The organism is Emergencia sp. (assembly GCF_048465375.1).
GTDB lineage: Bacteria > Bacillota > Clostridia > Peptostreptococcales > Anaerovoracaceae > Senimuribacter.
In genome coordinates, this window is the sequence record NZ_DBFWLQ010000024.1 from 288,358 (window position 1) to 403,700 (window position 115,343).

Annotated in this window: 118 protein-coding genes and 3 tRNA genes (2 of these 121 only partly in view); 77 read left to right on the forward strand and 44 right to left on the reverse strand. The window is 43.1% G+C overall.

Annotated elements, in window-relative coordinates; genetic code table 11:
• The 38 genes from ACMQ5W_RS16475 to ACMQ5W_RS16660 form a co-directional block, all read left to right on the forward strand.
• A protein-coding gene (locus tag ACMQ5W_RS16475) for an OPT/YSL family transporter (protein ID WP_419026118.1) crosses the window boundary here: on the forward strand, positions 1-1,457 show its 3' portion. It extends 148 nt beyond the left edge of the window; the window shows 1,457 of its 1,605 coding nt (coding positions 149-1,605); its start codon lies off the left edge, out of view; the stop codon is at positions 1,455-1,457.
• 12 nt (positions 1,458-1,469) lie between these two features.
• A complete protein-coding gene (locus ACMQ5W_RS16480; protein ID WP_419026119.1) occupies positions 1,470-2,429 on the forward strand; it encodes a P1 family peptidase in 960 nt (319 codons plus the stop codon).
• Between the two features lie 168 nt (positions 2,430-2,597).
• Positions 2,598-5,267: a DNA polymerase I gene (gene polA / locus ACMQ5W_RS16485; RefSeq protein ID WP_419026120.1), complete on the forward strand. Its 2,670-nt coding sequence runs from the start codon at positions 2,598-2,600 to the stop codon at positions 5,265-5,267.
• Between the two features lie 24 nt (positions 5,268-5,291).
• Positions 5,292-5,891: a dephospho-CoA kinase gene (gene coaE, locus ACMQ5W_RS16490; RefSeq protein WP_148492059.1), complete on the forward strand. Its 600-nt coding sequence runs from the start codon at positions 5,292-5,294 to the stop codon at positions 5,889-5,891.
• Positions 5,878-7,515, forward strand: a complete 1,638-nt coding sequence (locus ACMQ5W_RS16495) for an ABC transporter substrate-binding protein (protein WP_419026121.1) — start codon at positions 5,878-5,880, stop codon at positions 7,513-7,515. Before coaE ends, ACMQ5W_RS16495 begins: the two co-directional genes overlap by 14 nt.
• 88 nt (positions 7,516-7,603) lie before the next feature.
• Positions 7,604-7,687 (forward strand) — tRNA-Leu (locus ACMQ5W_RS16500).
• A gap of 505 nt (positions 7,688-8,192) precedes the next feature.
• Entirely contained in the window at positions 8,193-9,644 is a 1,452-nt protein-coding gene (locus tag ACMQ5W_RS16505; RefSeq protein ID WP_419026122.1) for a GntR family transcriptional regulator, read from the forward strand.
• 4 nt (positions 9,645-9,648) lie between these two features.
• Complete coding sequence (locus tag ACMQ5W_RS16510) at positions 9,649-10,419, forward strand: tyrosine-protein phosphatase (RefSeq protein ID WP_419026123.1); 771 nt, start codon at positions 9,649-9,651, stop codon at positions 10,417-10,419.
• A 52-nt stretch (positions 10,420-10,471) separates the two neighbouring features.
• Positions 10,472-10,545 (forward strand) — tRNA-Gly (locus tag ACMQ5W_RS16515).
• Between the two features lie 65 nt (positions 10,546-10,610).
• A tRNA-Leu gene (locus ACMQ5W_RS16520) sits at positions 10,611-10,697 on the forward strand.
• Positions 10,698-10,750: 53 nt separating this feature from the next.
• Positions 10,751-11,131, forward strand: a complete 381-nt coding sequence (gene yajC / locus ACMQ5W_RS16525) for a preprotein translocase subunit YajC (RefSeq protein ID WP_419026124.1) — start codon at positions 10,751-10,753, stop codon at positions 11,129-11,131.
• A 171-nt stretch (positions 11,132-11,302) separates the two neighbouring features.
• Positions 11,303-13,570 carry a protein translocase subunit SecD gene (gene secD, locus ACMQ5W_RS16530; protein ID WP_148492054.1) on the forward strand — a complete coding sequence of 756 codons (2,268 nt, stop codon included), beginning with the start codon at positions 11,303-11,305 and terminating at the stop codon, positions 13,568-13,570.
• A gap of 26 nt (positions 13,571-13,596) precedes the next feature.
• Positions 13,597-15,798: a RelA/SpoT family protein gene (locus tag ACMQ5W_RS16535; protein ID WP_419026125.1), complete on the forward strand. Its 2,202-nt coding sequence runs from the start codon at positions 13,597-13,599 to the stop codon at positions 15,796-15,798.
• A 117-nt stretch (positions 15,799-15,915) separates the two neighbouring features.
• Positions 15,916-16,533 carry an MBL fold metallo-hydrolase gene (locus ACMQ5W_RS16540; RefSeq protein ID WP_148492052.1) on the forward strand — a complete coding sequence of 206 codons (618 nt, stop codon included), beginning with the start codon at positions 15,916-15,918 and terminating at the stop codon, positions 16,531-16,533.
• Positions 16,526-17,911, forward strand: a complete 1,386-nt coding sequence (hemZ, locus tag ACMQ5W_RS16545) for a coproporphyrinogen dehydrogenase HemZ (RefSeq protein ID WP_419026126.1) — start codon at positions 16,526-16,528, stop codon at positions 17,909-17,911. Before ACMQ5W_RS16540 ends, hemZ begins: the two co-directional genes overlap by 8 nt.
• Before the next feature lie 2 nt (positions 17,912-17,913).
• Entirely contained in the window at positions 17,914-19,167 is a 1,254-nt protein-coding gene (gene hisS, locus ACMQ5W_RS16550) for a histidine--tRNA ligase (protein WP_148492050.1), read from the forward strand.
• Positions 19,168-19,270: 103 nt separating this feature from the next.
• Entirely contained in the window at positions 19,271-21,034 is a 1,764-nt protein-coding gene (gene aspS / locus ACMQ5W_RS16555) for an aspartate--tRNA ligase (RefSeq protein ID WP_419026127.1), read from the forward strand.
• Between the two features lie 2 nt (positions 21,035-21,036).
• A complete protein-coding gene (nadD, locus tag ACMQ5W_RS16560; protein ID WP_419026128.1) occupies positions 21,037-21,639 on the forward strand; it encodes a nicotinate (nicotinamide) nucleotide adenylyltransferase in 603 nt (200 codons plus the stop codon).
• Positions 21,617-22,183 (forward strand): bis(5'-nucleosyl)-tetraphosphatase (symmetrical) YqeK, encoded by a 567-nt coding sequence (gene yqeK / locus ACMQ5W_RS16565; protein WP_419026129.1) that lies wholly within the window; start codon positions 21,617-21,619, stop codon positions 22,181-22,183. The genes nadD and yqeK overlap by 23 nt, the downstream gene beginning before the upstream one ends.
• Positions 22,184-22,268: 85 nt before the next feature.
• Positions 22,269-22,610: a ribosome silencing factor gene (gene rsfS, locus ACMQ5W_RS16570; protein WP_148492046.1), complete on the forward strand. Its 342-nt coding sequence runs from the start codon at positions 22,269-22,271 to the stop codon at positions 22,608-22,610.
• Positions 22,611-22,620: 10 nt separating this feature from the next.
• A complete protein-coding gene (gene leuS / locus ACMQ5W_RS16575; protein ID WP_419026130.1) occupies positions 22,621-25,089 on the forward strand; it encodes a leucine--tRNA ligase in 2,469 nt (822 codons plus the stop codon).
• Positions 25,090-25,099: 10 nt separating this feature from the next.
• Positions 25,100-26,890 carry an RNase J family beta-CASP ribonuclease gene (locus tag ACMQ5W_RS16580; protein WP_419026131.1) on the forward strand — a complete coding sequence of 597 codons (1,791 nt, stop codon included), beginning with the start codon at positions 25,100-25,102 and terminating at the stop codon, positions 26,888-26,890.
• 203 nt (positions 26,891-27,093) lie between these two features.
• Positions 27,094-27,432, forward strand: a complete 339-nt coding sequence (locus ACMQ5W_RS16585; protein ID WP_419026132.1) for a YlbF family regulator — start codon at positions 27,094-27,096, stop codon at positions 27,430-27,432.
• 83 nt (positions 27,433-27,515) lie between these two features.
• Complete coding sequence (gene efp / locus ACMQ5W_RS16590) at positions 27,516-28,076, forward strand: elongation factor P (RefSeq protein ID WP_148492042.1); 561 nt, start codon at positions 27,516-27,518, stop codon at positions 28,074-28,076.
• 96 nt (positions 28,077-28,172) lie between these two features.
• On the forward strand, positions 28,173-29,222 hold the full coding sequence (gene mltG, locus ACMQ5W_RS16595) for an endolytic transglycosylase MltG (protein WP_419026133.1): 1,050 nt from the start codon (positions 28,173-28,175) through the stop codon (positions 29,220-29,222).
• Positions 29,223-29,888 (forward strand): O-methyltransferase, encoded by a 666-nt coding sequence (locus ACMQ5W_RS16600; RefSeq protein ID WP_419026134.1) that lies wholly within the window; start codon positions 29,223-29,225, stop codon positions 29,886-29,888.
• Positions 29,881-31,128, forward strand: coding sequence for a peptidase U32 family protein (locus ACMQ5W_RS16605; RefSeq protein ID WP_419026135.1), 1,248 nt, complete (start codon positions 29,881-29,883; stop codon positions 31,126-31,128). Before ACMQ5W_RS16600 ends, ACMQ5W_RS16605 begins: the two co-directional genes overlap by 8 nt.
• A gap of 6 nt (positions 31,129-31,134) precedes the next feature.
• The gene (locus ACMQ5W_RS16610) at positions 31,135-32,427 is read left to right on the forward strand and encodes a hemolysin family protein (protein WP_419026136.1); all 1,293 of its coding nucleotides are present in this window, start codon (positions 31,135-31,137) and stop codon (positions 32,425-32,427) included.
• Positions 32,424-32,852: a hypothetical protein gene (locus ACMQ5W_RS16615; protein ID WP_419026137.1), complete on the forward strand. Its 429-nt coding sequence runs from the start codon at positions 32,424-32,426 to the stop codon at positions 32,850-32,852. Before ACMQ5W_RS16610 ends, ACMQ5W_RS16615 begins: the two co-directional genes overlap by 4 nt.
• On the forward strand, positions 32,839-35,400 hold the full coding sequence (locus ACMQ5W_RS16620; protein ID WP_419026138.1) for an NYN domain-containing protein: 2,562 nt from the start codon (positions 32,839-32,841) through the stop codon (positions 35,398-35,400). The genes ACMQ5W_RS16615 and ACMQ5W_RS16620 overlap by 14 nt, the downstream gene beginning before the upstream one ends.
• A gap of 1 nt (position 35,401) precedes the next feature.
• Positions 35,402-36,286 carry a LytTR family DNA-binding domain-containing protein gene (locus ACMQ5W_RS16625; RefSeq protein WP_419026139.1) on the forward strand — a complete coding sequence of 295 codons (885 nt, stop codon included), beginning with the start codon at positions 35,402-35,404 and terminating at the stop codon, positions 36,284-36,286.
• Between the two features lie 113 nt (positions 36,287-36,399).
• Complete coding sequence (locus ACMQ5W_RS16630) at positions 36,400-37,227, forward strand: ABC transporter ATP-binding protein (protein ID WP_419026140.1); 828 nt, start codon at positions 36,400-36,402, stop codon at positions 37,225-37,227.
• A 1-nt stretch (position 37,228) separates the two neighbouring features.
• Positions 37,229-37,960, forward strand: coding sequence for an ABC transporter permease (locus ACMQ5W_RS16635; protein WP_419026141.1), 732 nt, complete (start codon positions 37,229-37,231; stop codon positions 37,958-37,960).
• Positions 37,961-38,093: 133 nt separating this feature from the next.
• Positions 38,094-38,360, forward strand: a complete 267-nt coding sequence (locus tag ACMQ5W_RS16640; protein ID WP_419026142.1) for a DUF1294 domain-containing protein — start codon at positions 38,094-38,096, stop codon at positions 38,358-38,360.
• Between the two features lie 15 nt (positions 38,361-38,375).
• Entirely contained in the window at positions 38,376-39,125 is a 750-nt protein-coding gene (locus ACMQ5W_RS16645; protein ID WP_419026143.1) for an EFR1 family ferrodoxin, read from the forward strand.
• A 139-nt stretch (positions 39,126-39,264) separates the two neighbouring features.
• The gene (locus tag ACMQ5W_RS16650; RefSeq protein ID WP_419026144.1) at positions 39,265-39,840 is read left to right on the forward strand and encodes a TetR/AcrR family transcriptional regulator; all 576 of its coding nucleotides are present in this window, start codon (positions 39,265-39,267) and stop codon (positions 39,838-39,840) included.
• 85 nt (positions 39,841-39,925) lie between these two features.
• Positions 39,926-40,234 (forward strand): DUF1330 domain-containing protein, encoded by a 309-nt coding sequence (locus tag ACMQ5W_RS16655; protein ID WP_419026145.1) that lies wholly within the window; start codon positions 39,926-39,928, stop codon positions 40,232-40,234.
• Positions 40,221-41,060 carry an MBL fold metallo-hydrolase gene (locus ACMQ5W_RS16660; RefSeq protein ID WP_419026146.1) on the forward strand — a complete coding sequence of 280 codons (840 nt, stop codon included), beginning with the start codon at positions 40,221-40,223 and terminating at the stop codon, positions 41,058-41,060. Before ACMQ5W_RS16655 ends, ACMQ5W_RS16660 begins: the two co-directional genes overlap by 14 nt.
• Before the next feature lie 101 nt (positions 41,061-41,161).
• Here ACMQ5W_RS16660 and ACMQ5W_RS16665 read toward each other — a convergent pair whose 3' ends face one another.
• Positions 41,162-42,094: a DUF5692 family protein gene (locus tag ACMQ5W_RS16665; protein ID WP_148492029.1), complete on the reverse strand. Its 933-nt coding sequence runs from the start codon at positions 42,092-42,094 to the stop codon at positions 41,162-41,164.
• Between the two features lie 196 nt (positions 42,095-42,290).
• Between ACMQ5W_RS16665 and ACMQ5W_RS16670 the strand changes: the two genes are divergently transcribed.
• From ACMQ5W_RS16670 to ACMQ5W_RS16680, 3 genes are all read left to right on the forward strand, one after another.
• A complete protein-coding gene (locus ACMQ5W_RS16670; protein WP_419026147.1) occupies positions 42,291-42,881 on the forward strand; it encodes a TetR/AcrR family transcriptional regulator in 591 nt (196 codons plus the stop codon).
• Between the two features lie 406 nt (positions 42,882-43,287).
• Positions 43,288-43,551, forward strand: a complete 264-nt coding sequence (locus ACMQ5W_RS16675; RefSeq protein WP_419026148.1) for an AbrB/MazE/SpoVT family DNA-binding domain-containing protein — start codon at positions 43,288-43,290, stop codon at positions 43,549-43,551.
• 5 nt (positions 43,552-43,556) lie between these two features.
• On the forward strand, positions 43,557-43,946 hold the full coding sequence (locus ACMQ5W_RS16680; RefSeq protein ID WP_419026149.1) for a putative toxin-antitoxin system toxin component, PIN family: 390 nt from the start codon (positions 43,557-43,559) through the stop codon (positions 43,944-43,946).
• A 113-nt stretch (positions 43,947-44,059) separates the two neighbouring features.
• Here ACMQ5W_RS16680 and ACMQ5W_RS16685 read toward each other — a convergent pair whose 3' ends face one another.
• The 3 genes from ACMQ5W_RS16685 to ACMQ5W_RS16695 all read right to left on the reverse strand — a co-directional run bounded on the left by ACMQ5W_RS16685 (position 44,060) and on the right by ACMQ5W_RS16695 (position 46,338).
• Complete coding sequence (locus ACMQ5W_RS16685; protein WP_419026150.1) at positions 44,060-44,803, reverse strand: ABC transporter permease; 744 nt, start codon at positions 44,801-44,803, stop codon at positions 44,060-44,062.
• Entirely contained in the window at positions 44,803-45,525 is a 723-nt protein-coding gene (locus ACMQ5W_RS16690; RefSeq protein ID WP_419026151.1) for an ABC transporter ATP-binding protein, read from the reverse strand. Before ACMQ5W_RS16690 ends, ACMQ5W_RS16685 begins: the two co-directional genes overlap by 1 nt.
• 69 nt (positions 45,526-45,594) lie before the next feature.
• Positions 45,595-46,338: a MerR family transcriptional regulator gene (locus ACMQ5W_RS16695; RefSeq protein ID WP_419026152.1), complete on the reverse strand. Its 744-nt coding sequence runs from the start codon at positions 46,336-46,338 to the stop codon at positions 45,595-45,597.
• Positions 46,339-46,497: 159 nt separating this feature from the next.
• Here ACMQ5W_RS16695 and spoIIIAA point away from each other — a divergent pair, with 159 nt between their 5' ends.
• The 36 genes from spoIIIAA (at position 46,498) to ACMQ5W_RS16875 (ending at position 76,273) form a co-directional block, all read left to right on the forward strand.
• A complete protein-coding gene (spoIIIAA, locus tag ACMQ5W_RS16700; protein WP_419026153.1) occupies positions 46,498-47,376 on the forward strand; it encodes a stage III sporulation protein AA in 879 nt (292 codons plus the stop codon).
• A complete protein-coding gene (locus ACMQ5W_RS16705) occupies positions 47,369-47,890 on the forward strand; it encodes a stage III sporulation protein AB (RefSeq protein ID WP_419026154.1) in 522 nt (173 codons plus the stop codon). Before spoIIIAA ends, ACMQ5W_RS16705 begins: the two co-directional genes overlap by 8 nt.
• 108 nt (positions 47,891-47,998) lie before the next feature.
• Positions 47,999-48,193 carry a stage III sporulation protein AC gene (spoIIIAC, locus tag ACMQ5W_RS16710; protein ID WP_148492020.1) on the forward strand — a complete coding sequence of 65 codons (195 nt, stop codon included), beginning with the start codon at positions 47,999-48,001 and terminating at the stop codon, positions 48,191-48,193.
• Positions 48,194-48,198: 5 nt separating this feature from the next.
• Positions 48,199-48,582 (forward strand): stage III sporulation protein AD, encoded by a 384-nt coding sequence (gene spoIIIAD, locus ACMQ5W_RS16715; RefSeq protein ID WP_067541891.1) that lies wholly within the window; start codon positions 48,199-48,201, stop codon positions 48,580-48,582.
• 37 nt (positions 48,583-48,619) lie between these two features.
• On the forward strand, positions 48,620-49,675 hold the full coding sequence (locus tag ACMQ5W_RS16720) for a stage III sporulation protein AE (RefSeq protein WP_419026155.1): 1,056 nt from the start codon (positions 48,620-48,622) through the stop codon (positions 49,673-49,675).
• Positions 49,675-49,845, forward strand: a complete 171-nt coding sequence (locus ACMQ5W_RS16725; RefSeq protein WP_148492018.1) for a stage III sporulation protein AF — start codon at positions 49,675-49,677, stop codon at positions 49,843-49,845. The genes ACMQ5W_RS16720 and ACMQ5W_RS16725 overlap by 1 nt, the downstream gene beginning before the upstream one ends.
• Positions 49,846-49,878: 33 nt before the next feature.
• On the forward strand, positions 49,879-50,247 hold the full coding sequence (locus tag ACMQ5W_RS16730; protein WP_148492017.1) for a hypothetical protein: 369 nt from the start codon (positions 49,879-49,881) through the stop codon (positions 50,245-50,247).
• Positions 50,244-50,825 (forward strand): SpoIIIAH-like family protein, encoded by a 582-nt coding sequence (locus tag ACMQ5W_RS16735; RefSeq protein ID WP_419026156.1) that lies wholly within the window; start codon positions 50,244-50,246, stop codon positions 50,823-50,825. Before ACMQ5W_RS16730 ends, ACMQ5W_RS16735 begins: the two co-directional genes overlap by 4 nt.
• Positions 50,826-51,007: 182 nt before the next feature.
• The gene (locus ACMQ5W_RS16740; RefSeq protein WP_148492015.1) at positions 51,008-51,379 is read left to right on the forward strand and encodes an Asp23/Gls24 family envelope stress response protein; all 372 of its coding nucleotides are present in this window, start codon (positions 51,008-51,010) and stop codon (positions 51,377-51,379) included.
• Complete coding sequence (gene nusB / locus ACMQ5W_RS16745; RefSeq protein ID WP_419026157.1) at positions 51,380-51,790, forward strand: transcription antitermination factor NusB; 411 nt, start codon at positions 51,380-51,382, stop codon at positions 51,788-51,790.
• Positions 51,783-52,724, forward strand: coding sequence for an O-sialoglycoprotein endopeptidase (locus tag ACMQ5W_RS16750; RefSeq protein WP_419026158.1), 942 nt, complete (start codon positions 51,783-51,785; stop codon positions 52,722-52,724). The genes nusB and ACMQ5W_RS16750 overlap by 8 nt, the downstream gene beginning before the upstream one ends.
• Positions 52,715-53,863 carry an exodeoxyribonuclease VII large subunit gene (gene xseA, locus ACMQ5W_RS16755; protein WP_419026159.1) on the forward strand — a complete coding sequence of 383 codons (1,149 nt, stop codon included), beginning with the start codon at positions 52,715-52,717 and terminating at the stop codon, positions 53,861-53,863. The genes ACMQ5W_RS16750 and xseA overlap by 10 nt, the downstream gene beginning before the upstream one ends.
• Complete coding sequence (gene xseB / locus ACMQ5W_RS16760) at positions 53,856-54,044, forward strand: exodeoxyribonuclease VII small subunit (protein ID WP_148492011.1); 189 nt, start codon at positions 53,856-53,858, stop codon at positions 54,042-54,044. The genes xseA and xseB overlap by 8 nt, the downstream gene beginning before the upstream one ends.
• Before the next feature lie 3 nt (positions 54,045-54,047).
• Positions 54,048-54,944, forward strand: a complete 897-nt coding sequence (locus ACMQ5W_RS16765) for a polyprenyl synthetase family protein (RefSeq protein WP_419026160.1) — start codon at positions 54,048-54,050, stop codon at positions 54,942-54,944.
• Positions 54,944-56,791: a 1-deoxy-D-xylulose-5-phosphate synthase gene (gene dxs / locus ACMQ5W_RS16770; protein ID WP_419026161.1), complete on the forward strand. Its 1,848-nt coding sequence runs from the start codon at positions 54,944-54,946 to the stop codon at positions 56,789-56,791. The genes ACMQ5W_RS16765 and dxs overlap by 1 nt, the downstream gene beginning before the upstream one ends.
• Positions 56,775-57,572, forward strand: coding sequence for a TlyA family RNA methyltransferase (locus tag ACMQ5W_RS16775; protein ID WP_419026482.1), 798 nt, complete (start codon positions 56,775-56,777; stop codon positions 57,570-57,572). The genes dxs and ACMQ5W_RS16775 overlap by 17 nt, the downstream gene beginning before the upstream one ends.
• Before the next feature lie 28 nt (positions 57,573-57,600).
• Positions 57,601-58,791 carry a pyridoxal phosphate-dependent aminotransferase gene (locus ACMQ5W_RS16780; protein WP_148492008.1) on the forward strand — a complete coding sequence of 397 codons (1,191 nt, stop codon included), beginning with the start codon at positions 57,601-57,603 and terminating at the stop codon, positions 58,789-58,791.
• 155 nt (positions 58,792-58,946) lie between these two features.
• Entirely contained in the window at positions 58,947-60,122 is a 1,176-nt protein-coding gene (locus tag ACMQ5W_RS16785; protein WP_419026162.1) for a WG repeat-containing protein, read from the forward strand.
• 10 nt (positions 60,123-60,132) lie between these two features.
• The gene (locus ACMQ5W_RS16790) at positions 60,133-60,873 is read left to right on the forward strand and encodes a hypothetical protein (protein WP_419026163.1); all 741 of its coding nucleotides are present in this window, start codon (positions 60,133-60,135) and stop codon (positions 60,871-60,873) included.
• Between the two features lie 11 nt (positions 60,874-60,884).
• On the forward strand, positions 60,885-61,802 hold the full coding sequence (locus tag ACMQ5W_RS16795) for a WG repeat-containing protein (RefSeq protein WP_419026164.1): 918 nt from the start codon (positions 60,885-60,887) through the stop codon (positions 61,800-61,802).
• Positions 61,802-62,536 carry a hypothetical protein gene (locus tag ACMQ5W_RS16800; protein ID WP_419026165.1) on the forward strand — a complete coding sequence of 245 codons (735 nt, stop codon included), beginning with the start codon at positions 61,802-61,804 and terminating at the stop codon, positions 62,534-62,536. The genes ACMQ5W_RS16795 and ACMQ5W_RS16800 overlap by 1 nt, the downstream gene beginning before the upstream one ends.
• A gap of 121 nt (positions 62,537-62,657) precedes the next feature.
• The gene (locus ACMQ5W_RS16805) at positions 62,658-62,861 is read left to right on the forward strand and encodes a hypothetical protein (RefSeq protein ID WP_419026166.1); all 204 of its coding nucleotides are present in this window, start codon (positions 62,658-62,660) and stop codon (positions 62,859-62,861) included.
• 89 nt (positions 62,862-62,950) lie between these two features.
• Positions 62,951-63,082 (forward strand): hypothetical protein, encoded by a 132-nt coding sequence (locus ACMQ5W_RS16810; RefSeq protein ID WP_419026167.1) that lies wholly within the window; start codon positions 62,951-62,953, stop codon positions 63,080-63,082.
• A gap of 2 nt (positions 63,083-63,084) precedes the next feature.
• Positions 63,085-63,279 carry a hypothetical protein gene (locus tag ACMQ5W_RS16815; protein ID WP_148492004.1) on the forward strand — a complete coding sequence of 65 codons (195 nt, stop codon included), beginning with the start codon at positions 63,085-63,087 and terminating at the stop codon, positions 63,277-63,279.
• Positions 63,280-63,521: 242 nt separating this feature from the next.
• Entirely contained in the window at positions 63,522-63,848 is a 327-nt protein-coding gene (locus ACMQ5W_RS16820; protein ID WP_419026168.1) for a hypothetical protein, read from the forward strand.
• A gap of 19 nt (positions 63,849-63,867) precedes the next feature.
• The gene (locus tag ACMQ5W_RS16825; protein ID WP_419026169.1) at positions 63,868-64,827 is read left to right on the forward strand and encodes a hypothetical protein; all 960 of its coding nucleotides are present in this window, start codon (positions 63,868-63,870) and stop codon (positions 64,825-64,827) included.
• A gap of 86 nt (positions 64,828-64,913) precedes the next feature.
• On the forward strand, positions 64,914-67,532 hold the full coding sequence (mutS, locus tag ACMQ5W_RS16830; RefSeq protein ID WP_419026170.1) for a DNA mismatch repair protein MutS: 2,619 nt from the start codon (positions 64,914-64,916) through the stop codon (positions 67,530-67,532).
• A complete protein-coding gene (mutL, locus tag ACMQ5W_RS16835) occupies positions 67,525-69,351 on the forward strand; it encodes a DNA mismatch repair endonuclease MutL (RefSeq protein WP_419026171.1) in 1,827 nt (608 codons plus the stop codon). Before mutS ends, mutL begins: the two co-directional genes overlap by 8 nt.
• Before the next feature lie 6 nt (positions 69,352-69,357).
• Positions 69,358-70,284, forward strand: coding sequence for a tRNA (adenosine(37)-N6)-dimethylallyltransferase MiaA (miaA, locus tag ACMQ5W_RS16840; RefSeq protein WP_419026172.1), 927 nt, complete (start codon positions 69,358-69,360; stop codon positions 70,282-70,284).
• The gene (locus ACMQ5W_RS16845; RefSeq protein WP_419026173.1) at positions 70,266-71,393 is read left to right on the forward strand and encodes a tyrosine-type recombinase/integrase; all 1,128 of its coding nucleotides are present in this window, start codon (positions 70,266-70,268) and stop codon (positions 71,391-71,393) included. The genes miaA and ACMQ5W_RS16845 overlap by 19 nt, the downstream gene beginning before the upstream one ends.
• The gene (locus ACMQ5W_RS16850) at positions 71,390-72,277 is read left to right on the forward strand and encodes a DMT family transporter (protein WP_419026174.1); all 888 of its coding nucleotides are present in this window, start codon (positions 71,390-71,392) and stop codon (positions 72,275-72,277) included. The genes ACMQ5W_RS16845 and ACMQ5W_RS16850 overlap by 4 nt, the downstream gene beginning before the upstream one ends.
• Before the next feature lie 88 nt (positions 72,278-72,365).
• The gene (locus ACMQ5W_RS16855) at positions 72,366-73,661 is read left to right on the forward strand and encodes an aminotransferase class I/II-fold pyridoxal phosphate-dependent enzyme (protein ID WP_419026175.1); all 1,296 of its coding nucleotides are present in this window, start codon (positions 72,366-72,368) and stop codon (positions 73,659-73,661) included.
• Between the two features lie 23 nt (positions 73,662-73,684).
• Positions 73,685-74,500: a TVP38/TMEM64 family protein gene (locus tag ACMQ5W_RS16860; RefSeq protein WP_419026176.1), complete on the forward strand. Its 816-nt coding sequence runs from the start codon at positions 73,685-73,687 to the stop codon at positions 74,498-74,500.
• A gap of 74 nt (positions 74,501-74,574) precedes the next feature.
• Positions 74,575-74,922 (forward strand): tRNA-binding protein, encoded by a 348-nt coding sequence (locus ACMQ5W_RS16865; protein ID WP_148491994.1) that lies wholly within the window; start codon positions 74,575-74,577, stop codon positions 74,920-74,922.
• A gap of 221 nt (positions 74,923-75,143) precedes the next feature.
• Positions 75,144-75,446 (forward strand): cell division suppressor protein YneA, encoded by a 303-nt coding sequence (locus ACMQ5W_RS16870; RefSeq protein ID WP_148491993.1) that lies wholly within the window; start codon positions 75,144-75,146, stop codon positions 75,444-75,446.
• 458 nt (positions 75,447-75,904) lie between these two features.
• The gene (locus ACMQ5W_RS16875) at positions 75,905-76,273 is read left to right on the forward strand and encodes a hypothetical protein (protein ID WP_419026177.1); all 369 of its coding nucleotides are present in this window, start codon (positions 75,905-75,907) and stop codon (positions 76,271-76,273) included.
• Positions 76,274-76,447: 174 nt separating this feature from the next.
• On the opposite strand, the gene ACMQ5W_RS16880 is transcribed toward ACMQ5W_RS16875, so the two are convergent.
• The 40 genes from ACMQ5W_RS16880 to spo0A all read right to left on the reverse strand — a co-directional run.
• Entirely contained in the window at positions 76,448-77,155 is a 708-nt protein-coding gene (locus ACMQ5W_RS16880; protein WP_419026178.1) for a hypothetical protein, read from the reverse strand.
• Between the two features lie 129 nt (positions 77,156-77,284).
• Positions 77,285-77,530 carry a hypothetical protein gene (locus tag ACMQ5W_RS16885; RefSeq protein WP_419026179.1) on the reverse strand — a complete coding sequence of 82 codons (246 nt, stop codon included), beginning with the start codon at positions 77,528-77,530 and terminating at the stop codon, positions 77,285-77,287.
• A gap of 4 nt (positions 77,531-77,534) precedes the next feature.
• Positions 77,535-79,112 (reverse strand): hypothetical protein, encoded by a 1,578-nt coding sequence (locus tag ACMQ5W_RS16890; protein ID WP_419026180.1) that lies wholly within the window; start codon positions 79,110-79,112, stop codon positions 77,535-77,537.
• Between the two features lie 22 nt (positions 79,113-79,134).
• On the reverse strand, positions 79,135-79,275 hold the full coding sequence (locus ACMQ5W_RS16895; RefSeq protein WP_419026181.1) for a hypothetical protein: 141 nt from the start codon (positions 79,273-79,275) through the stop codon (positions 79,135-79,137).
• Positions 79,276-79,315: 40 nt separating this feature from the next.
• Positions 79,316-79,480 carry a hypothetical protein gene (locus ACMQ5W_RS16900; RefSeq protein ID WP_419026182.1) on the reverse strand — a complete coding sequence of 55 codons (165 nt, stop codon included), beginning with the start codon at positions 79,478-79,480 and terminating at the stop codon, positions 79,316-79,318.
• 135 nt (positions 79,481-79,615) lie between these two features.
• The gene (locus ACMQ5W_RS16905; protein WP_419026183.1) at positions 79,616-79,771 is read right to left on the reverse strand and encodes a hypothetical protein; all 156 of its coding nucleotides are present in this window, start codon (positions 79,769-79,771) and stop codon (positions 79,616-79,618) included.
• Positions 79,755-79,922, reverse strand: a complete 168-nt coding sequence (locus ACMQ5W_RS16910) for a hypothetical protein (RefSeq protein WP_419026184.1) — start codon at positions 79,920-79,922, stop codon at positions 79,755-79,757. Before ACMQ5W_RS16910 ends, ACMQ5W_RS16905 begins: the two co-directional genes overlap by 17 nt.
• 2 nt (positions 79,923-79,924) lie before the next feature.
• Entirely contained in the window at positions 79,925-80,650 is a 726-nt protein-coding gene (locus ACMQ5W_RS16915) for a rolling circle replication-associated protein (protein WP_419026185.1), read from the reverse strand.
• An 85-nt stretch (positions 80,651-80,735) separates the two neighbouring features.
• A complete protein-coding gene (locus tag ACMQ5W_RS16920; protein WP_419026186.1) occupies positions 80,736-80,936 on the reverse strand; it encodes a hypothetical protein in 201 nt (66 codons plus the stop codon).
• 17 nt (positions 80,937-80,953) lie between these two features.
• Positions 80,954-81,130, reverse strand: a complete 177-nt coding sequence (locus ACMQ5W_RS16925) for a hypothetical protein (protein WP_419026187.1) — start codon at positions 81,128-81,130, stop codon at positions 80,954-80,956.
• A gap of 168 nt (positions 81,131-81,298) precedes the next feature.
• Positions 81,299-82,378: an immunity protein Imm33 domain-containing protein gene (locus ACMQ5W_RS16930; RefSeq protein WP_419026188.1), complete on the reverse strand. Its 1,080-nt coding sequence runs from the start codon at positions 82,376-82,378 to the stop codon at positions 81,299-81,301.
• 12 nt (positions 82,379-82,390) lie between these two features.
• Entirely contained in the window at positions 82,391-83,815 is a 1,425-nt protein-coding gene (locus ACMQ5W_RS16935) for a sigma-54 interaction domain-containing protein (RefSeq protein WP_419026189.1), read from the reverse strand.
• Positions 83,816-83,842: 27 nt separating this feature from the next.
• A complete protein-coding gene (locus ACMQ5W_RS16940; protein WP_419026190.1) occupies positions 83,843-84,691 on the reverse strand; it encodes a hypothetical protein in 849 nt (282 codons plus the stop codon).
• A gap of 112 nt (positions 84,692-84,803) precedes the next feature.
• Positions 84,804-86,402: an amidohydrolase gene (locus tag ACMQ5W_RS16945; RefSeq protein WP_148491989.1), complete on the reverse strand. Its 1,599-nt coding sequence runs from the start codon at positions 86,400-86,402 to the stop codon at positions 84,804-84,806.
• 74 nt (positions 86,403-86,476) lie between these two features.
• Positions 86,477-88,078, reverse strand: coding sequence for an amidohydrolase (locus tag ACMQ5W_RS16950; protein ID WP_419026191.1), 1,602 nt, complete (start codon positions 88,076-88,078; stop codon positions 86,477-86,479).
• Positions 88,079-88,398: 320 nt separating this feature from the next.
• Positions 88,399-90,690 (reverse strand): Ig-like domain-containing protein, encoded by a 2,292-nt coding sequence (locus tag ACMQ5W_RS16955; RefSeq protein WP_419026192.1) that lies wholly within the window; start codon positions 90,688-90,690, stop codon positions 88,399-88,401.
• Positions 90,691-90,825: 135 nt separating this feature from the next.
• Positions 90,826-91,278 (reverse strand): acyl-CoA thioesterase, encoded by a 453-nt coding sequence (locus ACMQ5W_RS16960; RefSeq protein ID WP_148491988.1) that lies wholly within the window; start codon positions 91,276-91,278, stop codon positions 90,826-90,828.
• 26 nt (positions 91,279-91,304) lie between these two features.
• Complete coding sequence (locus ACMQ5W_RS16965) at positions 91,305-95,063, reverse strand: phosphoribosylformylglycinamidine synthase (protein ID WP_419026193.1); 3,759 nt, start codon at positions 95,061-95,063, stop codon at positions 91,305-91,307.
• A gap of 10 nt (positions 95,064-95,073) precedes the next feature.
• On the reverse strand, positions 95,074-96,342 hold the full coding sequence (purD, locus tag ACMQ5W_RS16970) for a phosphoribosylamine--glycine ligase (RefSeq protein ID WP_419026194.1): 1,269 nt from the start codon (positions 96,340-96,342) through the stop codon (positions 95,074-95,076).
• Positions 96,343-96,578: 236 nt separating this feature from the next.
• Positions 96,579-97,763, reverse strand: a complete 1,185-nt coding sequence (locus tag ACMQ5W_RS16975; RefSeq protein ID WP_419026195.1) for a phosphoribosylaminoimidazolecarboxamide formyltransferase — start codon at positions 97,761-97,763, stop codon at positions 96,579-96,581.
• 17 nt (positions 97,764-97,780) lie between these two features.
• Positions 97,781-98,497: an IMP cyclohydrolase gene (locus ACMQ5W_RS16980; RefSeq protein WP_419026196.1), complete on the reverse strand. Its 717-nt coding sequence runs from the start codon at positions 98,495-98,497 to the stop codon at positions 97,781-97,783.
• 3 nt (positions 98,498-98,500) lie between these two features.
• Positions 98,501-99,085 carry a phosphoribosylglycinamide formyltransferase gene (gene purN, locus ACMQ5W_RS16985; protein WP_419026197.1) on the reverse strand — a complete coding sequence of 195 codons (585 nt, stop codon included), beginning with the start codon at positions 99,083-99,085 and terminating at the stop codon, positions 98,501-98,503.
• Positions 99,079-100,122 carry a phosphoribosylformylglycinamidine cyclo-ligase gene (gene purM, locus ACMQ5W_RS16990; protein ID WP_419026198.1) on the reverse strand — a complete coding sequence of 348 codons (1,044 nt, stop codon included), beginning with the start codon at positions 100,120-100,122 and terminating at the stop codon, positions 99,079-99,081. The genes purN and purM overlap by 7 nt, the downstream gene beginning before the upstream one ends.
• A gap of 2 nt (positions 100,123-100,124) precedes the next feature.
• Positions 100,125-101,561, reverse strand: coding sequence for an amidophosphoribosyltransferase (purF, locus tag ACMQ5W_RS16995; RefSeq protein WP_148491981.1), 1,437 nt, complete (start codon positions 101,559-101,561; stop codon positions 100,125-100,127).
• A gap of 19 nt (positions 101,562-101,580) precedes the next feature.
• Positions 101,581-102,297, reverse strand: coding sequence for a phosphoribosylaminoimidazolesuccinocarboxamide synthase (purC, locus tag ACMQ5W_RS17000; protein WP_148491980.1), 717 nt, complete (start codon positions 102,295-102,297; stop codon positions 101,581-101,583).
• A 38-nt stretch (positions 102,298-102,335) separates the two neighbouring features.
• Positions 102,336-102,830: a 5-(carboxyamino)imidazole ribonucleotide mutase gene (purE, locus tag ACMQ5W_RS17005; RefSeq protein WP_419026199.1), complete on the reverse strand. Its 495-nt coding sequence runs from the start codon at positions 102,828-102,830 to the stop codon at positions 102,336-102,338.
• Between the two features lie 202 nt (positions 102,831-103,032).
• On the reverse strand, positions 103,033-103,473 hold the full coding sequence (gene ruvX / locus ACMQ5W_RS17010) for a Holliday junction resolvase RuvX (RefSeq protein WP_148491978.1): 441 nt from the start codon (positions 103,471-103,473) through the stop codon (positions 103,033-103,035).
• Positions 103,470-103,985: a YcxB family protein gene (locus ACMQ5W_RS17015; RefSeq protein ID WP_419026200.1), complete on the reverse strand. Its 516-nt coding sequence runs from the start codon at positions 103,983-103,985 to the stop codon at positions 103,470-103,472. Before ACMQ5W_RS17015 ends, ruvX begins: the two co-directional genes overlap by 4 nt.
• Before the next feature lie 59 nt (positions 103,986-104,044).
• Complete coding sequence (locus ACMQ5W_RS17020; RefSeq protein ID WP_067541997.1) at positions 104,045-104,290, reverse strand: IreB family regulatory phosphoprotein; 246 nt, start codon at positions 104,288-104,290, stop codon at positions 104,045-104,047.
• A gap of 33 nt (positions 104,291-104,323) precedes the next feature.
• Positions 104,324-106,942: an alanine--tRNA ligase gene (gene alaS / locus ACMQ5W_RS17025; protein ID WP_419026201.1), complete on the reverse strand. Its 2,619-nt coding sequence runs from the start codon at positions 106,940-106,942 to the stop codon at positions 104,324-104,326.
• A gap of 259 nt (positions 106,943-107,201) precedes the next feature.
• Entirely contained in the window at positions 107,202-108,128 is a 927-nt protein-coding gene (locus ACMQ5W_RS17030) for a M15 family metallopeptidase (RefSeq protein ID WP_148491975.1), read from the reverse strand.
• 2 nt (positions 108,129-108,130) lie between these two features.
• On the reverse strand, positions 108,131-109,789 hold the full coding sequence (locus ACMQ5W_RS17035) for a phospho-sugar mutase (RefSeq protein WP_419026202.1): 1,659 nt from the start codon (positions 109,787-109,789) through the stop codon (positions 108,131-108,133).
• A gap of 71 nt (positions 109,790-109,860) precedes the next feature.
• Positions 109,861-110,049 (reverse strand): hypothetical protein, encoded by a 189-nt coding sequence (locus tag ACMQ5W_RS17040; RefSeq protein ID WP_148491973.1) that lies wholly within the window; start codon positions 110,047-110,049, stop codon positions 109,861-109,863.
• A 49-nt stretch (positions 110,050-110,098) separates the two neighbouring features.
• Complete coding sequence (locus ACMQ5W_RS17045; protein WP_419026203.1) at positions 110,099-110,701, reverse strand: class II aldolase/adducin family protein; 603 nt, start codon at positions 110,699-110,701, stop codon at positions 110,099-110,101.
• A 138-nt stretch (positions 110,702-110,839) separates the two neighbouring features.
• Positions 110,840-111,931, reverse strand: coding sequence for a tRNA 2-thiouridine(34) synthase MnmA (gene mnmA / locus ACMQ5W_RS17050; protein WP_419026204.1), 1,092 nt, complete (start codon positions 111,929-111,931; stop codon positions 110,840-110,842).
• The gene (gene nifU, locus ACMQ5W_RS17055; RefSeq protein WP_419026205.1) at positions 111,909-112,355 is read right to left on the reverse strand and encodes a Fe-S cluster assembly scaffold protein NifU; all 447 of its coding nucleotides are present in this window, start codon (positions 112,353-112,355) and stop codon (positions 111,909-111,911) included. The genes mnmA and nifU overlap by 23 nt, the downstream gene beginning before the upstream one ends.
• 4 nt (positions 112,356-112,359) lie before the next feature.
• On the reverse strand, positions 112,360-113,529 hold the full coding sequence (nifS, locus tag ACMQ5W_RS17060; RefSeq protein WP_148491969.1) for a cysteine desulfurase NifS: 1,170 nt from the start codon (positions 113,527-113,529) through the stop codon (positions 112,360-112,362).
• 89 nt (positions 113,530-113,618) lie between these two features.
• Positions 113,619-114,062 (reverse strand): hypothetical protein, encoded by a 444-nt coding sequence (locus ACMQ5W_RS17065; RefSeq protein WP_419026206.1) that lies wholly within the window; start codon positions 114,060-114,062, stop codon positions 113,619-113,621.
• Between the two features lie 79 nt (positions 114,063-114,141).
• The gene (locus tag ACMQ5W_RS17070; RefSeq protein ID WP_419026207.1) at positions 114,142-114,381 is read right to left on the reverse strand and encodes a DUF896 domain-containing protein; all 240 of its coding nucleotides are present in this window, start codon (positions 114,379-114,381) and stop codon (positions 114,142-114,144) included.
• Positions 114,382-114,762: 381 nt separating this feature from the next.
• Positions 114,763-115,343, reverse strand: the 3' portion of a protein-coding gene (spo0A, locus tag ACMQ5W_RS17075; RefSeq protein ID WP_419026208.1) for a sporulation transcription factor Spo0A. Its footprint extends 250 nt past the window's final position; only the last 581 of its 831 coding nucleotides appear in the window; its start codon lies off the right edge, out of view; it ends in the stop codon at positions 114,763-114,765.

Sequence of the window (115,343 nt, forward strand, 5' to 3'; positions counted from 1 at the left end):
TGAAAGCTTTGGGCAAAACCAATCTCAATGAGATCAATGTGACCCATACTGCTATGTCAGCAGGTGCAATGGTAGCTGGAGGAATGGCTTTCACGATTCCCGGCATCTACATACTCAATCCAGATGCAGAAGTGAGTACGCTGCAGCTCCTCATCATCGCCCTTGGCGGCGTCATCCTGGGGCTGATCTTTACAGCGCTGATTAGAAAGTATTTTGTTGAAACCAAAGAACTTCCCTATGCGATGGGACAAGCAGCAGCAGAGACCCTGCAGATTGGCGACGAAGGCGGTAAAAAAGCGGGTATGCTTTTTACCTCTATGGGCGTGGCTGGCATCTTCGCTGTACTGAGAGACTGGTTCGGCAAAATTCCAGTAACCTGGTTCAGTGAAAAGATGCTGCAATATGGTTCTTATGGAGGGTTTTACATATCACCGATGCTGGCTGCCATCGGATATATCGTAGGTCCGGTATTCATCGGCGTATGGTTTATCGGCGCTCTGATTGGAGATGTAGGCATTCTCATAGGCGGCCAGGCATTCCAGATTTGGGACCTGGCGCAGGCGACAAATATCAAACAGTCTCTGGGTATCGGCATGATGGTAGGGACCGGTGTCGGCATCCTGGTAAAAGGAATTCTTCCGAAAGCAAAGGAAATCTTCGGCGGAATGTTCAGCAAGGAGCGAATTGGAGATTCAATTATCGCTATGAGATGGGCGCCTATTGCTATGGTACTCTTCGCTGCTATATTAACGACTGTGTGCAAGATGGGAATTGTCGCTTCTATCATTACTATTTTAGGGGTTTGGCTGGCTACTTCCATGTCAGCACAGTGTGTAGGGCAATCAGGTGTGAACCCTATGGAAATTTTCGGAATCATCGTTCTTCTTGCTGCAAAGACCGTCACGTCAATCGGTCAGACAGAAGCCTTCTTTGTCGCAGCTGTGGTGGCTGTTGCTTGTGGCCTTGTCGGTGACGTAATGAACGATTTTAAAGAAGGATATATTCTGAAAACCAATGCCAAAGCGCAGTGGATTGCAGAAGCCATCGGCGGCATTGTCGGTGCGCTGGTTTCGGTTTTCGTACTGTCATTTATATTAAAAGCTTATGGATCGGGTGCTTTTGGCGGCGAACTCTTCCCGGCTGCGCAGGCTAGTGCAGTAGCAGCTATGGTAGGAGGAATTTCCAACATCCCTGTATTCTGGGCAGGACTGATTATCGCCGCAGTGCTGTACTGCGTCAATTTCCCAGTCATGACCTTGGGACTTGGCATTTATCTTCCATTTTATATGTCAGCTACAGCATTTATCGGAGGGGCACTCCGTTTTGTAGCGGACAAATTTTTCCCGAACTTTGAAAAAGATGCAAAAGGCCAGATTATCGCCTCTGGTATTTTGGGCGGCGAAGCGATTGTCGGTGTCATCATCGCGATTATCGTCGCACTGAAGGCGATTTCGTAAGAAGGTGAGAATATGAATCATATAAATATCAAAGATATGAAAGGCTTTCAAATCGGTTCTGCTGAAAATGCAGAGGCGGCTACTGGTGTGACTGTCATCATCAGTGAGAAAGGCGCTACAGCCGGCGTAGATGTCCGTGGCGGCGGTCCTGCCACAAGAGAGACAGATTTGCTGAAACCGGAAAACATGGTACAGGAAATCAACGCTGTTGCCTTATCCGGAGGCAGTGCTTTTGGCCTGGAAGCAGGCTGCGGCATCATGGATTTCCTTGAAGAGAAGGGCATCGGATTTGATGTCGGTGTGGGACTTGTGCCGATTGTCTGCGGTGCATCCCTGTTTGATCTGGTAGTCGGCGATGGAAAGGTCCGCCCCGATAAGGAAATGGGACGCAGAGCCGCTGAAAACGCTTTTCAGGGTATATTTGCAGAAGGCAATCATGGTGCTGGCACAGGCGCTTCCGTAGGCAAGTACCGGGGACCGGGCCGTATGATGAAAAGCGGGCAGGGTGCCTCGGCCATAGAAGTGGGTGAACTGCAAGTAGGCGCTATTTCGGCAGTCAACGCATTGGGTGATGTATTCGATGGTCTGGGAAAACAGATTGCCGGCATTTTATCTGAAGATGGGACCACGCTGCAATCTACCTCAGAAATCATCAAGGAAGATATAACGAGGCAGTTCGATATCTTCAAAGGAAATACCACGATCAGCTGCATTTTAACCAATGGGAAGTTGACGAAAGCACAATGCACCAAACTAGCTTCCATCGCTCACGATGGTTATGCCAGAGCAATCAAACCAGTACATTCCACTGCTGATGGAGATACGATATTCGTTATGACCACAGGAGAGGTGGAGGTCAATTTCGACGCTTTGGCTGTTCTGGCCACAGAACAGATAGCAAACGCTATTGAGAGGGCTGTACTGCAAGCAGAGTCAGCGTATGGCCTGAAGGCGGCCAAAGATTTGAAATAAAGAAAATGAGGAGGGCTGTTCCATTTGGAATGGCCCTTTTTGTATAGGAACCGAATATCATCTTATCTTTATCGCCGCCCGAGCACTCATGCCAAAAACCTTTGTTGTAAAATTCGCCATTCTGCCTTATACTAATAGTTAGAAATTTAAAGGAAAAGGATTAGCAAAATGGGAAAAAGAATTGTCATTATCGACGGAAACAGCTTAATTAACAGAGCTTATTATGCGATGCAGCGTCCAATGATCACCAAAGAGGGAATTTATACTCAGGGGATTTATGGATTTATCAATATGCTTACAAAAATACAGGACGATTATGTACCTGACTATATTACCGTTGCCTGGGATCGAAAGGCACCGACTTTCCGGCATGAAGAGTACAAGGAATATAAGGCCGGCCGCAAAAAGATGCCGCCGGAACTGGCTATGGAAATTCCCCTGATGAAAGAGATTCTCACAGCGATGAACATCGAAAATTTAGAAATCGATGGCTTTGAAGCCGATGACATCATCGGTACAGTCGCAAGAATCGCTGAAGAAGATGGCTTGGAACCATTGGTTATCACTGGAGATAAGGATGCTTTACAGTTAGCCACTGATGTAACACACATTTTGATTACCAAAAAAGGCATATCTGAGTTCGACCTTTACGATAGAGAAAAAATGATTGAGCGGTATCAGCTGACGCCAGAACAGTTCATCGATCTCAAAGGCCTCATGGGTGATCAGTCTGATAACATTCCCGGTATACCCGGCGTAGGGGAGAAAACTGGAATTAAACTCTTGACTCAATTCGGCAGCGTAGCTAATCTGCTGGCCAATACGGACCAAATCAGTAATGCGAAACTTCGGGCAAAGGTTGAGGAAAATGCACAGCTTGCTGCCATGAGCAGAAGACTTGCAACCATCAATCAGTATGTGCCTTTAGACATCGAAATAGAAAAATATAAAGTGATGCAGCCGGATTATAATGCCTTGATCACTCTCTACGTGAAATTGGAGTTCAACAGCTTTCTGAAACGTCTTCACATCGAAGATAATCCAGAAATGTCTATGGACTTTGAAGACAGTGATGTGGAATACAGCAAAACAGAAATCACTGATGGGAACGGTTTAACTTTTCTCAAAGAATTGGAGGCGGGAACTCCGCTCATTCTGAAAGTATTCAGTGATAACAGCCATATCGACGAACCGTTGGTTTTTGGTGCAGCTTTTCTAGTAGACGATAATTATTATTATGTAAATTTTGATGTAGCGGATATTCTTCCTGAGGTGATCACCCTCCTCAATGAAAAACGCTTTTCTATCATTGGCCACGACTTGATTAAAGATTATTATACCTTGATGTATAAGGGATTCACATCACCAGACACAGAATTTGATACGGCTATCGCCCAGTACGTCATCGATCCGACAAAATCCAATTATAACATGAAGACCCTGGCCTTTGAGAACCTGCATTATGAGTTGAAAGACGAAAAGGAATTTATGGAAGAGAGCGGACAGATTGACCTTTTGGGCGGCAACACTTTAAAATACATTGATTACGGCTTTGACTGGTGCGTTGCTGTCAAAAGATTGATGCAGCTTCAGAAAAAAATCCTTGCTGACAATGATTTGGAGAAAGTCTTTCGTCAGGTGGAACTGCCTTTAATTGAGGTGCTGGCTTCTATGGAAGTAGAAGGCTTCAGCGTAGACAAAGAAACTCTGGAGAATTTCGGTCTTGAATTAAAAGAAGAGATCGTAAAACTGGAAAAAAGCATTTATGCCCTCGCAGGTACAGAATTTAACATCAATTCTCCGGCACAGCTGGGCGAAATTCTCTTTGAAAAGCTTGCATTGCCTGCCGGCAAAAAGACGAAGCGGGGATATAGCACCAGCGCCGATATTTTAGAGAAGATTCGAGATCAGCATCCAATCGTGGATATGGTATTGCAGTACAGAACCTTGACCAAACTGAACAGCACTTATGTAGAGGGGCTCAAACCGCTGATTGGAAAAGACGGAAAAATCAGAGCCCATTTGCAGCAGACAGTCACTGCGACAGGAAGAATCAGCTGTACAGAACCGAATCTGCAGAACATTCCAATCAGACAGGATTTGGGAAGGCAGCTGCGTAAGTCTTTTGTTCCGGGATGTGAAAACTGCACCCTGGTGGGAGCCGATTATTCACAGATTGAACTGAGAATACTGGCACATCTCTCAGGTGATGAGAATCTGATCGAGGCTTTTAACGAGGGCGATGATATTCATCGAAATACAGCTGCCAGAGTTTTCAATCTTGATTACGATGCCGTGACACCGCTGGACAGAAGCAGAGCAAAAGCTGTTAATTTCGGTGTAATTTATGGTATGAGTGGTTTTGGCTTGTCCGAGGAGCTGCAGATTACCCGAAAAGAAGCGGAAAAATATATTAAAGATTATTTTGACAAACACATGGCCGTTAAAAATTACATGGACGAGCAAGTTGCGAACTGCAAAGCGAACGGCTATTCAGAAACCATCATGGGCCGTAAGAGATATATTCATGAAATCAACTCGTCTAACTATATGACTCGCCAGTTAGGGGAACGTTTGGCCATGAATTCGCCGATTCAAGGCAGTGCGGCAGATATTATCAAAATTGCCATGATCAAAGTTTATCGCGAACTGAAAGAGAAAAACTATCATTCAAAATTGATTTTACAGGTTCACGATGAACTGATTATCAGAACTGACAGGAACGAGATGGCCGAAATTGAAGAACTTCTGGTGAGAAATATGGAAGGTGCGATGGATCTGAAAGTCAAACTGGAAAGTGATTTGAACCAAGGTGATACCTGGTATGATTTAAAATAGCGGTTTTGCAACAGGGGAGAAAAGATGAAAGTAATTGGATTGACAGGTGGAATCGGAGCTGGCAAGTCTACTGTAACCGATCATCTGAGAGGAAGGGGTTATATCGTCATCGATGCTGATGCTATAGCCCGTCAAATTACAGAAAAAGATGCGGCGGCTTTAGAAAAAATCGTCCACTGCTTTGGGACAGCAGTTCTGCTTGAAGACGGAAGCCTCAATCGCCGAAAGCTTGGGGCCATCGTTTTCAATGACGAAGAGAAGAAGCGGCAATTAGAACAGATTACGACGGTGGAAGTTGTCAATATCATAAAAAAACAAATAGATGATTTCCGCAAAGAAGAAAAATATGATATCATTTTTGTCGACGCACCGTTGCTCTTTGAAACTGGCGCTGATAAACTGACAGATCTGGTCTGGCTTGTGGACGCTGATACGAAAGTCAGAATTAAAAGGGTGATGGACAGAGACGGGATTTCCGAAAAAGAAGTCGTAGACAGAATTCAGAATCAAATGGAGGGTGAAGAAAAAAGACGACTTGCACAAGAAATCATAGACAATTCAAAAGGAAAGGAAGAACTCTACGGGCAGATAGAGTATTTATTGATGAAGTATGTTGAAGAATAAAGGGAATAGAGCATATCGAGTATTAGATTTTTTACATGAACACGTTATCGCGATTATCATCGCAGTCGTTGTGCTGGCAGGGGTAATTTCAACGATTGCCATCGTCAAAGGTGATGTGAAGACAAGCGCAGAAGAGACCGAAAAACGCACTTACGAACCTATGAACACGATTTATTTTGCAATGGATCCTGTTAAATCACTGAATCCTTTATCATCTGAGGATCGAGATGTATACTACATTTCGCAGCTGATGTTCAGCAGTTTATTCAGACTTGATGATCATCTGAATATCGAGCCTGACCTGGTATCATCCTACACAGCCAATTCCAGCAATGGCAGTGTTTCCATCAAACTGAGGGAGGATGCGAAATTCAGTGATGGCTCAAATGTGACAGCCGAAGATGTTCGCTATACCGTGAGTCAGATTCTCAGAATCGGTGAGGAGAGTCCATATTACGAATACGCCTCAAAGATTGATTCTGTCAAAACCTCTGGCAGCTACAGTCTCACAATCACATTTGAAAACCCAGGCGATGCAGCTCTAGATAATCTGGTATTTCCAATCGTATCCAGCAGAAGTTTTGACGCTTCCAGCAACAAGGTAGTGGGCAGCGGCCGATATGCTTATGGCAGTTACGATAGTATGAAATTCTTAAAGCTGAAGCCAAACCAGTATTATTATGAAGGTGCACCAGAAAATAAGATTCAATTTAGAGTTATTCAGGACAAAGCAAAAACCACAGGGCTTATGACAACTGATTCGGTTACAGCCTATGTCAGTACGGCAGAAGACGCCGATGCTGACGCTGAAGATAAAAAACTCAACGTCACGCAGATTCCTTCTAGTGAACTTGAGTATTTAGGATTCAACTTTGACAACAAGTATCTTGCTAAAAAAGAGGTAAGACAGGCCATTGCTTTGGCAATCGACTCGGAAGGCCTGATTCAGGATAATTACGGTGGCGGCGGTGTAACCTCTGATTCTATCTATTTTCCTGGTTTTTTAGGTACGGAAAACAAAGGAGATCCTTTTGAACAGGATCAGAAAGGGGCTTCAGAACTCTTAAAAAAGGCCGGTTTTAAAGATTCAAATGAAGACGGTATATTAGAAGACAGCAAAGGGCGCGATTTTAAACTGAAGATTTTGGTCAATAGCAATAACGGCAGCCGCAGTGACACCGCCTCCAGCATTGCGGAAGCTTTGAACCAGATTGGAATTAAAGCCTCCGTTGAAAAGGTATCCTGGTCTGTTTATCGCAGTGAAATACGCAGCGGAGACTTCGATCTTTATCTTGGTGGATACCAATTTGACAAAAAGTATGATTTGAGAGCTTTGTTTAGCAGAAGCAATTACTTAGGATATAAAAATGACCAGGTTCTCAATTACGTTAAAAAATTAGAGACCTGCATTTCCGCAGAACAGCAAAAAGAAACCTACGAAAAGTTAAAGACTTTGCTGCAGGAGGATTTGCCATACTACGGCTTATGCTATAAAACGTACTCGTTTATTACAGTAAAGCGGTTCACTAGCACGGAGATTCCCACATTCTTCGATATGTACCGGGGATGTGACACTTGGAAATGGGAAAAAGTAGTAGTGACAGAAGAAAAAGAAAAGGAATAGAAAATTTTTTCTATTTAGGTGTTTACAAAATTTGCTCCTTAGTGTATAATAATTTTCGCGGTCAGAAATTAAGTGACCGCGATGATATGCGGCTGTGGCGGAATGGCAGACGCGCACGGTTGAGGGCCGTGTGGGTAACACCGTGCTGGTTCAAGTCCAGTCAGCCGCACCAGAAGAAGTCGATTGCAGTTTGCAGTCGACTTTTTTCATGTTAATGGATAATCATTGATCGATTTTTTCAAAAGAAAACATATTCAGCAGGGGGCATAACAGTCTCTTTGTCGAAATTAGGATGAATTGATTGCTTTTCGTGACAATTTCAGATATAATATGAACAAGGATTAACGTTTTAGTTATTCCTGGTTTAATTTTTACCATACGCAAAGAGACACCGGTCAATTTGGCCGGTGTTTCTTTTTTCATTCTAGTTATAAAAGCGGAATCATGGTATAATAGTTCCACAATCTTACGATTTCATCGTGATGTAGGAACTATTGAATCATGACTCTCGATTCTATTTTTAATGGTATCGTCATGGTATAATGAACGCATCGATCTAACGACGTTGTCGAGAGGAAGCGTCCATTGAATCATGACTCTCGATTCTATTTTTAGTGGTATCGTCATGGTATAATAGTTCCAAGTTTTTATAATTTTACAGGAAGTGAGGATGTCAGATGTACTACACGAGCAGTCAGGAACTGTCAATTTACCGCAGTCTTGCCGGACAGCTACAGCTTGGCTTTTTCCAAGAAGGAGAAAGATTTCCTTCCGTCATGGAAATTGCGACATATTTTCAAGTCTCCTATTGTCCAGCGCAGAGAGCTTTGAAGGCACTTGAACGGGACGGCCTCATCAAACTTTGCCGCGGAAAAGAAACGGTTGTATTAGCCAGACCTCATGAAAATTATTTAGAAAGCTCTACTTTTCAGAAACGTATGTCGGCATTGAAAGATTTAAGCAAAGCTCTGGAACTGCTGTCGCCTTCTATTTGCCTCCAGGGGATTGGAGCTATGGACAAAGAGGATCTTTCTGATCATTTGGCTTACGAACATCAGGGAAAGCGGCTTTATCACTTGTTTGATCAAGCGCTTCGTGCTTTGGGAAACCAAACAGTGTTAAACCTTTATTACGATATCGGCGCTTTTTTGGAAAGTGCTTTTCTCGATATTTTAGCGAAAGAAAAAAGTGAGATTGCATATAAGACCTTTTTGGAGTCAATTACAGAGTCGATTTTTGATGTTATAGAAGATTGTAAGCAATCTTGTCATGATGCGGCAAAGAAAAAGCTCAACGATTTAAAAAGTCTCTTTTTTCATGATATAACAGAGTATTTCAATCAGCTGCAGATAGAGACCCCTTGCGAAGAAGAACAGGAAAACTTTTTTTGGGAGCCCCTAAAGGGAAGAAAAAAATACTGCGATCTCATCGCCATTGACCTGGTGTGCAAAATCAATGAGGGCAGATATCCCGTAGGATCACAACTTCCCAATAAAGCGACGCTGGCAAAAACCTATCATGTTTCAGAGATTACAATTCGCCGAACCATCGACCTTCTAAATAAATCAGGCATCACAAAAACGTTTAATGGCATCGGCACAAAAGTGCAATCTGCTGGCAATCTATCCGTACTAGACGAATTTAAGGATTTGATGATAGATGAGCATTTGAAGACCTTTTTAGAATCGTTGCAATTTCTAGCCTTTACTTCCGAAGCAGTCCTCGGCTATACATTGCCGTATTGTTCGGAAAAATCATTAGAATCCCTTGCCCATGCGTTAGAGAACGGAGCCGGGAATTTTTCTGCCGTGATAACGATTCACAGTGTCTGTCTGCAAATCATTGCCTGCGAATGCCCCATCGCTGCAATCCGAGAAATCTATCAAAAGATTACAATACTGCTTCTGAACGGCAGCATCCTTCGCTTCGGTGAAGAACAACAGATTTCTCAAGGGGATATCATGTTTCAAAAACTCTCCCAGAGTTTCAATGCCGGCGATTACCAGCGCTTTGCTAAGGCCTTTAGCCAAATGACCAGTCAGACTTTTACTGAAATGAAAGAGAGACTGAAGAAAGCGGGCATTGATGAAGTGGATTACATTGCAGACTTAATAGTTTCAGAAAGGTGAAATAATGAAAGAAATTATTTTAGAAGGAACAGACAACATCAGAGACTTTGCAAATACAGTGAATAAGAAGGGGTACGCGATACGGCCTGGAAAGCTCCTGCGCAGCAGACATCTTCACACCTTGACCGACGCAGACATTGCCGTATTAAAAAAAGAACACCATTTATCAAAGGTCATCGACCTGCGTACGAAAACAGAGATGAAAGATAAGCCGGATCAGGAAATAGCAGGAGTGATATCAGTCTGGATTCCTCTGATCGAGGAAGAAACTGTCGGCATTACCCATGAGACTTCCACGGACAAAAACGCCGAAAAATGGGTGCTGCCTGATATGCGGCAGCTTTACAGGAAAATTGTAACCGACGATTTTTCAATAGATCAACTGTCAAAAACGCTCAAAACAATCGTTCACTGCAGTGATGGTGCCGTCCTCTGGCATTGTACAGAAGGCAAGGATCGTTGCGGCATCATATCCGCTCTCGTTTTATCATTGCTGGATGTTGATCGCGAAACGATCTTTGAGGATTATCTGATGACCAATCAAGCAGCAGTGCAGCGAGCTGATGCGGCTATGAAAATGGTACTGCAAAAGACCGGAGATGAAGAAAAAGCGCAGATGGTTCGCAGGATTTTTCTTGCTGACGAAAAATATCTTCAAGCAGCCTTTGATGCTATCGAAGAAAAAAATGAGTCCATTGCGGCCTTTTTTGCGAATCGCATAGGAATCAGTGAGGCAGAAAAGAGATTATTGCAAGAAAAATGCCTTCTTAAATAAAATCAACTTGAAAACACCTTAGGGTTTATGATATTATATTCTATGTTGAAGCGCGGACATAGTTCATTGGTAGAATATCAGCTTCCCAAGCTGAGGAGGCGGGTTCGATTCCCGTTGTCCGCTCCATTTTTGCAAAATGGAAAAAGAAGTATTGACGAGTCTTTCGCCTTATGCTAAAATACTATTATTGCGCCGGCGTGATGGAATTGGCAGACGTGCGGGATTCAAAATCCCGTGGTGGCAACACCGTATGGGTTCGACCCCCATCGCCGGCACCAAATTGAAAATGCTTTAAATTAATATATTATTAAATGCATTGTAGGAGGAAAAAATGAATCAATTAACAGTTCAGGTAGTTATTTTAGTCGTCTTTATCGGAGCTATGTACCTTTTGCTGATCAGACCCCAGAAGAAAAAGGAAAAGACGATTCAGAATATGAGAAACAGCCTGCAGGTTGGAGATGAAATCATTACAATTGGCGGAATCTGCGGAAAAGTCGTCAAGACCAAAGAAGAGTCCATTGTTATCCAGGTTGGTGCAGACAAAGTCAAATTTGAAATGATGAGATGGTCCGTATCTTCTGTCGTAAGTGCAAGCAACTCTGCTTCCAAAGCTGAAAAAGCAGAGGAAGAAACAAAGAAGGCTATGCCTAAGAGACTGAAGAAAGCGACAGACGACGAAGAAGAGAACATCCCAGAAGACGAAAAGTAAAGATGTGATTGAGATTGAAACCCCTAAGCGATTAGGGGTTTTTCTATTTTTAAACAGAAAAGTCTACATTTTCCTTGCCGAACCATTGAAAACGTAGTAGAATAAAGAGTAAAATAAAATGCCGTAACTATGGGCAAATTAGTGACTATAATAGAAGGTGAGAGGATTAAAATGAATTCAAAACTAAAGAAAATTTTGGCCAGCTTAGTCGTCATTTGCGTTCTTTTCGGCTGGTACGTTACCGTATTCGGTATCGGCTCGGTCAATTCCATTAAAGACGTGATGAAATTCGGCCTCGACATCAATGGTGGTGTCTATGTCGTAATGGAGGCTGACAAAGAAGATATAGCTGATCTTTCAAGCCAGGAATTAGCAGAGGTTATGGAGCAGACTAGGGCGGTATTGAATAACAGAGTCAATGCCATGGGTATTTCTGAGGCGACAGTTTCCCTCGAAGGTACCAATCGTCTGAGAGTGGAGATGCCGGGCGTAGAGAATGCACAGGACGCCATCGACCAGATCGGCAGGACGGCACAGATGCAGTTTTTGCTGGCTGACGGTACTGTAGTTCTGACTGGTAACGAGGTAAAGAATGCTGCCATCGATACAGACTCGCAAAACGGCGGCTACAAGATCAACTTAGAGTTTACTGCCGCAGGATCGGACAAGTTCGCTGAAGCGACAAAGAGAGCTTCCAGCGGTCAAGTTACGTTGTCTAAGGCTTTCCAGCAGGCTAACGTAGATAAGACAGCTGTCATCATCATGCTGGACGATGAAATCGTCACAGCACCTACAGTAGATCAGACGATCAACAGCACCACGTGCGAAATCACGCAGAGAGGCGGTGGTTATTCCAAGGAAGAAGCTTCTACCACAGCTGCCCTGATCAGAGGCGGCGCGCTGCCGATTTCTCTGCACGAGGTGACATCTTCCGTTCAGACTGCTACAATCGGTGTAGATGCGCTGAATAAGAGCGTGGTTGCCGGTGTCATCGGTCTGGGATTAGTATTCTTACTGATGATTTTGATGTACAATATATTGGGTCTGGTTGCAGACGTTGCACTGCTGCTCTACGTATTGATCGTACTTTGGGTCATGGCGGGCATGGGAAGCGTATTGACACTGCCTGGTATCGCAGGTATCATCCTGTCCATCGGTATGGCTGTCGATGCTAACGTCATCATCTTTGCCAGAATCAAGGAGGAAATTGCCGCAGGCAAGACCATCCGCGTAGCCGTGGATCAGGGATTCAAGCACGCTTTGACTACAGTCCTTGACGCACAGATAACGACATTGATCGCATCTATCGTTCTGTATGAAATCGGGTCCACCTCCGTAAAGGGATTCGCATTGACGCTGATGATCGGTATTATCATCAGTATCTTTACAGCCGTAGTGATTACACAGTTGTTTATCAGCCTTCTTGCGGGCAGTAAGAAATTTGCGAAGAATAAGTTCTTTGGCGTCAACGAAGATGGAACACCAAAGAGTTTCCTCAAGAGAGAGTTTAAATTTATCGGCAACAGAAAAATATTCTACTGCATCAGTGCGGGTGTCATCATTTTAGGTCTGGTGTTCTCTGTAGTGAGAGGATTTAACTATGGAATCGACTTCACAGGCGGTACCATGATTCAGATCGACATGGGCAAGACCGTGGAAACAGAAGAAGTAAAAGATGCTTTGGCAAAATATGAAATGAAAGACTTGTCTGTTGTCCTCAGCGGCGATGATAAAGATGAAATCATCATCAAAACCACTAACGCCCTGGGCAATAAGGCGAGAGCTGACGTTGTAGATACGTTGGGCAAAAAGTACGATATAACACAGAAAGACGTGCTTTCTTCAGAAGAATTCGGACCGACTGTCGGCCAGGAACTGAAGACCAATGCCTTAAAATCCGTATTAATTGCGGCGATTGGCATGTTGATCTACATTATCTTCAGATTCAAGTCATGGAAATACGGCGTATCCTCTATCGCAGGAATTTTCCACGATGTACTGATCGTATTAGCCTTCTATGCTATATTTAACGTTACAATTAACAATCCGTTTATTGCAGGTATTTTGACCGTTGTCGGATACTCTATCAATGATACGATCGTTATCTTTGATAGAATCAGGGAAAACAAGAAGCTTTACCGGAAGGATAGCAATGAGGTGGTCATCGACCGCAGTGTCAACCAGACATTGAACAGATCTATCATGACATCACTGACAACTCTGATTTGCATGGTACCACTTTTCCTGATGGTTTCAACTTCCATCAGAGAATTCGTACTGCCACTGATGGTCGGCGTATTGGTAGGAACTTATTCCTCTATCTTCCTGTGCAGTCCGCTGTTCTACGAATTCAGCAAGAGTGAAGATAAGTCAAAATATCTCACAGCTCAGAAAGCAAAAGAAAAGAAAGAAGCAAAAGCTTCAAAGAAGAAAAAATAGACAATTCAGCAGGAGCATAACGATTCATGGAAACAAGAGCGAAATTTTTAGAAGAGATAACAGACATCAATAAAAATTATAACACCGACTTGATTGGCAAGGCTTTTGATATCGCCAGGGAGCTGCATGACGGGCAGCTCCGCAAGAGCGGAGAGCCATACCTGATTCATCCCATCGCTGTGGCCAAAATTTTGGTCCAGCTGGGCATGGATGATGAAACCATCGTCGGTGGGCTTTTGCATGACGTCGTTGAAGACACAGAGTATACCAGAGAGCAGCTTGTTCAAGATTTTAGCGAAGAGGTTGCTCTTCTGGTAGACGGTGTCACCAAACTGGGTGCAATCAAATTCGACACAAAAGAAGAAGCACAGGCTGAAAACTTACGTAAGATGTTTCTCGCCATGTCGAAAGACATTCGCGTTCTCATCATCAAGTTAGCTGACAGGCTTCACAACATGAGAACCTTGGAATTCATGAGGGAAGAGAAGAAGTTGGAAAAAGCCAGAGAGACTTTGGACATTTATGCGCCTCTTGCCAGCAGACTGGGTATCTATACGGTAAAGTTTGAGCTTGAGGATATTTCCCTCAAATATCTGCATCCGAGAGAATATGAAACACTAGAAATAGAAGTAACTGAAAAGAAAGAACAACGTGTACAGTTTATCAACCAGGTAATCGATGAAATCAAAGAAGCCCTAGATCAGATGAACATGCAGTATGATATTTCAGGCAGATCTAAGCATCTTTACAGCGTCTATAAAAAAATGATTCTGCAGCATAAACAGTTGGATGAAATCTTCGACCTCACCGCTGTGAGAATTATCGTCGAAAACGTAAGGGACTGTTATGCCGTGCTGGGTCAGGTGCACACCATGTGGAAACCTCTCCCTGGCAGATTTAAAGATTATATCGCCATGCCTAAACCCAATATGTATCAATCTCTGCATACTACGGTACTAGGGGACAATGGTGAACCTTTCGAAATTCAGATCAGAACCTACGAAATGCACAGGGTCGCAGAGTACGGTATTGCCGCCCACTGGAAATACAAGGAGGGCAATACAAAGGGCGATCAGAACAACGAAGATATGAAACTGGCGTGGCTGCGCCAGACTCTAGAATGGCAGAAAGAGCTTAACGATCCGAAAGAGTTCATGGAAACACTCAAGATGGACCTCTTCTCCAGCCAGGTATTCGTTTTTACTCCAAAAGGTGAAGTCATTGACCTGCCAGCAGGTTCGACGCCTTTGGACTTTGCCTTTAAAATTCATACAGCCGTAGGCTGCAAATGTGTAGGGGCTAAAGTCAATGGCAAAATGGTCACCATCGACCACACATTAAACAATGGCGATATTGTAGAAATCGTCACATCTTCTAATTCCAGCGGCCCTAGCGTCGACTGGCTTAAAATTGCAAAGAGTTCCACCGCCAGAAATAAGATCCGGCAGTGGCTGAAAAAAGAAAATAAGTCTGATGACGTCGCCAAAGGCAAAGACGCATTAGATAAATATATACGAAAAAAAGGATTTGATCCTCAGCAAGTAGGAAAATCCAGTTATCTCTCCAAAGCGATGCGGGAGATGAACATTGCTACTATGGATGAAGTTTATGCCCAAATCGGAAAGGGCGGAACCGTCCTCAGCAAATATGCAAATCTTCTTTTCGGCTATTTAGCCGAGGAAAAGAGAATCGAACAGAAAAAAGAAGAAGAGAAGCAGAAGGCCCTGCTTTCAAACGATGCCAAAAAGGACAAACTGGATCGTTCAAGAAGAGAAAATCCGGGCATCATCGTAAAAGGTGCCGACAATCTGATGATCAGAGTTTCCAGATGCTGCAATCCAGTCCCTGGCGATGAGATTATCGGCTTTATCACGAAGGGCAGAGGCATCTCTGTCCACAGAAAAGATTGCTCTAACATCACGTCTCTGCCAGAAGAAGAAAAGGCTAGATTTATTGACGTGGAATGGGAAGATCTGAAGGTTGGGAAATCGTATAATGCAGATATCTGCATCATAAGTACCGACAGAAAAGGAATGTTCTCTGATATTTCCAGAGCCTGCGAGGACATGGATGTTCACATTTCAGGCGTCAACGCAAAAAGTGGAAAGGACGAGACCGTTAATATCACTTTGACACTTTCTATTTCCAGCACACAGCAGATGCAAAAAGTGCTGAGAACCTTGAGGAATGTGCCAGGTGTATCTAACGTTTATAGAGCAAAAAGTTAATGGAATTGCCTCAATTTGTGGGGAATTCCTTATGCTTTAAGTCTACAAGAGAACAGGCATATGATGCGCAAGTTCGATTGGATAGATTTAGTCATATAAATAGAAGGAGACCAACATATGAAAATTTATAGATATTTAACATGTCCAATCCAGGTAAATACGTACCTGGCATATGACGAAACAAAAAAAGGGTTTATCGTTGATCCCGGCGGATACAGCGCTCAGTTGACCGAAAAAGCAAAGCAGGAAGGCGTTTCTGTCGAATATATCATTTTGACCCACGGTCATGGCGACCATATCAGCGGAATTGCTGATTTTAAAAAGGATTTTCCCGATGCAAAGATTATCGCTTTTGAAGGGGAAAAAGAAATGCTCTTGGATGCGAACCTCAATGAATCCATGGGTATCTGCGGTTACGCGGTAACAGTAGATGCTGACATCTATGTGAAAGATCGGGAGACCATGATGATCGGGACGACTGAACTCACCTTTGTTCATACACCTGGTCATACAAAAGGCGGCATGTGCATTATCGCTCCAGGGTACGTTTTCAGCGGTGACACCTTGTTCAGAGCATCAATCGGTCGGACTGATTTCTATGGCGGAGATTTTAACGAGATTGTAAAATCAATTCGGGAAAGACTATTCGTACTTCCTGATAATACCGTTGTTCTGCCTGGACATATGGGAGAAACTACGATTGCCTACGAAAAGGAGCACAATCCTTTTGTATAAAATAAAGATACTGAACTTTGAGAAGAAATATCTGCTCGACGAACTGATTAAGATTTTTTTACGGCCAGATCAATACGTGCTGACAGAAGAAGAGGAGATGGACGTAGATCTGGTGTTTAACGAAGAAAACTTTTCTGAGAAACGTACGATTTACAGACAGATTTATGATAAATTATCAGTTTTGACAGGGAAGCAGCCTGAGTGGGGTATTCTAACGGGAATCAGACCGGTAAAACTCTGTGGAGAGCTTTATGAAAATCTGCAGGATGTCGACCTGACACTGCGGAAGGATGTCGACCTGACACTGCGGATTTTAAAAGAAGAATATTATATCAGTGAAGAAAAAGCACAGCTCATTATGGATACCTATTTACATCAAAAGGATTTCTGTGGCATGGCACCAGAAAAATCTGCTGGTATCTATATCGGGATTCCTTTTTGTCCCACCAGGTGTGTTTATTGTTCTTTTGCCTCAAACCAGGTTCCAGACATTGAAATCACTAAATATTTAACCGCATTACATAAGGAAATTGAATATACAGGCAGAAGGATGAAGGAATGCGGACTCACCGCAGAAACCATTTATATCGGCGGCGGAACCCCGACAACCCTCAGTGCGCGTCAGCTAGCGGAATTAATAAAACAGATTAAAGACTCTTTTGATTTATCACAATTGAAGGAATTCACAATCGAAGCAGGACGGCCCGATACGATTACAGAAGAAAAACTGGCAGTGATTCAAAGCGCGGGGATTGAACGTATCAGCATTAATCCCCAGTCTATGAAGCAGCATACCTTGGATTTAATCGGCCGCAGCCATAAACCAGAAGACATCACCAAAGCCTTTGCCCTTGCGAAAAAACATCATTTTCAGTCTATCAATGCCGACGTGATTGCCGGACTGCCAGAAGAAAATGCTGAAGACTTTCTAGAAACCTTGCGAGAATTGCTGTCTCTTGCGCCTGAGAATATCACAGTCCATTGCCTGGCTGTGAAGAGAGCGTCCAGACTAAAAGACATCGACAAAGACTTTCATTATAAGCAGGCGGAAATTGTCGCTGAGATGTTAGGGAAGGGCCGCAAGATTCTAGAAGAGGCAGGATACATACCGTATTACATGTACAGGCAGAAACACATGGCTGGTGCTTTTGAGAATACGGGGTATTGTAAAAAAGGTAAGGATTGCATTTATAATATACGAATTATGGACGAGCATCAGACGATTATCGCACTGGGTGCCGGTGGTATCACGAAGGTGTATTTTCCGGCTGAAAACCGCCTGGAGAGGGTGCCCAACGTAACCAACTATCAGGAGTATATAAATCGTATTGACGAAATGCTGGATAGAAAAGAAAAGAATTTATTTATGGAGGTATAAAAATGGCAATTATTGCACCAAAAGGAACAAAAGATACGTTACCGTCACAGGTGTACAAATGGCATTACGTAGAAAAGAAATTCTCTGAGATCTGTGACAAATATGGCTTTAAAGAGATCAGAACTCCTGCTTTTGAGCATACAGAACTTTTTCAGAGAGGTGTAGGCGATACCACAGATATCGTGCAGAAAGAAATGTATACATTCAACGACTATGCCAACAGAAGCATTACCTTAAAGCCTGAAGGAACTTCACCAGTGGCAAGAGCGTTTATCGAACACAAGCAGTATGCAGAAGTCCAACCGACCAAGTATTACTATATTACACCTTGCTTCAGATACGAGAAGCCGCAGTCCGGCAGACTGAGAGCATTCCATCAGTTCGGAATCGAAATTTTCGGCACGACCAATATGCTGGCCGATGCTGACGTTATCTGTCTCGGTTATGATTTCCTCCACGAGATGGGAATCAAGGACATTCAGTTGCGAATTAACAGCGTAGGCTGTCCAGAGTGCAGAAAAAACCATAGAGAAGCCTTGAGAAAGTTTTTAGAACCAGTTTATGATCAGCTGTGCAATACGTGCAAAGACAGATATGAGAGAAATCCGATGAGAATTTTGGACTGCAAATCTGAAATCTGTCAAGAATTAGTGAAAGATGCACCGAACATGATCGATTATCTGTGCGATGAATGTGCAGATGCTTTTGAAGATGTAAAGAAGAACCTGGATGCCATGGGTATCGAATACGTCGTAGATCCTAGAATCGTCAGAGGTCTTGACTATTATACAAAGACCGCTTTTGAATTTGTCACCGACAGCAACGGAACCCAGGGAACTGTTTGCGGCGGCGGCAGATATGATCATCTGATTGAGGAGATCGGAGGACCTCCGATTCCAGGTGTGGGATTCGGTCTGGGCATTGAAAGACTGATCATGCTCATGGAAGAAAATAACGTAGAAATCCCGCAGCCTGAGCCTTTGAAAGCTTTCATCGCTGTCATGGGCGATCATGCAAAAGCATTCGGTTTGAAGCTGCTGAGGGATCTTCACAAAAAGGGCGTCAAAGCCGAGATGGACACTTTGGCCAGAAATATTAAAGGACAGTTCAAGTATGCCGATAGATTAGATGCGCAATATACCGTAGTCATCGGTGATAATGAATTGACAGAGGGTGTCGTATCCATCAAAGAAATGGCAACATCACAGCAGCGTCAGGTTAAATTAGATGACCTGCTAGAAGAATTAGCAAAATAATACGACCAACTCCTATCCAGCTAAAGCTGTGGAGTTAAATCATAAGGCCTTCCATCTGCTTCGCTTTGCGAAACGATGGCAAGTGCCATTAAGGGAGCATGAAATGTCAGAGTTATTTAAGAGAACCCACCTATGTGGAAATTTAAATATTGAAAATGTCGATGAAGAAGTCGTACTCAACGGATGGGTAGCCAAGCAGAGAAGTCTTGGCGGCCTCATTTTCGTTGATTTACGAGATAAAACAGGAATCGTTCAGATTACTTTTGACGATACTATTCCTAAAGAGGTCTTTGAACAGGCAGAAACCCTGCGCAGTGAATATGTTATCGGCATTAAGGGTATCGTCAGAGAAAGAGCATCAAAGAATCCAAATCTGCCTACAGGCGAAATAGAAGTCTTTGCCAAAGATCTGGCATTGTATTCTCAGTCTGAAACACCGCCGATCTATATCAAAGACGACGATAATGTAGATGACAATCTGAGATTGAAATATAGATACTTGGATTTACGTAAGCTCAAGATGCAGGAGAATATGCGTTTTCGTCACCAGGTGACGAAACTTGCAAGAGACTATTTTGATGAAAACGGCTTTACAGAAATTGAGACACCGATTCTCATTAAATCTACGCCGGAAGGAGCGAGAGACTACCTGGTTCCCAGCAGAGTCAACCAGGGGCATTTCTACGCATTACCCCAGTCTCCTCAGTTATTTAAACAACTTTTGATGGTCAGCGGATGTGATCGATATATGCAGATTGCAAAATGTTTCCGAGATGAAGACTTGCGTGCTGACAGACAGCCGGAATTCACTCAGATTGACTTGGAAATGTCCTTCGTCGATCAAGATGACGTCATCGCCATGCAAGAAGGTTTTCTGCAGCGATTGTTCAAAGAGCTGATGGATATTGAAATTGAAACACCATTTCCGAGAATGACCTATGATGAGGCTATGGAACGCTACGGCAGCGATAAGCCAGACACCCGTTTTGGCTTTGAGCTGAAATCTCTCAATGCAGTCGTAGCTGATACGGAATTCAAGGTATTTGCAGACGCTCTCGCTGGTGGCGGCGATGTCAGAGGAATCTGTATCGATGGCGGCAGTGCAAAATTCAGCAGAAAAGATATCGACAAATTAACCGAACAGACAAAACACTACGGTGCAAAGGGGCTTGTTTGGATCAGAGTTGAAGAAAATGAAATTAAATCGTCTGTCAATAAGTTCTTTAACCAAGAGCAGCTTTCCGAAATTGCAGCCGTCTTTGATGCTAAAAGCGGCGATTTGATTCTGATTGCTGCAGATAAAGCAAAAGTCGTCTTTGACAGCCTGGGATTCCTCAGAAGACATGTTGCTGGTATCTTGGGGCTTCTCGATGACAAACAGTTTCATCTATTGTGGGTAACAGACTTCCCGATGTTTGAAAAAGACGACGAAACCGGAGAACTGAAAGCGATGCATCATCCGTTTACACACCCAAAACAGGAAGATATCCCGCTCCTTGACACAATGCCTGAAAAGGTCAAGGCAGATGCGTATGACATCGTCTTAAACGGTGTAGAACTGGGCGGAGGCAGTATCAGAATCCACGAAGGAGATCTGCAGGCAAAAATGTTCAAAGCATTGAAACTGACAGATGAAGAATGCGAGGAAAAGTTTGGTTTTCTGCTAGAAGCTTTCAAATACGGTGCACCGCCACACGGCGGATTGGCCTACGGCCTGGACAGGCTGGTCATGTTGCTCAGCGGTGAGCACAGCATCAGAGAGGTCATGGCTTTTCCGAAAAATCAGAACGCGCAGTGCATGGTCTGTGAGGCACCAGGTGTTGTAGAAGAAGGACAACTTGAAGAACTTGGAATTAGCTTGAGGTAAAAATGAGTGAAATAGGTATATTAGGCGGCACCTTTGATCCTTTTCATTTTGGTCATCTGTCCATTGCAGAAGCTGCCATCGAAGAATTTGATCTTTCAGAAGTCATACTTCTGCCGACAAAGGTTCAGCCTTTTAAAATCGGCAGAGAGATGGCATCAGAAGAGGACCGGGTTAACATGGTCCGCCTGATAGCTGAAGAAAATAGAAAGCTTCGTGTTTCTACCATCGAAGCTTTCAGCCAGCGGGTTTCCTATACTTATAAGACCCTGAAACTATTGCAGAAGGAGTATCCAGATGATAAGTTCTATTTTATTCTGGGCACCGATTCCTTTTTGACATTGGAAGAATGGTACAAGGGGAAAGAACTGCTGCGTGAATTCGCGTTTATCATCGGCATCAGGCCGGGATACAAGATCAGTGAGACAGAAAACACAGCGAAAAGACTGAAAGAGAAATACAATGCCGAGATCAGGATGCTTCACAATGAAATTGTTGAAGTATCATCGACAGAGATAAAAAATAACATCAAATCTGGACAGAGCATAGAAAGCTTAGTTCCTACACAGATAGAAAGGTATATTGATGAACACGGACTCTATAAATAGCTATATAGAAAAGAATTTTTCTGAGAAAAGAAAAATTCATACAGAAGGAGTCAGAAAGACTGCGATCGTTTTAGCCGAAAAATATGGAGCCGATGTGGACAAGGCTGAACTGGCAGCCTTATTTCACGATATGTACCGCGGCGTTTCAGAAGATGTGCTCAATTACTATATCAAACATCTGAATTTAGACAAAAAATATCTGAACAACTGTAATCTCGCTCACAGTAAAATCGCAGCTGTCATCATGAAGCGAGACTATCATATTGAAGACGAGGATATCATCAATGCGGTCAGTTATCACACGACGGGAAGGCCAGGGATGTCACTATTAGAAAAAATCATATACATCGCCGATGCCATCGAACCCAATAGAAATTATCCCGGCGTGGACGCACTCAGAGAAGCCGCTAAACACGATTTGAATGAGGCATGTCTCTTATCTTTGACTAGAACCATAGAATACGTGCAGGGACAAGGAAACTATTTAGATCAGGATACACTGCTTGCCAGAGATTATTTTATGAAGTATACGACGAAAGCCTGACCAGCTAAAGCTGGGGCGTTAAAGCATAAGGACTCTCCCTCAATTTACCTTGTAAATTGGGACGAGTCCATTAAGGAGAGATTGAATGGAAAATAAGAGTTTTGCATTACTGGCAGCCAGACTGCTGGATAACAAGAAGGCAACAGATGTTGTCGTCATAGATATTATGGAGAAATCATCTTTTGCAGACTATCTCGTAATCGCATCGGGTAATTCCGAAAGACAAGTCAATACACTTGTAGACGAGGTAGAGGAACAGTTTGCGAAGGAAGGACTTTTAGTAAAAAGTATTGAAGGGAAAAATTCTGGATGGATACTCATGGACTTCGGTGATGTGATCGTCAATATCTTCACCAAAGAGATGAGAGAAAAATATAATATCGAGAAGGTGTGGGGAGACTGCAGCTTCTTAGATGTGGAGGAGTAAGAAAAGCGATATGAACGAAAAGTATAATTTTAAAGCAATCGAAGAAAAATGGCAGAAATACTGGAAAGAGAACGACTGTTTTAAGACAGTAGAAGATACGAGTAAAGAAAAATACTATGTGCTCGAAATGTTCCCATATCCGTCGGGAAAACTGCACATGGGTCATGTGAGAAACTACTCCATCGGAGACGTCGTAGCTAGATGCAAGAAGATGCAGGGGTATAACGTGCTGCATCCGATGGGCTTCGACTCTTTTGGATTGCCGGCGGAAAACGCTGCCATCAAACACGGCGCGGAACCGAGCAAGTGGACATGGGAAAACATACATGAGATGGAAAACCAGTTGGACCAGCTGGGACTTTCCTATGACTGGGACAGAGAGGTTCAGACCTGCAATCCGGATTATTATAAGTGGATGCAGTGGATCTTCATTCAGTTTTACAACAAAGGACTGGCCTATAAAAAAGAGAATCCGGTCAACTGGTGTCCGAGCTGCCAGACCGTACTTGCCAATGAACAGGTCGTTGACGGTTGCTGCGAAAGATGTAAGACACCTGTAGGAAAGAAAAATCTTTCTCAGTGGTATTTCAAAATCACCGATTACGCAGACAGGCTGCTCGACAATCTGGACACCCTTGATGGATGGCCTGCCAAGGTCAAAACCATGCAGAGAAACTGGATTGGAAAGTCTATCGGTGCTGAAATTGATTTCAAAATCGACGAAACAGATAAACTGATGAAAGTATTCACCACCCGCGCAGACACGCTGTTCGGTGTAACTTATATGGTTATGGCGCCAGAACACCCTTATGTGATGGAACTAGTGAAGGATACAGAATATGAAAAGCCTGTACAGGACTACCTTGATAAAGTACAGCACATGAACGACATCGAAAGAACTTCCACTACCAATGAAAAAACAGGTGTTTTCATCGGCAGATATGCTGTTAACCCAGTCAATGGCAAGAAGGTTCCAATCTTCATCTCAGACTATGTACTGATGGGGTATGGTACTGGCGCCATCATGGCTGTACCAGCTCACGATCAGAGAGACTTTGACTTTGCAAAGAAATTTGATTTGGAAATTATACCAGTGGTCAATTCCGAAGACCCGGCAGTCGATGTCAATAATCTGAAAGAAGCTTTTGATGCTGAGGGTACCATGATCAACTCCGGCAAGTTTGACGGACTCAATAACAGAAAAGCCATCGCCGCCATGATCGACTGGCTGGAAGAAGAGGGTATCGGCACGAAAACTGTCAACTACAGGCTGCGTGACTGGCTGATTTCCAGACAGAGATATTGGGGAACACCGATTCCGATGATTTACTGTGAGGAATGCGGCTGGGTGCCAGAAAAAGAAGAAAACCTGCCCGTAATGCTGCCGACTGACGTTGCGTTCACAGGCAAGGGAGAGTCACCGCTGACAACCTCAAAGACTTTTGCAGAGTGCACCTGTCCGAAATGCGGCAAGAAAGCGACGCGAGAAATGGATACCATGGATACCTTCCTGGATTCTTCCTGGTATTTCTTGAGATACTGCGATCCTAGAAACGAAAATGCTATCTTTGATAAAGAAAAAGCAGACTACTGGATGAACGTCGATCAATATATCGGCGGAGTTGAACATGCAATTCTTCATCTGATGTACGCTAGATTCTTCCAAATGGCACTGCACGATCTGGGACTGGTTAAAGACGAAGAACCGTTCAAGAACCTTCTGACCCAGGGAATGGTAAACAAGGACGGAAAGAAAATGAGCAAATCTTTGGGCAATGTTGTCAGTCCAGAAGAAATCATCAAAAAATATGGCGCCGACACAGCCAGATTATTTATTCTCTTTGCTGCACCGCCAGAAAGAGAACTGGACTGGTCAGATGCAGGTGTAGAGGGAAGCTACAGATTCCTCAACAGAGTATACCGTCTGGTCAGTGATTTCAGTCAGAATTATCAGGGAGAAACTGATTATGAAATAAAGTCAGATGCAGATAAAGAACTGAACTATGTACTTAACACTACCATAAAGAAAGTAACTGAGGACGTAGGAGGCAGATTCAGCTTCAATACTGCAATCAGTTCTATTATGGAATTAGTTAATGAATTATATAAATACAAAGAATTGGAAGATGCAAACCAGGCCTTCATGAAAAAGGCAATCGATACAGTCGTAATGATCCTTTCACCATTTGCCCCTCATGTCTGTGAGGAAATGTGGGAAGCGCTTGGATATGACCAATCACTGACTGCGGTCTCATGGCCGTCTTACGATGAAGACGCACTAGTAAGAGATACAGTAGAAATCGTTATTCAGGTAAACGGAAAAGTGAAAGAAAAGTTAAACGTTGCAAACAATCTAAGCAGAGAAGATCTGGAAAAAATTGCTCTTTCCAATGACAAAGTACAAGCTTTGACAGAAGGCAAGAACGTAGTAAAAGTCATTGCTGTCCCTGGCAAGCTTGTAAATATCGTTATAAAGTAAAGGGGAGAACATGAGAGATTACAATAGCAAAAAGCCGCCTGTAAAAAAGGCTGCAGTTAAGAAACCACCGACAAAGGAAGTGCCGGCTAAACAGAAAACCGTCAATAAGATACTACCAAAGAAAAATCCTGTAAAGCAGGGCAAGAAAGCCGACAATCTAAAAGTAATACCCATCGGAGGACTTAACGAAATCGGTAAGAACCTGACGGTATTAGAGTATAAAGACCAGATGATTCTCATCGACTGTGGTATGACTTTCCCAGAGGATGAAATGTACGGAATCGACGTTGTCATTCCTGATTTCAGTTATTTGGTGAAAAACGCGCACAAAATTTTGGGCGTGGTCATTACCCACGGACACGAAGACCACATCGGAGCAGTTCCATACCTGCTGAAGCAGATCAATGTTCCGATTTACGGCACCAGGCTTCCTCTGGGGCTGATTGAAAATAAGTTAAAAGAACACGGTTTGAAGGCGAAACTGAACACTATTAAGGCTGGGGATAAGTTCAAATTGGGAGAATTCAAAATTGAAGCCATTAGGACAACGCACTCCATTGCCGATGCCATCTGCCTGTATATCCAGACGCCCGTTGCGTCTATCTTTCACACAGGCGACTTTAAAATTGACTATACACCCATCGATGGAGAACCAATTGATCTCGCTAAATTCGCTGAAATCGGCAGACGCGGCATAGACTTGATGATGGCGGACAGCACCAATGCTCTGCGAAAAGGTTACACAGCATCTGAAAAGGTGGTAGGCCAGACATTGGACGGAATATTTCGAGAAGCGAAGAATAGAATCATTATTGCTACCTTCTCCTCAAATGTCCACCGAGTACAGAAAATCATCGAACTTGCTGTGAAATACGGACGAAAAGTAGCTGTTTCCGGTCGAAGCATGGAAAACGTAGTCACTCTAGCCATCGAACTCGGTTACCTGCACATTCCTGCAGGCGCATATGTTGAACTGAATAAGACGAGAAACATACCGGACAACGAGCTAGTCATTATTACCACAGGAAGTCAGGGAGAGCCGATGTCAGCTTTGTCGAGAATGGCAAACAACGAGCATCGGAACGTCAAGCTGAAAAAAGGGGACATGGTCATTCTTTCATCTTCACCTGTTCCCGGCAATGAAAAAACAGTATCCAGCGTTGTAAATAAATTATTTGAAAAAGAAGTAGAAGTCATCTACAACGATATCGCAGATATCCACGTATCTGGCCACGCCTGCCAGGAAGAATTGAAATTGATTCACACTTTGATCAAACCGAAGTTCTTCATGCCAGTACACGGCGAATACAGACATCTGGTACAGCATTCCGTTATTGCAGAGAGCGTAGGAATGAGAAAAGACAGGATTTTCATCTTATCTAACGGGGATCAATTGTCAGTAGATAAACGAAACGCCGTTAAGTTTCACAACGTCGTCAATGCAGATGACATTCTGGTCGATGGATTGGGCGTAGGAGACGTAGGAAACATCGTTTTGAGAGATCGAAAGCTGCTTTCAGAATCAGGTCTGATCATCGTGGTGTCGGCAATCGATAGGGCTTCGGGTGAAATTATATCCGGTCCTGATATCGTATCCAGAGGATTTGTTTACGTCAGAGAAAACGAAGATCTGATCAATGATGCGAAAAAAATTGCGCATCAGGCATTGGAAGACAGTCTGGAAGCTGGCAATCGAGATTGGAGCGGTATAAAAAACAGTGTCAGAGAAGAGCTGCGCAAGTTTATCTTTAAAAAGACCAAGAGAAGTCCGATTATACTGCCGATATTCCTAGACGTATAATGGCCTGGGCCGATTTCTGCAAGAAATTGGCTGGATTAAGCCGTATAAAACTGCCTGACTTTTTCGTCTCTGGTTTCGTTTCTCACGTACTATATGTACGCTCTGAGAGGCAGTCACTTGACGCCTTGCCAGAGACAGAAAATTCACGGGCAATTGAAATATGAAAAGTGCAAATTTCCCACAAGAGCATAGAGAGGTGCAACATGAACGTATATGATCAAGCTCATGGATTGGCGGCAGCCATCAGAGAGTCAGAAGAATTCAAGCAATATGACCAGTTGAAGAAGGTCGTCGATGAAAACGAAGAGTTGTCAAAGATGATCAAAGACTTTCAGTCCAAACAGTTCGAGGCGCAGGCAAAACAGATGATGGGAGAGGAAGCTGCTCCTGACATGAGCCAGCAGATTCAGAACTTATATCAGATTATCATGAAAGATCCTATGGCCGCACAGTACATGCAGGCAGAAATGAGGTTTTCCCTCATGATGAACGATGTGTACAAGATTCTTGGCGAAGTAATGGGACTTGGCAACATGGGATAAATTTGGTATAATACTTTTATCAGAAAATGTACTATCGTGCAGAAAAAATACAATATAAACTAAAAGAAAGTGAGAATAGACCGATGATTACAGCAGGTGATTTTAGAAAAGGAATGACATTTCAGATTAATGGAGAACCTCATGTCGTGCTTGATTTCCAGCATGTAAAGCCTGGAAAGGGAGCCGCTTTCGTAAGAACAAAATACAAGAATATCATTACGGGAGCAACAAGAGAAGAAGCATTCAATCCCAGTGATAAATTCGAGAATGCACATATCGAAACAAAGGTAATGCAGTATCTCTATAACGACGGAGAACTTTATTATTTCATGGACAACGAAACCTTTGAGCAGGTTCCAATTGGTCAGGATATGGTTGAAGATGCGATCAAATTCCTGAAAGAAAACGATGAAGCCACAATCAAATTTTTCCAAGAGAAACCGTTTATCGTAGAGGCGCCGAACTTTGTTGACCTGGTAGTCATAGAGACAGAGCCAGGCGTCAAGGGCGATACTGCCACAAACGTTACAAAGGCTGCCACAGTAGAAACCGGAGCAGTCGTACAGGTTCCTATCTTCATCGAAGAAGGAGAAAAGATTCAGATTGACACCAGAACTGGTGATTATCTAGGAAGATCCAAATAAAAATCTGAAAATGACAGAAACTACGTTATAAAAAGAATATGCTAGACCGAGAAGGGACGTATTTTTGCGTCCCTTTAGAAATATATGAGGTAAGATATGAAGACGTTGATGAAGAACAAAGTTATATTTGGACTTTTTTGTGTATTAGTCCTAGTGGTCATCGCCTTTGCCGGCTTCATGCTGTATATGAACAGCCTGGATAAGGCTTTTGACAGCAGTAAAAAGGACACCATCAATATAACCATCGAGGCAGGTTCTACTACAGATGATATCGGCAGTCTCTTAGAAGAAAAAGGCATCATTAAAAGTGCCACATCTTTTAAGTATTTTTCAAAATTTAAAAGATACGACAGTAAATACCAGGCTGGGAACTATGCGCTTTCTCCTGCCATGAAACTCTCCGAAATCGCAGATATTATCATGAGTGGAAAAACCAACAACATGACTGTTACAATCCCGGAAGGATACACCATCTATCAAATGGCAGACAAACTGGCATCTGAAGGTCTGGTTGATAAGACAAAATTTGAATCTTTACTGAAAAACGGCAATTTTGATTATGACTTCCTCAAAGGTGCACAATCAGGAAAAAATCACCTCGAAGGATATTTGTTCCCAGAGACTTACACCATAGAATACAATGCTGACGAAGAGACCATCATCAGAACTATGTTAGATCAGTTTGACAGCGTTTTCACTGACGAATTTAAAAAACAGGCGGACAAGCTGGGTTATTCTATCAACGACATCATGGTCATCGCATCCGTCATAGAGCGGGAATGCCAGGTAGATGAAGAACGCGGCAAAGTAGCAAGCGTCATCTATAACCGTCTGAAAGAAGAAATGCCGCTGCAGATGTGTTCTACCGTGCAGTATGTCCTCGGCAAGCAAAAAGAAACGCTGACCAATGCGGACACAGAAATATCTTCACCTTATAACACCTACATCAACGCCGGACTTCCTCCAGGACCGATTTGCTGTCCGGGATTGGCTTCTATTAAAGCCGCCCTGTATCCGGAAGATACAGACTATCTGTATTTTGTTGTCAGCGATAAACTGGACGGCACACAGAAATTCTCCAGCGATTACAACCAGTTCCTGAAGGACAAGGACGCCTACTATAAAGCACTAGAGGGTCAGGAGTAAATGAACATCACTAACGATTTAGTTACAGAATACATCAATCACCGCTATCGGCCGTTGAGCAGCAGACTCGGACATCTGCGGCAGATCGGCGAACAGGATAATGTGCCCATCATACTGAAGGAGACGGAAAGCTTTCTCAATATGGTTCTGGCACTGAAGCGGCCAAAAAAAATATTGGAAGTAGGAACGGCAATCGGTTATTCCGCTCTTTATTTTGCTGAAAGCTGCGAGGATGCGGAGATTTATACCATCGAAAAAAATGAATACGCAGCCAGGTCTGCCAGGCACAATATTGCTGCTGCCGGGCTTGAGAACCGCATTCATTCACTCTTTGGAGACGGTCAGGAACAGATAGAAAAACTGCGCGACCAGGGAATCGACGGCTTCGATTTTGTGTTCATCGATGCAGCAAAGAGTCATTATAAGCGATTTTTTGACGCAGCGATTGCCCTATGTGAGGAAAACGCCCTCATCATATCTGACAACATCCTGCAGCGCGCCATGACTGTTTCCGACCAATTCGATATCAACGGAAAACATAAGACAAATATAAAAAAAATGCGAGAATATGTGGATTATATCTGCAGCGACAGGACTTTGGATACTACTTTAATGAGTATCGGAGACGGCATTGCAGTATCCATATACAGAGGAGAAAATGGATAGAGAGCAATTTGAACTGCTTGCACCTGCAGGCGATTTAGAAAAGTTAAAAATAGCAATCATATATGGTGCCGACGCTGTATACTTCGGCGGCGAAATGTTCAGTCTCAGAGCCGGAGCAGGGAATCTGACCATCGAAGAAATGATAGAAGGCGTCAGCTTTGCCCACGAAAGAGGAAAACGGTGCTATCTGACGATGAACATCTTCGCACATAACGAAGACATCGAACCGTTGACCGCTTATCTGGAGAAGATTAAAGATATCGGCATTGACGCTTTCATCGTATCTGATCCCGGCATCATTGATTTAATACAGGAGATCATCCCCGAGGCGGAAATCCATCTGAGCACCCAGGCAAATATGACTAATTTCAGGACTGCCAGATTTTGGCATAAGATGGGCGTAAAACGGCTGGTACTGGCCAGAGAACTGACTTTTTCTGAAATCAGTCAAATCAGAGAAAATATTCCTGCAGATATGGAGATTGAGGCTTTTGTCCACGGCGCTATGTGCATTTCTTACTCAGGCAGATGTCTGTTGAGTAATTTTATGATTGAAAGAGATGCTAACCGGGGGATGTGTGCCCATCCGTGCCGATGGAAATACTCTTTAGTGGAAGAAAAGAGACCGGGAGAGTATTACCCCGTAGAAGAGGATGAACGGGGAACCTATATTCTCAATTCTCGGGATCTTTGCATGATTGAGCATATCCCGCAAATTGTGGAATCGGGTATTATGTCAGCAAAGATAGAAGGCCGAATGAAAAGTGTATTCTACGTAGCAACGGTTGTTCATGCCTATCGGCAGGCAATTGACGCGTATTTTGCTGATCCTGAGCGGTACGAGTTCAAACCGGAATGCCTGTCTGAATTAAAAAAAGTCAGTCATAGAGAGTTCACCACAGGTTTCTACTTTGACAAACCTACCAACAAGGACCAAAATTATCAGACCAGCGCCTACACGCGAGAATATTCTTTTGTTGGTATTGTCAGAAGCTATGATGCGGATACAGCCATCGCCATCGTAGAGCAGAGGAACAAAATGTCTCTCGGCGAAGAAATCGAAATTTTCGGACCGGATATTCCGTTTTTTACACAGATCTTAGAGGAAATGTACGATGCAGAAAGCGGTGAAAGGCTAGAATCAGCCCCACATCCACAGCAAATCCTTAAAATAAAAATGAACCGGCCAGTAAAAGAAAATTATATTCTGCGCAAATACAATTCGACATTAAAGGAGTGATTTTTAATGACATCCGACCCCAGTAACATCCCTTTACAACTACAAATTGTCTTTATTATTGCCACAATCATACTGAACGGCATCACAGTATTGTCCAATACTGCGATGAATACTGTCAGCCGAAACAAAATCAGGCAAATGGCAGACGAGGACAAAACTGCAGCAAAGCTGCAGATACTCCTCGACAAGCCGACACACTATCGATTTACCAATCGGTTCCTCAGCTACGTGTTCATCACAGTCGGCTTGTTTTTTACCATCAGATTGCCAAACAGCGACATTCTGTCCATTGCAATTTATGTAGTGGCCTTGATAACTTTCAGCGAGTTTTTTACTCGCAAACTAGCGCAGCAGCACAGCGAATCCATTGCCTTAGCTTTTGCTGGTGTGCAGAAATTTTTCGTCATCATTCTGACACCTTTCGTTGCTTTGCTTACCTTGATTGCCGATATCTTTCTGAAGATTTTCAGACAAAAAACGGATATCGAATACAGCGGCTATTCAGAAGAACAGGTCATGTCCATTCTGGAAGCAGGACAGCAAAGCGGTGAAATTAAAGAAGAAGGCAAGAAGATGATCAACAGCATCTTTCAGTTCGACGATGAGCTTGCTTATGAAATCATGACACCGAGGACAGATGTCTTCTTAATCGACATCAACGATCCTGCAGAAGAATACCTGGATCAGTTGATGGAACTGCGGTATTCGAGAATTCCGGTCTGCGAAGATGAAACGGATAATATTATCGGCATTCTTCATATTAAAGACTACCTCATCAAAGCCAGAGAGTCCGGTTTTGACAAAGTCGATATCAGGGCAATCCTGAGAAAGCCATATTTTGTTCCAGAGACAAAGAATATCGATGCGCTGTTCTTTGAATTACAGATTGAGAAGCAGCACATTGCCGTTTTAATCGACGAGTACGGCGGTTTCAGCGGTATCGTCACCATGGAAGACATCATCGAAGAAATCGTCGGTGATATCGACGATGAATACGATGAAGAAGAGCATATCATCGACAAAGTTGACGATAACAATTATTATGTAGATGGTAATGTTTCTCTCAACGACCTCAATGAAGAAGTGAATATTAATTTAGAGTCTGAGAATAGTGAAACCATCGGTGGATTCTTGATTGACATACTAGGGGAAATTCCTGAGGAGGGTGATGAAAATCGAGAAGTTACTTTCGAAAACTATGTCTTCACAATTCTCTCTGTCAAAGAAAGACGAATCGAAAAAGTGAAAATTACGATTAACCAGGAAACCAGTGAGGAAGAGAAGGAGGAGGAACAATGAAATTTGCCATAGCGTCAGTTTTATTAATCGCGTTCATCTATATAAATGTACTCGGCATGTTCAAAGGATACAAAGAAATACCAGAAGGGAAGTACAAGCATACCCTTTGGAAGTACAAGAAAATTGAATTGATAGAAAAAGGCATCATCAGTGCGATTCTCGTCTTTGTCGTCTTTTCTATGGGCTGGAGTAACGAACTGGCGGCTATCGCTCTGGCCGCCATGGTTATCATTATGATTATCGAATACTTCTTTGGAAAATACATACGGAAAAGTTTTATCTGTCCAAATTGCGGCGCACCAGTTTGGACAGGAAATTTCATCGTTATCCTCAGAGCCAAGCGGCAGTGTTACGAATGTGGCTGCAAATTTGTCGATGAAGAGAATAAGGCAGTAAACAAGAATGATGAAAATGAAGAAGAGTAACAAATTGACAATTGGAATACTCGCCCATGTGGATGCAGGAAAGACGACGCTGTCCGAAGGCATCTTGTATTTGAATGGCATCACCAGGTCACTTGGAAGAGTAGACCACGGTGATGCTTTTCTTGATACCTTTGAGCTGGAACGTGCGCGGGGCATTACGATATTTTCAAAGCAGGCTGTATTTCCCTTAGAGCAAAAAGAAGTCACACTGCTGGATACACCAGGACATATGGACTTTTCTGCCGAAATGGAGCGCGTCCTGCAGGTTTTGGATTATGCCATCTTAGTTATCAGCGGACCTGATGGCATCCAGGGGCAGGTACAGACTCTGTGGAAACTCCTAGAACGATACGAGATTCCTACATTCCTCTTTATCAACAAAATGGATCAGGAGGGAGCGGATTTGTCATATATCATGGTCGAACTGCGTAACAGGCTTAGTGAACACTGTATTCTGGCAGATAAAAAAGACGAGTCTTTTTTTGAGCAAGCGGCTCTCTGTGACGAAGCGCTTTTGGAGAAATATTTGGAGACTGGAATCGTTACGGATGAGGAAATTGCTCACCAGACAGCAAAACGCAGACTTTTTCCCTGCTTCAGCGGCTCTGCTCTCAAAATGCAAGGGGTGCAAGAATTCTTAGATGAATTTGGGAAGCTTACCCTCTGTCCGTCTTACAGCGAAGCATTTTCTGCCCGGGTCTTCAAAATCACCAGAGACGAACATGGGAATAGACTGACCCACTTGAAAATTACCGGCGGCGTTCTCCGTGTAAAAGACTTAGTCGGTGAGGATAAAGTCAATCAGATTAGAATATATTCCGGTGCTCGCTTTCAAAGTATAGAAAAAGCGGAAGCGGGAACAATCTGCGCCGTGACAGGTCTGGCGAATACCCATATCGGTCAGGGGCTGGGAGCCAGCGAGGGAGGTTTTGATCCGTTGCTGGATACCGTCATAACCTATCAGGTTCTACTGCCGGAAGGTTATGATCAGCACAGTGCTTATATGAAATTAAAACTGCTGGAAGAAGAAATTCCGGAGTTACACGTAGTCTGGAATGAGACGAAAAGGCAGATTCACATTCAGATGATGGGAGAGGTGCAGGGCGAAATCTTAAAAAAACTGGTTGCAGAACGTTTTGACATGCAAATAGATTATGGCAGTGAAACCATCATCTATAAGGAGACCATTGCAGATATGGTGGAAGGTGTCGGCCATTTTGAACCGCTGCGTCATTACGCCGAAGTGCATCTGCTTCTAGAGCCTTTGCCGCCTGGAAGCGGCATGGTTACAACTGCGTCTTGCAGTGAAGATGTACTGGATCGTAACTGGCAGCGTCTGATTTTATCTCATCTGACGGAAAAACCACATCTCGGTGTATTGACTGGTTCTGAAATCACAGATATAAAAATCACACTGGCTGCGGGAAAAGCTCACGTCAAACATACAGAAGGCGGCGACTTTCGCCAGGCAACGTATCGCGCTGTCCGTCAAGGCTTGCGCAAGGCCAAAAGCATCCTTTTAGAACCGTATTACGAATATCGCCTGGAAATACCACAGGAACTGGTGGGCAGGGCGATGTCAGACGTGCAGAAGATGTACGGCACCTGCAATCCGCCTGAGAGTTTCGGCGAAACAACAGTACTTACTGGCGACGCACCGGTTGCAACGATGAATGGCTATCAAAAAGAAGTTGTCTCTTATACTAAGGGAGTAGGTCGGTTATTCTGCTTCTTGAAAGGTTACTTTCCATGTCACAATGCAGAAGAAGTAATCGCCGCAGCGAAATATGATGCGGATAGGGATTTAGAAAATCCCTGCGGTTCGGTATTTTGTTCTCACGGCAGCGGGGTCGTCGTTCCATGGAATGAAGTCGAGCAGCATATGCATTTATCGAGCGCTTTAGAAAGCCCAAAAGAGTTGGCAGACAGTGACGGCAATAGCGGTGCAGCCTCCGGCAGCAGGCGATACAGCGATGAAGAATTGGAAGCCGTATTTCGCATGACTTACGGTATCAGCAAAAGAGACCAGTCTAAATTTAAGAAGAGCGCACGAGTCGTCAAACCTCTTGAAATGACTGCTGGACCGCGGGTGAAAAACGCTTTCAGCGACAGTAAGACAGAGAGCTGCCTGCTGATTGACGGTTACAACATCATCTTTGCCTGGGAGGAACTCAAAGAGATGTCCAAGCTGAATTTGGAAAGCGCCCGCAGTCTTTTGATTGAAGTGCTGCAGAATTATCAAGGGTATACCAACGAAAAAATCCTCCTGATATTCGACGCCTATAAGCAGCCTGGAAATAATGGCAGTACAGAAAGCTATGGGGATTTGAGAGTGATCTACACGAAAGAGGGACAGACTGCTGACCAATATATAGAAAAATTTGTTCTGGAAAACATCAAAAAGATTCGCATCACCGTTGCCACCTCTGACGGGCTGGAACAGATGATGGTCTTCGGTCAGGGCGCATTACGAATGCCCGCCAGAGAACTACAGGCGCGGATTTTGGCTATAAATGAAGAAATGCGTCAGAAATACTTGGGGAAATAAAATGGAAAAAGAACTATTGGAGTTAATTGAAAGCGGCAGAAGCTTTCACGGCGAATGTTCTCTGCAGATTACCAACGAACTGATCAGCTATTTCAGCGCGATAGAAAACACTTCGGTCTATCTGCGCAATATCGGTTTATATGAACATATGAGAGTGCGGGAATACCTTTCCTTTTTTGCAAATCTGACTAAGCATAGAAACCTGTTGGAGGCTGCCATTGAAGCGATGCACCTTGCTGACATCGGCAGCATCAAACTGTCACAGTGTACAGACAGCCAAAAAGTCAGGGTTCGCATCGCAGGACAGATTTTATTAGACTGCCAAACCATTTTCATGGTGGAGCCTCTGCGGGATTTAGAAGAAGCTGCTATGAAAATGGTAGTGTCCTGGATGTCCTATGAAATAGAACAGGGCAGGCGCATCATCTCTGTATCGCCTTCATTGAAGGAAATCTGTCTCTGTCCTGGAGATCACTATTTTCTTTCTGAAACAGGCATTCGTCTGGTGGATCAGGAAGATCCGTCAGAAAGTGATGAAGGGGATTCCTTGCTTCTCAACAAGCTGTCAGTGAAATCTGAAGGTAATATTTTCTTGTTTAATCCAGAAGATATCGATTATATTGAAGCCAATGACGGCAAATGCTATGTCTATGTGAGAAAAGAGGGCTATGTATCACAATTAACCTTAGACGAATTAGAACAAAAGTTAAAGAATTTCGGCTTTTATCGCTGTCATCGATCCTATCTGGTCAATATTCAGAAAGTGACAGAAATCGTCAGGTGGACCAGGAGTTCTTATTCACTGCGGCTGGCAAACTATAAGGAATTCATGGTTCCCCTCAGCAAAGCGAAAATCCAGGAGCTGAAAGACACCTTTCAATTTTGATCAATCCTGCACCGTTCAGCACTTTTTTTGCACCATTCGTCGTATTTTTATTGCGAAGGTGCTTTTTTTGCGTAAAATCATTGGTAAGATAGAAATTGGGAGGTAATAATTGAATGGAGACTGTAATCAAAACAAGGAATCTATCGAAAAGATTTAACGAGACTGTAGCTTTAGATAGCTGTTCCTTCACCATAAAAAAAGGAGAGGTGTTTGGATACCTGGGGCCTTCTGGCGCAGGTAAAACCACCACGATCAAGCTTCTCAGCGGACAGCTGCACAGCGACCAGGGAGAAATCGAAGTGCTAGGGAAATCGCCCTTTGATGAAACAATAAAAGAGAAAATTGGTATCATGAGTGATAACAGCGGTCTGTACGAAAAAGCGACTGTCTATGATAATCTGAAATTGTTCGCAGAAATCTACAGACTGCCTGCAGAGAGAATAGATCAGGTACTTCAGGATGTTGGCCTTTACGAAGAGAAAAAGAAATCGGTGGAAAAGCTCTCCAAAGGAATGAAGCAGAGACTGATCTTTGCTAGAACCATTCTTCACGGGCCCAAGCTGCTGTTCCTGGACGAACCGACAGCAAATCTGGACCCGTCGACCGCTGAGGAAGTGCGGGATTTGATCCGACAGATGAAAGAAAACGGAACCACTGTATTTCTGACTACGCATAACATGGAAGAAGCCGACGAAATGTGCGACCGCATTGCTCTGCTTAACAAGGGGCACATCATAGAATGCGGCAGCCCCTATGAATTGAAATTGAAATATGCAAAAAAACAGGTACAGGTAACCTCAAATTTGGGGAAAGAATCCCTTACCTTAGCGAAATCCGCTTTAATCGACTATTTGCAAAAATGTGAAGAGATTGTCATGATACATTCGATAGAGCCCAGCTTAAAAGAAGTATTTTTGACATTGACAGAGGAGGGAAGATGAGATGGGGATCAAATTACATGTATTTCGCGCATTATTTAAGAAGGACTTTAAAAACTGCTTTATGAATCGTAACATATCACTCATGCTAGTGCTGCCGATTTTGTTCGTTCTGCTCTATAAGTTTTTAATGAATGGTGGCGCCGATGAATCGTTCTCGCCTTATTTTACGTTGCTGATGTGCAGTGTTTTAACACTTTCTGTCATTCCACTAAATATTCTAGCGATGTTGATTTCTGAAGAAAAGGAGAAACATACACTGAGATCTCTGATGATGGCAAATGTCAGCGGAGCAGAGTTCATTGCCAGCAAAGCGGCAGTCTGTCTGATTCTGATGATTGCGGAAAGTGTCATCATCTATTTCTTATGTGGTCTGGCGATGAACCTCTTCGCTCTTTATCTGGGTGTCATCTTTATCGTTTCTTTGGCAATTATCATATTTGGCGCCGTAGTGGGCATTTCAGCAAAGGATCAAATGGCGGCTGGGACTTTGGGAACGCCATTGATGATGCTCTTTCTGGTACCGCCTGTATTTTCCACTATGAACAACTTTTTCGAAAAAGTATCTGTTCTGGTGCCGACCACTTCTCTTTATACGATTTATGGAGCGGCCTACAGCAAATTACCGCTGATGAGCAGAGACAATATGATTGCCTTCGGTGTCTGTGTAGCTTGGATTGTCATCGGAATCATTGTTTTTATGAGGATTTACAAGAAGAAAGGATTAGATGACTAAGCTTCTTAAGAGAAAGATGCAGCAGAAGAGAGCCTTCGCAAATGAAGGCTCTTTTGATTTGCAGCACATATTCGTTTAATTTGATGACATGATAAGGGAAAAATGTTACAATGGAACTCGATAGGAGGGCATCATGGTCGTATTGATTTACTTTGTTTTTATAAATATCCTCACCTTCAGCCTTTACGGCGCTGACAAGTGGAAAGCGAAAAAGGGGAGCTGGCGAATCAGCGAATCAACGCTTTTACTCCTTGCCTTTCTTGGCGGTTCTATAGGCGCTCTGCTGGCGATGAAGGTTTTCAGACATAAAACGAGACATAAGAACTTTACCATCGGAGTGCCCGCAATTTGCATACTGCACATCTCATTGCTCTTTTGGCTATATTTTAAAGGGTTATAAAATAAAGGAGGCATCATGTTATTTTATTTTTCAGGTACAGGCAACAGCGCCTATGTTGCAAAGAGAATTTCTGAGGTGACAGGCGAAGAAATCTGTTCTATCAACGACAAAATTAAAAGCGATAAATCTGCACCAAAAACTGTTGACAACGAACGACTTATCTTTGTAGTTCCCACCTATGGTTGGCGTATACCGCGGATTGTAGACAGCTGGATACGAAATTCTCACTTTCCAGGAAACCATCAAGTGTATTTTGTCATGACCTGTGGCAGTGATATTGGGAATGCAGGCAGATATCTTAGAAAACTCTGTAATGCAAAAGATTTTGATTATCGAGGTTGTGCTGAAATCGTCATGCCAGAGAATTATGTTGCTCTTTTTACAACACCAGAAAAAGAAGAGGCTGCGGCAATCATTGAACGAGCGGAGCCAGCAATCTGTGGAGTAATCGACGATATTGTAAAAGGAAATAATCTCGACGAACCTGGTCAAACAGTTTCCGGCAAAATCAAAAGCAGCCTGATTAACACCATCTATTATCCGACGATCATCCACGCCAAGAAATTCTATGCCACCGATGCTTGCATCAGCTGCGGCAAATGTCAAAAAGACTGTCCTCTTAACAATATTAACATGGCCAACGGGAAGCCGACGTGGGGCAAAAACTGTACACACTGCATGGCGTGCATCTGCGGATGTCCTGCAGAGGCTATTGAATATGGAAGCCATAGCAAGGGGCTGCCACGGTACCAATGTCCAAAATAAGAAATATGATGAACATTAATCAGATTTTAGATTACGATAGAGAGAAAATCGACCTCTTATTCAAAAATTAACTCCATTTCTTGCTATTCATCAGCAGACATGTTAAAATGCAAGTATATACTTGCATCAAGAGGTGACTATGATAGACGAAACAAGAGAAAAGATTATCAATGCGACGATGAATTTAGTTATGGACAGGGGGTATTCTCTGACCACGACAAAGGACATCGCGTTTAAGGCGGGCATAAACGAATGCACTATTTTTCGTAAATTCAAAGGAAAAAAGGATATTGTCCTCTCAGCTATGAAACTGCCAGAGTGGAAACCCGACTTGAAGGAAGAAGATCTCGCTGTGTACACAGGAGAACTGGAATCAGACCTGATCAGATTTTCAAATTTGTATATGGAAAAAGTTACACCCAAAATGGTCAAAGTCTCCATTGGGCTGAGGACACCGGAGCTTATTGGTGATACTGCTGCAGGAATCATGGCAGTTCCTGCCATATTCAAAAACTGCCTGACGGCTTATTTTGAGGAGATGCAGTGCCTGGGAAAAATAAAGAAAGCAGATTCGGAATCTCTGGCTATGACATTTCTCTCCATGAATTTTGGTTTCATTTTTCTGCAAGCGTCCTTTGACGATCAATTATCACCTTTGTCAAAAGAAGAATACATCAACGCAAGTGTACGTACTTTTATACAAGGAATCGCATAAACAATCGCGGTGCATAAGTGATTATGCACCTATTTATTACTCAGGAATGCAAGTGTTTACTTGCATTCGACAAAGGAGGAGTCTTATGGTATATTTTGCAGTAACCATTAAAATGGGTGAGGAGAAGGGGCGAGGTGAGTATGACGCATATATTTATCAAGTCAAACCGATTGTGGAAAGTTATGGCGGTCGCTATCTCATTCGTTCAGAAAACATCACACCTCTGGATTCTGGATGGCATCCCAATCGTTTCATTTTGATAGAGTTTCCAACAAGAGATGCCCTGAATCACTGCTTTGATTCAAAAGAATATCATAAAATCGCCTATAAAAGAATCAATTCAGTAAATAGTCAGGCCATCATCATCGAGGAGGATGTAAATGAAAATTTGTAACCAGGTTCATCAAATTAAAATTGATTTCAATATTACTGAAAGTCTCAAACGTTATGTCTATGTCTATCTGATTACAGGCAAATCCTGTTATTTAATCGACAGTGGTGTCTCAGGTTCGGAGGACGTCATCAAAGAATATATGGCTGAACTAGGTAGAGATATAGAGGAAATTAGAACTATTTTTCTGACCCACTCTCATCCTGATCACATGGGCAGTGCTGCGGCAATTCAAGAGCTGAGCGGCTGTCAAATCGTTGCCGGAAGGGGAGAAAGAAAGTGGCTGGAAGACATCGACCGCCAGTTCAGGGAGCGGCCGATTCCCGGCTTCTACAATCTGCTGAACCGTTCTGTCACAATTGACAGCTTTGTTTCTAGTGACAGTGTTTTTTCTTTGGAAGAGGGCATGACAATCAAAGCGCTGGAAACACCTGGACATTCTGCAGGATCTGTCAGTTACATCCTGCAAAGTTCAAATTCTGTTGTTGCCTTCATTGGCGATGTCATACCTGCACCAGGAGATATTCCAATTTTTACAGAGCCGCAGAGAAGCATTGATTCTATTGAAACTCTGATGTATCTGCCAAAAGTGCAGTGGTACTGTCCGGCATGGGATCGAGCGTACACAAATAAGGAAATTGTACAGATTGCAAAGAATGGCATTGTACTGATTGAAAGGATTATCAAGATAGCAGAGCGAGTCGGTCGCGAGCATTTTAACAGCAGTGCAGAAGAGCAGCTTGGGTTTGTATATCAGAGCTTGGGTGTTGAAAAGGACAGCCTCAATCCACTTTTTGCGAAAAGTATACTTTCTTGTCTTCGAACATAGAAGGCAAATTAAACCGGAACAATCAAGGGACTATCAGCTTCCGGCTGGTAGTCCCTCTTTTATAACATAGGAAATATCATCTGAACACGTATTACCGAATGTCAGTCCTCACTGACGACACTTTGATAGGCTTTCGTATCTTTGTACAACTCATCCTTGAGTGGATTCAACTTATTCTTTTTGATTTTTCTGAACTGATAGATTGCCAGCCCCAGGTTAAAGGTCAGAGACAGAAAGCTGACGATAAAAAACATGGTCGGATTATGAGTCGTAGACACCGGCGCAATCCGGTCTGCAAAACTAGGGAATGTCATGATAAACATGGTCCAAAATCCCAGAGTCTGTGCTCTGTGCTGCAGCCACATTCCTTTTTTAATGACAAAAGCCGGAATGGTGCATGAAAGAAGCAGGGCGAGGCCGCAGTAGAAAGAATGATCTGCAATGCAGTTATAGGTATAAGCGAAATTCCAAAGATCATAAGCGATAATCCATGGCCAAATCATGTCAGGCCACATCATGTCTTTGCGTTTACCTTTAGACGCATAGATACCCAGCCAGCCGCAGATTGTTGCAATATTGAGCAGGCCGGCGATGCCGTTCATGATATTCCAAGAACCAGACATGACCCATAGGTGGTTGATGTATTCTCCATCAAAAGCACCATAAGAGAAGCATTGGAAGTCTCTGAAGACAGCTTCTAAGATATTAAACGCCAAAATCAATGGTGGGAAATAAAGGGCGAATTTGGACTTCTCCAATTTTGGTATGTAGCAGATTGCCATGAATCCCAGACAGCCAGCCAAAGCAGAATAGGTCTTGGCCCAGTTAAACCAGTTTCCTGTTCCATATTCATTCCCGGGAGCGGCCGTCGTCGGCCAGACGGTAATGGTCAAAATCAAGGGCAGTACGAATAACAAAATAAGTCCGAACCATTTGCTAGATCTGGCCAGTTCGTTGAAGGCCATCAATCCAAAGAGGACTGCACACCATATAGCCCAGCCCATGATATCGGTCTGTTCATATAAAATACCCATAAGTTCCTCCTTACTTGCCTTTCGCTGAAAATGAATATCAGCAGCAAAGACATTATAAATATAGCAGCATTTACAGAATTAAATTCACCGAATCTAGTTCTGTAAAAATTATAACTCGAATATTCAGAAATGTCAATTATTTAAAAAGGCATAAAAATATGTTAGAATAAATAAAGAAAACAGATAGGAGACGGCTATGAAAGAAAGCACAAGTAGAAAACAACAAGCAATGGAAACTAGAATTAAAATTCTCGAAATCGCCCTCGGCCTCTTCAAAGAAAAAGGGATGGATGCGGTTAAAGTAATCGATATCTGTCAAGCCGCCGGCGTATCTGTAGGGGCTTTTTATCATCATTTCCCTTCAAAGGAGAGTATCATTGAAAGAGGCTATCAGAGCATAGATGCCTATATCGAAGAAGGTATGAAGAACCGCAGCTTTGCCAATTGCACCAAAAAAATCCTCTGCCTCTTCAAAGAAGCCAACCTGGTCATGGAGGAGTTGGGATGGAAATTTATCGGCGATGTGTATAAATATACCCTTACCACGGGCAACAAATATACTCTCAGCACAGAACGCTACCCTTATTGCTTTATCCAGGAAAGTTTAGAAGAAGGCGTCTCATCAGGTCAATTGCGCGAAGAAATCAATCCTGCACAAGCCACAGAGTTCTTGATGAAGCTGGTCAGGGGCATCACTTTTGATTGGTGTATCTGCCAAGGGAGCTATTCTTTAGTGGAGGAAGCTGCTAAAACAGTGGAAATCATTTTGAGAGAATATGCGGCCTGACGGTATTTTCTGAAAGGAGGAGAGCACATGATAGACAACCTGGAGAAACTGCAGAATCAAAAACCAAAGACAGAATCCCTTCCCGTATTTGGTTTTGTGCAAAAAGGCGAAAGCTATTTTATGCGACGCAATTTCTCGCAGGACAGTTTACGCTGACTGTTACCATTGCGCAAAACGGACAGTAGTCAACACGGGTTGTTGATAACGATTCAGGAGATACAGTTGCATCAGATACCAGGCGCGCAGGGCGATTTTGTCGGAACTTTAACCTTGCGGGGAGATAAGTGATGTAAATTTTAATAGAGCTTCTCGAATACCTCATTGTTAAGTGCTTGCGTTTTTTCTGATATGCGGTATAATAAAGTAAGGAAAGTAAGGAATATGAAATGACAGGAAGGGGAAAGTGATGGAAAAAGCAAGAGTAACTTCAAAAGGCCAGATAACAATTCCTATCAATATAAGGAAAAAACTTGGCGTAAAAGAAGGCGACAATATTTTATTTATAAAGAATGGTGACGAAATCGTTATACGGAATGCATCCGTTGACGCTCTTTTGATGGCACAAAAAGAATTTGAGGGCGTAGCTGAAGAATTGGGCGTTTCTTCACTTGAGGAAGTTGTTGACATGATCAAAGAGGTGAGAAAAGAGAACGGGGGCAAGTATAGATGAGGATTATGATAGATACCAACATACTGGTGTCTGCAATCTTTTTTCCAAAGTCACAGGTGGCACAAGTTTTGACCTTCATAATGCAAAACCATACGGTTGTGCTGTCATCATATGTTTTAGACGAATTGATATCAGTCACTAAGCGAAAATTTCCAGAAAAAAAAGAAGCAATAGAGATGTTCCTTGCCAATACTGCTTATGAATTTGTGTATACATTAGATGATATGCCGGAAGATATTGTTTCCATAAGAGATTTAAAGGATTATCCTGTAATTTATACCGCTATAAGGGAGCAGGTAGACATTCTTATAACTGGAGACAAAGATTTTACAGATATTGATATTGAATCACCTGAGATAATAAATCCGAGTGAGTTCAAACAAAAATATATGTAATGAGCGATAAGATACCATTGCCGTAATTGCCATCTGTATATGAGCAATCTGACAGACAATAAAAACCTGCTGAACAAGAATCGGATTCTTGAACGGCAGGTTTTTTGCTGCACTTATTCCCACTTAAAAAACTTGAGTGAGATGCCGATACAAACCAGTGCCACAGCAGACATGGTGAGGACGGGAATGAAAATATTGTCCGCTGGTAAGTCCAAAGAGGCAATTTTTAGCAGCTTGATTCCCTGGGTCAGCGGCATCAGACTGGCAACTTTTTGCAGCGCTGCTGGCATAATCTCATAGGGCAGGGTAGCGCCGGAGAAAACCAACATAGGAAAATAGAGCACACTGGCCACAATGCTGGCAGTCTTCGTATTAGGTGCAACACCGCCTACCATGATGCCGATGCTGAACATGGATAAGGCTACCAATAAATAATAGACTAGAAATTTCAGCAAAGATCCCTGGAAGTGGAAGTCAAAAAAGATAGCAGCACAGAGATAGAGAAGCAGCAGAGAAATTAGTGCATATAGGGTGTAAATCACCACTTGTACCGATAAAATCAGCAGGGGACTGATCGGTGTCACCTGAAATCGCTTCAAAATACCTTTATCACGGTAATCGGACACCACCAGAGGTAATCCCATGACACCGCCTGCACAAATCGATATCGTAGTCAGTGCGCCAAAGGACTGTTCCAGGAAAGTGTAGTCTGCCCCTTCAAAAGCCGGCTTGTTTCCGTAAAGCATACCTAAAATTGCCAATACTACGATGGGCATGCAGATTGCAAATAAGAGCATATCCATACCGCGCAGTGAAAGTTTCAGTTCAATTTTCATCATTGTTCTAAATGTCTTCATTATTTTAATCCCTCCTCATCTGTAAACCATAGATAAGCATCTTCGAATTTCTCATAGGGGCTTTGCCTGATTGCTTCAGTCACAGTGCCATAGAAAACAATGATCCCTCTTTTTAAAATACAGATCTGATCGCAAAGAGCCTCCACTTCGTCCATAAAGTGGGATGTGAGAAAAATCGTCAGTCCCATTTCTTTTAAGCCTGCAAGCGTTTTCCAAACGTCTCGGCGAGATCTGGCATCAAGCCCTGTAGTCAGTTCATCTAAAAAAACCACCTCTGGCTTTGGAATCAGCGCCAAAACGATGAACAACCGCTGCCGCTGTCCGCCTGATAGATTTTTGACAGGGCTTTTTACCTTGTCTGAAATACCAAACTTTGATAAAAGTTCCAGAAAATCAGTCGTATTCTCATAGAGTGCGGTTGTAAATTCACATAACTCAGCAACGGTAATCTTATCCTGGTAAGCAGCCTCTTGAAACTGTACACCCACCTTTTGAAATAATTTCTTTCGTTCAGAATGGGGATTCATCCCCATAATCGAAACAGTTCCGCCATCAGCCTTTTTTGTACCCAGGATACACTCAATGGTCGTAGTTTTGCCTGCTCCGTTGGCGCCCAGCAAGCCGAATACCGTGCCAGATTTTATAGACAAATTCACCTTGTCCACAGCAGTCAGCGTTCCGTAAGTTTTAGTCAGGTTGTTAACTCTGATGATGTCTTCCATAATTTGTACCTCCATTCTTTTACAACAAAAGAATACCACCGATGAAAACATTGGTGGTAAAGTGGAGGGTTATTTAAATTTTGTCTTCATATCCTTTAGCATCTCTATCATCAACTGTGCGTTTTTTACTGCCTCTTTCAAAGATGAAATTAGTTTATCACAAGCTGTGATGATGTTTGCTTCCTCATCGGGTGTATTGAGTAGTTCCCTGATATCAGCCTGTGGATTTTTTGATAGTTGAGAGAGCATGCGTAGAATTGCTTCCAAAGAATAATTTGAAACGCGTAAGGTGCGAATGATGGTTAGACGCTGCAAATCCTCATCGGTATAAACGCGATAACCGTTTTCTTTCCGTTTTACAGCCAGCAGGCCATTCATCTCCCAGTTCCGCAGGGTATCCATCGAAATCCCCAGATAAACGGACACCTCTTTTCTTTTCATGAAATGCGTATTTTCTACCCGTTCTCCTGATAAAATTCGCTCTGTAATATTTACTGCCGCCTCAGCCTGTAAACGTTCCCTGCGGAGTTGTTTCAAATATTCTTCTGTTAATCTGCGTGCGCTATCAAAATCTCCAGTTGCTGAAACCTTTACAATGTCGACGACTTTTTTACGCAAGCCATTCTGCAAGACTTCAATTTGGAAGGCGATACGTGCAAGCCGTAGCTGTGCCACGTGAAAATCTGTAAAGACTCGATAACCGTTCGCAAGCCGCTGAGCTTTAGGAATCAATTCTAATTTCTCATATAGGCGGACTGTATTAGGATGGATACCAATCATCTCTGCGACTTCTGATGTTTTATATGTGTTCAATTTTCTTACCTCCGTACTTCTTAGAGTATTTTAACACAAATGAAAAGTCTGGTGTTATAGTGGAGTGTTACGATTCTAGCCAGAAAAAAATATTTTAAAATCCTAATCATATTTGCCTGTCCGCAGAATATGATATATGGAAAGGACAAGGTAAGCTTTATGAATCATTTTGAAAAAGTATTCCAATGCTTCCCGCCAAAGATTCAGCATCAGATCAACAATTTGGATCAGTGGACAAAGGAAGCCATTGAAGAAGTACGGGTGTACAAAGGCCGGGAAATCCAAGTATTTTCTGGTGGAAAAAGAATATCTTTGTCAGGCAGAATAGAAGGCAGTGATATTAATAATCTGTTAAATAATTTGATGAAATTTTCTTATTACGCCTATGAAGAAGATCTGGCAAAAGGGTTCATCACCATTGATGGAGGCCACCGGGTCGGCATCTGCGGAAAAGCTGTAATAGACAAAGGGAAGGTAACACTGATTCGCGATATCAGTTCCCTTAATATCAGATATTCAAAGGAAATTGTCGGATGTTCCGATACCTTGATGCATCTGATTATCAACGATGATAAAAGTCTCAATAACGTCCTAATCGTGTCACCGCCTAATTGTGGAAAGACTACTTTGATTCGTGATATCGCGAGAAACATCAGCACGAAAGGCTACAAGGTCGGCATCTGTGACGAACGTTCAGAAATTGCTGGCATGTATAACGGAGTGAGTTCCTATCACTTCGGTATGATGGTAGATGTGCTGGACGGATGTCCCAAGGCAGAAGGGATGATCATGATGATTCGTTCTATGTCGCCCCAGGTCATCATCACTGACGAAATTGGAAAGAAGGAGGATGTTGCTGCAATTAAAACTTGTGTAAACTGCGGGGTGAAAGTGATCACGACAATCCACGGTAATGATACTGCGGATCTGCAAAATTCTGAGATCATAGAGCTCATTGAGAATAAAACTTTTAATGTAATCATATTTCTCACTGATGTTCCCGCCGTTGGCACAGTCAGGGAGGTGCTGCGTGATTAAGTTTTTAGGGCTCCTTATGGCCTTTGCTGCATGTACGACCATCGGCTTTTATAAAGCTTCCGAGATTAAGAGGCGGCGGATCCTGCTTGTCGACTTCAAAGAACTTCTCGTACATATTTCTACTGAAATGAGTTATTTTAAGGAACCTCTGCCCCAGATCTTTGAAAGGCTGGCCAGTGAGGCAGCAGATAACAAGGAGCGTACGATTCTGCTCCGAGAATGTCTTTCGGCTTACAGTCTTGAAAATATGAACATTGCAGAAATCTGGAAAACAGCTGTGGATCATATATACGGCGGTTCATCTTTAACCCTTGAAGATATCTCCATCATGAAAAAGTGTGGGGATTTTCTTGGACAAAGCGATTTCAGCAGGCAGCAGGAACATTTCAGTTTACTGAACATGCAATTAGACAGACAGGTAGCTGAAGCAGAAGAGTCTATCAAGACAAAAGGCAGAATGTATGGAAAAATGGGGGTTTCTGTCGGCCTAGTCGTAGCAATTGTATTCATCTAACTATACGACTAACGCCTAGCCGACTGAAGCCGGGGCGTTAAAGCATAAGGATTTCCCAGCACTTTACTTTGTAAATTGGGGCAAGTCCATTAGGAGGTAAGATAAAAATTGGGTGTTAGTGTAATTTTTAAGATAGCCGGAATCGGCATATGTATTGCTCTGCTGAATCAGATTTTGATTAAATCAGGCAAGGAGGAGATGGCCATGATGACCACTCTGGCAGGCGTTATCATCGTATTAGTCATCATAGTGAAGATGCTGGCAGAATTCTTTGATACAATCAAAGTCTTCATGCAGTTTTAAGACATATGGAAATACTAAAGATAGCAGCGCTTGCCCTATGTGCCGTCATGATTATCGTACTGGTAAAAAACTATAAACCGGAATTTGGAATTTTTGTGGCAATCGGATGTTCCGTATTAATCCTATATTTTCTTGTAGACAGTCTGAAATATGCGTTTTCGTATATGTCTCAGCTCTATGACAAACTGGATTATGGAAAGACCTATTTCCCAATCATCATCAAAGTTCTGGCCATCGCGTACATAACAGAATTCACGTCTCAGCTCTGCAAAGACGCAGGAGAAAGTTCCATCGCATCAAAAGTAGAACTGGCGGGGAAGATCATCATATTCTGTGTCGCAATACCAGTATTTATATCAATTTTGAATTTAGTAGAGCAGCTTTTATAGGTGAACAATGGATTTTGATGAAATAATAAAAGACCAAATGAAAAATGTAGTGGACCAGGACAATCTCGATTCGTTATCCGATTACGCCAGTAATTTATCAGGCGGCATATCGGAACACTTTACCATTGACAAGATTCTGGAAGCCACCCTCAATGGAAAGAGCATCTTTGATTCGCAGGAAATCATCACCAGTCTCAAGGAACTTTTTCTCTATGAGATGAAGAGTGCCTTAATTGTAGGCGTTGAAATACTGACCATCTGCATCGTAATCGGACTTTTAAAGAATCTATCTGGTTCTTTTAGTAAAAAAGGGGTCAGCGATATCGCTACCTTGACTTGCAGCATAGTCATTATCGGACTTGCTATGGCAAATTTCAACACCATATACCAGCTCACCATCGACTCGATGAAAACCATTGCCTATACTATGGACATTTTATTGCCTATTTTGATAGCAATTCTGATTTCCATGGGCCAAGTGGCTTCTGGTACGATTATGAGTCCGCTGCTGCTGACTGCCGTGACAATTTTTCAGACCATTATCAAGAATATCGTCCTGCCAGCTGTATTTATCTCTACGGTATTGTCTCTGATCAATTGTTTAACAGAAAAAGATTACGTAAATCAATTGTCAAAGTTCATCCGACAGCTAGCCCTCTTCGTCACAGGCATTATTATGACCCTGATGTCTGGAATTATAGCGATTCAAGGGCTTATCGCCAAAACATCGGACAGTCTTTTGATCGGCACAGCAAAGTATTCCATCGACGAATTCATACCCATCGTCGGCGGATTCACAGCTGATACCATCGAACTGTTCATCAAATGTATGGGTTCTATTAAAAATGTCGTCGGACTCTTTGGCATCATACTGATCGTGATTTTGATTTTGACGCCGATTATCAAAATCTTAGCGATTTCCGTGATTTACAAGGTAACAGCACTGCTGATTGAACCAATTACATCTAAGAAGCTGTCTGGTGGAATCGGAGATATCGGAACATCCCTAGTAACGATGGGCGCAATTCTTTTCTTCGCATCGCTGCTGTTCATCATCTTTATCACGTCAATCATAAACTTGGGGGTAAGCTAATGGCAATTGTTACTGCATGGGTCAAGGATATATTTATCATCATATTGTCAATTACATTTATGGAGATACTGATTCCTGAATCAAATATGGCAAAGTATGTAAAATTCATCTTTTCGATCATCATTTTAGCAACAATTTTATCTCCAATCAGTTATTTCTGTAATAAATAAAATTATTTTAAATATTTTTTTAGTGAGGATATTATGTTTGAGAAACCTGAAATTACAAAAGAGGGCGTAATGAAAATTGTTGTCGCTTTAATCATAGCGTCAATCGTCTTGCTGTCACTGAGCATTCTAACCGATGACAATGACAGCAGAAAACAGATTTCAGATGATGACGGAGCTACAGAACTGTGCAGCATTCTGTCGGAAATCAAAGGTGTAGGTGATGTCAATGTAATGCTTCAATATAATGACAAAAACAATGTTACAGGTGTTATTGTCACCGCACAGGGCGCAAACGACCCTGTAGTAAAGACAAATATCGTCAAAGGCGTCGCTGCGCTTTACGATATTCCGGTTTCCAGCGTAATGGTATTTGAAAAGAATCAGGAGGAAAAATCAGAATGAAAAAGAAGTTCAAATTTGATATAAAGGGTTTTTTCAATAAAAAAGAAAACATCGCTATCATGGCAGTCGCAGTGGTCTTCTGTGCAGGTCTCGTTGTTACAAATGTAAAGTCTAACAACATTCCTCTGCACGATGGAGATGTTCTCGTGGACAGTAAAAACGTCACGCAGGAAGAACCTTCAGAGAAAAGCGACAGCGCTGCTACTGATGGCGCTGATCAGTCTGCTGCTGACGGCAGTTCCTTCAGCGAGAAACGAGCAAATTTAGAGTTGGAGAGAAATGATCTGATTGCCAAGTACGATGATACGATCAAGAACTCCACTAATGAAGCTGAAAAAAAGAACGCTGTAAAACAAAAAGAAAAATTAACTGGCTATATGGAGCAGGAAGTTGCTGCGGAGAATAAGCTCAAAGCTAAAAATCTGCCTGCCTGTCTGGTCATCATCTCTGACAGCACTGTTACTGTCACAGTAGATGAACAGAACCTGAAACAAAACATGGTCGCAAAGATCTGCAACATCGTCATGGAAGAAACCCAACGCACAGCAGACAAAATCATCATTCAGAGCAGTTATTAAAACGTTGATAATTGGCAATAACAATGGTATAATGAACGCAGCGAACTTACAGCTTCGCTGTAAGGAAGCGTTCATTGAATCGTGTGCTTCAATTCTATATTTAGTGGAATGCACACGGTATAATGATTCCTATAATCTTACGGCGTTGCCGCAAGGTTAGAATTAGATAGACGAGGTAGGTTATGGCCAATTTACAGAACGAAGATCTTGGAACAATCAAAATTTCTGATGATGTAATCATGGTATGCACTGCTAATGCGGTGTCAAAGATTCCTGGTGTCAGCGAATTGGCAGGTGGACTTACAGAGAGTATCTCAAAAAACATTTTAGGGATTGACTCTTCCAGCAAGGGAGTCAAACTGTCGAGGAATGACAACGGCATCGTACTCGATATCTACATTATTGTAGAATACAAAGTAAAGATTCCTCAGCTTGCCTGGGAAATACAGAGCAGCGTAAAAAAAGAAATAGAATCAATCACCGATTTAAATGTACTAGAAGTAAACATACACGTGCAGGGTGTAAACCTGCCTGGAGAGGAAGACAAAAGATAAATGACAAGAACAGATGCAAGAGAATTTATGATGCAGGTTTTTTTCCAGATGGAAGCCTGCGAAGATTTTGATGTAAATCACCGCGTAACATATTTTAAAGATAAAGATTTCAAAGTACAAAGAGAATATTGCCACGAACTGTACTCTCTGATCTGCAACAAGAAAGAAGAAGTGGATCATGAGATTGATAGATACAGCAAAAACTGGAAAGCATCCAGGATGCCGAAGACCGACTTGGCTATCATCAGGTTGGCAGCGTGCGAAATTCTGTATTTTGCTGACATACCTGATGCCGTATCTATCAATGAAGCAGTCGACTTAGCAAAGACTTATGGAACAGAAGATTCAGCAAAATATGTCAACGCCATTTTAGGCAAAATCGCGGCAAAAAGCAGTGAAGCAAATGGATAGCCACTATTCTCTTGGCATCGATACTAGCAACTACAAAACTTCTGTAGCAGTTATCAATACAGAAGGTGATATCATATGCAATCTCCAAAAATATCTGGATGTAAAAAAGGGCGAGAGAGGGCTTAGACAGTCTGCCGCTCTTTTTCAGCATGTAAATAATCTTCCTGCACTAATACAAACGGCGTTTGCATCGATCAAGGAAGGCGGCAAAGTAGATTGTGTCTGCACTTCTGCAAGACCACGGCCAGTAGAAGGTTCCTACATGCCTGTTTTTAATGCTGGTGTTTCCGCGGGAAAAATGCTGGCCGCTGCTCTCGATACCGCCTATCTTGCATTTTCTCATCAAGAGGGTCACATCGAAGCAGTAAAGCACGATTCTCCGTTGAAGGATGTGAAGAGAATTGTTTCTTTCCACTTTTCTGGCGGTACCAGTGAGGCACTTTTGGTCGAAGAAAATAAAATTGATATTGTCGGCGGATCGAAGGATTTGGCATTTGGACAGGTTCTCGACCGAGTCGGTGTTGCTTTGGGCACGGCTTTTCCCTGTGGACAAGAGTTAGATGAATTAGCCCTCAGCTGCCAGTCATCTACACAAAACCTCTTACCAAAAATCAAATGTGCGGACGGATATATCAATTTATCTGGTATTGAAACGAAATGTCAGAGAATGATAGGTGAGTGTAACGATGCGGTTCTTGTTGCCATGCTTTTTCAGCGTCTGGGAGAGTCCATTGAAGAAATGATTTTGCAGCTCCACAAAAAATATAGAATCAACGATTTTCTTTTTGCTGGCGGCGTATCAGCAAGCACTTATATCAGAAAGATGTTGCGTTCAGATCTGCCACAGCTCAATATCTGCTTTGGAGAGCCTGCATTAAGCACAGACAATGCAGTGGGAATCGCACGACTTGGAGGGAAAAAAATATGGCCTTAAAACCAGTTTCGGTTTCACAACTAAATGAATATATCGGTCGGGTTATCAGTACAGATCCTCTCTTGGGTGCGGTAGTAGTGAAAGGTGAAATTTCCAACCTGAAATATCATTCCAGCGGACATGTTTACTTTTCTATCATCGATGCAGCCAGTAAAATCAACTGCTTCCTACCCAGAGAATATGCCATGCGCCTTCACTATCAGTTGGACGACGGCATGGAGGTCACTCTCACGGGTTCTGTCAATGTATTTAAAAAAAACGGCACCTATTCCATTTACGTTAAAAATGTAGAAGTATCCGGCGCCGGGAATCTTGCAATAGCCTTCGAAAAGATGAAAGAAAAATTGAGCAGCGAAGGTCTTTTTGACCAGGCTCATAAAAAGCCTATTCCAAAATTCCCGGATAAAGTCGGCATCATCACCTCGAATACAGGAGCCGCCGTGCGCGACATTCTTAAAATTCTCAAATCTAGAAATAACCTGGTCGACATTGTCGTGTTTCCTGTATTAGTACAAGGAGAGGCCGCTGCAGCAGATATCGCCGGCATGATTGACTATGTCAATGAGCATTTTGATGACGTCGATACGTTAATCGTAGGAAGGGGCGGCGGATCAGCTGATGATTTATGGGCTTTTAATGAGGAAATCGTCGCACGAAGCATCTATGCGTCCCAAATTCCCATCATCTCTGCAGTCGGACACGAAATCGATTTTACAATAGCCGATTTAGTCGCGGACCTGCGGGCTGAGACACCTACAGCTGCTGCACAGCTGGCAGTTCCTGACACGGATCAATTAAAAGAGAAGCTGCTTGATTTGAAGGAAAATCTGTATGTACAGCTTTCAAACAAATTGATGTACAATAGGCTGAAAATCGACAATTTGGCTTCCGAAATGCGCAGCCATCTCGACACCTTAATTTCCCGACATCAAAATGAATTGGAAAGATATCGGCTGGTATTAGAAGAGAATAATCCGAAAAAAATTCTTGAAAACGGCTATTCTGTAATCACTTGCGAAAACGGACATGTCGTGTCAAGCACTGGAGATCTAGCCTGCGGGCAGACCTTGAAGATAAGCCTGAAAGACGGCTTTGCAAAATGTTTAGTCACAGAGATAGGAAGTGAACGTCATGAGTAAAGGAAATTTTGAGAAAGCGCTGAGTGAACTCCAAAAAATGTCAGAATCCATCAAATCACAGGATACGGACTTAGAGGGAGCAATCAAGTGCTATGAAGAAGGCATGAAATATTACAAGATATGTAATGAGATACTAGAAACTGCAAAGCAGAAAGTTGAAACATTTGAAGGTGAGGTATAAGCGATGATGAAAGAAAATTATGATGAATACAAAGATATGATAAACGAACATCTGATGGACTTTATGCCTAATATCGATACCAAAAGCAGCTCCCTCTATGAGTCTATGAAATATTCATTGACTGCCGGCGGTAAACGACTGCGTTCCGTGCTTCTGCTAGCTGCCTGCGAATTTGCTGGCGGAGATGCAAAAGATGCACTCGCCTATGCCTGTGCTATAGAGTACATTCACACATATTCACTGATTCACGACGATCTGCCTTCCATGGATAATGACGATCTGCGGAGAGGTATGCCGACCAATCACAAGGTTTTTGGTGACGGTATCGCTACACTGGCAGGTGATGGCCTTCTGACCACTGCTTTTGAACTGATGAACAAAGACATGTATCTTTACTTTGATTGTCTCAAAGAAGTACAGAGAAGAATCAACGCCGCCTATACAATTGCCAAAGGCGCCGGAGTGAGGGGCATGGTAGCCGGCCAGGTTTCAGATATCGAGTCAGAACATACCCAGTGTTCCAATGAAATGCTGGAGTATATTCATTTGAATAAAACTGGCGCCTTAATCGTAGCAGCTGTCCGCGCCGGACTCTACCTGGGCGGTGCTGACGAGGATATGATGAAAGATCTGACTGTTTACGCAGAGAACCTGGGTCTGGCCTACCAGATTACAGATGATATCCTGGACGTCAAAGGCAATGAAAAAGAACTAGGGAAGAAAATTGGTGCGGACGCAGAACATGAAAAAGTGACCTATGTATCCCTCAATGGGATGGAAGCATCAGAAAGAAAGCTGGAAGAACTTACGATGAACGCTGTAGAGGCCATCGAAAAATATTACGACAACGCCGAGTTTTTCAGGGAGTTGGTCCTGAAACTGGCAAAGAGGACAAAATAATGAGTAAAGAACTGACGCAATATGACTTTCCAGGTGATCTAAAGAAGATGGACTTAAAAGAGATGGAACTGTTGTCATATGCAATTAGGGATTTTTTAATAGATAAAGTATCGAAAACGGGGGGACACCTGGCATCCAATTTGGGCGTCGTAGAACTGACAATCGCGTTGCACAAGGTGTTTAACAGCCCCGAGGATAAGATGATATGGGACGTGGGGCATCAGTCCTACGTCCACAAGATATTGACAGGACGCGCTGGTGAGTTTGACGGACTGAGACAGATGAATGGTATCAGCGGCTTCCCAAAGGGAAAGGAAAGTCCTCACGATGCTTTTGATACCGGCCATTCCAGTAATTCTATCTCAGCAGCAGCAGGGATGGCGGCCGCGCGAGACCTGAAAGGTGACAAGAATGAAGTCATCGCGATTATTGGGGATGGCTCTCTGACAGGGGGCATGGCCTATGAAGGCCTCAACAATGTGGGTGCCTCCAAATCAAAGATGATTGTTATCCTCAACGATAATGGTATGTCCATATCGCGAAATATCGGCGGTGTATCTCAACATCTTTCGAAACTGCGTACATCAAACGGTTATCTCCGTGTAAAAAAAACCATCAAACGTGCGTTAAACCGCATCCCTGTAATAGGAGACGACCTTTCTACAAATATCGGCCATGCAAAAGACAGAATCAAGTATGCACTCCTATCCGGCGGTGTTATCTTTGAGGAACTGGGATTCACTTATTTGGGACCTATTAACGGTCACAATATCCGTGAGACCATTGAGGTTCTAGAACTGGCAAAGCATGTAAACGGGCCGGTATTTATTCATGTTATGACAAAGAAAGGCCGGGGTTACCGGACAGCTGAAATTGATCCAAATAAGTTTCATGGAATCAGTCCCTTTAATCCAGAAACGGGTAAAGTTTTGAAGCCATCTGGCATGACATACTCTAAAGTTCTAGGTGCGACAGTAGAAGCTATGGCGGCAGACGATAAAAAAATCACAACCATTTCTGCCGCTATGTGTGATGCTACCGGTCTCAGCGGTTTTGCCAAAAAATACCCAAGACAGTTTTTTGACGTAGGCATTGCAGAAGCCCACGGTGTTACTTTTGCTGCGGGTTTGGCAAAATCAGGCATGAAACCACTCGTCGCAATTTACTCTTCTTTTTTGCAGAGAGCTTACGATCAAATTATTGAAGATGTCTGTATCCAGAATCTTCCCGTTGTCTTTGCCATTGACAGAGCCGGCATCGTCGGTGCGGACGGAGAAACCCACCATGGGCTGTTTGATATCGCATATCTGACATCCATGCCGAATATGACTGTTCTCGCGCCCTCAAATGGAAACCAACTAGCTGCTATGATTCGATACGCCTTTACCTTGGACGGTCCTGTGGCCATCCGATATCCACGAGGAGATTGCTCCTATAATCCACAGGACACGCCGGTATTTGACGGCAAAAACCAACGGATCTTTACAGGTAAAGATTTGGATATCTGGGCAGTCGGTAAAATGCTGCAGACTGCTCTTGAAACGAGGGAGCAGTTAAAAAGGCGGGGGATTGATGCTGGGGTCGTAGAGGCAGCAGCGATCAAGCCACTCGATTTATCCTGTCTTACTGAAAAGACAAAACCGGTTGTTACCATAGAAGATGGCCTGCTGGCTGGTGGTTTTGGCGATAAGTTCATCGTCGAATCGCAGGTTCAGGACGTTCTGACTTTTGGCTGGCCGGATCAATTTGTCGAACACGGCGATTGTGACAGTCTATACAAAAAATACGGCCTCGATGCAGACTCCATTACAGAAAGGATTTGTGAACATTTTGAAAGAAAGGCTTGACGTTTTATTAGTAAAAAAAGGAATCTACCAATCTAGAGAAAGAGCAAAGGCCTCAATTATGGCTGGCATTGTTTTCGTGGATGGTCAAAAAAGTGACAAAGCAGGGAACATGGTTGATACAGAGGCAGAAATTTTTGTGAAAGAGAACATCTGTCCTTACGTGAGCCGCGGCGGATTGAAGTTAGAAAAGTCCATGAAAGAATTTGACTTGCATTTACAGGACAAGGTCTGTATGGATATTGGCGCTTCTACTGGCGGTTTCACCGATTGCATGCTGCAAAACGGTGCCGCGAAAGTGTATGCGATAGACGTGGGATACGGGCAGCTGGACTGGAAACTGCGTACTGACCAACGCGTCATCAATATGGAAAAGTGCAACGTCAGGTATCTGAACACGGATACCATCGCTGAACCTATCGACTTTATCAGCATCGATGTATCTTTTATCTCATTAAAACTGATATTCCCCGTCGCTGCCAAAGTGCTGGCTGCGGATGGCGAAATCGTCTGTCTTGTAAAGCCTCAGTTTGAAGCTGGCAGGGAACAGGTCGGCAAGAAAGGCATCGTCCGTGATCAAAAAGTCCACGAAGAAGTAATTCAAAATGTGATCGAATATGCTAGAGAAAACGGTCTATATCCACAAGGACTGACCTTTTCTCCAGTAACTGGTGCAAAAGGCAATATAGAATACCTTTTAGCCCTTTCCAAAATGGAAAAAATGAGTTATAATGTATGTTGTATACAGGAAACCGTTGCAAACTCTCATGCAGAGTTAGAATAATTTTATGTTTAAAGGAGACCGAAGAGAAATGAAATTATCAAACAAAGTAGAAGCTATGCAGTTTTCACCAATCAGAAAATTTAATCCGATTGCGCAGAAGGCAAAAGATGCTGGTAAGAAAGTTTACCACCTGAACATTGGACAGCCAGACGTGGAAACGCCAGAATGCTTCATGGATGCTATCAGAAACTACGAGAACAAAGTAATCGCTTATGCAGAATCCGGCGGAATCACTGATTTGCAGGACGCAGTATCCGATTATTTCAAGACTTATGGAATGAACATCGGAAGAGAAAACATGATCGTAACAACAGGCGGTTCCGAAGCCTTGACTATGACTTTCCTTTCCATTTTAAATGAAGGAGACGAAGTTCTGATTGCAGAACCGTTCTACACAAACTATCATACTTTTGCTACTTCCGCTGGCGGAAAAGTGGTTCCTATCACAACAAAGGCAGAAGAAGGTTATCACTATGCAACGAGAGAACAGATTGAGCCGTTGATCACTGAAAAGACAAAGGCAATCTGCTGCATCAATCCTGGTAACCCGACAGGAACGGTACTCACAAAAGAAGAAATGAAACTGATTGGCGACATCGCTAAAGAACATGATCTTTGGATCATCGCTGACGAAGTTTACAGAGAATTCGCTTATGACGGAAGAGAAGCTGTTTCCTTCGGACAGATTGCTGAAGTGGAAGACAGAGTGATCATCATCGACTCCGTATCCAAGAGATTCTCCGCCTGCGGTGCTAGAATCGGATTCCTGATTTCCAAGAACACTGATTTTATCGCAAACGTCATGAAGATTGCACAGGGAAGACTCTGCGTATCCACAGTTGACCAGGTAGGCGCTGCCGCTCTGTTCAGACTGCCGAAGGAATATTACGAAGAAGTAAAAGCTGAGTACTGCGCAAGAAGAGACGTGGTTTATGAGGAACTGATGAAGATTCCTGGCGTTGTAGGACAGAAACCTGGCGGATCTTTCTACTTAACTGCAAAACTTCCAGTAGATAACATCGAGGATTTCCTGATGTTCTTACTGACTGAGTTCGATGATAACGGTGAAACTGTCATGTTCGCACCAGCTGAAGGCTTCTATGCTACACCAGGTCTCGGTAAAGACGAAATGCGTATCGCCTACGTTCTCAACAAAGAAGACATGAGAAGAGGCGTTGAGCTGATCAGACTGGGAATCGAAGCTTATAACAAGAGATAATTAAAAAGTTACATAGATGTACGATAGAAAATCGCCTGCATGCAGGCGATTTTTTAATGGGAAAATTCTAAAAACTATTGACAAATCGCTGTAAAGGTATTATTGTATTAAATATATAATACAATAATACAGAGTGTCTGAAAGAGAGGTAAGCCATGAAGAAAAGCAAGACAAAAATATTTATCCTCTTTGTCGTCGTATTGGCAGTGAGTGTATCTGTTGTGGCAGGCATATTTTTCTACAGCATAACCAACAGCATTCTCACAGACCAAAAAAGCTTTCATTCCCTGGACTGGATAATTCAATTGAATCAATACGATCGTATCGAAGCCTTAGGTGCTGACCAGGAACTATATATCGCCTACACAGGTGACGAAGACTTCCTCATTGACGGCAGTGGCAAGCGAGTGGCGCGATCCTCCGATGATATAAAAAACAGCCATATCCTGACCGTGTTTACAGAAGGAAAAAAGCAGGGCTACAAACACCTTGACGGCAAGGTCGCCATTAGGGCGGAATTCGATGAGGCCTATGACTTTGACGGCGGATATGCAAAGGTTTCAAAGAAAGGAACAGATTATTTCGTCATAGACACCAACGGCAGAACTGTCTTTACGCCAGAAGAAGATGCATCCAATCTCGAGCAGATTGACGGTAAATACTTTTTATTCTATAGGGAGCAACATCGCTCAGTGATAAACGTGGAAACCGGTCAAATCACAGAAGACGTAAACCTTTATGACATGTTTCACCATGCAGGGGGAGGTATGGTTGCAGCAAAAGCAGACTTTGCCTGGGATAATGTGGATCCTATGTATCTCCTCGATAAGAACTTTCGCTCTATGCATAGCGGCCAGCTCTATGGACAGATCGGCTGTTTTGGCCAGGGACTATGTTATGTTCAGAAACTGGTGGGTGCAACAGAGGAAGATCACGAGGATTATCAAATAGAAAACGGCTACATGAATCACGATGGAAAAGTTGTCCTTACCACGGAAAAAGCGATTCTCGGCTGTAAATTTGCTGAGGGCATGGCGCTGGTATATGAAAAAAGTCACATTCGCTGCATCGACCAATCAGGGAAAGTGCATTTTTCATTCAAGCTGGCTGAGGCTTTTAACAGGGACTCGGATGTGAACTTCGAATATAATTACGCCCAGTGTTATTTTCGAAATGGCAAAGCCATCGTCTACGATAGAAAACACTATGGTCTCGTTGACAAGAAAGGGAACTGGGTGATTCAGCCCGACTTTGACGAAATGACTTATGCAGGAACTGACAAGCTTCTCGTCGAGTATAAAGGGATGAGCGGAATGATCCGGGTAAAGTGAGGTGAGAGAGATGTTAATGAAATCAATCGAGATGAATATCAGGATGATTCAAAATCCTATGGGAGTGTCCCTAACATTTTTCGCCCTTCTGGCAGTCTCCTGGACTTTTATACCGCTGCTTGGACTTTTCGGCACCTTTTTTCTCCTTCTGGTTCCCGTGATCTGCAGCTACGTCGCCTATAACAAGCTTTTCAACAAAAGTCTTTACGGTGAAGAAGCGGCCGTCTATGCTACGCTGCCGCTGTCAGGAAGAGACATCGTCCTCGGGAAGGTTTTTGCTATCATGGTGTGGGATACCGCAGCCTGGCCCATTTTTCTTCTCGGAATGATCGGTTCCTATCTATACTCTGACCTGGGATTAATTAGAATGGCCATCGATACCCTGCTCACTGAGCTGGTCTATCAGGGCGTCACTCCTGTCACCATTGGGCTTCTGATCGCCGTCTCCACTGTAGTGCTCGCTTTTTACAGTTTCCTTAGCGGTGTTTATATGCTCTGGTTCCGATTTGCGCTCAAAAAATATACTCCTAAACTGAGCAAAAGGGTGAAGGGGGTGTTCAATGTACTTCTGGCCTGTCTCGTGCTGGGGATCATCCGTTTGGGCACAGAATACTCTATCCTCGGCATATGGGATCTGGGATTGACTCTGTTGCTGATTCTGGCAGCAGTTCATATTTTACTTGGCATAGCTGCCTGGAAGATGTACAAGGCCAGCGTCGCCTATTTCGAGTCGGGATACAGCCCAGAGTAAGAGGGAAAGAAATGAAAAAGAAGTATGTGAGCCTATGCCTGATAGGCGCCATCGTTGCCGGCCTTTGCTTGAACTTGGGTATCCGCATGTATCCTGCGGCAAAGATCGGGGTAGAGGCTGAAAAAATCATAAATGATCTTCAATGGGTGGTTCCTTTGACAGACGAAAATAGGTATCAAAAGAAAAATTTGGGTGAGAAGTACGAACGCATCCGCATAGATGAGCAAATAAGGCCTCGAGAACTGAAAGCAGAACCTTACAAAATCGTCAAAGACGGCTGGATCAGATATATTGTCAACGGCAAGGGAGAGAGAACGATTGACATCCATGATATCTATGACCAGATCGACGATTATCGCCATGTCGCAATGCTGCCTATAGACGAAAATCAGGAAGACTGGGATCGGATAGTGGTTCTTGGCAGAGATTACCAGCCTATTTTCGGCGGCGCGGTGTTTCGGGAAGTAAGACCTTATTCAGAAGGTTTGAGCTACTGCATCAAATATCGATACGGTGACTATGAACATTTGTCAATTTGCAGCAAACCGGAAAAAGGATTTATGGATGAAGACGGGAAGCTTGTGATTAAGACGCCGGGATGTATCGATACGTCAGATTTTTCTCAAGGAAGGGCGATTGTCTATACCCATGACAAGGTGTATATCATAGGCAGAGATGGCAACGAGATATTTTCCATGAAGGCAAGGGCAGTCATCAGGCATGATCTTTTGATGCAGTGCATGGAAGGATTTAATGAGCATGGTACTGCGCCTATTTACGACGGAAAGAACTGGGGGCTCATCGACCGTAACGGCAACTGGATCATCAAACCTGTTTTTGGCGGTATCTGGTGGATTGGCACTGAGTTTATAGAAATCAGCTATCTGTATAAGCGGGGGATTGCCAGGTTTCCAGGAGGTGAGAAATAATGCCAGGAAAAGTAATCTTCTTAAATCTTAGAAACGTAAGACTGCAGATTTTTATTACCATTAGCCTTATGGTATGCATGCTGAGTTTTCATTCTTACAGCAGCCCCGCAGCTGACCGTTATATATCCGCAGCGTTCTTTCTGCCTATATTGGTCGTATACAGCTGGGGCATCTATGTGCTTTCCTGGAAAACTGTATTCAACGAGGAATTTGTGTTGCATCGAATCCTTCCTGTAAGTCAGCAAAATATGCTGCTGGGGAAAACGGCAATTGCATCCCTTTGGGGAATGGCAATCGGTCTCACCGCCTGGGGCAGTAAAATAACCAGCTTCTGGTCACTGAAGAGTGAAGATGAGTTCGATTCCTCCGGCACGGTCATCTACTATTTTCAGCTTCTCGCTGCTAAATATGCTGCAAGCGGCATGAGTAGATGGGAAATGACTCTGATGATTGGACTGATGCCTGTTTTCTTCCTGAATCTAGCCGTAGCAATCTATCTGTTCCTGTCAGCCGTCGCATCATTTTGCCATGCTTCGAGTCACACACAAAAGACTTTATCAAAAGGGGTAGTCTATGGTGTCAGTGCAATCATCATCTGCGCGGCTGTTTATGGCGGATATGTACTAACTTTCGAAAATTTTTTGAGGATTCTGCTCAGTCAGCTGATTACCCTGGCTGTGGCGGCCTGTTGTTATAGATATTGTGCAAACGCCGGATCATTCAGCCATCGATAGCGCAGATATTGTTAAGTGTTATTTTACATTATTTCACAAAACACTTCGCTGAGCTTTATTAGAAAAAGAATCTCATAATACCGGCGCCTGAATTTTTTGTTCTCTAACAGGAGGTGAGAAGATGAATGTTTCTGAGTTAAGGCTTTCAGACAGCTATCTTGGGGATACGCCGGAAAATTCACTTGAGCTTATAGTCAAAGTCATCAAAATGGAGTATAATAAGGGCAGTAGCAAAACAAATAAGGTACTGGAAAGAAGTGAGAAGCTGAGAGATTACAGCACCCCGGCTATATTCGGACATACAGAAGGGAAGGCTGTGTTCTGAAAGACGCGATTGATACAGCTATTTCACGTTGTATCCGAGAGAACATTCTCAAAGACTTTCTGGAGCACAACAGTCCGGAGGTGGGAAGCATGCTGAATCTGATATCCACATACAAAGAGTTCAACCTGTCCAGGGATGAGGCTTTGAAGAAATTACTAGAGAAATACCGTATGGAAAAGAACGCTGCACTTGCCTATATGGAAAATTATGATGAGGAGTAAATGTGGAGTATTCGAAAGAAGATTTGACAGAAGCAAAAAGACAAATTGACTCAACCTTGCACAAGCTGAGGGAAACCATAAAGACCTTTGAAGGGAAAGAAAACCCAGAGCGATACAAATCTCAGATTACATTGGCAAAGAGACGCGTAAAAGCCTTCGAAATCGCCAACTATTTTATCGAAAAAGAAATGAAATAATGACTGCAGAGATAGCAGTTCACAAAAGCAGGAAAGCATGACGCCTTCCTGCTTTTGTGTTATCATGGATGGCACAAATCGTCAGCCTTTCGTAGCTTTATCATATGAACCTCTTTAATAGATTTTTTTATACTCATTTTCCGTACAGGCCCAACTTCCTTGTTTCATTCAAAGAGTATTTTTGATATAATGAATGTTGTAATCTAGCAGCGTTGCTGCAATGGAAGAGAAGGAGACACTGCTTGACTGCTAATATAATCTGGATCATTTGTACATGGGGCTGTGCCGCCTTGTTTACGGGCATCGGTTTTTATGCAAAGAAACTCGAAAAACCGATGTGGTTTTGGTCAGGTTCAGAAGTCCCGGCTTACAAAATAAAAGATATTCCGGCTTATAATAAGGCCAACGGAATCATGTGGTGCAGTTACTCTGTGCCGTTTTGGATTTCAGGGATCAGTTTCTTCTGGCACCGGATATTTGCGGTTGTTCTTTTGATACTGGCCTGTACAATGGGAATGATCTGGCTTATTCGCTATTATGAGAAGATATTAAAGAAATACGAGAGATAAATCGCAAGGAGGTTTTATCATGTCTGAATGGAATGTTTCCTACGACAGCTTTTTCTACGCTGATCTTCAAAGTCCGAAGAATCAAAAATCCGGTGTGGAGGTTCCCATCAATAAAACTTTCCTTTGGGGTGATGAGGAATGGAAAGTCTTGTCCATGTACCTCTTTGACAAAGGGCCGGTCTTTCACATCTGCAAAAGAATCAAAGATGAGACGATTAGCGAGTTTTATGCCAAATGGGGCTATTTGATGCAGATGGCAAAAGAAGGCCGCTGCGATGAAGTCTCCTCTGCAGAGCGAGAAACAATGTACGCTGACAGCCCTTATGGAGAGACTTCTCCCATTCATATCACAATCGATGGGAACCCTGTAGATTCCGGATGTTCTATGAGTGATGCCTGGATTCCTCCTCGTTATGATGACGCTGGGCCTTGTGAAAACATGCCGCAGATTCTCAGCCACTATGCTCTTGATGATTCTGACGGCTGGCTCATTATCCATATGGAGTGTGAATGGCCTGAAGATTTCGCCGGCGTAAATAATATCAGTCAGATTGAAATCTCCCTAGAAGCCGACGACGTTGAGATATCGGGTCCTCGTTTCTCGGTCAGAGAAATTGGAGAAGAAATCCATTTTATCAGACCGCTTACAGGGCAGCAGCATATGCTGAAAATCCTGTCCAGCGAACCAGATAAGGAAGAAGATGACCATTGGCATTATATTCAGCTCGCCTATACCCTTGAACCAGATTTGTCAGAAGACATCTTTTCTGTCAAAGACTGCTCCTATGGTGAGATAGGGGGTGCTGGTATCATATTTGCCTGCGATGAGGAAGACGATGCTGTTCACACTGCGTTCTCCTCCCTCTATGTCAATCCACCAGAGGAAATCGAGTGGCGCACGGTCTTCCACGAGAAAATCAAAGAGGATCTCACCCTGACTTTACAAGCAGGCAGAGATTTTGGTATAATAGTTCCATAATACATTGCCAAGAGCAAGGAATCATAGACAATTTTTATTTTTCGCTAAGGAACGAAACGAGCAAGAAAAGGAGAAAATACATATATATGGCAAACAAATTATCCCCGATGATGCAGCAATATTTAGAAATCAAAGCAGATTACCAGGACTGCATCATGTTTTTCAGACTGGGAGATTTTTATGAAATGTTTTATGAGGATGCCATTGAAGCATCTCGTGAATTAGAGTTGACATTAACAGGAAAGAACTGCGGTCAAGAGGAAAGGGCTCCCATGTGCGGAGTTCCTTTTCATTCCGCAGATACATATATCGCAAGATTGGTGGAAAAGGGCTACAAAGTTGCAATTTGCGAACAGACAGAAGACCCTGCAGCGGCAAAAGGTATCGTAAAACGAGAGGTGATACAGATTGTTACGCCGGGAACAGTGACTTCCCAAACCATGCTTAACGAGAAAGAAAACAACTATCTGGCATCGGTTTATATGGACAAGAGCGGTATGTCCATTTCTTATTGCGATATTTCTACTGGTGAGCTTTACACTACAGAAGAGACGGCTAGCATTAATCTTTTCGAAGATGTACTCAATGAACTGGTAAAAATAGACGCCAAGGAAATTATGATTAACGAATCTTTTGCAATCAATTATGGTGAAGACGAAATTAAAGCTGTAACAGGCGGTTTTCTCTTTGTGATGAATGATTCCTATTACGCTCAAAAAGCCGCAGAAGACGCAATTAAAGCCCAATTTAGCTCTATTTCGCTAACGTCCTTAGGGCTTGCCGGCAGAGACCTTTGCATACTGTCCCTGGGTGCACTTTTGGCCTATTTGCTAGAAACCCAGAAGCAAAATTTAAAACAGCTGACTCGCTGCCAATTCTACGAAATTGGCAAACACATGTCTTTGGACAAAGCAACACTGCGTAATTTGGAAATTACCGAGACCTTGTATGATAAAAAAATACAGGGCTCCCTGCTGGGTGTTCTGGATAAAACCGGTACTGCTATGGGAAGCCGGAAACTGAAACAGTGGCTGAGAGAACCTCTCAACAACGCTTCAGAAATCAATCTGCGGCTAGATGCGGTAGAGGAACTGACCCAGCAGCCCATGTTGGAAAACAATATCAGAGAGGCCTTGAAGCAGGTCTATGACTTTGAAAGACTAACCGGCAGAATCGCTTCAGGAAACGCTAACGGCAAAGATCTCATCGCCTTAAAAAACTCGGTTTTCGTACTGCCGGAAATAAAAAGCGGTCTGGAATACTCCCATTCTGCACTTTTACAGCACCTTTGCGGTCAGATTCACGATTTAGAACACATCTATGACCTTATTGAGAAGGCTATCTGTGAAGACGCTCCTTTTACAATCAAAGAAGGCGGCATCATCAAAGAAGGTTATTCAGAGGAGCTCGATCATATCAAGTTCTCCATCAAGGATGGCAAACAGTGGATTGCAAACCTGGAAAATGCGGAAAGAGAACGTACAGGCATTAAAAATCTAAAAGTTGGTTTCAATAAGGTCTTCGGTTATTATATTGATGTAACCAAGTCTAATACAGGACTGGTTCCGGAAGACTATATCAGGAAACAGACCTTAGTCAACAACGAACGATACATTACACCGGAACTGAAAGAAATGGAAAATTTGGTTCTCAACGCTGAAACCAAAATTAATCAGTTGGAATATGAATTGTTTACAGACATTCGCGCGGATATTCAAGGCTATATTAAAGAAATTCAAGAAACGTCACAGGCTATTGCCCAATTAGACGTGCTCTGTGCTTTCTCTAATGTAAGCAATAAGCTTGGATATGTGAAACCAGTCATCGATGAAAGTTTGGAACTGCAGATTGAAAAGGGCAGACATCCAGTCATTGAGCAGATGATATCTGACGGTATGTTTGTTTCAAATGATACGTACTTAAATAATACAGATACCAGCATGTTGATTATCACCGGACCTAACATGGCAGGTAAGTCAACCTACATGAGACAGACTGCTTTGATTGTCCTCATGGCCCAGGCGGGCTGTTTTGTTCCTTGTGAATATGCACGTATCGGCGTGGTGGATAGAATCTTCACGAGAATCGGCGCATCGGATAATCTGGCACAGGGGCAGTCCACCTTCTTTGTGGAGATGAGTGAACTGGCATACATCCTCAACTGCTCCAAGGAGCGAAGCCTGATCATTCTGGACGAAATCGGCCGCGGCACCAGCACTTATGACGGACTCTCCATCGCTTGGGCAGCTGTGGACTACCTGTGTAACGAGAAAACCCATATCAGAACACTCTTTGCAACCCATTATCATGAACTGACCGTTCTGGAAGAACAAATTCAGGGGGTACGCAATCTCAATGTAGATGTTTCCGAGGAAAACGGAAATATCGTATTCCTGCACAAAATCATTCCCGGCTCAGCCAGCCGCAGCTACGGCATCCACGTAGCAAAACTGGCCGGTATCCCCCATGGGCTTTTAGAAAACGCACAAAATAAACTTCACGGATTAGAGGCTGGGAGTGTGCAGATTGAAATCACCGCACCGAAACAGAGTGAAATCACAGTGACGGATGAGGAACAGATTTCGTTCTTTACGCCAGGTCCGAACCCCGTCGTAGATAGACTGAAAGAGCTGGATCTTATGGAAGTCACACCGTCACAAGCCATCAAGATTTTAGAAGAATTGAAGGAAGCAATTGATGATTAGAGTATTAGAAAAGAATGTTGCGGACAAAATCGCCGCAGGGGAGGTCATAGAAAGGCCTGTCTCCATTGTCAAAGAGCTAGTAGAAAACTCCATCGACTCTGGAGCTGATTCTATTATCGTAGAGATAAAAAATGGCGGAAAATCCTACATCAGAGTCACAGACAACGGCTGTGGAATCAGCAGGAATGAGGTAGAAACGGCTTTTCTCCGTCACGCTACCAGTAAAATAGAGACAGCAAAGGATTTAAATGCCATAGAGACACTGGGTTTTCGGGGAGAAGCCCTAGCCAGCATCGCAGCCGTTACCCATACAGAGTTGGTGACAAAAACAAGAGAGGCAAAAGTGGGGACCAAACTGCTGATTCACGGCAGTGAAGTCCTTTCAAATAGTGGGACCGGCTGTCCCGACGGCACTACGATTATCATCACCGATCTGTTCTATAATACGCCGGCAAGACAGAAATTTCTCAAATCAGACTCTGCAGAAAGTGGACAGATTATAGATTTCATGTCCCAGATTGCTTTGGCCTACCCGAACATCAGGTTCCGTTTCATCAATAATGGAAATATCGCTTTTTCAACGACCGGGAAAGGTGATATTCTCAACGCCATCCTTTCGGTCTACAAATTGAGTGAATACAAGGATTTAGTGGCTGTTGATCACCGTGAGAATGCGGGCAGCATTACTGGTTATATCTCAAAGCCTTCCCTATCTCGCACCACCAGGCGCAACCAGATTTTCTTTGTCAACGGCAGGGTGGTTGCCAGCAAAGTGATCGAACGAGGCGTAACAGAAGGGTATAAAGAACGTCTCTTTGAAGGAAGATATCCGGTAGCCTTTCTCTTCATTTTTACAGATCCTGAAAGGCTGGATGTCAATATTCATCCCAACAAGAGGGAAGTGCGCTTTGATAACGAAAATGAAATCATCGAGCTAGTCTCCCATGCTGTAAAAGAAACGTTAGGTACGAAAGCCGCCGTCATCGAAGCAAAAGACATCTTCAAAGATGAAGTGTCCACGCCTATAAAAAGTAAAGATAGAGCAGAAAATCAGATAGACATAAAACAGATATTGTCTACCAAAAGAGAACTGCCACAAGTGAAAGAGACCTTGCGCCCTTATCAAGAGACACGCACAGAGGAACAGAAGCAGGAACAGCCTCTTGTCAAAGAGGAAAGGGAACAAACTCTGCCACAAAAGAAAGCGGAGATATCTATCGAAAAACCATTTCTGCAGCCCTTTGACTTTGATGAACTAGAACTGACAGGTGCAATTTTCGGCACCTATATTACAGCAGTAGATGAAAAAAATTTTTATCTGATCGATCAGCATGCGGCCCATGAACGTGTTTTCTATGAAAAGCTAGTGAGTGAATATCTGACCAGCGAAAAAGTTCGCCAGCCGATTTTGACACCCATCATCATCGAAGCGCCTCTAGCCGTCAAAGAAAATGAGTATGACTGGCTGGATTCGCTAACAGAAATGGGCTTCACCATCGAAGACTTTGGTCAGAATTCCTATGTTATTCGTGAAATTCCAACCTTTATGGATCTTTCTGAAGCTGAGGATTTTGTTAAAATCTATATCGACAATGTGACAGAAGGAACGAATCTGAACAATACAGTGGTCATTAACAAATTGATTACAAAGTCCTGTAAATCTGCAATCAAGGCCCATGATTACATCTCGATGGAAGAAATGAAAGCGCTCCTGGATCAGTTGAAACGCTGTCGGAATCCTTTTTCCTGCCCTCATGGCAGGCCGACCTTTATAAAATTTTCACAATATGAAATTGAAAGAATGTTTAAGCGAGCATAAAAATATATGGAAAGAAAAATCATCGTAATTTGCGGCCCTACGGCCGTCGGAAAAACTGAATACGCCATCGAAACCGCTCTCAAGGTGAACGGGGAAATCGTTTCCTGCGATTCTATGCAGCTGTACAAATATATGGACATCGGCAGTGCAAAACCGACAGCAGAAGAACAAGCCCGCGTCAAGCATTATTTGGTGGATGAGATCGATCCTGCCCAAGCTTTTTCTGCAGCAAAGTATCAGGCGCTGGCCAAGAAAGCCATCGAGGAAATCTTCGCAAAGGAAAAAACACCCGTTATCGCGGGAGGCACCGGTCTTTATCTCAATGCACTGCTTTATGATATGGATTTCAGCGCGCCGCCGCGAAACGATGCTTACAGAGACCAGCTATATCGAGAAGCCGACGAATTTGGTCCGGAATATCTCCATAAAAAACTAGCCAATGCAGACCCGGACGCTGCCAATAGGATTCATCCTAACAACATCAAAAAGGTAGTTCGCGCTCTGGAAGCAGCGGAAGAAGGCAAAAAGGTCAGAGATTTTTCAAAAGATCTGCAGCCGACGGCAGACTACGATGCCATCTTAATCGGTTTGACCAGAAATCGTGAAGAATTATACGACCGTATCAACAGGAGAGTTGACCTCCTCATAAAACGCGGACTTTTGGAGGAAGTCAGAGAACTCTTGGCCAAAGGCCTGACGGAAGGGGACATCTCCATGAAAGGCATCGGTTATAAAGAAATCATCGCTTATTATCACGGTCAGTATTCCCTGCAGGAAGCCATCGACTTGGTCAAGAAAAACACCCGTCACTATGCCAAGCGTCAATTGACCTGGTTTAAGCGATATAAAGAAATGAAGTGGTTCAATATTTCAGAATACGACAGCGATGCAGACTGTCTGAAGGAGATCTTTCAATGGCTGGAAAAGAAGTAAAAATACACAATAAAAGCGACAAGCCGGATAATATCGTAAAAAAAGAAGCGCAGATTTTCGAGGAATGCGAAGAACTTGAAAAAGAACTGCCCAGGTTTCTAAAAGGTTTTTTTATCTATCTAAAGGGAAACGTACTTCCTATGACCAGGCTTGCTTATCTTCACGATATCCGTTTTTTCTGTAATTATCTAATTACAGAGACGGACTTGACGTCTGCAGAAAAAACCTCTGAAATCACACTGAAAGAATTCGAAAGAATTAAGGCGGTAGATATCAATATTTACTTGGACTATTGCAGAAAATATAAGGTAGAAACCGACAAAGACATCTATATTTATGAAAATAATAACAAGACCCTGGCTCGCAAGAGGTCCTCGGTTTCCGTCATGTTCAAGCAGCTCTATCGCGATCAGCTGCTATCAAAGAACATTACTGATGGGTTTGACCCGATTCGCGTTCCAAAAGCCGGTGAAAAGGAAATTAAAGCCCTCCAGGATGACGAGGTTATGATTATGCTGGATGCTGTAACCAATGGCACTGGTCTGACAAAGCACGAATATGCTTATTGGCAGAAGACAAAAAAGAGGGACAAGGCAATTTTGATGCTCTTCCTCACTTATGGCCTTCGTCTATCAGAACTGCAGCAGCTCAACGTGTCATCCTTTAATTTCTCGCGGGGTGAATTTAAAATTTATAGAAAGCGGGGGAAAGAATCTGTCATGCCGCTCAATGAATCGTCAACAGCTGCAGTAGAAGACTATCTTTCCAATGAACGGCCTGCAGAGGACACTTTGATCGAGGAACATAAAGATGCTCTCTTTTTGTCTTTACAGGGAAAACGAATGACGGACAGACAGATTCGAGAACTAGTAAAAAAATATACCGCTATCGCCCTGCATACATCAAAAAAAGCTGGGTACAGCCCTCACAAGCTGCGTGCCACAGCTGCCACCAGCCTCATCGGTCGTGGTAATTCCATCTACGATGTGGCTGCACTCTTAGACCATGAGCAGGTAACGACTACCCAACTCTACGCACAGCACAAACAGAATGTGAAGCGAGATTTGGTCAAAGACATGGAGTGGGAAAAAGAGAGGACAGAAAAATGAAGACAGCCAGCATGAAAGGTGTTATATTTCTCATCCTGGCAGCCATTATTTGGGGATTTGCATTAGTGGCACAAAAGGCAGGTACTGAAACCCTGGGTCCTTTGACCTTTACAGGAATTCGCTGTACATTGGGGAGCCTATCCATGTTTCCCCTCATCGTCATTCTGGATAAGAAAAAAACATTAGAGCAAAAGGCGGCCGAACACCATCCGGCAGCACTATTGAAAGGCGGATTCGTCTGTGGATTGGTAGTCTTTTTCTTTACGATTCTTCAACAAACCGGCATTCAGTTTACTACGGTTGGCAAATCCGGATTTATAACCGCCCTATATATTATATTAGTGCCTCTTGGCGGTTTATTTTTAAAAAAGAAGGTCGACAAGAAGATATGGATTGCAGTGCTCATCGCCCTTAGCGGATTCTATCTCATGTGTATGAGCGAAGGCCTCACTGGAATCAACAAAGGGGACATCATGATGCTTTTGGCTTCTCTGGGCTGTGCTGTACATATCTATGTCATAGACTATTATGTGAACAAAATTGACCCTGTAAAGTTTTCCAGCCTGCAGTTCCTAGTAACCGGGCTGATCAGTCTGGTTTTAGCGCTGTTCTTAGAAGACATTTATTGGAATCGTATATTCGCCGCTGCCGTGCCAATTTTATATGCTGGTGTTGTGTCTTGCGGTTTGGGTTATACCTTTCAAATACTCGGTCAAAAATATGTGGAACCAGCAAAAGCTTCCCTGCTTCTCAGCAGTGAAACGATTTTCACCATGTTGGCAGGTATGCTTTTTTTTCAGGAGATGTTGTCTATGAAGGAATATCTGGGATGTGGCTTGATTTTCTTTGCTATCATTCTTTCACAAATCGAACGAAAATCTTAAGTTTTACTTAAAGGTTAACTGTACTTATTTACAAATCGCTGAAAAAGACTATAATCATATATTGTAATATACATTAAATGGAGAAAATATGAACAATTATACAGATGCACTACTGATAAAGGATTTTGAAATAGAAGAAAAAGTATTAGAATTAGTAAAAAAAGCTGAGCAGGCGATTTCAAAGGAGTTCGCTGCTCTAGATGATACGATGGCTTTTAACCAATATAAAGTTTTGTCCGCTCTTCAGAAGAACAGAATTGCAGACATGCACTTTGCCTGGAACACTGGATATGGATACGATGATCCTGGTCGAGCAGCTGTTGAAAGCGTTTATGCGGAAATCTTCGGTACAGAAGCTGCTCTCGTGAGACCGACCATTGTAAACGGCACTCATGCACTTGCTATCACTTTAATGGGCATTTTGAGGCCTGGCGACGAATTAATCTACTGCAGCGGCGGTCCCTATGATACCCTGGAAGAAGTGATTGGCATCCGGGGAGAAGGGAAGGGGTCTCTCAAAGAATACGGCATCACCTATCAACAGGTGGAATTACTGCCCGATGGTTCTATTGATTTAGAAACCCTGGGCAAGGCCATCTCCGAAAAGACAAAAATGGTCTCTGTGCAGCGCGCTACCGGATATGGTTGGCGTAAATCTATTACCGTAAACCAAATCAAAGAATTGACGGATTTTGTTCATCAAAAGAATCCGAGTATCGTCTGTATGGCGGATAATTGCTACGGAGAGTTTTTGGATATCAAAGAACCGACAAACGTTGGAATTGATGTAATGGCGGGTTCTTTAATTAAGAACCCCGGCGGCGGCCTCGCTCTGACAGGCGGTTACGTCTGCGGCCGCAGCGATTTAGTAGAAAAAATATCCTATAGAATGACTTGTCCGGGCATCGGCGGTGAATGTGGTTTGACCTTCGGGCAGACCAGATCTATGCTGCAAGGTATTTTTATGGCGCCAAAAGTCGTAAACGGTGCCGTCAAAGGGGCAATACTCTGTGCGAAAGTCTACGAAATGCTGGGATATGAAGTCTGTCCCGGTGCCAGCGATGACCGCAGTGATATCATACAAGCTGTCAGGCTGGGTTCTGCGGAAGCCGTCGTCTCCTTTTGTGAAGGTATTCAGGCCGCAGCACCAATCGATGCACATGTTACACCGCTCCCATGGGAAATGCCAGGTTATGAATCAGAAGTTGTCATGGCAGCAGGCGCTTTTGTTCAAGGATCATCTATCGAACTCAGTGCAGACGCGCCTATCAGGGAACCTTATAATGTTTATTTTCAGGGGGGACTGACTTACGAACATTCAAAATTCGGGGTTTTGAAATCCGTAAATCAGTTGTACAAAAAAGGGTTGTTGGAGAATTTTTAAGTTTACAGGATTAGAGGTGTATTATGGATAAAGAATCATTCAAGGACAACGCGCACCGTGCAAAAGATGAATTTGATGAATTGAAAGAGAGTGCTCACCGTACGAAGGACGAGGTGAAAGCGAATCTAAAACGCGCCAAAAAGGTGAAGGTTATCTTGTCAATTTTGAAGCTGACAATTTTAGCCGGAATCGTCATCGCGATTCCTCTATATGTGTACTTTTTTCAAAGGGATTTTCTCAATCAGTTTCGATCCTTTGAGGATATCATTGTATTTTTAGAAATGTACAAGACACAGAGCATCTTTATCTACATCGGTGTCCAGGTCATGCAGATCGTCATCAGCATCATTCCAGGGCAAGCTTTTCAGTTCGCAGCCGGATATCTGTATGGATTTCTGCCGGGCCTATTATATTCGATTGTAGGCGCAACCCTAGGTACGCTGATTTCATTCTACCTGGCAAAGCTGCTGGGAAAGGATGCGATTCACCTGTTCTTTGGTGAAGAAAAAATGACGTATTTTATCGACAGGCTCAACAGCAAAAAAGCCTATACCATCGTATTTTTGATTTATCTAATACCTGGACTACCGAAAGATATCGTCAGTTATGCTGCTGGTGTTTCAGAAATGAAATTTAAGCCATTTTTAATCTTATCTTTGATCGGCAGAACACCTGGCATGGCTGGCAGTCTTTTGATCGGCGCCCTGTATATGAAGCAACACTATATCGGCATGGGAATCATTGCTGTCTTTGCAGTCATAGCATTTATCATCTGTATTATTTTTCGAAAAAGAATTAGTAAATACTTAGACAAATTCTATGAAAAAATCGTCGATTAGATTCTTTTAGAAGATGAATTGAAAGACAAATCAAAGGTTCTCAATATCTATTATAAATGAAAGGAAACAAGAAAATGAAAGATGTAAAGCCTAACATTACAATCGATGATTTAGATAAAATCGATATCAGAGTCGGAACGATTGAAACAGTGGAGGACATGCCAAAATCCAATAAGCTGGTAAAATTGATTGTCGATTTCGGTGATTTTAAAAGGCAGATTTTGGTGGGGATGAAGGGAGAACGGGATAATCCAAAGGAAATAGAAGGGCAGCAGGCGCTCTTTGTCGTTAACCTGGCTCCGAGAAAGATGGCAGGAGAACTGTCAGAAGGCATGCTTTTCGATATCGGATATGAAAGTGGTATCATACCTGTTCTCGCACAGCCTGAAAAACCAGTACCTAACGGAACCATTGCCGGATAGGCACAAAGAAACACAGTCGCTCTTTACTATATGTAAGGAGCTTTTTTAATTAGAAAAGAGCATTCTCATGCGGATAGCACAAGTACATATGAATGAAGCTTTGTCAGCGTCTCTGTTTTACAATCCCCCTCTGTGCGAACATTTGTTTATTTTTCTATTGACAAAGAACATTTATTCTGATATTATATAGAAAACGAACAAATGTTTAAGAAGGTGAGAGAATGAATAAGAAATACAGAATTACATCCAAATTTAGGTTTACAACTTTTCTAGTTGTTGCAATTCTTTGCATCTTTACGATACTAGGCTCTTTGACCGGCATAAACACAGTCAGCAGTTCATCCATGACGGAATACAACTTGGTTAAGATAGAATCCGGCGATACACTTTGGGATATCGCATCAGAATATGCACCGGACAACATGGATCTCCGCCAAGTCGTTTATGAGATTTGCGACCTCAACGAAATTTCCGCCGACCAATTGGAGGCTGGCCAAAAAATCATCATACCGGTATATTCTTAATCAGCAAAAGGGAAATTTTTTAAAGCAGGCAGAATAAGCCTTTTAAGGGACAATGCCATAGGACAAGATATCGACCGCATACAAAAAAATCGCTTAAAACGCAAAATAGAGCCTCGATTTTTTAAAGATTTCTAATTATAAAAATGGAAATAGCGGAATTTTCGATTCCAGTTTCCACATAATATAACAGGCAACACACAAATGATTTTTCCTATACAAATAAAACCTCCTGGACTAGTTATAGTAATTTGTCCAGGAGGTTTTATTTATTTGAAGTCCTTGAATGGTATCTATTTGAGAAGTCGTCAAAACTATTCCCAAAATTATGATTTTAGGAATAGATTTAACCACTGCTATCATATTACTACATGCCCTTTTGGTTGTCAAGCCATATTTACAAATTGTCTGAATTCATGGTATAATCTAGGTATCTCATATGCGATACGAGGAGAAAAGAAATGTGTGCGATGAAATACTACGAGCCTGACAGCAAGGCACAATACAAGGAACTCAGAAAGAACTGGAAGAAGGAAATGAAACGCTCTGCACCCCAATTTGAGAACCACTTAAAGGAATATGAAGATGAAAAGCACCAGAATGTAGAATCAACCACTTCATCACAACAAGTCATCGACCATGAACAGAAATGGAAAGATGAACACGAAGAAGTCGTAACCTATCAAATCATAAGACAGAAAAAGCAAGCCGAATTCACCCCAAAAGGCAAACGTAGAATGATATGGAGAAATATAAATAAATTCCTGGCAATATTTCTAACAGGAATTGCAATATACATATGGCTACCTGTATTAATAGAATGGCTGTAATAAAAAGGAAAAATCCCCTTGATGGGGATTTTATCTATATACGGAACAGTTCCAAATTGACAGGCAATTTGGAAGGATTCGCAACAAATCAGTTACCTTCAATCATATCCCATTTTATGACGTCAGTCTGAATGGTGCGAATCCATGGAAGGTAACTGATTTGTTCTTCACGTCCTACTGGTTGATGAGTGCCTGCTCTTCCCTGCTCAGGTACTCTTTCGACTTTGCAGAATCCAGCATCTTATAAGAGTCATACATCTCACGTATTTCATCGGTCTGTATGAACTTAATCTTGAAACTAGGATGTATCTTCATCTTTCGGTTGATATCCACCTCGTTATGTAGCATCAGATAATTTTCATCATCATACCCCTTACAGATGGTCAGACGCTTACAGAGGGTCTTGCAGTCGAAGAAATAGTTGGTCAGTTCACGGAACACCTTGTCAACTCGGTCAAAACGTTGAGCGGTATAGAGAATCTGCACGCCATGTCCCTTCCTGTTCTGCGTGAGCAACGTCAACAGCTGTGTCGGGAAATTCTTGAAATTACGGCTGTTGAATTCATTCTGTACTTCATCCCATGCGACAATCAAGGGCTTGTCATATTGAACCAACAGCTGTCTCCAATCTGTAAATGCAAAGTCCTGTTTATCGAAATAATAGTTCGAACATATCAGGATATCATCACCATATTTTTTTCGATATTCATTCAATACATACGTCATTGCCATGGTCTTCCCCTTGCCAGGCAATCCCAAAAACCCATAGATTCCATAGAGATGAAGCTGTCCACCTCCCCTGTCTTTCCTGAACAGCCAGCGGAGCAGATACCGCAACCCCAACAACAAACGCAGCCAGAACGGCTGACTCAAAAACCTCATGACTCCATACCTCCTTTTTTCTCATATGATGGCAACGCCAGTTTCATGCCAACAAAACGGCTAGTGCCGTTGCTCCACTAGGTCTCCGCCCACTAGAGCCATAAGCTCTAGTGGTTCCCACCTCCGGCACTAGGCTAACGGAATATATTGCTTGATGAACTTGAACACGGCTATCACGGCAAAGACCGTACACCAACCCGCAATGCTGACAAAAAGGGCAGATATAACAGGCGTACCGCACATATAGCAGCCCCATCCAATTGCCTTGACAGCATACTCCCCCACTGTCACGGAGACATTCGGGAGAAGTCCAATCAGACCAAAAATAAGCCTGACGGGGATTAAGATGATTTTCAACAGAAACGTCCAAATCATGAAATCACCTCTTTCCCTTCGGCACAGGAAGTGCCGCATTGCCACTCAGGTTATTGATGGAGACATCGGGAACACGTCCGCTTTCCGTCAATGTCAGCGTGCCAAGACCCATAAGCTTCATGAACATGTTGTAGTTATAGATTATCAGCAGTACAGCCAGGAACGCACCGATATATTTACGCCATGTAGTAACATTGTCCCTCAAGTTGCCATTATCGACAATGGTAAGTGTCTGCCCCTTCCAATTCACCTTGACATCGGGAATTGCAATACTGGACACATATTTATTAAAGTTGACCGTGTTTGGCGGTGAAACAATGTCAACGACATCAGCCATGAAATCATCCCATACAGTATCAGAAGGAACAACCAGGTCAGTGACAAAGTCTATCACGGCAGTGCCTGCCCCTGCTATCGCATCGGGAATTGCACAAACACCATCCCACACCATTTCAAGCCACCCGATGATAGTACCTGTCTGTTCCCCTTCGGCAGTCCCCGCATCGGTACGGACATCACCAACGCCCGTATTACTGTTCACGCCAGTTTCGGGGATTGTCAAAGGAGTCTCGGTAGTCAATGGCTTGCTAGCTGTGTTGGATGGAAATGCCGTAGAACTTCCGGCAGCAGCATCTGTCACTTCTTTTGGGAAATAGGTAGTATCCGACTTTACCTCTGTACGTGGAAAAGTTGTAGTAGTCCCAACAAAATCATAAGCGGCATAGCTACCAGAATCAGTAGCCAACAAAAGACGATACACACCATCGTAATCAGCCAAAGCAATACGCCTATACCTACTTGATTGACGCCAGGATTTAGCTAAAGCCCCCGTAGAATCATAATAAGTAGAATAAGCCTGAGAATCTTCTACTGGAAGTGGAGCAGTAACAGAATCATTAGTATAAATGGTTAAAAAAGTACCAATTATTTGATCATCAGAAATACCAACGTTATGCAGAGAACGCACAGCAGGCAATTCAAGCAAATAATAATCAGTATAAGGAGATTGTTTGGGAAAATAAGTGGTATAAGGAGCCAAAGAAGAAACAGACATCATCATACCAACAATATCAGAAGATGAAGATGACGCTATAGTATTACTACTTATAACAGGCAAAAAAGACAAATCAACATCATCAATCACAACCCCGCCACCAGGTAATACTAAATTACCACTCTCTTCCCAAATATCAGCAATCCAATCAGCTACAGCATTAACAATCGCCTTCGTGGCTTTAAACGTAAAATTTCCACTCGTAACTTCTGAAAACGTACCAGCAATATTTACAACATCAAGTAAGGCTTGACCCGCCAAAGAATTATAAAATGCAGTCGCTACAGCTTTTAAATCAGTATCCGTTGCAGAAATTACTCCACAGGCAATCAAAATAGTTGCCACAACTTCAATTGCAGGAATCGCCCAAACAATCGCATGGGAATATTCCACCATTGCACCACAAAAGATAATGCTGAATATCATGAAGGCAAGAACCATGACACGCAATAACCTATGGTTCATCACATAATTATAGGTATCCAAGACCATAAAAACACCCCTTTCAATAACAAAGGGGTCAGCCACAAAGCCAACCCCATACAGCCAATTACAGGAATTTATAGACGATTCTCGGAATCAGGCTGACACCAATCATGATACCCATGATGGTAATACCCACTGGCAGTAACACACCAAGGTTATCACTGACCGCAGAGGTAATCGGTGCAAGCATGGCACTAGTCAACATATGTACACCCCTTTCTTCTAAATCTCATTTCAGCATACAGTTACAGGAACTTGTAGACTATCCTAGGAATTAACGAAATGCCTACCAGGATGCCCATGACAGCGATACCGACAGGCAACAAGACCTCAAGGTTATCACTCAGAGCATCGGTAATCGGCTTGAGCATCCCACTGGTAAGGAATGCCAGGTTTACATCTTCTCCCATAATATACCCCTTTCTTTAAATTATCTATTCCCCTGAACACATGAGCATCAACAATGCCCCTGCGAATAGGACCATCAGAAGCATATCGACAAAAGCCAGTATCTTCGTATTTCTATCCATAGATTCACCACCCAATCAGCCAAACCGCATCAACAGTTTATACACCATCTTCCAGAACAGATATACACCGCCGACCACGATGAAGATATAGAACATGCAGTTCAGCACGTTCAGATTGTCATTGATATTGGTCAACAGTTCAAGGACATCAGTGCTATTTTCTGTCTTCATCAGAGTCACCCCTCAGATAGCTGACTGCACCCCGTAACGATGAATTGATAAAATCATCACGCAGAATGCCAGCGTGTTTACATATCCTGTCCAATATCAACAACATATCCACATCTATGTATGTCACTACCCTCACCCTTCTGTCACTCATAATCATACTTCTCCTTCCTCTCCACAGGTTCCGTAAGATTCATAGTATTTGACCCGCAGGCCAGTACAGCCCACAAGAAACTCATTACCAAGAGCACGGAAGTAAGGAGTATAAGAAAAACTTGAATCGGGTTCACGTTTCACACCTCCCCCACTGTAATAAAGATTGCCTAAAATACGCCTGGTGTCCTTCGTTATGTATTTACAAATATAACGTGCGACCGCCACCCTCTCACCATAGAGAGGGATACATGTTGTAAACCCATAATGCCAGTTCTTAAGGTTATATATCGGCTGACCATTGCTTGTAACCTTCCCACTGTCCAGCATAGTAAAATCACCACTGACAAGGCCATGGAAATGGACAGCTCCATCCTTATGCAGTTCAGGGACAATCAGATATTTCAGGTTCATCCTCTTTGTACCATTATTTAACCAGTTCTTTAACTTCTTACAAATCTCATTATAATCATATCTATCGACCTTGTTCTTATCTAATGTAAAGGTGATAAAGTAATCAAAGTCATTTATCATTGCAATATCATAGATTTTATCAATACCCCTTTTGAGACTGTCAGACCGGGTTACATTCTTATCCTTTTTATAAGTCCTCCTGTGTGAGACAACTGGTAATTTGTGAGGATTGAAAACAGGATGGTTAAATGTAATCGTCTTTGTCTGCCCGTCAGGATAAATCTTGGTACGCTGATTATAACGATAGAAAGCCATTTTTCACAAAATGACTGTTATTTGTGGCTAATATCAAGTATAGCCACAAACGCCGGGCGCACGGTAAACCGTATGCGCCCTTGCGTTATTTGCTAAATGCTGGTCGCACAATGAATTTACATTCCTTATTGACTGCAACGACAAGTGTGACAGTATCACCAACTTTGTATTCATTCACGCCCCAAAAATTCCCGACAGAGCCATCAGGCAGGGAAGCAAATACACGGTACATAACAGTACCCTCTTTTGTTGTAACCTTCTGCACACTTACTACTTTTACATTCATCTTAATACCTTACCTTTCTAAATAAATGAAGCAACGATTTTGTAAGAAAGATGTTCCAAATCCTGGGAACAATCCTCTAGGAAACACTCCGCCTCTTTCAGTTCAAAAAAGCGAGCAATGATTGCCAAGTCAGGCTCGGAAGAAAGACCCGCATCAACCAGTGTTGAATCAATCCCGACAATGTAATACTTCATTTCTTTTCTCCTTTTCAATTAAAAAACCACGATAACAATAGTTAACGTGGTTAAATTTACTTCCTAAAACCCCGATTTTCGAAATAAATTTTCCAAAATCGGAATCGATGTATTTCTATTAATTTTGTAATAATTTATTCCGAAAATCCTTGTAGATTTTAGGAATAGTTATCCATCTTTCTCTTCATCCAGAACCAAACGTCCATCGATTCTGATATAGGCTGTACCGAATGGCGCATCCAATAATTTTGTAATCTCAGGATCATAATTGCAGATCGTGTTCAGCGCATAGATGCCTGATTGATCTGGATCATCCATGTATTCCGGGGTTTCATCACCGGCAGTGAATCTCCAGCCACTGTCCCAATCATGATTGCTGTCAGGCTCTTCGCGATACATGTAACCAACCTTCTCACCATCTACCAAAATTCTATCTGTCGCAAGACAGCCTTCGGCGCCTTTCCAGGAGTCAAGAATAATCTTCATATCCTCGGCTTTGATGAGAAAGTCTTTTTCAGGAATTTGATACCAGCCGTTTCTCTGCCAGGCTCCGTCTTCTCCAAGGAGATGGTCAATCAAGTTCCAATTGATATCAAAGAAGTTCAACACTTCCTCATTGCAGCCCTGTTCTCTGAACATAAAATAGGCGCATCCGCAGAGGCACCCTGCCGCATATTCTCTCCAAGATTTGTAAAGCTGTGCTGCATTTTTAGCCATCGGTCTGACAAAAGCCCAAAAGTCATCCTTCGTGATCAGACCAGCAGCATACCCTACCCTCAAAAGGCCGATAATTTCGTTGCAGTCCCAAGCGTAGTAACCGCCCTCTCCTGCAAGCTCGTCAAAATTTCTGCTGTATTCCATACAGCTTTCAAAAAAATCTCTTGACTCCTGCGTCAGTTCACCAATATCGAAGGACGGGCTTTCATTCCAAAAAGAACGAAAATCTGATAAATCGTTATCAGTGCTATACAACTCATTGCAGACGTTAATCAGTGTATCTCTGTCTACGATATGATAAATTCTTTTCAAATGATCTCTGACAATCTCCGCTTTTTCTTCGTTGCAGAGATACAGATGCTCGTATCCCATATGAATATCAATGCCAGGTGTCTTCCTACAGGCAGAGATCCCGCTGAGTAAGAGTGCAAATTCCTCTATCGAAGGCTGGTTTGTTGCGGCAGATTCGCTCTGACACACTTCTTTTAGTTCTGTAATCCTGCTGATAATTGTTCTCGTCGTTTCAGTCATAACTTCTCCTCTTTATTTTAAATTTAACTTTTCCATTCTATACTGCAGTTTTTGGGGAGAAATAGATAATCTCGCCGCCACTTTCGCCAATTTCCGATCCTGTTTCAAGGCTTCAGAAAGAATAAACGTCTCATAATCCTCCATCATCTGTTTTAAATTCACTCCATTTGTCGCCAATAATTTCTTTATGGCTTCAGGCGAGAATATGATGTCATCAGATTTCGTCGAATTCACTGGAACTGTATTCTGCGTGTTCCTTGCTACGGCTCCATCTTCCTCAATTTTTTGAAGCAAGTCTTGGACAGAGTCCAATGTGATAAAATCGCCGTCTTCCATATTAAAAGCACTTTCAATGGTATTTTTCAGTTCTCTGATATTGCCTGGCCATTTCCACTCTGTAAAGAGGTGAAGCGTCATCTGTGACAGACCTTTAATGTGCTTATTCATTTTTTGGTTATAGACCTTGATAAAATGTTCTGTCAGAAGCAAAATATCCTCCGGTCTTTCACGAAGAGGCGGCAGCAGCAGCTTCACCACGCTGATTCTATAATAAAAGTCAGAACGAAGCTTTCCCTGACTTGCCAGCATTTCAGGATTTTCATTAGAGGCAGATACGATTCTGACGTCAAATCTGATATCCTCCTTGCCACCGACTCGCCTTACCTTTTGTTCTTCCAACACCTTCAGCAGTTTTGCCTGCATCGAAACATCCATAGAGTTGACTTCGTCTAAAAACAAAGTGCCGCCGTCAGCTAACTCAAAGAGCCCTTTTCTTGACTCGGCACCAGTAAATCCTCCCTTTTCCGTTCCAAAAAAAAGACTTTCCAATAGATTAGCTGGAATCGCTGCACAGTTTTGAGAAATAAAAGGCTTATTTTTGCGGTTTGATAGCATATGTAGAGCCTCAGCAACCAACTCTTTTCCCGTACCAGTCTCTCCGCAGATCATCGTCGGTGAATTGTTCTTTGCCACTTCCTGTACGATACGTTTAAGCCTGACCATTTCTTCATTCCGCGTCACAATATCATCTAAAATCGATAGATGCGGATTCACATTTTCATTAGAGCCAATTTTTTTGTGGTCCAACAACCTGGCCACATCAATAGCACCCTGAATCGAACCATCTTGATCGAGAATCGGATAGGTGGTAGATGAAATTGTCAACTGGAATTGGTCTGTAGTCAATGTCTGTTGCTGGCCAATCGTCACCTGGCCTGTTTTCAACGTTTTCATCACCGTGCTGTTGTCAGTGGTTATTTCTTTATAGACATCTAGCAGATACTTTCCTCTCACATTTTTTCCAAATTCTATCTCGTCAAGGCCAAAATTACTGCAAGGCTTATAATACTCAACAATTCCTTCCTTGTTTACAACCATCAATCCAGCGACAGAATCGCTGGACGAAATGATTCGATTTACTTCTTTTAGGTAGTCCATGTAATTAAACCCTCTCCTCGTTTAGTTTTATTGCCGCTGCTCAAACAACCGTCGAAGCAGTTTCTCTGTTCCAAACATTCTCGAGACCGACAGCAGCCTGCTGTCACTTTCGGTAAACGGCCGGTAAATGTTCTGAATCATTCCCTCATCTAAAGTATTGGCATCGATTCCGTAGTAAACACTGATCAGATTCGGTACTGTAAAATCACCGTTGAGAACATTGCCTCCTACAAAAATAGTCAGGGGGCTGTCTAATGCTAACTCTCTCGTTTTTCTATTCATCAGAGTTACAATATTGCCGCAGGCGTGGCGCAGATCGATTTCACGAATCAGACCGACAAGGCGTCCTGAATTAGAGAAGTGAGCCACTCTATCGTTGATTCGATCAAAGTCCGGCATAGATAATACACCAAAGCCTTCCACCGATTTTTTAACACTTTCATAGGCCTGTTGCAGATGCAAATTAAAATCTCGATTGTCGATATCTCCAATCAATGCATACTCAACCTCATCTAAGGCGCTGGCAATGATACCAATATCCGTCTCACAAATCATCAGGGAATGGGTCGGCGGATATAAAACTGCAGTAACAGGTAGTTCCTCGTTGAAATTATCCTGCAGTACAACGGTGCCTACAATCAGCTCAAAGAGCCACTGACGCAGCAGCGGAACGGTAAATGCACTATCCTCGCTTGGATTGAGCAGGAAATCTTTAATCTTCATTTCGGCATCAGGATTCTCCATATGCTCCATCCAGGCGCCACTCATAATACTTATTTCTTCTTCATCTACGAATTTGAGCAAATTTAACATTTGATTGTGATAAGGCTGCTCCTTATCTCTTATTTCTGTATAAAAATCAAGCTTTGTTGTCATTGTTTCCACCTCCTCTTCTCTGACCTTTTCTATTATTTTATCATAGTTTACCCTAAAACAAAAGAGTGCACGGAGAAAACCTCTCGTGCACTCAAGTTTGAATATCTGCTATTTATTTTTGATATACTTTTTCGCCTTCTACATAAGTTGCTTCTACACACACCTTATCGATGTCTTCGGCAGGAACAGTGAGCAAATCGTCACACAATACGATAAAGTCTGCCTTGTATCCTTCCTTCAGCTGACCGATGTTCTTAAATCCTGCTACACCAGCAGATGCTTTCGTGTAGAGTTTCACTGCAGTTTCAATATCCACTGCCTGGTCCTGCCCACAGTCTGTACCATCGTAAGCTTTTCTGGTCACAGCTCCTTTGAGGCAAGGGAATGGATCTGATGGAACTGCCCAGGACGTCGCCGGTGCGTCAGTGGAGAAACACAGATTGACACCCTTTTCCAACATCGTTTTCACAGGATATGTAGTCTTCGTTCTTTCTGGTCCCAAATTTTTCAGATAACTTTCGATTTCTGCATAGAGGAAAATCGGCTGGGTTGCAAAAGCAAAGCCCTTTTCAATGGTTTTCTCCATAGCTTGCTCTGACGGTTCTGTTATATGTTCGAGACGAAGATGCGGCGTTTCGTCCAAAGTCCACTTTTCTTCCTGATACACTCTGTTAACCATTCTGTCGATCGTTTTTCCACCCATGGCGTGCATGGAAAGCTGACAATGATATTTCTTGCAGAATGCAATAGCGCTTTCCATCTCTTCATCTGTAATCGTCGAAATTCCATGCTCATCTGAATCGAGATAAGGTTCGTTCATCCAAGCAGTTCTGCCAGAAACGCTTCCGTCACCGATGGTTTTAATGCCGGCAGAGAAAATCTGCTGATTCTTGTCATACTGTTTTTCAGGGATTTTGAAATCTGGATCATCGTGGAAATAGTTCCACATGTAGTAAATGCCGACCTTCTGTTTGAACCCTTTTTCTACAGCTGCATAATACAATTGATAATTATCAGAAGGATCCATATTTCCCATATCACAGATCGCTGTGATACCCTGTGACAGTAACAACTGTCCCAGATCAGCCACTAAATCTGCTTTCTGTTCTCTCGTGAGACTTGGCAGCAGGTGGTTCACTAAATTTCTAGCGTTTTCACGTAGTACGCCAGTCGGCTCTCCATTTTCATCTCTGTCGATAGCACCGCCTTCTGGATCCGGCGTGTCTTTTGTGATGCCTGCCATTTCGATCGCTTTACTGTTAAGGCAGATGATGTGGGCACAAGTACGCAGCAGATAAACTGGTGAATCACTGCAGCCTTTATCCAGATCATATCTGTTCGGTGAGCGTTTTTCTGCGAACTTGCCTTCGTCGTAGCCCCATCCTTTGATCCATGCTCCCGGACCTTGCTCTGCCCTGACCTCTTTAATCTTTTCAATCAGTTCCTCAATGGAATGCACCACTGGAGGCAGACAAGAAATCTGCTTGCTCATTTCAGCCAGCATCGCCGGATGCTCATGGGCATCTACAAAACCTGGCAGAACACGTTTTCCCTCTAGGTCTACTTTGTCATAATCACCTGATGGCATCTCTGCCTCTTTTCCAATCCAAGTGATGACACCATCTTCTACTATCATTGCTTCAGCGTACAAATTATTGTCGTCTGAAGTAAATATTTTTCCGTTTACATATGCATTTTTCTTTGTGCTCATGTTATTACTCCTTTCAATCTACTATAATATATTAAGCAAAATCTATACCATTGTCAAATTGTATGATCCTGTTTTTAACCAAATACTTTTTGACCGTCGATATAGGTTTGTTCCACTTTCACTTTGTCAATATCTTCCGATGCAACGGTCAAAAGATCATCGCTGAGTACGGCAAAGTCTGCATGGTAACCAGCCTTCAATTGACCGGCATTTTTCAGCCCGGTAACCACAGCGGCGTTTCTAGTATAGAGTTTAATTGCCGTTTCAATATCAACCGCCTGATCTTGACCACAATCTGTGCCGTCATATGCGTATCTGGTTACCGCTGCTTTCAGACATGGGAATGGATCTGATGGAACTGCCCAGGATGTCGCCGGTGCATCAGTTGAGAAGCACACATTGACACCACGATCCAGCAGTTTTTTAATAGGATAAGCTTTTTTTGTTCTGTCTGGACCCAGATTAGCCAAATAACTCTCTATCTCTGCATAGAAAAAGATCGGCTGTGTTGCGAATGCAAAACCATGTTCTACCGTCTTTGCAATTGCTTCCTCAGAAGGTTCTGTGGTATGTTCAATACGAAGATGCGGTGTTTCATCATCGTTCCACTTTTCTTCCTTAGCCACTCTGTTGACGATTCTGTCGATGGCCTGCCCGCCCATAGCGTGCATGGAATACTGGCAGTGGTTTTCTTTACAGAATTTGATTGCACTTTCCATCAATTCGTCAGAGCAAACAGAAATACCGTATTCGTCCGTACTTCCGTAATACGGCTCACTGACCCAGGCTGTTCTGCCAGAGAAACTGCCGTCACCAACGGTCTTCAATCCTGCTACATGTATCTGTTGATCACCGTCCATCTGTTCTTTCGCAATGGCAAAATCTTTGTTCTGCCAATAATAATCCCACATGTAGTAGATGCCGATTCTCTGTTTAAAGCCTTTTTTCTTCGCATTCATGTAATATCCGTACACATCGCCGTCACTGAGACATCCGATATCGGCTGCCCCTGTAATACCTTGGGATGCCAACAATTTTCCCAGATCCACAATTTCGTCAATTTTTTCTTCGTCACTGGATACAGGAAGAAGCGGTGTGATAAAAGATCTGGCATTTTCGCGAAGAACGCCTGTCGGTTCCCCGTTTTCGTCTCTATCAATTTCTCCACCCTGTGGATCTGGTGTATCCTTTGTAATACCCGCCAGTTCCAGCGCTTTGCTGTTGACGCAGTTCACATGACCGCACGTTCTGAATATGATAACGGGAGAATCACTGCAGCCCTTGTCCAGGTCATATCTGTTCGGTGAACGCTTTTCCGCCAATTTCCCTTCGTCGTAGCCCCAACCCTGAATCCATTCTCCAGCTTCTTGCTTTTCTCTAACTGCAGCAATTTTTTCCTCTAAATCAGTCAAAGAGTTGACAACTGGTGGAAGGGCAGAAATCTTCTTACTAAAATCTGCAAGCATGATGGGATGCATGTGTGCATCGATAAAACCCGGGATAACCCTCTTGCCATTCAAATCTATTTTTTCATAGTCTCCAGCAGGCATATCAGCTTCTTTGCCTACCCATTTGATTCGTTCTCCTTCTACAATCATAGCGTCTGCATATAAATTCGCATCGTCAGAAGTAAAAATCTTACCATTTGTGTAAGCTGTCGCCTTCATTGTACTCATATGTATTCTCCTTCTTTTTAACTTTTATTTGATGCAAATATATAAAGCAAGAATCGTGCCATTTTCTGAAAGTTCTAAATCCTTCAACGCCAATGACTTCAGATTTCGTCTCTATCGGATATATAAAAAAAAATTAATTTTATCAATATTTTTTTATATATAAAAATTATTTTAAAAATAGTGAAGACGCCTTTTTACAAGGCGCCTCCCTTTTTTATAACATAGGAAATATCAAAGAACGTACATTGCGATGGGTCGCCTTTTGAGGGCGGCATGTGGAAATAGTAATCTTTGATTCCGTCATTTCCATGTTTTTTATTCTAATTTTCTAAGATATATGCTGGTATATATCCTAGGAATTCATATTGCCCCTCTAAATCCGGGCAATGAATCAAGCCAGAATAATCTATCTGCCCATCATAAGCATTCATTTTTTTCCATTCAACAGTAATCGGATACTGCACGCCATCAACCTCAATGGTCAAATCCACAAACTGCTGTTTCGCTTCTTCCAGACTGTTGAAATAATAATATGATTTTGGATTACCTGTTACGATTTCACCCTTACTATAGATATTAAAATGTTTCGTATATGTTCTGATGAACACACCGCTGGACGGCATCGTAAACTGATAACGCATGATAAATCCATCCCTGTCGCCCATAACTTTTTTCATCGATATGGACCTTCCACTATCCTCTACAGCTTCAATAAATTGAATCATCCGATAGGGACCTAAATAGGGCATAAAATTAATCTCGGCTCCAGGAGCTGCATCTTTTATCTTCTCTATCTCACTAGCATCCGCTAGTTCAAAATGATACGCCAGACCGCAAATATCAGCTACATCTAAAGGATAAGCGCCGCTTGTGCCACTGATATGATGCTTCATCTGTCCATCGATCCACTGGTTAACATCACAATTGAATTTAACATAAGGCTGTTTCCCTTGAAAAAAGTTCACAACTCCGCTGACATCCAGCTCTAATCCCGGATAATAGCTGTTGATCTCAACATAGCCAGAGGTATATGTAGTAGTACCGTTATCCATACGCCTGAAGAGAAGTCTATTTTCTTCTTCCTCCCCTTCATTATATGCATTAAACACACTGTCAGGATCAGACTTGCTCACAACCTTAATACCGCCTACAAATAACGTACTGTCACAAATGGATACCATCCCCCAATAAGGAAGTACGTTGAATGATGGCAAAATGATGACCGGATCATAATCCTTTACTTTTCTAGCGTGGAGGTCAATACCCGTCAATAAATTCTCTTCATTTCTCTGTACAGTTAACGTCCCCCATACCGTAAGCAGCAGATTTCCGTCTCCATTCACACTCCATATCGCTGCAACACCTGAATCATCAACAGGGTCAGACAAAGTCATCCAGGCATCACTGCCTGCAGGGCCGATAACTTTCTGGCCGCCTACGATGACAGTACATCCTTCTCTCAAAATCAAGGCATCTTCTTGTACCAAATTAGCATAATCCACGACCTCGATGACGGATGCTTCTTCTGTCTTTATCGATTCTTTATCTTCAGCCTCAATGACTCCTTCTTCTTCTTTTGGATTCAGCTCTTCTGTCTGATCTATCGCCTCATCAGTCGGAAGTTCTGGCTCCATTACATCGCCGGGGTTATCAGGCACCTCTGGATTATCAGGGGTTCCGGGGTTATCAGGCACCTCTGGTTCTTCAGGTGTTTCCGAGTCTTTAGGAGGCTCTGGTACTTCCGGCACATCTGCCGTTGGCGGCACTGTCGGCTCGCTGTTCCCATTATCAGCAGTCTCATCAGATAGTGACTTTACAGTCTTGCCAGTCTTCTTGGCGTAAACCTTATCGACCACATTCGTAATCCTGCCAAGGTTTTTTAAGCTCACATCTTTGCCTGTTTTTAAAGTTACACCCTTTGCCAAAATCAAATTAGTACCTTTATGAATCGTTAAACTGGAAGTCACCTTTATATCTTTGGCAATGAGAATCATTTTTGTGCCTCTTTGAACTTCTTCCCTCAGTGCCTTTTCTGTAATGACTTTTTTTCCAGATTGAATCTTAAAAACTTTCTTACCACCAGCCAATTTCTTTGATTTTGCCGTAATTGTTGTAGTTCCATAGCTGATCGTTTTTACAATACCGTTTTTAGTGACCGTTGCAATCTTCTTATTAGATGAAATCCATTTCGCCTGGTCGTTCTTAACCTTTGTCGTGCCTAGATTCATCTTGGCCGCAGTTCCCCCTTCCATAGCAATTACATTGTTTTTACGCTTTACGACGGTGACTTTGATCTTTTTGGAAACTGTCGATTTGGCCTTAGACTTGATTGTAATTGTTGTTTTACCCTTCGTCTTAGCAATGATTTTACCCTTAGAAGAAACCGTTGCTACTCGAGCATTTGACGATGTGTATTTGTATCCCTTTTTTGAAATAACCTTGTTACTTGCCTTTGGTTTTAATTGATAAGATTTGTTCATTTCAAGTGTAATCTTTGTCTTTGCTACGGTTATCTTTCCTTTTGCTGCCGCACCAAAACTAGTTACAGTAAAGCTGGAAAATATTAAACTACATGCCAAAATCCAGACTAGAATCTGACGCATTTTATTCATTACAACCACCTCTTAGTTCTTTCTATAGAATACTAAATTATGTATATATCATAACATATATATCTTTTTTAGTCTATAACTAGAAAAAAGAGATTCTTTGTATAGAGTTACCTCTCAAAGAATCTCTTTTTATACTTACTTCAGTCTTTTCCTCGCCTGTACTTTTTCAAGGGCTGATTCATACAGCTCTTTCTCATCTTCTGTCTCCGGCGTATACGGGGGCACCTTCTGCGGTTTGCCCGTTTTGCTCATGGCTACCATGGTAAAATGTGCGCAGAGAGCTTTTTCTGGTCCGTTTCCAGACTCCATATCCTCTGAATCCACACGCACGTAGACGTCCATAGAGGAATTCCCTACATAAGCGATGGTCGCTGTGCAGGTCACCAAGGCGCCGACAAAAATCGGCAGATGAAAAATCAACTCGTCCACTCTGGCAGTCACACAGTTGCACCTGGCGTATTTCATGGCGGCAGCCCCCGCAGCCGTATCCATGAATTTCATGATCTCGCCACCGTGCACGTTTCCCGCAACATTAGCCTGATGCGGAAGCATGACTTGACTCATCACCACTTGATATCTCGTATCCATATAAAGCCCTCCCTTCTCGTTCAATCCTATTTAAAATACTCTACTGCCGCTTTGAACATACCGATGTCAAAGTTCCCTGGTACATTCTTGTACAGCCCTTCTCCAGTTCTCTCCGCGTGTCCCATCTTTCCGAACACTCTTCCATCTGGGGAAGTAATTCCTTCAATGGCGTAATAGGAACCATTTGGATTGAACTGAATGTCGCTGGTTACATTTCCGTCAAGGTCTACATATTGCGTCGTAATCTGACCGTTCTTTGCCAGCTCCTGAATCAATTCTTCTGAAGCGATGAATCGGCCTTCGCCGTGAGAAATCGGCACCGTGTAAATTTCACCTGGCTTGGTATTGGCCAGCCATGGCGATTTGTTGGATGCGATTCTCGTTCTGATCAGTTTGGACTGGTGACGTCCGATTTCATTGAAAGTCAAAGTCGGGAAGGTTTCATCGATATCCATGATCTTTCCATAAGGCACCAGGCCCAGCTTGATCAAAGCCTGGAATCCATTACAGATACCGACCATCAGTCCTTCTCTGTTATCGAGGAGATCCGTGACTGCCTCTTTGACTTCCTGGTTTCTAAAGAATGCCGTGATAAATTTACCGGAACCATCTGGCTCGTCACCGCCGGAGAATCCTCCTGGTATGAAGATAATCTGCGATTCTCTCACCTTTGCTGCAAAGTCTTCTACAGATTTAGCAACAGCTTCTGCCGTCAAATTATTGATGACAAAGATTTCTGGCTCCGCCCCTGCGTCTCTAAAGGCCTTTGCGGAATCGTACTCACAATTGTTGCCAGGGAATACAGGAATCAAAACTTTCGGTTTCTCTATTTTGACTTTCGCATGTGGTCTCTCGGATGCCTCATAGTTGAAAGTCTCCAGCTTATTCTCCGCAGTTTCGATATTGCAGCTGTAGATCGGTTCTAATTTGCTTTCGTAAACTTTTTCAATCGCTGCAAGGTCGATTCTCTCACTTCCACGGACAATGGCTTTCTCGGCTGTCGTCTTACCCAAGTCGATGATATCCGCGCCTTCCAGCTTAAATCCGAAATAATGCATATCATCGCCGCATTCGGCACCCATTGTTTTCTTCATCACTGCAGTAGAAACTTCTACGACAAAGGCGCCATAAGCGTATCCGAAGATTTTCTCAAGATCCACATCCTCACCGTATGCAAATCCGATCTCATTGCCCATGGCCATCTTCAGCACAGCTTCCGCCACACCGCCGTATCCAGGTGTATAAGCGCTGATGATGGTTCCATCTTCAATCATCTCATGAATCGCTTCATAAATCGCCTTCAGAGATTCTGCCTTCGGCAGCCCTTCTTCGTCGTATTCAGGTATAAACATAAATACATTATTGTCAACTTCTTTAAATTCCGGTGAAATGATATTGCTGACATCGTCTGTGGTCACTGCGAAGGATACCAAAGTCGGCGGCACGTCGATGTCCTCAAAGGTACCGCTCATGGAGTCCTTGCCGCCGATTGCAGCAACACCCAGTTCCTTCTGTGCCTTAAAAGCACCCAATACAGCAGCCATCGGCTTGCCCCATCTCTGCGGATCTTTCATCGGTTTCTCGAAGTATTCCTGGAAGGACAGGTAGATGTCCTCAAAAGATGCACCTGCTGCAATCAATTTTGATACAGATTCTACCACAGCCAGATAGGCGCTGTGGTACGGACTCTTCTCAGCAATGAACGGGTTGTAACCCCAAGACATCAGTGAGCAGGTTGACGTGTGTTCTTTTTCCACAGCGATCAGATTGACCATGGCTTGGTTCGGCGTTCTCTGTTTGATGCCGCCAAAAGGCATCAGCACAGTGCCTGCGCCGATGGTGGAGTCAAAACGCTCCGAAAGTCCCCTCTTTGAGCAGACATTGAGATCGCCTGCCAGGGCCATATATTCATCAGTAAAGTTCCCTGCCGCTTTCTTGGCAAAATCGCCGTGCTTCGGGATTTCGATGTCGATGTGTTTCTCGGCACCGTTGGTGTCGAGGAATTCCCGGGAAATATTTACAATTGCCTTATCGTTCCAGAAAATCTTCAAATAAGGATTTTCCTTCACTTCAGCGACGACAGTAGCTTCCAGATTCTCTGACTCTGCAAGTTTACAGAATTTCTCTACATCCTCTTTGCCGACGACGACAGCCATTCTCTCTTGAGATTCGCTGATAGCAAGTTCCGTACCATCCAAACCGTCATATTTCTTTGGAACCGCGTTAAGGTTGATTTCAAGACCGTCCGCCAGTTCTCCGATGGCAACAGAAACGCCGCCTGCACCGAAGTCGTTGCAGCGTTTAATCAATTTCGAAGCCTGTGGATTTCTAAACAGTCTCTGTAGTTTTCTCTCTTCTGGCGCATTTCCTTTCTGCACTTCTGCCCCACAACTTTCAAGAGATTCCAAAGTGTGAGATTTTGATGAACCGGTTGCACCACCGCAGCCGTCGCGCCCTGTCTTGCCGCCTAAAAGAATAACGATATCGCTGTCCATCGGCCGCTCTCTGCGTACATTCTCTGCTGGAGCCGCCGCGATGACCGCACCGATTTCCATTCTCTTAGCAACATAGCCATCGTGATAGAGTTCATCAACCTGTCCTGTGGCAAGGCCGATCTGGTTTCCGTAGGAACTGTAGCCGTTTGCAGCCGTCGTCACGATCTTCCGCTGGGGAAGCTTGCCCTTCAGTGTCTCTGATACTGGTTTCAGCGGATCTGCTGCACCTGTGACTCTCATGGCAGAATAAACATAACTTCTGCCTGAAAGCGGATCTCTGATGGCACCGCCTACGCAGGTAGCCGCGCCGCCGAAAGGCTCGATTTCCGTCGGATGATTGTGGGTTTCATTCTTGAACAAAAGCAGCCATTGCTGGATTTCACCTTCTACATTTACATCGATCTTTACAGTGCAGGCGTTAATTTCCTCTGACTCGTCCAGCTTTGATAATGCTCCTTTTGATTTCAGGTATTTGGCAGCGATAGTGCCGATATCCATCAGATTAATCGGTTTGGTCCTACCAAGCGCTTGTCTGGTTTTGATGTAATCCTCGTAGGTTGCCTGTACTGCCGGATCTTCAAACTTTACATTGTCGATAGTCGTGTTAAAAGTCGTATGTCTGCAGTGATCAGACCAATAGGTATCGATGACTTTGATTTCCGTAATGGTCGGATCTCTATCTTCTTTTTTGAAATAGTCTTGGCAGAATTTTAAATCAGCCAGATCCATAGCAAGTCCGTAATCTCCCAGGAATGCAGTAAGCTGCTCTTCGTTCATCTGGTTAAAGCCGTCTAAGACTGCCACCTCTGTCGGAATCTCGTAGTCAACCTTGAGGGTATCAAATTCCTCCAGGGCTGCTTCCCTGGCTTCGACTGGGTTGATGACGTATTTTTTAATCTCCGTAAGTTCCTCAGCAGACAGACTGCCACTGAGCATATATACCTTCGCGGTTCTCACAGTCGGTCTTTCCCCTTTTGAAATGATCTGAATACATTCCGCCGCAGAATTGGCTCTCTGGTCAAACTGCCCCGGCAGATATTCCACAGCAAATACGTGATCCGCCATGGAAAAATCCAGGTTTTCAGAAGCAATATCAACTTGGGGTTCAGAAAATACAGTGCCCACAGCATAATCAAAGAGACTCTTATCCAAGTTTTCTACATCGTAACGATTGACAATTCTAAGCTCCTCAAGTCCGTCAATCTGAAGGAGCTTGACAATTTCACTTTTTAAGGAAGCTGCTTCATGAGCAAACTCTCTTTTCTTTTCCACATATATTCTATATACCATGATTTCTCCCTTATTTTTCAAGTGCTGCAAGTGCTTTCTGGCCGATATCTTTTCTATAGTAAGCGTTATTAAAACTTACTTTCTCTACAGATTTGTACGCTTTTTCGATGGCCTCTTTGATATCCCCGCCTCTTTCCGTCACGCCCAAAACACGACCGCCATTGGTCAGAAGCTTTCCATCCTCGGACAGTTTTGCGCCGGCAACATAGACATCCTCCACATCATCAGCGATTTTGATCTCGTAACCTTTTTCGTAGGATTTTGGATATCCCTCGCTGGCCATGACCACGCAGCAAGCCGCATCGTCAGCGAAGTTGACATCGGCCTCATCCAAAGTGCCATCCGCCACATGAATCATGATATCAAAGAGGTCGCTGTCTAAAAGTGGTAAAACGACCTGTGTTTCCGGATCGCCGAATCTGCAGTTGTACTCAATGACTTTTGGTCCATCCTCTGTGAGCATGAGGCCAAAATAGAGGCAGCCAGAGAAGGTTCTGCATTCTCTGTTCATGGCAATCATTGTCGGCAGAAAGATTTCTTCCTCACAGCGAGATGCGATTTCTGCAGTATAATATGGGTTTGGTGCTACCGTTCCCATACCGCCTGTATTGAGACCTTTGTCACCATCCAGTGCACGTTTATGATCCATAGAGGATACCATAGGAATCAATGTTTTTCCATCGGTGAAAGAAAGGACGGAAACCTCCGGTCCTGTGAGGAATTCCTCAATGACCACCACGCTGCCGCTTTCACCGAAGACTTTGTCTTCCATCATATCTTTCACTGCTTTTTTTGCTTCTTCCAGTGTCTCGGCGATGATGACACCTTTGCCCAGGGCAAGTCCATCAGCTTTGACGACCACTGGAATCTTGCAGGTATCCAGATAGCCAAGAGCTTCATCCATGTCGGTGAAAGTTGCATATTCTGCTGTCGGAATGCCGTATTTCTTCATCAGATCTTTAGAAAAAGCCTTGCTGCCCTCGATGATAGCAGCGTCCTTATTTGGTCCGAAGCAAGGAATGCCTTCTGCCTGCAGCAGATCCACAAGACCCAGAACAAGTGGATCATCTGGCGCCACGATGGCGAATTCAATCTTGTTTTCCTTTGCAAATTTGACAATATTTTGCAGGTCTTTGGCTCCGATGTCTACACAGGTCGCATCAGCAGCAATGCCCCCATTTCCCGGCAGTGCATAGATTTCATCGACCTTTGGACTCTTCTTTATTTTTTTGATGATAGCGTGCTCTCTGCCGCCACCGCCAACAACCATTACTTTCATTATGTACCTCCTACTTGACGTCAATTAAACGTTTGATGTGTATATACTTTTTTGCAAAACTAAACAAGTCCGAATTCGGACTAGTTTAGTTTCACCGAATATGTACACATAAACTATCGAGATCAGAACCATTATACGACTAACGCCTTGCCGGCTAATGCCGGGGCGTTAAAGCATAAGGTCTGCCCATCAATTTGCTTTGCAAATTGGGGCCAGAACCATTATACGACTAAATCTTAGTGATGGAACAATCTCATACCAGTGAATACGGTTACCATTCCGTATTTATCACAAACTTCGATGACATTATCATCTCTCACACTGCCGCCAGGTTCAGCGATATAGGAGACGCCGCTCTTCTTTGCTCTTTCAATGTTATCGCCAAATGGGAAGAAAGCATCGCTGCCAAGAGATACGCCACTGATGGAATCCAGATACTCTCTCTGTTCTTCCTTAGTAAATGGTTCTGGTTTTTCTGTAAACAACGTCTGCCATACACCGTCTTTTAAGATATCCTCGTACTCATCTCCCAGATAGACGTCGATGGCATTATCGCGATTTGGTCTGGTTACGTCTTCTCTGAATGGCAGATTAATTACAATATCCGCCTGTCTCAAATGCCAGAAATCAGCCTTGTTCCCTGCCAGTCTGGTGCAGTGGATTCTGGACTGCTGTCCCGCTCCTACGCCGATGGCCTGACCATCCTTAGCATAAGCTACAGAGTTTGACTGTGTATATTTGAGAGTGATCAGAGCGATGATCAAATCTCTCTTCGCGTCTTCAGGCAGTTCCTTGTTGGCAGTAACGATATTCGTCAGCTGGTCCGGGGTTATTTTGTAGTCATTTCTGCCCTGTTCGAAGGTGATGCCAAAGACTTGCTTTGTCTCCTGTTCCATCGGCACAAAATCAGGATCGATTTTAACGATATTATAGTTGCCCTTCTTTTTTGTCTTGAGAATTTCCAAGGCTTCCTCTGTATAATCCGGCGCTATGATACCGTCAGATACTTCTCTCTTGAGAATCGTAGCGGTGACAGCATCACAGGTATCGCTGAGGGCTACCCAGTCGCCGAAGGAGGACATCCTATCTGTTCCTCTCGCCCTCGCATAGGCAGTGGCGATAGGCGAATCGTCCAGCCCTTGGATATCGTCAACAAAGCAGGCTTTCTTTAATGTATCATTCATCGGTACGCCTACAGCCGCAGAAGTAGGGCTCACATGCTTAAAGGATGTCGCTGCCGGCATGCCCAGGCAATCTTTCAGTTCCTTTACCAGCTGCCAGCTGTTAAAAGCATCCAGGAAGTTAATATATCCAGGTCTGCCATTTAAAATTTCCACGGGAAGCTCGCTTCCATCGGCCATATAGATTTTTGCCGGCTTCTGATTGGGATTGCATCCATATTTCAGTTCAAATTCTTTCATGATTTCTACACCTCCAATTATGCGTTCTTGTTGATCATTCTGTTTTCCGCTTTGCCTGTTTCCAGATCTACGTACCTTACATATAAAGAAATTTTATTGTCCTCATCAAGATTTGCCCATATTTCGTTGGCGAATGCATCAATATCATCTGGAATCTCCACTCTCTCCGGTTCGCCGCAGAAAGTCGGAAGCGGATTTCCATCCTGTACATAGGTGTGAATAAAGTGACCGAGGCCGGCCAGTGCAGAGTAATTGTAATAATATCTGTTGCAGGCAGAGCCTGATGCATCAGCACTTTTTAAGATACTCATCTTATAAGTCAGTTCCTGACCAAAGGTGAACATACCGCTGATTCTCGGTGTCCAATTGGGGCCGTCCGGTTCAAAGCATCTGGTGTCCAGCGCCTCTTCAAAAGATTTACCTTTCTGTAAGTGTTCATAAATAGTATCTGTCTGATCGCCGTTGGTCACAATCAGTTTGTCCTCGTGTTTCCTCATCGGATAATAGATAATCAGAGACGGGTCCTCCACCTTTGACGCATCAAAAGGTTTGATCATCACATTTTCTCCTTCTTCAAGGAAAACCCGGTTTCTGCTGTTGTCACTTCTGCCCATGATGAAGTAAGCACTGACAGCTTTTTTTCCGTCTTTGGATCTGCCCAGAACGATGCCTCTTCCTACATAAGAGTTTCCTTTTACGGCAGCTTCCATTGTTTTTATTTCATAAACATTCATTGGTTATTTTTCACCTCTCGCTAATTTTTCACTGATTTCTTCTACGGCCTTCGGAAGCAGCACCCATTCGGCCTGTTCCATAACGCGGCGCTGGAGAATTTCTGGCGTATCTCCCTCCAAGATTTCCACTGCTTTCTGCGCAATAATCTGGCCGCCGTCAGGAATCTCATTGACGTAATGCACCGTCGCTCCGGTCACTTTGACCCCATATTCCAAAGCCTTTTCGTGAACGTGCAGACCATAGCACCCTTTCCCGCAAAAAGAGGGAATCAGAGATGGATGGATATTGATGATTCTATTCTCATAAGCGTTGATAAATGTCGGGCTCAAAATCTTCAGGAACCCGGCCAATACCACCAGCTCGATGCCCTCTTCCCTGAAGATTTGTAGCAGCGCCTCTTCACTGGACATGATAACAGCTTTGATGTCGTTATCCTCTGCCCTCTTCAGAGCGAATGCCTGCGGATTATTCGATGCGACCAGAACAATCTCGCCGCTTTTAATCAATCCGCTGTTCTGCGCGTCAATCAGCGCCTTAAGATTGGTGCCACCGCCGGAGACGAGGACGGCAATCTTTGTCTTTAGCATAGTTCCACGCCTTCCTCAGATTTTACCACACTGCCTAATATGTAAGCGTCTTCGCCGTTTACTTTCAGTATATCAAGAGTTTTTTCCGCATCTTCTTTGGAAACGATAACAGTCATGCCTACGCCCATGTTGAAGGTGTTGAACATATCTCTCTCCGGAATATTGCCTTTCTCTGCAATCAGTTCAAAAATCGGCAGGACTTTGACATTTTCTCTCTTGATTTTTACGCCATAACCCTTTGGCAGACTTCTCGGAATATTCTCGTAGAAACCACCGCCGGTGATGTGGGCTGCCGATTTTACTGTAACCTCTTCAAAAAGTCTCACCATCGGCTTCACATAAATTTTTGTCGGTGTCAGCAGCGTCTCACCTATAGACCTTCCGCCGAGGGCTTCAAGGGGCTTTTTCATATCTTCATGTTCCACATCCAGCACTTTTCTCACCAAGGAAAATCCGTTGGAGTGTACGCCAGAGGATGGTAATCCTATGATGACATCTCCCTCACAAATAGTATCTTTTTTCAATACCTTTGATTTGTCTACGACACCAACAGCAAATCCAGCCAGGTCGTATTCGTCTTCAGGATAGAATCCCGGCATTTCTGCAGTCTCTCCTCCGATCAAAGCTGCCTCGGACTGGATGCAGCCCTCTGCAACGCCCTTCACAATCATCGCGACTTTGTCTGGATAGTTTTTGCCGACTGCAATGTAGTCGAGGAAAAACAGCGGTTTCGCGCCGACGCATATGATATCGTTGACACACATGGCCACACAGTCGATACCAACAGTATCGTGCTTGTCCATCAGGAAGGCCATTTTCAGCTTTGTCCCTACGCCGTCTGTACCACTGACCAGGACCGGTTCTTTGATGTTCTTGATATCCAATTCGAACAGACCGCCAAAGCCGCCAATATCACTCGGAACGCTTCCGAACATCATCGTCTTTGCCACGTGTTCTTTCATCAGTTCAACTGCTTTATATCCTGCTGTAATATCTACGCCGGCCGCTTTGTAGCTTTCGCTGAAACTCTTTTCCATGACTAATTCTCCTCTTTTTCACTAATCTTTTTTTCGAACCTGTTTTTGATTGAGCTGCTTGGCTCCTCTGTCGGATACTCTCCGCTGAAGCATGCGTGACAGTAGCCTTCGCCCGGCGCCTTACCTACAAGCATGTTCAGATGATTTACGTCCAGATAACCCAAGCTTTCTACACCTATAATCTTCTCTATTTCCGGAATAGTATGCTTGCACGCAATCAGGTTCTCTCTGGAGTCGATATCTGTTCCATAATAGCACGGATTGATAAACGGAGGTGCAGATGACCGCATATGTACTTCCGTAGCCCCGGCTTCTCTGAGCAGTTTTACAATTCTGGCGCAAGTTGTACCTCTGACGATAGAGTCGTCTACCAGAACCACTCTTTTCCCCCTCACAGTGTCTGCTACCACGTTGAGTTTGATTCTGACTTTATCCTCTCGCGCTTTTTGACCAGGTGCGATAAAGGTTCTGCCGATGTATTTGTTTTTGATGAATCCGATGCCGTAAGGAATACCCGACTGTCTGGAGTAGCCGATGGCTGCGTCAAGTCCTGAGTCCGGTACGCCGATGACCACATCCGCCTGCACAGGATGTTCCATGGCAAGGCATGCGCCGGCTTTCAGACGCGCTTCATGCACGCTGGTCCCCTCCACTACGGAGTCAGGTCTTGCAAAGTAGATGTATTCGAAGATGCAGAGCTTCTGTGATTGCTTTCCGCAGTGATCTTTGATGGATCTGACACCGTCTTTTTCAAAAACGACGATTTCGCCCGGCTCCACATCTCTGATGTATTTTGCACTGACAGAGTCCAAAGCACAGGTTTCTGACGCAACGATATAAGTTCCGTCTTCCTTTTGGCCGAAGCATAGAGGTCTCATACCCAGTTCATCTCTGACTGCGATCAGCTTGGATGGGGACATGATGACCAGAGAGTAAGCACCTTTCAGCTTGTCCATGGCGGAGTCAATAGCCTCCTCGATGGAATCACTTTTGATTCTCTCCTTGGTGATAATATAGGATATGACTTCCGTATCGCTTGTCGTATGGAAAATGGAGCCTTCTGCTTCCAATTCCTGTCTCAGCTCATATGAGTTGACCAGATTTCCATTGTGAGCAAGTGCCATTCTGCCTTTATGATGATTGACGACGATGGGCTGCGAATTGAGCCTATCGCTTTTTCCCGTAGTTCCATATCTGACGTGGCCGATGGCCATATTGGCTTCCCCCAGCTCCTCCAGAATTTCTGGCGTGAAGACATCATTGACAAGTCCCGCGTCTTTATAGTAATTAAACACGCCGTCATCGTTCACTACGATGCCGCAGCTCTCCTGTCCTCTGTGCTGCAGGGCAAACAAACCATAATATGTGGTGCTGGCTACATTCTGTGTCTCTGTGCCGAAAACGCCAAAAACACCGCATTCTTCTCTTAAACTGCTCATTTTTTCATACTCTCCCGTTTTATTCTCCAAGTAATCTCTTCAATATTTCCTGATATGCGTCTTCTACACCGCCCAAGTCTCTTCTAAATCTGTCTTTATCCAGTTTTTCATGGGTCACTGTATCCCAAAATCTGCAGGTATCAGGAGAAATCTCATCTGCCAAGACGATTGTACCGTCTGCAGTTTTTCCAAACTCCAGCTTAAAATCAATCAGTTCGATATTCGCGTCCTTCAGATAATCAGACAAAATTTCATTTATTTTCAAAGCAAAGCTTTTGATGATAGAAAGCTCTCCTTCTGTGGCGTATTCCATAGCGAGGATATGGTAGTCATTGACCATGGGATCCCCCAGGTCGTCATTCTTGTAACTGAATTCCAAAATCGGACGACCCATCTTGGTGCCTTCTGCAAGACCGAGCCGTTTGGCCAGGGAGCCTGCCGCAATATTTCTCACGATCACCTCAAGAGGTATGATGCTAACTTTTTTTACGAGGGTCTCTTCCTCGTTCAACTCTTCCACAAAGTGTGTAGGAATGCCCTTCTTTTCTAACATCTGCATCAAAAAGTTAGTCACTCTGTTGTTGATGGCGCCTTTTCCCATGATGGTACCCTTTTTCAGACCATTAAAAGCAGTAGCGTCGTCTTTGTAAGATACAATGCAGAGATTTTCGTCTGTCGTACCATAGACCTTCTTGGCTTTTCCCTCATATAGTTCTTCTCTCTTTTCAACGCGCATAAGCTTCACCTCTTTCATATTTTTGCTTCTGTTTTGATTTATTGATTGTATTTTTCCTCAATATTCTTATTCTTAGTCAGAACTTTATCAGCTGCTTCTTTTCTCTGGTTGTCCAATTTCGCGGCAATTTCTTTGTCTTCAATGCCCAGCATCTGAATTGCCAAGAGGGCTGCATTCTGCGCGCCGTCAATAGCAACTGTAGCTACCGGGATGCCTCCAGGCATCTGCACTGTTGAAAGAAGCGCGTCCAGGCCGTCCAAAGTGGATGATTTTACTGGAATGCCAATGACAGGAAGGGTCGTGCTGGCGGCAATGGAACCGGCCAGATGTGCCGCTTTTCCAGCAGCAGCGATAATCGCGCCGAAGCCGTTTGCTCTGGCGTTCTCAGTGAATTTCTTTACTTCTGCTGGTGTTCTATGGGCAGAGTACACGTGAACTTCATAAGGCACGCCGAATTCGTCTAATGTTGTCATTGCTTTTTCTACTACAGGAAGATCGCTATCGCTTCCCATGATGATTCCAATCTTTTTCATATATTTAACCTCCATCATTATATTAAAAAAAACCAAAAGTATATGCAGAATATCATACACAATAAACTTTATCACATATACTTTTGGTGTCAACATTTGTTCAGTAAAATTCGTATTTTCACTTTACTTTTATTTAGTTTTTTGATTAAATTAGGCAAAATTACGAATTATATTTGGGTATATCGATATAATTATTCGTATTTTAATCTTTTTTCTGGGGTAAGCTGTCCAAGTAGCTCTGCATAATCAGAACCGCTGCCTGCTTGTCAATAACCTGCTTTCTTTTCTTGCGGCTGACGTCCGCTTCAATGAGGACTTTTTCGGCCATGACGGTAGTCAGGCGTTCATCCTGCCAGACCACATCGATATTTTTCATCCCTGTGCTTCTCATCTTATTTTCCAGCATCGTACGGAACTCATAGACTTTCTCTGTCTGGATGCTGTCACTTCCGTCCAATTTTTTTGGCAGGCCAATGACGATGGTATCGCAGTCGTATTCTTTGACCAAATCTAAAATTTTCCCAGTGTCTTTTCGTATTCCCACTCTCTCCAGCGTTGTCAATCCTTGGGCAGTAATACCCAGGGCATCACTTAAGGCGACACCTACCGTTTTGTCGCCGACATCAAGAGCTATTTTTCTCATATTTTCACCTCAGCATTCACACATTTTTCTCTCATGAAAGTCACGAATTCTTCCTTTGTTCCCTTTAAAAATCCATTTTTATCAATCAAAAGCACCAGTCCCTTATCCATCGCGATGATAAACAGGTCCTTAGACTGCATCAAAGAACGTATTTCCCTATACTTGATATTGGTCCTGCTCTGTGACAGCGTGTTAACAGCAAGAATGTGATCTTCATAGAAATTATTTATCGTCTCAATGTCCCTGCCGTGGACCTGGCGATTTTTCCTTGCTGCAAAAGATGCCAATCGAACAGGCGTTCCCACCAATCTGTAGACCACGAATAAAAAGGCGGCCGCTGCTACAGCCGTAAATGGATACCAGCCTTTCATGACTGTAAGGATGCCTGCAGCGATGACGATAATAAGTGCAGCATAGCAAGTGTTCACGAAACTCTTATTCAGAGTTGTCCGTTTAAGCTGTAAGTAATATTGATAGGTATACGTGCATTTGTTCTCAAATAGTGTAGTCATTTCCTGCCTTCCTAAAAAAACGGCAGGTTAAAACAAATCGCCTGCCGTTCATTTCTATTCTATTTTTTTAGATAATCCTTTAGAATTTCTTCTACCAAGTCGTCTCTGTCAATGCGGCTGATCATCATTCTCGCATTATTGTGACTTGTAATGTATGACGGGTCGCCTGAAAGAATGTATCCAACCATTTGATCAATTCCGTTGTACCCTCTTTCCTCCAAAGCGGCGTAAACAGCCTCCAGGATTTCTTTCGTAGTTTTCTGTTGAGTTTTCGCTGCGTCAAACATAATTGTTTTTCTTTCCATGATAACGACCTCCTTTTTCCTAACTATAGTATACTATGATAAAAGTTCTTCTGCAACCTTAAATGCATCAGGAATTTTTGACGAATCTTTTGCTCCTGCCTGGGCCATATCGGCTTTTCCGCCGCCACCGCCGCCGCAAGCCGCTGCAATCTGTTTTATCATCTTCCCTGCATGGAGACCTCGATCTAATAAATCATCCGTAATGGATACCAAGAACGTGACCTTTGATCCATTGACTGTAGCGAAGACCATGACGATGCTTTTGTATGAGGCTTTGATATCGTCGGAGAGATTTCGCAGATCATTGATATTATAATCCTTAAACTCCTTTGTCACAAGCTTGACATCGCCGACATCTTTCGCATTTTTGACCATATCGTCAACTTCAGACCCCATAGCAGCTTTCTTAAAGTCTTCCAATTCCTTTTTCGTCTCTTTCAACTCTTCCATCACAGAAATTGTCTTTTGAACCACAGCAGAAGGGTTGGATTTGAGCGCTGCTGCAATTTGTCTGACGGTTTCTTCTGCTTCAATCGTCTTCAGCAGAACGCCTGTTCCCGTTACAGCTTCAATTCTGCGCACGCCGGATGCCACGCCAGATTCACTGACAATCTTTAAGGCACCGATTTGACCGGTGTTTGCCACATGGGTTCCTCCGCAGAGCTCCACACTCCAGTCGCCGCAGCTGACTACACGAACCTCTTCCCCATATTTCTCACCAAAGAGAGCCATAGCACCCATCTCCTGGGCATGCTTCATAGAGGTTTCACAAATATCAACTGGTAAAAACTCCGTAATCTTCTGGTTTACCAATTCTTCTACTTGTTCCAGTTGTTCCGGTGTAACTCCCTCAAAATGAGTGAAGTCAAATCTAAGCATATTCTCATTGACGCTGGAACCAGCCTGCTCTACATGAGAACCAACCACATCCCGCAGAGCTTTCTGCAGAAGATGTGTCGCTGTATGGTTTCGTGCTGTGGCATGTCTCTTGAAGAGGTTGACGCCGCACTGCACCTTATCCCCTTTTTGCAGAGTTCCCTTTTCTACCAAAATTCTATGAGCATAAACGCCATGGGATTTTTCTACAGAGATCACCTTTGCGTGACAGCCATTGGTAGACATAAAACCATTATCGGAGGCCTGACCGCCGCCTTCTGCATAAAATGGCGTCTTATCAAGGTAAACTGTGGCATTTTGATAAACATCCACTTTGTCTGTCAATGCGCCATCAACGTCGATTGCTAAAATTTCAGCCTCATCGTCTAATTTGTCATATCCGGTAAAAATGGTTTCTGGAACGTCTACTGCAGTTACTGCGTCCTTCCATCCCTCTTCATCAGCAGATTTTCGGCCGGCTCTAGCCATCTCCTTCTGCTTCTGCATATTTTGGTTAAAACCATCTACATCGGCACTGCAGCCTTCCTCTTGTAAAATTTCTTCCGTTAGTTCAAGAGGGAAACCAAAAGTATCATAAAGTTTGAAAACTTTTTCCCCTTCTAAAACTGATTTTCCTTCTTTTTTCAGTTCCTCCACATATTCGTGAATGATGGAAGTTCCCTGGTCGATGGTAGCTGCAAATTTCTCTTCTTCTACGGAGATAATTTTCTGAATGTACGCTCTCTTTTCTTCCAGTTCTGGATAAGCGCCGGCGGATACTTCGATTACTTTATCAGACAATTCCACGAGGAATTTGCCATCAATGCCGAGGATTCTGCCATGTCTCGCCGCACGTCTGATTAATCTGCGCAGCACATAGCCGCGTCCTTCGTTGGAGGGGATGATTCCGTCAGCAATCATGAAAACCATGGATCTCAAATGGTCAGTGATGATTCTGATAGAAACGTCCGTCTTCGCGGCACCATCCTCATACTTTACACCTGACATTTCTACCACACCATCGAGAATATGCCTGATCGTATCCACATCAAAGATGGAATCTACGCCTTGCATGATGCAGGCCATTCTTTCTAATCCCATACCAGTATCAATATTCGGATGCTCTAATGGCGTATAGCTGCCGTCCTCTTCTTTGGAAAACTGCGTAAACACGTGATTCCAAAACTCCAGGTATCTGTCACAGTCACATCCCGGCTTGCAATCAGGTTTTCCGCAGCCGTATTCTGGTCCTCTGTCAAAATATATTTCGGAACATGGACCACACGGTCCCAGTCCGATTTCCCAAAAGTTATCTTCTTTGCCCAGTCTCACAATCCGCTCTTCTGGCACGCCGATTTTCTTCCAAATTTCTACAGCCTCGTCATCGTCGTAATAAACCGTCGCCCAGATCTTGTCCTCTGGCATTTTCAAGCATTGGGTGATAAATTCCCAGCCCCACCTCAGTGATTCCTCTTTGAAATAATCTCCAAAGGAAAAGTTTCCTAACATTTCAAAAAAAGTACCATGTCTGGACGTAATGCCGACATTGTCTATATCTCCTGTTCTGATGCACTTCTGGCAGGTGGTCATCCTCTTTGCCGGTGGGGTTTCCAACCCTGCAAAATAAGGTTTCAGCGGAGCCATACCCGAGTTGATAATCAACAGTGATTTGTCGTTCTGGGGAATCAATGAAGCACTCTTCGCAGGATAATGCTCTTTGTCCATGTAGAATTCCCTGAACATCTGTCTGATTTGGTTTAAACCTAATTTTTCCATTTCTATCTTTCCTCCTAATGAAGTTACCCTCATTTACATGTGAATCCGTCTCCCAGTAAATAAGCGGGAACTTCTTATACGACGTGTTCCAAGCCAGCTGAAGCTGGGGAACACCAGCATAAATTCTATCAGCAGCACAACGAAATTTGCCGGACAGAATGTGATGCTTTTACGCCCCAGCCTTAGCTGGCTTAGCGTTATCTATCATTCATTTCGCAATAATCATTAATTTTATCATAAATCCTCAAACTTGTCCATTTCAATACCCTAAATATTCTTCCAGAGTGATGTTTTGTTCATATATTTCTCTGGCGGCTTTCTTGCCTACATACCGGATGTGCCAAGGCTCATATGCATATCCGGTAATCGCCTCGGTATTCTTACCATATCTGACGATAAATCCGTATTGATACGCATTCTTATCAAGCCACCTGCCTTCTGCCGTCTCACCGAAGCTCTCCACCAGATCCCAGGCTAAATCCTGACAAGAAACGTCCAGGGCATACCCCGTCTGATGCTCGCTTCTGCCTGGTTTAGCGCTAGTTCGCAACGCCTGCTTCACACCGTCTGTTTTGCACCAGTAGTCGAACAAGGAAGCCTGTAAGTCATAATCTCTATAGGCAGAAATGACTTTAATGTCAAAGCCTGCCTTACGCGCATCACGATAGAGCTTCTCATAGGCGTCTCTGACCTCCTCTTTGGCTTCTATATTCACGATTGCCAGACTGCCCAGAGAAATCAGTTTTGACGGCACATAGCTGTCACTCAGCCAGTTTTTCTTATTGACTAGCATCAGGGCATCTTCGGGATCTTTTTCTAAGGCCTTCTTCACCTGAACCTCGGCTGCCCCCGACTTATCGCCATATGATTTCTCTCCGTTCTTTAGCGTGTAGCTGCATACCTTGTAATAAAGTTTCTGACCGACTTTTCTGTTCGTGTCTGTATACTGACGCGCATCACCATCACAGGTCTTTATCAGTTCATAGGTTCCCTCTTTTGTATTGGACCGATATACGGCATATCCGTCAACATCCTTCATTGCCTCCCACCTGATAGAGACTTGTCCCGATCCGTCAAAAGAATGGACCTTGACTGCTGGAGGTGAAGCAGTGCGATGCAGCAGAATGCCGCAGAGAACAAGAATACAGATGAGCACAGGCAGAATGATAATCAGCGTTTTTTTCATAATTATATCTCCTTATAAGTTTCGACGATGTTTTCGATAGCTTTTTCCAATTTTGTGTTGTTTTCTGTTTCAAAGAGATAAACCTTAATCTTTGCCTCTGTGCCTGAAGGTCTTATGATAAATCTGGCGCCGCCTTCAAGGATAAATTCCACAACATCCGCCTTTGGCAGACCTGTGGCTTTCATATAGTCCTTCTTCTTGAGAATTCTCCTGCCACCGATGGACTCATCAATTTCTCTCCTGAAATGGTTCATCAAAGATTTCATGGCCATTGCGCCATAAGGTCCTTCGAAAAAATAATTTCTGGTCTTATCTCTGCAGGTGCCAAACTCCTCATATATCTCCAGAAGACGCTCTATGAGATTTTTCCCCTGCGCCTTATGATAAGCTGCCATTTCTACCGCAATCATTGCTGAACTGACACCGTCTTTGTCTCTGATAAAGGGGTCGACCAGATATCCATTGCTCTCTTCAAAACCGAAAAAGTAGGCTTCCTCTTGTCCCTGATCTGACAGCGCCGTGATCAGTTCCCCAATATATTTAAACCCAGTCAAAGTGTTGATGACCTGAAGGCCATATTTTTCTGCCATTTTTTCAATTAACGGTGTAGAGACAATACTCTTAATGACTACTTGTCCTGGCAGAGGCTTGCGCATCTGGCAGAGATAGTCGAAGATCAAAATTCCCAGTTGATTTCCTGTTAAAAGGACTTTCATATCATCATAGAGAAGGCAGAGACCGACTCTGTCGCTGTCAGGGTCTGTCGCGATAATCACGTCTCCTCCAATTTGATCTAGAATTTTGAAACTTTCCGTATATGCGGTGATTTTCTCTGGGTTCGGCGTAGGACAAGTAGCGAAATTCTCATCAGGATTTTCCTGTGCGGGTACCATTGTCAAATTTTCAAAACCGATGTCAGATAACACCTGACGCACATAACGGTTGCCCGCTCCATTTAATGGGGTATAGACGACAGATAACTTGTTGAGTATATCCCTTTGACTTGACAAAAGAGAAAATGAAGCAATTTTCGCAATAAAATCATCACACACCTGCTGATCTACGCAGCTGATTCCTTCCTCACTTACCTTGATGCCCTCAAAATAATCCAGTTGGTCGATGGCCTCTGATATCTGCTCCGCTTCCTCTCCAACAATTTGATATCCATTTTGATTATATACCTTGTATCCGTTAAAAATCTTCGGATTATGACTGGCTGTAATCATGATGCCCATGCTGCAGTGCAGCCTGCCAATGGCATAGGAGAGCAATGATACCGGCGCAATCTCGGGAAAGAGAAAGACCTCTATGTCGTTTCCTCTGAGTGTCCTAGCTGTTTCCAACGCAAAGACCTTGGATTTTTTTCTGCTGTCATAGGCGATGACGATAGAAGGTTTTTTACAGTGCGCATTGAGATAATCCGCTAACCCCTGCGTAGTCCTCCTCACCACATATTCGTTCATTCTATTCGTACCCGCACCGATAATGCCTCTGATGCCTGATGTGCCAAATCGCAAATCGGTATAAAAGGAATCGATCCGCTCTTCTTCATTGTCAGCCAGTTGTTTTAACTCCTGCTGCAGTTGTATATCGCCCTCGGACTTTTCAAGCCATCGTCTGTATTCACTATTTGCATATTCTCTGATTTCATTTTTATTCATATGGTTAGTATACCATAAAAAATGAAATACAAAAAACAAAAATAGCGCATACGCGCTATTTTGCATCAAACTTAGAATGTGTCTTTGATGGTACCGGCCATGCGTGACATATCATGGCGCACATCTCCCATATCTTCAACTGTACGCTTTACATCCCTAGAGATTTTTTGCTTATCAGTCGGGGACATCCATTTATAAGCACAAAACCCTGCAGTACCTGCAGCTGCCAGCATCACCGCATCTTTGATAATTTTGTTCATTAACCACACCTCCATCATAATTTGATATGACTTAGTATGTCTGATCCATTCAAAGATTATTCTCGTTCAACATGCTGGATAAAAGGGCAACTTTTGCCACTTCTTCGACATATTTTGCTTTCAGGATCGTTTCGGCGATGGCTTCTCCCATGACGATGACGCCATGTTTTTCTAAAATCAACACATCGCTGTTGTCTGAAATCCCTGCTGCCACCTTTTCGGCCAGTTCTGCGCTTCCAGGTTTACCATAACCTATTACCGTCGTATTATCGTTATAGAATACGGATTCTGTGACGACAGGTGGTATTTCCAGCCCTTTTACGGCAAAAGCTGTTGCATAAGTGGAGTGAGTATGCACTACGGAGTGCACATCGCCTCTGTTTCTATAACATGCGATATGCATGGGCAGTTCACTGGAGGGTTTATTGTTGTTAGGATTATCCAAAATATTCCCCTCGAAGTCGCAGACTACCAGGTCTGCCAATACAAGCCTTGCTTTAGAAATAGCCGATGGAGTGATGATAATATATTGTTCCTTTCGGTTGATAACGCTCAGATTTCCAGTCTTATGTCTGCAGAGCCCTGAAAGTTCTACTTCTTTTGAGGCCTTCAAAAGCTGCTCTTTTAGGCTCAGCAAAATGATGCTGTTCATGATTTATCCCCTCTCAATCTTTTAAATATCATTTTCGTTTACATAATGCAAACTGTTAACCTATTATAATGACAAGATTTAAGATATGCAATATGATTTGAGGACTATTTTCATAAACTTTAGTACTAATTCCTTACTTTACTTGGGGCTGCACGCAGATTCGATAAAACCGCCGCCGATGACATAATCCTCTTTGTAGAATACAATCGATTGGCCTGGCGTAGCTGCACGCTGGGGTTCATCAAATACAGTTAGAATTTTGCCATCTGGCAGTTGACGCACCGTTGCTGGAGCCGGTTTTGCGGCATAACGGATCTTTGCTGTCACACGAATCTCATCGCCGAACTCCTCCGGAAGATTCTCCTGAGCGTTTGCCGCAAAAAAGTTTTCTGTAGAGATCACGCCCCGTTTGAATAAATCCTCATTATCTCCCAATGTAACCTGGTTCTTTTCCGAATCAATGGAGGTTACGAAGACTGGTTTGCCAAAGGTAATACCTAGTCCCTTACGCTGGCCAATCGTATAATGAACCAGACCTCGATGCTCGCCCAGAATATTGCCGTCAGAATCGACAAAATTCCCTTTTTTTGCCTCCAAGCATCTTCCTTTGATATAAGTCACATAATTTTCTTTTTCTTCATCAATAAAACAGATTTCCTGGCTGTCGGCGGTCTCTGCATTAGGCAAATCGTGACTTCTGGCAATATTCCTAGTCTTTTCTTTATCGTCAAAGTCTCCTAGAGGCAGTATCAGCCTGGACAACACCTCTTGGCCAAGCCTGTACATCATATAAGACTGATCCTTCTTTTGATTTGCGCCCCTTCTGATAAAGTATAAATTGTTTACCTCGTCATGAAAAATTCTGGCATAATGTCCTGTCGCAATATAGTATGCCCCTTTTTCCTCGGCCACCTGCAGCAATTTCTTAAATTTGATGTTAGGATTGCAGACAACACACGGATTGGGTGTCCGCCCTTGCATATATTCCGTGCAGAAGTTATTTATCACAGTCTTGTCAAATTCGTCAGAAACATTCATTTTGACAAAATCAATCTCCAGTTTTTGAGCCAGCCGTTCTGCTGCTTCTGCACCTTTTTCGTTCGTACCGAGCACGTCAAAATAAAAACCGATGACGGTGAGCCCTTTTTCTTTCAATAGCAAAGCAGCGGTAGTGCTGTCCACTCCGCCGCTTAAACCTAATACAACTTTATTCGCAGGTAATTTGTTCATGATCGTCCTCATCTGCATCAGGGTCAAATCCTTCCAGACCCTCATAAGTCTTACCATTTTTCTGTGCGTAATCATAAATGGCTGATTTTATCGCATGGTCGGCAAGAACAGAACAATGTACTTTCACTGCCGGAAGTCCGCCTAATTCCTCAATAATCTGCTTATTGCTGATCGCCAGTGCCTCATCTATAGATTTTCCGATAATCATAGATGTAGCCATGCTGGAAGATGCAATGGCACTGCCACACCCAAAAGTTTTAAATTTTGCATCAGTAATAATATCATCTTTTACCTTGATCTGAATCTGCATCATATCTCCACAGACAGGGCTGCCATATGTGCCAGTTCCATCAGGATTTTCAAGATCTCCTACGTTTCTTGGATTCATGAAATGATCCATCACTGTATCGTTATATAAACCCATTTTCTTACCAACCTTTCTCACTGTTTACTGGTGACAATTCTCTCAGCTTTGTCACAACTTCTTTTAAATTTTCTACTACGTAATCAATATCTTCTTTTGTTGTAAAATCACCTACTGTAAATCTCACCGTACCGTGAATCATCTCTACTGGTACGCCCAGCGCAGATAATACGTGAGACGGTTCCAGTGATTTTGATGAACAGGCTGATCCTGTTGAAACGCTGATACCTTTGTAATCCAGAAGCAGCAGAATCGATTCCCCCTCGATATACTTAAAAGTAATGTTGGCATTTCCAGGATGTCTATGCTCCATAGTTCCGTTGACAAATGCATCAGGTATTTCTCTGCAAACTTTCTCAATTAAATAGTCTCTAACTTCTCTGCAATGGCTGATATGCTCATCAAAATGGGCTTCTGCCACTTCTGCAGCCTTGCCAAAACCTACAATACCCGCCATATTTTCGGTACCAGCTCTTTTGCCCATTTCCTGACCACCGCCATGAATATAGTTTGAGATTCGCAGGCCTTTTCTGATATATAATGCGCCGATGCCCTTAGGACCATAAATCTTGTGAGCAGACATGCTCATCAGATCAATGCCCAGATCCTTCACATCTATAGGGACATTGGCCAATGCCTGTACTGCATCAGTATGGAATAAGATTTTGTGTTCTTTTGCAATCTGAGCCAATTCTTTAATCGGCTCTATCGTTCCTACCTCATTGTTGACAAACATGATACTGATGAGTATGGTCTTGTCTGTGATGGCAGCTTCGAGAGTCTCTGGCTTTACTGTGCCGTCCGGTTCCACATCCAGATATGTAACCTCATAGCCATTTTTCTCTAAAAACTGACAGGAATGCAGCATTGCGTGATGCTCGATTCTTGTCGTAATGATGTGATTGCCTTTATCTTTTAATGCGTTTGCTACACCAAAAACAGCCCAGTTATCAGCCTCACTTCCGCAGCCAGTAAAATAAATTTCCTTTGGCTGGGCATTAATCAGGTGCGCTACCTGCATTCTTGCTTTATCAACAGCTTCTTTAGACTCTAACCCCATGGTATAAAGGCTTGAAGGATTGCCGAATTTTTCTGTAAAATAAGGAATCATTTCGTTTAAGACTTCTTCTTTGACTGGCGTCGTCGCTGAATAGTCCAAATATACTTGTCTCATGTGAATATGCTCCTTCAATGTTTAAATTTAATCTTCAAGTCTATATTATACCAATAATCTACCGCCATTAAACAGTGAAAACAAAGTTTTTAAATTTTTTTAAGTTGTGTCAGCTTTGTATTTTTTTGATTGATTTCCCCTGTGAAATAGTACAAATATTTTTCTTCTCTCGTATCATTGACACTTCTCATAACCCATCTGATTTCCGCTTTTCCTTTGATGATGCCATAGCTTGTCTTCTTACAAGATTTTATCTTAATCTTATAGTTAACCACCTGGTCTATATCAGTAGATTGATATGCCTTCATAGCTGCAACATCCGTTTTCAACAGTCTTCCTGATTCTAAGAGTTCCAGCTTGTCCCTTGATGTGTCAAAGTCTCGACTGCCATCATAGAAATCATTCAAAACTTCTGTTCTCTGTGAAATCAGATTTTTCATTTCACCATTATAGTCGCTAGGCCTGGCTATGATTCCCGCCGTCAAAAAAATGAGGACGAGTACGCAGGCGTTTATTGCGTATACTTTTTTCATAATAATCCCACCTTTCCCCGTCTCCTATCATAAAACAAAGAAAGAGCGGAATTTGTAAAATTCTGCTCTTTTCTAATAATTAATTTAAATTTTCTTCAATTTCCACGACATAATCGCCTTTTTTGCGTCCTTCTGCTTCTTCTACATCTTCTACGAACTCAATTTGTTCTAATTGAGAGCGCAAATTCGCTTTGAAAGAATCAATGTATTCCCGCCGCAGAATCTGCTGTTCCGCCTTTTCTTCTTCTGTAAGGCCTTCTGCCGTTTTCGATTTTCGAGCCAGCGCATTGATTCTCTCTATCTTTTCTTCCGTTATCATAAAATTCCTCCATGTTTCATGTGAATCGGCTTTGATGGTATTTTTCAAATAAATCACGATGTGTTCCAGTCCTCGTAAGATGTCAGATGAATTCTCACTGTGACAATTCATAAATTAACAGCTAGTATTATAGTACATATCATGTGCATAGTCAATATATAGCACATGTAAGCCAGTATTTTATCGATGTCAGCGAGGCAAAAAAGAGACAGCTCCTTTCATCCACACAAAAAATGAAAGGAGCTGTCAATTGGCGATGGATAAATGTCACTTTATGCATTGCCGGTATTGGTCTATGTTAAATAATAATTCCTGGTTCTTTGTTTTCAAATTTAGTATTTCGTAAGTAATCGGTTAAATAATTCGTCTAGGGGTTAACGTTTATCCAACCTTTCTCTCCAGTCTAAGCTTGTCTGCAATAATTGCGATAAACTCTGAGTTTGTCGGTTTACCTTTATCGTTCTTTACGGTATATCCGAATAAAGCATCTATTGTTTCAATTCTTCCCCTATTCCATGCAACTTCTATCGCATGTCTGATGGCTCGTTCAACTCTGCTAGGCGTCGTATCATTCATTTTGGCAATCATTGGATATAATTCTTTCGTTACGGCACACAAGATGTCCATATCGTTCACAACAATCGTTATAGCATCTCTTAAGTATTGATATCCTTTAATATGAGCAGGAACACCGATTTCATGAATCAGATTTGTAATCTCAATTTCTAAATCATTTTCTCTAATAATATCTTTATAAACTGTAGATTTTCGAAGATTCAGCTGGCTGTTCGCATTCGTACGAATGCCTCCATCCCTGTTCATCACCTGTCTGACTCTCTTGCCTAAAACATCTGTGTTGATTGGTTTCACTAAGTAATACTCGGCTCCCAGTCCGACTGCTCGTTGTATCATAGAGTCCTGACCTACGGCAGAAACCATAACTACGCGAGGATATTTCTTTA

What these genes read in the sequence shown, in the direction of transcription:
- ACMQ5W_RS16605 (WP_419026135.1), top strand. Translation starts at nt 29,881, where the DNA reads ATGGATAGAGAGCAATTTGAACTGCTTGCACCTGCAGGCGATTTAGAA.
- ACMQ5W_RS16685 (WP_419026150.1), bottom strand. Translation starts at nt 44,803, where the DNA reads ATGAAGACATTTAGAACAATGATGAAAATTGAACTGAAACTTTCACTG.
- ACMQ5W_RS16950 (WP_419026191.1), bottom strand. Translation starts at nt 88,078, where the DNA reads ATGAGTACAATGAAGGCGACAGCTTACACAAATGGTAAGATTTTTACT.
- nifU (WP_419026205.1), bottom strand. Translation starts at nt 112,355, where the DNA reads ATGGGTTTATATAACGATACAGTGATGGATCATTTCATGAATCCAAGA.
- ACMQ5W_RS16610 (WP_419026136.1), top strand. Translation starts at nt 31,135, where the DNA reads ATGACATCCGACCCCAGTAACATCCCTTTACAACTACAAATTGTCTTT.
- ACMQ5W_RS17070 (WP_419026207.1), bottom strand. Translation starts at nt 114,381, where the DNA reads ATGATAACGGAAGAAAAGATAGAGAGAATCAATGCGCTGGCTCGAAAA.
- ACMQ5W_RS16720 (WP_419026155.1), top strand. Translation starts at nt 48,620, where the DNA reads ATGAAAAATGTAGTGGACCAGGACAATCTCGATTCGTTATCCGATTAC.
- ACMQ5W_RS16680 (WP_419026149.1), top strand. Translation starts at nt 43,557, where the DNA reads ATGATAGATACCAACATACTGGTGTCTGCAATCTTTTTTCCAAAGTCA.
- ACMQ5W_RS16955 (WP_419026192.1), bottom strand. Translation starts at nt 90,690, where the DNA reads ATGAATAAAATGCGTCAGATTCTAGTCTGGATTTTGGCATGTAGTTTA.
- ACMQ5W_RS16635 (WP_419026141.1), top strand. Translation starts at nt 37,229, where the DNA reads ATGGGGATCAAATTACATGTATTTCGCGCATTATTTAAGAAGGACTTT.
- ACMQ5W_RS16625 (WP_419026139.1), top strand. Translation starts at nt 35,402, where the DNA reads ATGGAAAAAGAACTATTGGAGTTAATTGAAAGCGGCAGAAGCTTTCAC.
- xseA (WP_419026159.1), top strand. Translation starts at nt 52,715, where the DNA reads ATGGCCTTAAAACCAGTTTCGGTTTCACAACTAAATGAATATATCGGT.
- ACMQ5W_RS17015 (WP_419026200.1), bottom strand. Translation starts at nt 103,985, where the DNA reads ATGACTACACTATTTGAGAACAAATGCACGTATACCTATCAATATTAC.
- ACMQ5W_RS16600 (WP_419026134.1), top strand. Translation starts at nt 29,223, where the DNA reads ATGAACATCACTAACGATTTAGTTACAGAATACATCAATCACCGCTAT.
- ACMQ5W_RS16980 (WP_419026196.1), bottom strand. Translation starts at nt 98,497, where the DNA reads ATGAATGTTTATGAAATAAAAACAATGGAAGCTGCCGTAAAAGGAAAC.
- nadD (WP_419026128.1), top strand. Translation starts at nt 21,037, where the DNA reads ATGAGTGAAATAGGTATATTAGGCGGCACCTTTGATCCTTTTCATTTT.
- purD (WP_419026194.1), bottom strand. Translation starts at nt 96,342, where the DNA reads ATGAAAGTAATGGTTGTTGGCGGTGGCGGCAGAGAGCACGCTATCATC.
- ACMQ5W_RS16850 (WP_419026174.1), top strand. Translation starts at nt 71,390, where the DNA reads ATGAAGACAGCCAGCATGAAAGGTGTTATATTTCTCATCCTGGCAGCC.
- ACMQ5W_RS16690 (WP_419026151.1), bottom strand. Translation starts at nt 45,525, where the DNA reads ATGGAAGACATCATCAGAGTTAACAACCTGACTAAAACTTACGGAACG.
- ACMQ5W_RS16860 (WP_419026176.1), top strand. Translation starts at nt 73,685, where the DNA reads ATGGATAAAGAATCATTCAAGGACAACGCGCACCGTGCAAAAGATGAA.
- ACMQ5W_RS16910 (WP_419026184.1), bottom strand. Translation starts at nt 79,922, where the DNA reads ATGAGTGACAGAAGGGTGAGGGTAGTGACATACATAGATGTGGATATG.
- dxs (WP_419026161.1), top strand. Translation starts at nt 54,944, where the DNA reads ATGAGTAAAGAACTGACGCAATATGACTTTCCAGGTGATCTAAAGAAG.
- secD (WP_148492054.1), top strand. Translation starts at nt 11,303, where the DNA reads ATGAATTCAAAACTAAAGAAAATTTTGGCCAGCTTAGTCGTCATTTGC.
- ruvX (WP_148491978.1), bottom strand. Translation starts at nt 103,473, where the DNA reads ATGAGAAAAATAGCTCTTGATGTCGGCGACAAAACGGTAGGTGTCGCC.
- mltG (WP_419026133.1), top strand. Translation starts at nt 28,173, where the DNA reads ATGAAGACGTTGATGAAGAACAAAGTTATATTTGGACTTTTTTGTGTA.
- ACMQ5W_RS16675 (WP_419026148.1), top strand. Translation starts at nt 43,288, where the DNA reads ATGGAAAAAGCAAGAGTAACTTCAAAAGGCCAGATAACAATTCCTATC.
- ACMQ5W_RS17065 (WP_419026206.1), bottom strand. Translation starts at nt 114,062, where the DNA reads ATGAAAAAAGTATACGCAATAAACGCCTGCGTACTCGTCCTCATTTTT.
- ACMQ5W_RS16540 (WP_148492052.1), top strand. Translation starts at nt 15,916, where the DNA reads ATGAAAATTTATAGATATTTAACATGTCCAATCCAGGTAAATACGTAC.
- ACMQ5W_RS16855 (WP_419026175.1), top strand. Translation starts at nt 72,366, where the DNA reads ATGAACAATTATACAGATGCACTACTGATAAAGGATTTTGAAATAGAA.
- ACMQ5W_RS16620 (WP_419026138.1), top strand. Translation starts at nt 32,839, where the DNA reads ATGAAGAAGAGTAACAAATTGACAATTGGAATACTCGCCCATGTGGAT.
- ACMQ5W_RS16480 (WP_419026119.1), top strand. Translation starts at nt 1,470, where the DNA reads ATGAATCATATAAATATCAAAGATATGAAAGGCTTTCAAATCGGTTCT.
- purM (WP_419026198.1), bottom strand. Translation starts at nt 100,122, where the DNA reads ATGGAAAAGAGTTTCAGCGAAAGCTACAAAGCGGCCGGCGTAGATATT.
- ACMQ5W_RS16885 (WP_419026179.1), bottom strand. Translation starts at nt 77,530, where the DNA reads ATGATTTGGACGTTTCTGTTGAAAATCATCTTAATCCCCGTCAGGCTT.
- ACMQ5W_RS16800 (WP_419026165.1), top strand. Translation starts at nt 61,802, where the DNA reads ATGCCAGGAAAAGTAATCTTCTTAAATCTTAGAAACGTAAGACTGCAG.
- ACMQ5W_RS16735 (WP_419026156.1), top strand. Translation starts at nt 50,244, where the DNA reads ATGAAAAAGAAGTTCAAATTTGATATAAAGGGTTTTTTCAATAAAAAA.
- miaA (WP_419026172.1), top strand. Translation starts at nt 69,358, where the DNA reads ATGGAAAGAAAAATCATCGTAATTTGCGGCCCTACGGCCGTCGGAAAA.
- mnmA (WP_419026204.1), bottom strand. Translation starts at nt 111,931, where the DNA reads ATGAACAAATTACCTGCGAATAAAGTTGTATTAGGTTTAAGCGGCGGA.
- ACMQ5W_RS16875 (WP_419026177.1), top strand. Translation starts at nt 75,905, where the DNA reads ATGTGTGCGATGAAATACTACGAGCCTGACAGCAAGGCACAATACAAG.
- ACMQ5W_RS16920 (WP_419026186.1), bottom strand. Translation starts at nt 80,936, where the DNA reads ATGAATGTAAAAGTAGTAAGTGTGCAGAAGGTTACAACAAAAGAGGGT.
- ACMQ5W_RS16940 (WP_419026190.1), bottom strand. Translation starts at nt 84,691, where the DNA reads ATGACAACAAAGCTTGATTTTTATACAGAAATAAGAGATAAGGAGCAG.
- ACMQ5W_RS16750 (WP_419026158.1), top strand. Translation starts at nt 51,783, where the DNA reads ATGGATAGCCACTATTCTCTTGGCATCGATACTAGCAACTACAAAACT.
- ACMQ5W_RS16665 (WP_148492029.1), bottom strand. Translation starts at nt 42,094, where the DNA reads ATGGGTATTTTATATGAACAGACCGATATCATGGGCTGGGCTATATGG.
- mutL (WP_419026171.1), top strand. Translation starts at nt 67,525, where the DNA reads ATGATTAGAGTATTAGAAAAGAATGTTGCGGACAAAATCGCCGCAGGG.
- ACMQ5W_RS17035 (WP_419026202.1), bottom strand. Translation starts at nt 109,789, where the DNA reads ATGAATAAAAATGAAATCAGAGAATATGCAAATAGTGAATACAGACGA.
- ACMQ5W_RS16880 (WP_419026178.1), bottom strand. Translation starts at nt 77,155, where the DNA reads ATGAGGTTTTTGAGTCAGCCGTTCTGGCTGCGTTTGTTGTTGGGGTTG.
- nusB (WP_419026157.1), top strand. Translation starts at nt 51,380, where the DNA reads ATGACAAGAACAGATGCAAGAGAATTTATGATGCAGGTTTTTTTCCAG.
- ACMQ5W_RS16725 (WP_148492018.1), top strand. Translation starts at nt 49,675, where the DNA reads ATGGCAATTGTTACTGCATGGGTCAAGGATATATTTATCATCATATTG.
- ACMQ5W_RS16900 (WP_419026182.1), bottom strand. Translation starts at nt 79,480, where the DNA reads ATGGGAGAAGATGTAAACCTGGCATTCCTTACCAGTGGGATGCTCAAG.
- ACMQ5W_RS16925 (WP_419026187.1), bottom strand. Translation starts at nt 81,130, where the DNA reads ATGAAGTATTACATTGTCGGGATTGATTCAACACTGGTTGATGCGGGT.
- rsfS (WP_148492046.1), top strand. Translation starts at nt 22,269, where the DNA reads ATGGAAAATAAGAGTTTTGCATTACTGGCAGCCAGACTGCTGGATAAC.
- purN (WP_419026197.1), bottom strand. Translation starts at nt 99,085, where the DNA reads ATGCTAAAGACAAAGATTGCCGTCCTCGTCTCCGGCGGTGGCACCAAT.
- spoIIIAD (WP_067541891.1), top strand. Translation starts at nt 48,199, where the DNA reads ATGGAAATACTAAAGATAGCAGCGCTTGCCCTATGTGCCGTCATGATT.
- aspS (WP_419026127.1), top strand. Translation starts at nt 19,271, where the DNA reads ATGTCAGAGTTATTTAAGAGAACCCACCTATGTGGAAATTTAAATATT.
- purE (WP_419026199.1), bottom strand. Translation starts at nt 102,830, where the DNA reads ATGAAAAAGATTGGAATCATCATGGGAAGCGATAGCGATCTTCCTGTA.
- ACMQ5W_RS16935 (WP_419026189.1), bottom strand. Translation starts at nt 83,815, where the DNA reads ATGGACTACCTAAAAGAAGTAAATCGAATCATTTCGTCCAGCGATTCT.
- ACMQ5W_RS16965 (WP_419026193.1), bottom strand. Translation starts at nt 95,063, where the DNA reads ATGGTATATAGAATATATGTGGAAAAGAAAAGAGAGTTTGCTCATGAA.
- ACMQ5W_RS16660 (WP_419026146.1), top strand. Translation starts at nt 40,221, where the DNA reads ATGAAAATTTGTAACCAGGTTCATCAAATTAAAATTGATTTCAATATT.
- ACMQ5W_RS17030 (WP_148491975.1), bottom strand. Translation starts at nt 108,128, where the DNA reads ATGAAAAAAACGCTGATTATCATTCTGCCTGTGCTCATCTGTATTCTT.
- ACMQ5W_RS16790 (WP_419026163.1), top strand. Translation starts at nt 60,133, where the DNA reads ATGTTAATGAAATCAATCGAGATGAATATCAGGATGATTCAAAATCCT.
- ACMQ5W_RS16795 (WP_419026164.1), top strand. Translation starts at nt 60,885, where the DNA reads ATGAAAAAGAAGTATGTGAGCCTATGCCTGATAGGCGCCATCGTTGCC.
- yqeK (WP_419026129.1), top strand. Translation starts at nt 21,617, where the DNA reads ATGAACACGGACTCTATAAATAGCTATATAGAAAAGAATTTTTCTGAG.
- nifS (WP_148491969.1), bottom strand. Translation starts at nt 113,529, where the DNA reads ATGAGACAAGTATATTTGGACTATTCAGCGACGACGCCAGTCAAAGAA.
- ACMQ5W_RS16785 (WP_419026162.1), top strand. Translation starts at nt 58,947, where the DNA reads ATGAAGAAAAGCAAGACAAAAATATTTATCCTCTTTGTCGTCGTATTG.
- ACMQ5W_RS16930 (WP_419026188.1), bottom strand. Translation starts at nt 82,378, where the DNA reads ATGACTGAAACGACGAGAACAATTATCAGCAGGATTACAGAACTAAAA.
- ACMQ5W_RS16810 (WP_419026167.1), top strand. Translation starts at nt 62,951, where the DNA reads ATGCTGAATCTGATATCCACATACAAAGAGTTCAACCTGTCCAGGGAT.
- ACMQ5W_RS16960 (WP_148491988.1), bottom strand. Translation starts at nt 91,278, where the DNA reads ATGGATACGAGATATCAAGTGGTGATGAGTCAAGTCATGCTTCCGCAT.
- ACMQ5W_RS17040 (WP_148491973.1), bottom strand. Translation starts at nt 110,049, where the DNA reads ATGAACAAAATTATCAAAGATGCGGTGATGCTGGCAGCTGCAGGTACT.
- coaE (WP_148492059.1), top strand. Translation starts at nt 5,292, where the DNA reads ATGAAAGTAATTGGATTGACAGGTGGAATCGGAGCTGGCAAGTCTACT.
- ACMQ5W_RS16510 (WP_419026123.1), top strand. Translation starts at nt 9,649, where the DNA reads ATGAAAGAAATTATTTTAGAAGGAACAGACAACATCAGAGACTTTGCA.
- ACMQ5W_RS16535 (WP_419026125.1), top strand. Translation starts at nt 13,597, where the DNA reads ATGGAAACAAGAGCGAAATTTTTAGAAGAGATAACAGACATCAATAAA.
- leuS (WP_419026130.1), top strand. Translation starts at nt 22,621, where the DNA reads ATGAACGAAAAGTATAATTTTAAAGCAATCGAAGAAAAATGGCAGAAA.
- polA (WP_419026120.1), top strand. Translation starts at nt 2,598, where the DNA reads ATGGGAAAAAGAATTGTCATTATCGACGGAAACAGCTTAATTAACAGA.
- ACMQ5W_RS16805 (WP_419026166.1), top strand. Translation starts at nt 62,658, where the DNA reads ATGAATGTTTCTGAGTTAAGGCTTTCAGACAGCTATCTTGGGGATACG.
- yajC (WP_419026124.1), top strand. Translation starts at nt 10,751, where the DNA reads ATGAATCAATTAACAGTTCAGGTAGTTATTTTAGTCGTCTTTATCGGA.
- ACMQ5W_RS16740 (WP_148492015.1), top strand. Translation starts at nt 51,008, where the DNA reads ATGGCCAATTTACAGAACGAAGATCTTGGAACAATCAAAATTTCTGAT.
- ACMQ5W_RS16495 (WP_419026121.1), top strand. Translation starts at nt 5,878, where the DNA reads ATGTTGAAGAATAAAGGGAATAGAGCATATCGAGTATTAGATTTTTTA.
- ACMQ5W_RS16895 (WP_419026181.1), bottom strand. Translation starts at nt 79,275, where the DNA reads ATGTTGACTAGTGCCATGCTTGCACCGATTACCTCTGCGGTCAGTGAT.
- ACMQ5W_RS16730 (WP_148492017.1), top strand. Translation starts at nt 49,879, where the DNA reads ATGTTTGAGAAACCTGAAATTACAAAAGAGGGCGTAATGAAAATTGTT.
- ACMQ5W_RS16615 (WP_419026137.1), top strand. Translation starts at nt 32,424, where the DNA reads ATGAAATTTGCCATAGCGTCAGTTTTATTAATCGCGTTCATCTATATA.
- ACMQ5W_RS16505 (WP_419026122.1), top strand. Translation starts at nt 8,193, where the DNA reads ATGTACTACACGAGCAGTCAGGAACTGTCAATTTACCGCAGTCTTGCC.
- ACMQ5W_RS17020 (WP_067541997.1), bottom strand. Translation starts at nt 104,290, where the DNA reads ATGGAAAGAAAAACAATTATGTTTGACGCAGCGAAAACTCAACAGAAA.
- ACMQ5W_RS16630 (WP_419026140.1), top strand. Translation starts at nt 36,400, where the DNA reads ATGGAGACTGTAATCAAAACAAGGAATCTATCGAAAAGATTTAACGAG.
- purF (WP_148491981.1), bottom strand. Translation starts at nt 101,561, where the DNA reads ATGAGCAGTTTAAGAGAAGAATGCGGTGTTTTTGGCGTTTTCGGCACA.
- ACMQ5W_RS16765 (WP_419026160.1), top strand. Translation starts at nt 54,048, where the DNA reads ATGATGAAAGAAAATTATGATGAATACAAAGATATGATAAACGAACAT.
- purC (WP_148491980.1), bottom strand. Translation starts at nt 102,297, where the DNA reads ATGCGCGTTGAAAAGAGAGAAGAACTATATGAGGGAAAAGCCAAGAAG.
- ACMQ5W_RS16640 (WP_419026142.1), top strand. Translation starts at nt 38,094, where the DNA reads ATGGTCGTATTGATTTACTTTGTTTTTATAAATATCCTCACCTTCAGC.
- efp (WP_148492042.1), top strand. Translation starts at nt 27,516, where the DNA reads ATGATTACAGCAGGTGATTTTAGAAAAGGAATGACATTTCAGATTAAT.
- ACMQ5W_RS16870 (WP_148491993.1), top strand. Translation starts at nt 75,144, where the DNA reads ATGAATAAGAAATACAGAATTACATCCAAATTTAGGTTTACAACTTTT.
- ACMQ5W_RS16945 (WP_148491989.1), bottom strand. Translation starts at nt 86,402, where the DNA reads ATGAGCACAAAGAAAAATGCATATGTAAACGGAAAAATATTTACTTCA.
- ACMQ5W_RS16825 (WP_419026169.1), top strand. Translation starts at nt 63,868, where the DNA reads ATGTCTGAATGGAATGTTTCCTACGACAGCTTTTTCTACGCTGATCTT.
- ACMQ5W_RS16905 (WP_419026183.1), bottom strand. Translation starts at nt 79,771, where the DNA reads ATGAAGACAGAAAATAGCACTGATGTCCTTGAACTGTTGACCAATATC.
- spoIIIAA (WP_419026153.1), top strand. Translation starts at nt 46,498, where the DNA reads ATGAATCATTTTGAAAAAGTATTCCAATGCTTCCCGCCAAAGATTCAG.
- ACMQ5W_RS16915 (WP_419026185.1), bottom strand. Translation starts at nt 80,650, where the DNA reads ATGGCTTTCTATCGTTATAATCAGCGTACCAAGATTTATCCTGACGGG.
- ACMQ5W_RS16780 (WP_148492008.1), top strand. Translation starts at nt 57,601, where the DNA reads ATGAAATTATCAAACAAAGTAGAAGCTATGCAGTTTTCACCAATCAGA.
- alaS (WP_419026201.1), bottom strand. Translation starts at nt 106,942, where the DNA reads ATGGAAAAATTAGGTTTAAACCAAATCAGACAGATGTTCAGGGAATTC.
- ACMQ5W_RS16975 (WP_419026195.1), bottom strand. Translation starts at nt 97,763, where the DNA reads ATGAAAGAATTTGAACTGAAATATGGATGCAATCCCAATCAGAAGCCG.
- ACMQ5W_RS16865 (WP_148491994.1), top strand. Translation starts at nt 74,575, where the DNA reads ATGAAAGATGTAAAGCCTAACATTACAATCGATGATTTAGATAAAATC.
- ACMQ5W_RS16580 (WP_419026131.1), top strand. Translation starts at nt 25,100, where the DNA reads ATGAGAGATTACAATAGCAAAAAGCCGCCTGTAAAAAAGGCTGCAGTT.
- ACMQ5W_RS16645 (WP_419026143.1), top strand. Translation starts at nt 38,376, where the DNA reads ATGTTATTTTATTTTTCAGGTACAGGCAACAGCGCCTATGTTGCAAAG.
- ACMQ5W_RS16670 (WP_419026147.1), top strand. Translation starts at nt 42,291, where the DNA reads ATGAAAGAAAGCACAAGTAGAAAACAACAAGCAATGGAAACTAGAATT.
- ACMQ5W_RS16845 (WP_419026173.1), top strand. Translation starts at nt 70,266, where the DNA reads ATGGCTGGAAAAGAAGTAAAAATACACAATAAAAGCGACAAGCCGGAT.
- mutS (WP_419026170.1), top strand. Translation starts at nt 64,914, where the DNA reads ATGGCAAACAAATTATCCCCGATGATGCAGCAATATTTAGAAATCAAA.
- hisS (WP_148492050.1), top strand. Translation starts at nt 17,914, where the DNA reads ATGGCAATTATTGCACCAAAAGGAACAAAAGATACGTTACCGTCACAG.
- ACMQ5W_RS17045 (WP_419026203.1), bottom strand. Translation starts at nt 110,701, where the DNA reads ATGAACAGCATCATTTTGCTGAGCCTAAAAGAGCAGCTTTTGAAGGCC.
- ACMQ5W_RS16655 (WP_419026145.1), top strand. Translation starts at nt 39,926, where the DNA reads ATGGTATATTTTGCAGTAACCATTAAAATGGGTGAGGAGAAGGGGCGA.
- ACMQ5W_RS16650 (WP_419026144.1), top strand. Translation starts at nt 39,265, where the DNA reads ATGATAGACGAAACAAGAGAAAAGATTATCAATGCGACGATGAATTTA.
- ACMQ5W_RS16585 (WP_419026132.1), top strand. Translation starts at nt 27,094, where the DNA reads ATGAACGTATATGATCAAGCTCATGGATTGGCGGCAGCCATCAGAGAG.
- xseB (WP_148492011.1), top strand. Translation starts at nt 53,856, where the DNA reads ATGAGTAAAGGAAATTTTGAGAAAGCGCTGAGTGAACTCCAAAAAATG.